Source organism: Fructilactobacillus sp. X1R3C1 (assembly GCF_059901545.1).
Genome location: NZ_JBWXUT010000001.1, coordinates 229,477 through 344,819 on the forward strand (window position 1 = coordinate 229,477; position 115,343 = coordinate 344,819).

The window sequence follows — 115,343 nt, forward strand, 5'->3', positions numbered from 1 at the left end:
TATCAAAAGTCTTGAGGTATCGAATTCCACCATGAACGAGTTTGGTCGAACGACTACTGGTTCCTTCAGCAAAATCCTGCATATCAATTAAAGCGGTTTTGAGACCTGAAGCAGCGGCCTGAACGGCAATGCCTGCTCCAGTGATGCCACCGCCAATGATTGTGACGTCAAAGTCATTATTTTTAAGTTGATCAATATCTTGATTTCGGTTTTTATACGAAAAGTTATTCATTTTCATTCTCCTGAGGCTTAAATGATTCAGTTGCCTTAACTGCTTGTTTCCAGCCCGAATATAAGCTTTCTGCTTCATCTTTTTCCATGTTGGGATTGAAAATGGTTGGCTCAGGCTGAAGTTTTTTAAGTTCGTCAATACTCTTCCAGAATCCAATGGCTAGTCCCGCTAAATAGGCGGCACCACGTCCTGTCATTTCAATGTCTTTTGATCGCACGACTGAGGTCTCTAAAAGATCGGATTGAAATTGCATTAAATAGTTATTTAACGATGCTCCGCCATCAACATGGAGATTGGTGACTGGCATATTAGTATCATTTACCATGGCACCCACAACGTCCCGACTTTGATAGGCAATGGACTGTAACGTTGCCTTAACAAAGTCATTTTTGGTGGTTCCACGTGATAAACCGAAGACCGCACCACGCGCGTCTGGATTCCAGTACGGAGCACCTAATCCAGTGAATGCTGGGACGACATAAACCTCGTTGTGATTATTAGACTTGTTGGCTAGATTTTCGGTATCGGGAGCCGTTTTAACTAACTGCATGCGATCCCTTAGCCACTGGATGGCGGAACCAGCAATAAACACGGATCCCTCCAAAGCGTAGGTAATTTGACCACCAATTCCATAACCAATCGTGGTTAATAAGCCGTTGTGTGAGTATTTGGGCTTTTTTCCCGTATTCATCACAATAAAGGAACCGGTACCATAAGTGTTTTTAACGTCACCAGAATTAACCGCTAAATGACCGAATAGAGCGGCTTGTTGATCACCAGCGATTCCAGAGATGGGAACCGAAGCACCAAAAAAGTTTTCCGGCAGACTCTTACCAAAGACTCCCGATGAGTCCTTGACTTCTGGAAGCATGACTTTAGGAATATTGAGAATGTTCAGTAATTCAGGATCCCAGTCGAGATTTTCGATGTTATATAGCATGGTTCGAGAAACGTTCGAATAATCGGTCGCATGAACTTCACCGCCCGTTAGTTTCCAAAGTAACCAACTGTCGATCGTACCAAACAGAAGTTCACCATTTTCGGCTCGTTCCTGGGCACCAGAGACTTGATCCAAGATGTATCTGATTTTAGTGGCAGAAAAATACGCATCGATAATTAAGCCGGTTTTCTTTTGCACCATGCTTTTATACCCGGCATCAATCATTGTTTTGGCTATTGGGGCAGTTTGACGTGATTGCCACACAATGGCCTTAGAAATGGGCAATCCACTTTCTTTGTCCCAAATTACGGTGGTTTCTCGTTGATTAGTAATTCCGATACTAGCGATCTCATTCGGATTAATCCGGCCCTTGATAATGGCGGTTGCCATCACGGCTTGGGCGGTTAACCAAATTTCGTTAGCATCCTGTTCCACCCAACCGGGTTCCGGAAAATACATGGTTAATTCCTTTTGATCGCTAGATACCACGTTTGCGTTTTTATCGTAAATGATAGCGCGAACACTGGTGGTCCCTTCGTCAATTACTAAAATATATTTTTTCATTTTGTCTATCACTTCTTACTTTCACAAATAAACCATATTTCACATAATTATTAAATGTGCCATTTTCCTAGGATTAGCTTGATGGCAGCATTCATAAACTAAAGAAAACGTTTTCTTTAACGGTTAGTATACTACCAATATCAAATTTCACAATAAAAACATCCTGGATAATATCCGGCTTTGAGTAAGAAAATGAGTAATCACGTGGGTTAACGTTCGTTAAACTTTATTCATTTTATTATATGTAGTTGATGAATGAACTGATGGAATAAAAAAAGGATTCACATTTTTAGATAAATGTGAATCCAGATGGATTAATTATTTTGATAACGGGTATGAATTAGGCTTTGTTTTCTGATCCAAAGACTCTAATCCGGTCTAGGCACATGTTTTTAAGCGCGTTGGTTCCAGCCTTTAAGAAGATTCGGGGGTCATAATTTTTTCCTTCGAGGTCTTTATCAGAGTGGACGTAGTCACGCATTGCTTGGTGGAAAGCTAATTGTCCCTCAGTATTGACGTTGATCTTAGAGATTCCTAATTGAATAGCCTTTTTGATTTGGTCATCAGGAATTCCAGAGCCGCCATGGAGAACCAATGGGATTTGCTTTCCCGTATTATCATAAAGGGCTTGGTCGATCTTTTTTAGATGAGCAAAATTGAGACCCTTCCAGTCCTTTGGATACTTACCGTGAATATTACCAATACCAACTGCCAGCATGTCTACGCCAGTCTCGGCCATTTTGACGGCTGAATCAACTGGTGCAATTTCACCATCAGCAATTACTCCGTCCTCTTCACCACCAATGGTTCCGACTTCAGCTTCGACACTAACGTCTTCTGCGTGTGCTAACTTAATTAGGGTCTTGGTTTTTTCAAGGTTTTCGTCTAACGGGAGGGCAGACCCGTCAAACATGATTGAAGTGAACTTGATTCCGAGAGTTTTAATGGAGTCGTAGTAGTTTCCATGATCGAGATGGATTGAGACCGGCACGGTGATGTTTAGTGCATTGTGCATATCCACGATCAAATCATAGGCTAATCTAAAACTGCCCATGTAGTTGGCCGAACCAGAAGTAACCTGCATAATGACCGGTGACTTGGCTTCTTCACATGCTTCTAAGATGGCTTTCGCCCATTCTAGATTATTAACGTTGAATGCCGGAACGGCATAGTGTTCTTTTCGAGCTTTATCTAACATTTCAGTACTGTTTGTAATCATTTTATTTTCTCCCTTATTCCCAATTTTCTTTTTGAAACGTACTTACATTTCCGTGGACGACGTATTTTGGATTTTGATCATTAGCCTGATTGACGGCATCAATCAACTGGTTAGTTTGATTGCCATATTGGGCAATTTTAATCAAGAATGGAACTAGATCATCTTTCCAAGTCAATCGTTTATCAAATCCGTATTGGATCCACACACTGTTGGTTTTGGTGTCGTTCCAAGCACTGGCACCATGATACGGACGATCATCGATCAGAATTCCACCAACGTAGTGAACGAGACTCTTATTGTGAGTCATTGTGATTTTTTTGTAAAAGGGGCTTCCTTTTTCTTGACCAAAGTAGCGTTGAATCCACGCTACCTTATCCTGCCAAGCACTTGGATTGCTCCACGGAGCAGTAGTGAGGATGTACAAATCATAATATTTTTTTAATTGATTAACACTTTCAATCGCATTTTCGGTCGGATCAAGATCCTTAAAGATGCCGGGGATCCGATCAGGACGAGCTCCGGTTGGTAATGATTTCGCCCGTTGGTTTAGAACAGGGATGGTATTAACTAACACGTTATCCATGTCTAAAAATAATTTTATTGGTTTGTTTGCTTTCATGAAACATAAGATTCCTTTCCTTTTTGATCAATAAATTAATAATCAAAATTATTTAAGCTTGGATAATTAGAACATACCACATTATGATTAATTTGCCTCAAATGAAAATTGAGCTCAATCCAAAAAAAGACCCAAGCTCATCCCTTAAGTAATGAATTTGCGTCTTACAAATATTAATTCCTAAATTATCTTGCCCAATGATTGATTGGACCATATTTATGACCAACTTGGATCTCGTCTTCGATTGCGCCATCAACGTATTGTTTGGCAATCTTAATGGAATCGGAAACGGTGTGTCCTTTTGCCATTTCAGCGGTAATGCCAGCTGAAAGAGTATCACCAGTTCCGTTTTTACGGTCGGTGGTAAAATAAGGGCCGTCGATATTAAAATGTTTGCCGTCTTCAAGTAAAACGTAGTCAGAAACCTTGGTCTGACTGGGGTCATCATGGCGTCCTTTAACAATTATGTTACTAGCCCCCATGTCCTGCATGGCTTGAGCTGACTTTGCCATAAAGTTGGGATCGTCAACGTCTAAACCAGTCAACTTTTGCGCTTCAAAAAAGTTAGGCGTGAGGACGGTTGCCATGGGAACCAGTTGGTTTTTCATGGCGTCAAAAGCATCCGCTTCTAAAAGCATGGTACCAAATTTGGTGGTGATTACTGGATCAACCACGAGGGGACCAAAGTCATAGAGCTGATAATCTTTTACGACCGTATTAATGATGTTAGCGTCTGATAACATGCCAGTTTTAGCAGCCAAGATGTGAAAATCATCACCGAGGTCTTTAAATTCCTGGTCAATAAAACTAGTCGGCATGTTAACACTATCGTGAATCCCATATGAATTACCCGATACACATGCTGTGATAATCGATGCCCCGTAGACCCGACGGGCAAAGAAAGTGTTTAAATCAGCTTGGACGCCAGCACTACCGTCGCTATCGCTTCCAGCAATCGTTACTGCTTGTGGATAATCTTTAGCCATTTTTGTGTCTCCATTCTAGTTTGATTTGATTTTTACCTGTTCCATGTATTATAATACTAAGAGCTGATGTATTTAAGGAATTAGACTTAATTGGAAGGAGTTTTTCATCATGAGAATTTGTCATCCAAATGGTGTCCAAGGTCGTCGTCCGATCGACACTAAAAAACGTAAAGCAAAACAAAAAGAAGTAGCAGACTTACAAAAGTTTTTGAAACAAAAACCTACTAAATAATTGAACTAATTAACTTTTACTAGACGTCTGATTATTGATTTATTTTGATAATTAGTGGTCTATTTTTTTGTGCTTTTTTATTGATAACCACTGAGCAAGGTGTGATAATGATGGTGAAAATTATGGGAATGGGATGATAAAAATGGGAGTTGTAGGTTTCTAACCTAAAATGATTTTTGTAAATGAGTTCTTAATAAAGGAGACTGAAAATCATGACTGATGTAAAAATTCCCGACTATGACAAAAATAATATGCCTAAGACCACTAAAAGTGCGGTCTTAGAAAAAATGTTTGATATTGATATGAAGGACACTAAGTTAAAGAAAATGGGTCCAACCGATGTTTTGATTAAAGTTGTGGCAGTTGGAATCTGTGGTTCAGATGTTCACTACTATGACCAAGGACATATTGGTGATTTTGTGGTTAAAAAACCCTTAATCTTAGGACATGAAAGTTCTGGTGTGATTGTAGCAGTGGGTGATCAAGTAACCGACTTTAAACGTGATGATCGAGTCGCAATGGAACCGGGTGTTCCCTGTGGTCATTGTGAGGCTTGTCGAACGGGCCATTATAACCTCTGTCCTAACATGCAATTCATGGCAACCCCGCCAGTTGATGGTGATTTAACTCAATTCATCGTTTATCCACAAGACTTTGTTTATCACATTCCTGAAAACGTTTCTTATGAAGAGGCGACTCTAAATGAGCCACTATCAGTTGGCGTTCATGCTACTCAAAAATTAGGAGTTGACGTTGGTTCAACAATTCTCATTTCTGGCATGGGTCCCGTCGGATTGCTTGCGATCTTAGCCGCAAAGGCCCATGGTGCTGACACCATCATTGTCAGTGATACCGAGCAACTCCGACTTGATACCGCCAAGAAGCTGGGAGCTACTCATGCAATTAACATTAAAAATGCGGATGTTTTAGACGAAGTTAAGACCATCACAAATGGCAAGGGCGTTGATTACGCCATTGACGCTTCAGGATCAGTTCCAGGTGAACAAACTTCACTTCACGCGCTGAAGCGGGGTGGTAAAGCCGCCTACATTGGTGTCCCAACAACCGACCAAACGCCACTGGATGTTCCGTTCATGACTGATCATGAAACCACCATTATGGGGATCTTTAGATACTGTAACAACTATAAGACTGGATTAAAGATTTTAGCTAAAAACACTGATAAGGTTGATAATATATTAACTAACTTTTATCCACTAGATGAAACGAAAGCGGCTCTTGAAAAATCAAGAACGGATAAATCGAACTCTTTGAAGGTTATCATTTACCCAAACGAACAGCTGCGAAAATAGATTAAACTTGAGTTCTGCGTTTCTTTAGCGCAGAACTTTTTTTATTTAAAATAATTTGATAAAACAGTAGACAGTTAATTAATAACTGTGTATACTTGTGAACAACAAATTAAGTAATTCATTATTGCTGTGTAGTTCAGTTGGTAGAAACGCTTCACTGTTAATGAAGATGTCGCTGGTTCGAGCCCAGCCACAGCAGCTACAAAAAAGCACCACTCATTTGATTGAGCGGTGCTTTTTTGTGAAATTAGTTAATCAAAAACCCAAATTCAACTCGGGACTTTTGATATTAATGCTTTTTACCCTTTTTAGCTTTTTTTGGTTTACTTTTTTTAGGTTTTGGCATTTGTCTAAGCTGGTCTTTCATGCCTTCAATTTCTTTTGCATGCTCTTGTTTCCATTCTTTGAATGAAGATCCTGAATCAGAATCGGCTGGTTTAAGGCCGGTATCTAACCAGAATAATGCTTCTGATAGACTAGGGAAATTGTGCAACCAAAGCGTCTGACCATTCTCTGAATCGAAAGCAACGTATGAGCGGGAGCGCCGCTTTAAGAAAGTATGCTTTCTAATCTTAAACGCTTCCCTTTTTCTAGTTAAGAAGTAATCTGGTAGAATGTACTTACCGGGAGTCATTAACTTGGGAAAACGTTCATTTTTTTGAGCATGACGGTCCTTGAGCATTGCTAACGCTTGATCAACTGTAATTAATTTTGCAGCTATGTCAGCCATTGTATGAATCCCCTCCTGTATGTTATTTTCGCATAAATATTACAAAATGCAAAACGATATGATTAAATGTAATAATTAATTAAGATTTTAATTCAAATGGAGCTAAAATGGCAAAGAATAAGAAGTATTACGCGGTAAAGCAGGGGAGACACCCTGGAATTTATCCAACGTGGGAACTCACTAAAAAGCAAGTTGATGGATTTTCGGGAGCTGAGTATAAAAGTTTTGCAACTAAAAGAGAAGCTGGTGCGTACTTATATGGGGTTCAATTTGAAAACCATCCGGTGGAAAGTAAAGTAGGTAAACGACCAACCATCATTGTATTTACCGATGGTGGTTCCAGAAATCACGGTAATGTTGCTGGTGATCACGTCAAATCAAACGATAAGGCGGCGTGGGCATACCTAATTGATGCTCCGACCGGTCAGCACGTTGATTCAGGCGGTGAGTATGGGGTGACTAATAATAGAATGGAGATTATGGCACTCGTGAAAGCTTTGAAATGGTTGTTTGATCATCAGCTTAACGACCAGAGTGTTGGGGTTGTCAGCGATTCAAGATACGTTTTAAACGCCATTACTAAACACTGGATTGACGGGTGGAAAAAGCGCGGATGGAAACGTAGTGGCGGAGAACTTAAAAATAAGGAACTCTGGCAACAATTGGATGATTTATTGAAACAGTTTCCTAACATCCAATTTGGTTGGACGAAGGGTCACGCCACAAATAAAGGAAACGTCTTCGTGGACGAGAAATTGAATCAGACTATGGACAAAATGTAAATTTTCCTAATAATAAGGTTAAGACCTAAAAGGAGTGATTCAATGACGAGTGAAAGAGAAAAAATGACTAAGGGCGAATCTTATAATCAATTTGATAAAGAACTGATTAGTCGAAGGATCCTTTGTCGAAAGCAGTTGCAGGAGGCTAATAATACCCCTAATAATGAGAGGCGGAACCAACTGATTCAATCATTGTTAAAAAAGAGCGGACCAAGATTCTTTGTTGAGACTGGGATGGAGTTTGATTATGGCTTTAATATTTACATCGGGGACAACTTTTACGCTAACTACGGATTAACGCTGCTTGATACGGCTCCAATCACATTTGGTAAAAATTGTTACATAGGTCCTAATTGTGGACTTTATACAAACGTCCATCCTTTGAATGCTAAGGAACGGGTTGCAGATGTTGAAATGGCGGCCCCAATTACAATTGGTGATAATGCCTGGTTTGGTGGTCATGTCACCATTGTTCCCGGCGTGACCCTTGGAAACAATGTGGTGGTTGGTGCTGGAGCTGTTGTTACCAAATCGTTTGGAGACGATGTGGTTTTAGTCGGAAATCCAGCTCAAGTATTAAAAAAGATTGACAATAATTAGTGAATTTTACTTATTATCTTAGTTGTGTATAATGATAGTGAAAGATAAGTAATTATCATTTGTGTGACCTTTACAACGCTATGCAAGTGGCTCTATGAGCACCATACATAGCGTTTTTTGTTGTGAAAAAAGCGTTTGGAGGGATTTCTTTATTTTTAAAAAATTTAATATTGATAAATTCGTCTTTATTCCAACCTTATTAATTTTTGGAATTGGTTCAATCATTCTGATTATTGGTGGTTCCAAGTTGCAAGGAGTACTAGCGGTAGCCCTAAATTGGATCACTAATCAAATGGGATGGGCCTATATGGTGGTTTACATAATTAACTTCTTATTTTTTATGTGGTTAATCTTTTCAAAGTATGGTGCTATCCGCTTGGGTGAGCCCCACTCCAAACCAGAGTATAGTGATTTGCAGTGGGGCAGCATGGTCTTTGCGACCGCAATTGATGCCAGCATTTTAATGTTGAGTATGGTAGATCCGCTTCGATACTTGCAGCATCCTCCCTTTGGGGCTAAACCATTTTCACAGAGTGCTTATAATTATGCGCACATGTTTGGTCAGTTTAACTGGGGACCAATGGCATGGATGATGTTTGCTCCGGCCACGATTGCCATTGCTTATATTCTATTTGTTAAACACGGCAAGGTACAACGCCTTAGCTCTGCCATTGATTTTATTCAAGGTGAGGCTAGGTGGAAGTATTACACCAGACAGCTAGTTGATTTTCTGGTTGTCTTTGGAATTATGGGTGGTGTTGGATCATCGGTTGGAATGGAAATTCCCATTATTTCTAATGTTTTAAGTCGTTTATTAGGGATTCCAGATAATTTGGAACTTAAAACTGCGCTCTTTGCGGTGCTATTTGTGATCTTTGCCTGGACCGTTTATAAGGGATTAAATGGTGGAATTGATCGTTTGAGTGATGCCCATATTTGGACAGCCATTATTTTCTTAGCCTTTGTCCTGTTAGTTGGTCCAACTATTTATATCTTAAGTTCAGAGACCAACAGTTTGGGACTCTTGGCTGATAAGTTTGTTTCCATGTCGACTAATACCATTCCCAATGGAACTGCGGACGTTGCCAAACTGGAAACGATTTTCTACTGGGGCTGGTGGCTGTCATACATGCCGGTCATGGGACTCTTTATTGCTCGTATTTCTAAGGGACGAACCATTCGTTCAACTTTGATTGGAATGCTTGGTTACGGTTCAGTAGGATGTTTAAGTTTTTATGCAATTCTTGGTGGCTATTCGTTATGGTTACAAAGGACCGGACAGATTAACTTGGTTCATATTTTGAATACGCAGGGGCAGGCTGCTGTCATTACTGCTGTATTATCCAGTTTGCCCTTTAAGGTAATTGTTTTTGTCGTTTACTGTATTTCGTGTTTTATCTTTCTGGCGACGACCATCTCGTCCTCAGCTTTCATTGTTTCCTCATTTACAAGTTTAAGGTTAAAGGAGGGACAGGAACCAACCCAGTTTAACCGAATGACATGGGTTGTTGTCTTTGTCTTATTCTCGTTTGGACTAGTAGTTGTCGGAGGATTTAGCACCATCCAGACATTCTGTGCGATTGCTGGATTTCCATTAATGTTTGTATGTATCATGATATTGATATCGATTTACCACATGGTTAAAAATGATGAAGGAATCGTGCTTAAAAATAAAGCAATGGACAATCTAAGAATTAAACAAAAAAAGGAAAAGATGCGTCGTATTCATGCTAAAAAAATGGTAAAAAGTATTGAAGACGCTCAAAATGGTGCTGGTGAAGCGTCGCTACCTGATCCTAATAAAGAATAATGAGTTAATAATAATCAGTGGGTTGCTACTGATTATTTTTTTATTAAAAATCATAAAATTAATGATATGATGTTATTGAAAGGGGATGGAGACAATGGAAAAATTTAAACCATTGACATTTGAAAGAATTTTATTGACAGTTGATCCCGACGATAGTAAGTCAACGCAACGGGCTTTTCGTTACGCAGTTACTATTGCCATTAAGTTTCATGCGGCACTTGGAATTTGCTCGGTGTTAGAAAATAATGATATTAATATTTATGATTCTTTAACACCAAGTAAAATCGAAGCAAAACGGGATCACTTACGAGAAGTGGTTGGTAATTACACCGATCGAGCAAGTGACGCTGGCGTGGAAGACGTAACTCCCATTATTTCAGTTGGTGGGAACATTGACGATGAAATCTTGGATGCTATTGCTCCCAAGTTTAAGGCAGATCTCTTAATTTGTGGAGCTGATGCGACCGGTGAACACGGTAATCGTAGTATTAGTGTTAAACTGGTTAAGCAGTCTAAAATTTCAACGATTATCATTCGTTAGTCTAAAGTTTTTAATAAGAGGTAGGGTAGGTAAGGGTTTTGTCAGATAAGTTAAGAGATTTTTTTAATGAAGGTACCACCGATGAGATTACTAAAAAGATGCTTGGAACGTTACTGGTTTATCATTCTCCAAAGGGGTTGATGAGCGGATACGTTACCGAAGCGGAAGCCTACCTGGGACAAAGAGATTCAGCAGCGCATGCCTATCAGGGGAAAAGGACCCCATCGAACGAAGCCTTGTATGGTGTTCCTGGCACGATTTATATCTACTCCATTCATGGTCGACTTTGTTTGGACGTTGCTGCTCAGGCTAAGGACGTACCAGAGGGAATTTTGATTCGTGGAATCGAACCTTATCAAGGGATTGACTTGATGAAACAAAATCGTAAGAAAAATGGTTTTGAATTGACTAATGGCCCGGGAAAATTAATGGATGCCTTGGGGATTTATGACAAGGATATGAACTTGATTGAGCTTGGTAACACCGCCCTTGACTTAGACATTGATCATGTGAAAGTCCCAAAAGAAGTGGTCGAATCGGGACGAATTGGGGTTAGTGACCGAGGAACTTGGACGGACAAGCCGTATCGTTTCTACGTTAAAGGGAACCCTTATGTGTCTAAGATATCTAAGCGTGATATGGATTTAAAAACATACGGATGGAAATAAGGAAGGGATGCTACTTTCATAAAGTAGCATCCCTTTAAAATTGTTTTATTTTTCATGGTACAGGTTTTTTAAACCATGAATGTCACTAAGACCAATCTGATTAGGATCAAGTGAATTATAGTAGGTGTCATTTGGGAACATGATACTTTCTTGAGCGTGATTGTGCTTAAGTCCCATTGCATGACCAAATTCGTGTTCGGTTGTTAGCAATTGCTGCTTGTAAGTGTATTCCATGTTGCTCATTACCCGCGGATTGAGCGTGATTTTGGCACCTGACTGATAAGTGTGATTTTTAACGTTGACGGTTTTAGTGAGATTTAAAGTAACTCCAGCGTACCGATTGCTCTTCCAGAATCCAGTATTACTATTGGTAGTACCAATGGTTGTCGGAACTTTGGTTTTGGAACGAATCCAGGTAAAAGCATGCGTTTTATTCCAGTTTCTGGCAGCTTGTTCAAAGATAGTTTGGTACGATTTGGGAGTCCCTCTCCGAATATAGTATTTGGCGGTGGGGTGTTCATAACGAAAACCAATGTTAGGATCAACTTTCTGATCAGCTTCAGTGGTCGAGCTCGTGAGAGAACTAAAGGCAATCATTGAAACTAATAATACCATTAGGGTTCCCACAATTTTGATTGATTTTTTCATTTTTGGTCCACCTTTCATCCCTGATTTAGTCTGAAACAAATCCATCTTAGCATAGCGAAACAGAATGGAGAACAAAAAAGAAAATGGGTCCGAAACTCTTAATGATTTCGGATCCATTTTCATTACTTTTATTTTTTGAACATATATTTAGCGTCAGCAACGTGATCCTGAGAAGTGAGAATTTTAGGACCATCTTCGGTGATTGCTAAGGTGTGTTCGTATTGAGCTGAGTATGAGCCATCTTGGCTAACGTAGTAGGTCCAATCGTCTTTTTTATCATAATCATCTTTGATTTTCCAAGTACCGAGGTTAACCATTGGTTCAATGGTAATGGTCATGCCCGGTCTGAGACGCATTCCATGACCGGCAACCCCATAAGCTGGAACAGCTGGATCCTCATGAATGGAAGGCTGGATGCCATGTCCAATTAATTCTCGGACATCACCCATGTGGTTTTCGTCTTCAACGTAGTGTTGAATGGCAGCACCAATGTCTCCAATTCGATTACCAACTTGAGCTTGGTCAATGCCAAGGTAAAGTCCTTTTTTAGTAACTTCCATGAGTTTCTTGATCTTGGGTGAGACTTCACCAACCGCGTATGACCAGCAGGAGTCACTTTCAAAACCGTCTTTATTGACACACATGTCAACTTTGACAATGTCGCCTTCCTTTAATTTTAAGCCCCGACGCGGGATTCCATGGGCAACTTCATTGTTGATTGAGATGCAAGTCCCGTAGTTATAGCCGTCAAAGCCCTTTTCTGATGGAGTAGCCCCGTGGTCGGTAATGTACTTATCAGCAAATTCTTCAATTTCCCAAGTATCGACACCCGGCTTAATGATTTTTTTCAAACCATTGTGGACACCGGCTAGCACTGCACCAGACTCGGCCATTTTTTTAATTTCACGATCCGATTTTAAAGTAATCAAGTGAATATCTCCTTTTATTAGTTGGATAAATTGGTTTTTCTTCCATAATTAAAATTAAATAAAGCATAAAAATGATTTTTAATTACCAAGTTTAGTTAAAATCTCACACCTCTAATATATCACTACTGGGCCTATTATTTCTAATCATAAATTAACCGACGTCTTTGTGAAAGAACATCACATTTATTTTTATAAAATTTAAAGATTGATGGGGATCGTGTTACAATATCAATTAATTAAGTGATAAATTAATAATTATTCTAAAATATGAAGCAAGATATCTGGTTTAGTTAACAAGTTGTTGTTAAAGAAGATTACTTTTTATTCTTTGAGATAAAAGAGGCGACGAGTTTGGTAGCAAAAGTTAAATATGTAGGGCTTTTTCTATGCAGCATGGTTTTGTTAGTGTGCCTATTTTCCAGAGTTGTAAGAGCCGATGGGTTAGTTGATTATTCCCAAAATAATGATACCGACGTGGGCCTAAACGTGCAGGGAAGATTTAATGTCCCAATCATCAATCCTTTTACACCAAGTGACAATTCCAACATTGGTGCTAATGGAGCGGCTGGTGAGAATAATGATCAAGATGCCGTCGATTATGTCCCCAAAGAGTTAACCTTTCAGGCTCTCAGTGACCCACATTTTGCGGATAGTCCGTTAACTTCAAGTGGATCTAGCACGTCTAAAGATGGAAGTCAGAATAACTTTGTGTTTGTCCAAGTTCATGACTTTGGTGATACCGGACCAATGGAGTTAAAGGCCACACTTGAAGCCGATGGGAATGGAAACGGGTTTGTTAACGGTGATGGAGATGCCCTTCCCGGAGCGTACATTGAATTAAAGAATACCCAACTGTTTCAATATGACATTAGTGATGCTGTGTACAATAATATCTCACAACCAGCGTCACCAGACAACATTGGAACGACCACCATTACGACTGATGCAGATGCTCCGGTAATGTTGTCGAATACTAATAATGGCCCCGCTGATCAGTCAATGACTCCGGTTGGTTCGTTTGGCGTGTATGAATTAGCATGGACGTTAGGAGATTTCCGCCTGGAAGTTCCGTTTAATAGTAATAGTTTTACTGGCTATGATAAAGTCCCTAGTCAAGATAATGAATACAACGGCACAATTGATTGGAATTATGTTCCTCAGGTTCACTAAACAGTTAGGACCCTAATTATGAAAAAGTTCGTTAAATCACTATTGATCACGTTGATTGCTTTATTTATGGTGGTAATCTTGGCCACTTTGACGACTTCGGCTGCTAGTATGAGCAGTACGGCCCCAGTCCAGGTCAAGATCGATGACAGTTATCATGTGTCACATGATAATTCATACTACCAGATTATAACTAACCAAGCACGTGATTACCCAATCGCTGTCTCGTTAACTAACTTAAGTAAAACCAACGCTTGTCAGATTAGCACCCGAGTTGATTCTGCGTCCACATCATCTAAGTTGGCGTTATTTTTTAATAATAATCAAAGTCAGTTTCGTGGATTACCCGTTAACATGCGCCAAGTGGTCTCATTTAATGAGTTAAGTGATCGTGATTTTCAGTTAGCTCCCAAGCAAACTCGGCTCGTGAAAATGTCCCTCAACCTAAATAATGATAATTTTCGCGACTTTAATGGCGAAATCCTTGGTGCAGTAACTTTTACACAAGATGCGCCGGCAGTTAAAGGTGAGATTAATAATCAATTTTCTTACACCATCCCGATTGAAGTTAGAAAAGGGAAACCGCAAGGTAGTGAGATTAAGGCAACCAAAAACGATCTCAAGAAGGATGCTGTCAAACATGCAATGTTTACTTTTGGACTAGTAAATAAAAAACCGGCCATGTTGGATGACGTGAAAGCTAATGCAACGTTGAAGAACGTGACGTTCAATCAACTTATGACGAGTACCGACGAGATTAGAAGGGGTCAGGTTGCGCCCAACAGTGAATTTGTGATCAAACAACCACTAAATAAACAATTATTGCCCGGTAGGTACGTTGCCACCGTTAATCTCAGTGGTAAAAATTCAGTTAATGAATCACCTAGTCACGTTAAATTACAAAGGGAATTTATCGTTAGTCCGGTTGACTACATCAGGACATTTTCAGATCGAACACTCTTGATTATGATCGGAATTATAGTTGCGTTAGTACTGATTGTCACAATTTTGGCATCTTTAGTAATGTTTAATCATCGAAAACACAAGGTGTAAGTCTTAAATCAGGGAGGAATGAACGGTGAAAAAGGATAAATGGATCCAACGAGTAATTCTCGGTGGAGTGACCATATTATTTATAGTGGCTTGTACGATCCTATTCTTATATACAACGAGTTCAAATCGTTCTGCTTCGGCCAAGAGCGAAAGTAATCCTCAAACAGCTAGTTCATCAGCTAATCATGCTCATTCCACTAGTCAAAGCAGTTCGTTTAAAAAGACAAGTTCAAATAGTGATAATCCGGATCAGGCGTCATCTGGAAACGACCAGAGGATTAAAACCTCGAATGACGATGATACAAACCAAAAGAACGTTAAGTACACACAATTAATGCAAGAAAGTCAGAATGACGAAAGTGATTTTAAGGCGGGTAAGTACGTGCCAGCCACCAAGTTGTCGGCTGCGCAAATTAAAACGGCTGATTTATCGACTGTCTCGGTGGGCGACTGGAGTAGTTTTGTTGCGGCCATCCAGAATTCAAACGTCGATCATATTTTAATTGCAAATGATTTTGCCGCTCCTGATACCGGAATGCGACAGGTCCAGGCTGCTTCTCGTCTAAGTGGCAATCTGGTGGTCGACGGACAAGTTACCACTTCTAATAGTAATCCGGACGATCAACACGTTAATGGTCCAACGGTTGATTTAGGCGGGAATAGTTTTGATTGGAAGGGAAATAATGGAAGTTATTCGGACGGAACGTCTAAGTTTCCAGACATCCAGGTTAACAACTTGAATGTTTATGGTGGTAATTATTATGGGATGTTTTGTGATAGCAACGGTGGAATTCATGGTGATGTACAAACCTACACCAATTATTCGTATACTGGTTCCCAACCGTTTGTTAACTATGGTGGATTAGACGTTTTAAAGGGCCAAATCCGGTTGAACCAGGTTAATCGGTATTCAGCGATGGGGCGAACTAATACTAATATTTCCTTTGGTGGTCAACAACTAATGGAAGCATGTGCATTGTGGATTGCCGACAGTAATGACAGTTCCAATCCAACTAACGTTAAAACCACCAGTAATAACAATTCTTCTCTTCCTAATTTTGAAATTGGTGACTGGGGAGACGAACGATGGGATCAGCGGATTCAAAATATTCCCACTAATCCTAATACTGGTCAACCCTTTAATCTGGGTCAGATTGCGATTGGTAACAATGTCAATGTCGATATGGATGCGACTGTTAAAAACTCAGTTGGTGGTGGTAATAGCAACAGTTCAGGTCAAACTTCTGGATTTGATCTGGGGCGTGGCAATAATCAAAATGACTTTAGTATTGGTAATTATTCCAAGGTTAATGTTGATATGACGCCTGGTCATAGGGCCATCACTTCCTATAATCGAGCAAATAGTAGTGCTCAATCTGGAATTAATATTGGGAGTTCAACCCTAACGGTCAATAGTAACCATGGTTACGGAAGCCCAGCAACTAATCGTCCAGGCATATTTGCTAACGGGGACATTACCTTTGCTCCTAATCAGGTTGCTGGACTTGACCCAGGTTCTGATCAACAGCCAACCTTAAACATTGATAAAAATGTTCAAAATAATGACTCAAGAATGGCAATTCAGTCGCTAACTGGGAACGTTGATTTACGTAAACTGGGGTATGGCGATCTGCGGATGAGTAATTATAGTCATCCGGTTAATGAACCAATTATTTCGGTTAATCGCGGTCGTACAACCGGGAGCGGACAAATTGAGTTTGGTGCTAATCAACCATTCTCAGCTTGGAACTTAACTAATTCTGATAATGACGGTTCGCCTCAGTGGAGTTGGGAACAATCACCGGCTAGTGGCTGGTCGTATCCAAATGATACCTTTCAACCCACTTCGTTTGATCCATATCAATACTCTCGTTTAAAGGTGGGGACTTCCCAGTCTGAAGGTAACCTGCAGTTTGACCATTCATTAAATGATGCAAGGGATTCGAAGTACTCGTACCAGATTGACGGAACCGTCACGGATGACAACGGTGCTCCCTATGCAAATGCATATGTTAGTTTAACTGGTGATCCGAATATCCAACCCAATGTTGGTAACAACGATAGTATCCCAAATGATGGTTACGCCTTTGGATATCCAATGTTTCAACCCAAAGCTCCTGATAATATTTCCAAAAGGGAGTACGTCGCTAAGACTGATTCTAACGGGCACTTCAATTATACGTTGCCTAAAAAGAACGGACAGCAAACCTACCTGACTGCGAACGAAACCATTACGGCTTTTGCCGCTGGATATAATGATTCCAGTTGGTTTTACACGAAGGAGACCCCAGAACCAGTTGACGGTGTTAATAGCCCAGGGGTGATTAATCCATATCAACCGCAAACACAGGATGACAATGGCTTTCCACAAAATGTCGATCCGGGTGACCAAGTTGCGGGAGCTAACAACCCTGCTGACAATAATGATCCGGCAATGTTAAGACTCGACGCAGTTCCTCAAAGCATGCAATTTAACATGAACGGTGGGAATGCGTCACCGATTAATGGTCATTTGGCGGTTCCAATTTCTGAGCAGGGAACTTCGTTAGCTTACAATCCAAATAGTTCGAAGCCGGGGATCTTTACCCAGTTTACTAATTCTGTTGGTAGCGAAATAAATGATGACGGTTGGAACTTATCGGTTACGGCTACAGCAAATGATAATCAAGGAAACCTGTTAAATGATGCATCGTTACTTTTGGGTGGGTCCCCACTTGGTGATGGTTTTCTCCAAGAATTAAGTACCCCAAGTGGCATGGAACTTACGCAGTGGAGTAAAACGGGAAACAATCTTTCCGACCTCATTAACTTTAATGGACAGGAAACCCCGATTGTCTCAAGTAATGATGTGAGTTTAGATAATTCAACCTATCAGACATTTTGGAATTTGGATAACATTAAATTGAACCTAGATGAAGAAGTTTTAAAGGATAATAAAGCGGGTCTCGGTGGCAATTCACAGAACTCTAGTGGAACGCTGACTTGGAACTTGTCTCACGGTCCTTCTGAGGGTGACTAATGATTAAGACGATGATAATTTAAGAATTGTTGTCGTCTTTTGTGCGTAATGAATGATTAAACTTGGAAATTGGAGTAGCGTTATAATGAAAATAGTTCAAAGATTAATGGTGATGATAGTTGCACTCGGTGCTTTTGTTCTTTTCTTCTTACTTGGAAGTATTTTTACCCAGGCCGATACACAAAATCAGGTCCCACTGGAAGTTCTTCCTCAGATAAAAGATGTGAAAGGCCAACAAAAAAGGGCTGATTATTTCGATATTAAGGCAACTCCTGGGATGAAACAACAGCTAAAAATCCAGTTGATTAACCGAAGCACTAACATGCCATTAAAGGTTAAATTGGGAGTTAATCCCGCTACTACTTCTGGAGCTCCTACGATTAGTTACGCTAATAAAGAGAAAACTAATAACCGTCAATTTCCGATTGAGAAGTTGGTAACTTTTGCTAAAACTTCCGATCAGTCGGTTTCACTTCAACCGCAACAAAAGCAAACCGTTGTTTTAAATCTAAATGTTCCGAATGACAGGCGATTTCAAGACTTCAAGGGAACCATTCTTGGTGGCCTTTACGTTGTCGAAGATAATGGCAACCAGTCGTCATCACCAGTCAATTCACTGTATTCATATTCGGTTGGAATTCAGTTAAAACACGGAAAACAACCTGCTAACATCAAAATGAATGGGATTAAGATGCTGAATGCTAGTAATCCTAATTTGATGGAAGTCAAGTTATCAAATGACAGGGCGGCGGTGCTTGGAAAAACCAAGATTAAGACTGACGTTACACCGATTAACAGTATGAATGCTTTAGACTCACATACAACTTTTGATGCCGTAATCGCGCCTAATAGTTCGTTTAATTACCTGGTTCCTAAGTCCGCTAACCAATTACCGAACGGACGCTATTTGCTTCACTTAAAAATGATTTCTAATGATCCTCAATTTAAGGGAACTAAGGTCTGGAACTTTACGCGTGGGTTTACTGTCAATAACCCAATTTCAGCGACTCATTCAATAAATAAAGCGGTTTCAAAGAGCATCTTCTGGTTGGTTATGTTAATATTGTTGTTGGGTATCATTGGTATCTGTCTTTATTTCTTTTTTGCCGGAAGAAAACAAGATGAGCTATAAATCTAATAAGACTATGTTTCATACACAATTGTGTATTATTATTTGGAAACCGGTGCTTGCGTGTTCCGGATTTTTTGTGCGGGATTTTTGTGTCACTGGGATTCCTAATTTATGAACAAAGGAAGAGTGATTTTTTGGAAAAAGCAGCAAAGAAAAACATTTTTTTATTTGCGATTGGAATTGCCATTGTTGTGGCTGGTTTTCTTTTTATTGAATTTGGGATCAACGTTGATGGTGTAAAGCGTGGCGAACACACCCCCATTTTATTTGTATCAGACCTAAATAAAACTTCCAAGGCTGCTAACCACCTGACGGTTACTTCTAGTCGTGAGGGCGGCGAGTATGCCATGAAGATTAATGTTTATCCGGACGGTAAGATTTATTACCATCCTAACGGAAATGTACACGCTAAGTATCCGATTATCAAGGTCAACTTTACCGACAATACTGCTTCCACGGTAATTCAGGCGAAGTGGCTGAATGAGATTCTCGTTCATTTAAATCATAAGTACCATTATCAACAATATAATGCTTTAGGATTTGGTTCTGGGAGTCTAACGATTTATCAGAACGCCGTGGCATATGGTCAAGAATCGAATCATATGCGACTGACCAAGTTCATATCAATTGGTGGACCATACAAGGGCATCATGCCGGTAACTGATGTTATGAACCATCGCTACCCGAAAGTTAGTGAATTAAAGGATGCCTCTAAGAGTTTTCCGAAAGGTGTGAGTGTCCTCAACGTTTACGGACAATTGAGCAAGACAAATAAATCTGACGGACGAGTTACTACTTCGTCTGCTCGTGAATTAAGAAAGCTTGTCCCGGGCTCTGACTATCAGGAAATTAAAGTAAGCGGAAGATCAGGTCAACACAGTAAGTTATTAAACAATCAGATGGCTTCAAGAATTATTGAAAGATTCCTGTTCGCTGAATAATCAAACAAAAAGCGAGATCACAAATTAATGTGATCTCGCTTTTGTTTTAATTAGAGTTGGTTAACGACACCTTTTTCAACGGCACGGCTTAATGCTTGAAGTTCGTTAATCTTTGATTCAATGAGGTATTGACCCTTAACTTCACTCTTGTCTTTAGCATCTTGTAATTGTTGGTCTAAGAATTGAATTTGTTTATCGATATAATCAGTAAGTTTCATATTATGCACTCCCATCTGTTCTATTTTTCACTTACATCCTACCAGATTTGAACTCGTTTATCAGGTTTTAAGTACATCTGATCTTTGGCGGTTACGTCAAAAGTTGTGTAAAAGTCATCAAGATTCTTAACTTGAACAGATGCCCGAAGTGGGGCAGGTGCATGCACGTCAATTGATAGTAATAGATTCTGGTATTCTGGGGTGGCTTTCATCCGCCAAATCCGACCCCAGTTGGTAAAGAACTGGTATAAGTCAGTATTATCACCATTTTTAGCGGCTTCTTCAGCACAGCTAAGACCACCCGCATCAGCGATATTCTCTGAAACGGTCAATTTACCGTTAACTTTACCACCCGCAAATGGAATGCCGTTGAATTCGTCAATCATTTTCTGGGCTAACTTGGAGAAGTGTTCGTGATCGGACTTGGTCCACCAATTATTCAGGTTACCATACTGGTCGAATAAAGAACCATTATTGTCAAAGGCGTGTGAAATTTCATGAGCCATAACCGCTCCGATTCCGCCATAATTAGCGCTTTCGGGTTGATCTAAACTGTAAAATGGTGCTTGTAGGATGGCAGCCGGGAAGACAATGATGTTTTTAAAGGGGTGATAGTAAGCATTCACGGTGTTGGCACTCATTTCCCAACGTTCTCGTTCCACTGGTTTGTTCCACTTTGAGAATTCGTCTTGGTTGGCAATTTTTTCAAAGTTAAGTAGGTTACTTAAAACCGTGCCACCATCTTTTTCCTCGGTAACGTGAAATTTCTTGTAAAGCGGATCTAATTCATCAGGATATCCGACTTGAACTCCAAGGGTAGAAAGCTTTTTAGTTGCCATCTTCTTAGTGTCGTCGCTTAACCATTGGTTGTTTGAAAGTCGGTTTTTATATACGTCGATCATACTATCAACCATTTGATGAACGTCAGCTTTGGCTTTTTCACCAAAGTATTTTTTACCGTAGTAGTCACCAACCACTTGATCAAAAGTTCCTGATGCAAGGTAGTAGGCGGCCTTCTTTTTATTAGTGGCTTCCTTCTTGCCTGAGAGCGATCTACTATAGGTCCCACCAACTACCCGGAATTCTTCTGAGAGAGCGCCACTGTACCCATTAAGTGTCTTCACAAGCATCCAGTCCTTCATAAGCTGGAAGTGAGATGAAGTTAAAAGTTCGGAAAGATTACTAAAGAATTGGGGTTCGGTGACGATGATCTTTTCAGGAAGGGTACCCACTAATTGGTTAATGGCTTCCTTTAGGTTCAAGGCATTGGTTGACCGAGCTAATTCGTCGGTACTTTCTGGGTTGTACATTTTACTGTAGTCAGCAGCTTCTTCAGCTGACTTGACGTTTGGGGCGATTAAGCGATCAAATTCAACCGCATTTTCAACGATCTTTTGACTGTCGTTCTCACTATATCCAGCCATTTCAAATAACTTGGTGGTCATTTGAATGAAGATTGGCATTAAGGTTTTAGCCGCTTCATTATCTTTTTCGTAGTAAGTTTTATCTGGCATAAAAAGGGAAGGTCCACTCGCAAAGAGGGCGTTCACTTTCGCATTCTTCATGTCAGGATCAAGTCCCAATGAAAATGGGGTTGGGAGTCCAGAAAGGATCCAATCGGGGAGCTGATCGTTTAAATCATTGTAATTTTCCAGATTACTGATTCGGTCAAGGACTGGCTTTAAAGGCTTAACACCATCTTCATCACGCTTTTTGAAATTATTAGTCATGTTATAGAACTTTTTGTATTCCTCGAGTTCAGGGGTTTTAGCAGGTAACTTTCCACTTGATAGGTCGGCTGAATCCTTCATTAAGGTCTTGTCGATATCATCAACTAGATCCATGAAACCACCGGTTGACGAGTGATCAGACGGGATGGTTGCTTGTTTAATCCATGCTCCATTAATGGCGTCATAGAAGTCGGTTTTTAGTTCCGACTTATCAATTGGAAATTCTTTGTTAGTCATAGTCATTGTCCTTTCGAATTTTTTCTCATAATTAAATGGTATCAAAAAAGTCTCATGAATGTTGTTCATGAGACTCATTTTTTTCGATTATTTATTTTTTTAGGTCTTCAATTGAGTTAACGTTCTTCATGTACTTCGGCACAGCTAAGCCAACTTTAGCCTTGTCAATACTGGTACCAACGATTTCAACGTTGTTTTTGTACTTCTTGTACATCGGTGCCATCGTTGTTGGCAACCAACCAGCAGTTGAAGCGTCGGCCGATCCAGTTGAAAGGGCGGTCCACATTGGTTGAGCTTCCATTGCTGAAAGGGTTGGTTTATAACCTTTCATCCGTAGCAGTTGAGCAACCACGTTGGATGATGACAATTCGGAATCCCAGGAAACAAGGACCAGTTTAACGGGTTGACCGTGTCCTTCAGGAACACCGTTAAGCCACTGTTTAACTAGTTCGGGGTGTTTATTGATGAATTCTTTTGAGGCTTTTTCAGCATTTTCACCCTTATCAATCTTAAACATGACTTCACTCATCAATTCGTCGTTCCAGTGGAATTGTCTGAGAAGTTTCGTTGCCCCAGGATTTTTCTTTTCAAATCCCTTGTGGATGATAGTTTGAATGTGTTCACCCTTACCATAGGCGTTCTTTGGATCTTTTAAGAACTTGATAGGATACTTTTGAAACATCCAGTGCGGGGTCCAACCAGTAATTACGATTGGTTGTTTGTACTTGAGCGCTTTATCAAGAGATGAAAGCATGGCAGCAGTAGAACTAGCCTGAAGTTGCCATTTTTCTTTCTTAAGTCCATAGGTGTTTAACGCCTTGGTGGTTGATGACATGATTCCGGCTCCGGAATCAATTCCGGTTATTGTGTAGTTAACTTGTGGTCCAACTTTAGCGTTGGGATTGTACTTTGGTGGATTTACACTACATGCGGTTAGAATTACCGCTAAAAGTAACGCGGAAGTGATTCCTAGAATCCATTTTGTAAATTTTTTATTCATTATTTATTTGCTCTTGCATCAGCTTTATTGGCACCACCAAGGCCTTTACTGATTTTATCAAGAACAATGGCAAGAATAACGATTGCGATACCCGCTGCAAAACCAGTACCAACATCATTTCTACCAACGGCAAAGTAAACGGCTTCTCCAAGCCCCATTGTACCGATCATTGAAGCAATAACTACCATTGAGAGGGCAAGCATGATTCCCTGGTTAATCCCTGACATAACGGTTGGTTTTGCTAGTGGGAACTGAACTTTGAAGAGTTTTTGCCATGCGGTACAACCAAATGATTCCGATACTTCAAGGTATTCACTTGGGACTTGTCTAATTCCAAGGTTGGTCATGTTGACGATTGGTGGAATTGAGAAGATTACGGAAGCAAATACACCAGGAACTTGACCGATTCCGAATAAAGCAACGGCAGGGATCAAGTAAACGAAAGCTGGCATGGTTTGAAGAAATGACATGATTGGACTCACAATGGTTTCCACAATTTTACTTTTAGCCATCCAGGTTCCAAGTGGAACTCCAATGATGACGATTAAAAGGCAGGTTGTCAGAACCAAGTCCAAAGTTTGAGTCATGTCCCGCCAGTATCCTTGGTTCCAGATTAAAAGGAAGCCAAGAAGTTCAAAGAGCATGAAGCCCCAGTGTTTTGTTTTGCGAAATAAGAACCAGGTTCCAAGTAGGATAATGACAATAAACAACCAAATTGGGATAATGTCAAAAACCCATTGGATTCCGTTCATAACGGTATTTAAGAAAAGCGTAATTGCATTAAAGAAACCAGCAAATCCAGTTAACCAAGCAAAAAAGTCATTGACCCACTTGGCAATGGGAATTGCACCAATGCTAGTGATAGATAACAAACTATTCATTAGTTATCTCCTCCTTTCTTCGTAGCCATGGCATCAAGAACGGCACTTCTTAAAATAATACCCTTCAGATGTTTTTCGTCATCAACCACCGCGTATGGGATTGGTGATTTAGAGATGGCATTGAACAAGTCACCGATTGGTGTACTTGGAGCAGTAGTTGGAACATTTGTTTTTAATGCGATGTGAAGATCTTTTTCGTGTTTATCAATCATTTCGTTGACGTCATCAGCGTCGACAATTCCAACGAAGTGGTCTTGTGAATCAACAACAAAGATACTTGAGATTTGGTCTTCCTTCATCCGACGAAGGGCTAACTTAGGACCGTCTTTTTCGATATTAACGGTATTTGGCTTAACCATGACGTTGTATGCGGTAAGAATCTTAGAACGATCAACGTTTTCGATGAATTTCTTAACGTAATCATTTTTAGGATGATCAAGTAAGTCTTCTGGTGTATCAACTTGAATGACGTCGCCATCGTGCATCATCATGATTCGATCGCCAACTCTTAATGCTTCATTTAGGTCATGACTGATAAAGATAATGGTTTTATGCAACTTCCGTTGTAGTTCCAATAATTCATTCTGCATTTCCCGCCGATTCAATGGGTCAAGAGCTGAGAAAGCTTCGTCCATCAAAAGAATATCAGGATCATTAGTGATGGCACGTGCTAAACCAACTCGTTGTTGCATTCCACCAGATAGTTCAGTTGGATAACTATCGTCGTATCCGTGAAGACCCACCATCTCTAGTGATTCGTGGGCCTTTTTTTCACGTTCTTCTTTGTCAACGTTTTGAACTTCAAGTCCAAAAGCAGCATTTTCAAGGATGGTACGGTTAGGAAGTAAGCCAAAACCTTGAAATACCATACTCATTTTTTTACGACGAAGGTTAAGTAATTGTTTCTTATCAAACTTCATGATGTCTTCTCCATCTAAGTAGATGGATCCAGAAGTAGGGTCAATCAAGCGATTAAACATTCTTAACATGGTTGACTTACCCGAACCAGATAGTCCCATGATAACGAAAATTTCGTTGTTTTTAATTGAGAAGTTAGCATTATCAACTCCAACTGTACTACCAGTTTCTTCAAGAATTTGAGCCTTATCTTCTCCCTTAGATAAAAGTTCTTGTGCTTTTTTAATATGAGGACCAAAGATTTTAGTGATGTGATCAACTTTGATTTTTTCATTATTATTTTGAGCCACAGAACTCCTCCTTTCGATTAACACTGACAATTAAAGTAAAAATATCTACATTAACCAACTTAACAAGTACAACCGTATATGTCAACTTTTCTACCATTTATAAAGCGCGGCACACCGGTTTTTACGGGTTCTATGTCCTTACTCTGATGTAGGTTCTCGTAACGTAATTTTATTTTAAAATTAATGTTAAAAGATGAGAAATGTGTTAGAAGAATTGTCCGATCCCATAGTGAATGATCATGGTAATGATTCCCACGATGACGTTTCTAATTACCGCAATCTTCACCAGACCATTCCCAAGTTCGGCACTTAAGAATCCGGTGATAGCTACAGCAATGATGACAGCGATGATAGTTCCAGGCCACTGAAGTCCGACGGGAAGCAGCGTCATGGCAAGTAGTGGGAGAATTCCACCAAGTGCAGCAGAACACAGCGACGAGAAAGCGGCACTCCACGGACTTAGATATTTCCCTAACTGAAGGTCATATTTGACGCTCACTACCGTTTCAAGCGGTTTTTTTGATAATAGATCCTTTGCAATTTTAGTTGCCGTTTCTTTACTAACCCCACGGCTCATGTAAAATTGAACGACACTTGCCATTTCATCATCGAAATTGGTTTTTAAAAGCTTGCTTTCGGTTTTAACGGCCGCTTCCTCAGTGTCACGTTGGGAACTTACTGAAGCATATTCTCCTCCTGCCATTGAAAAGGCACAGGCAAGCAGATCCGATAGTCCGGCAATGAAAATAGTGAGGGGATTCGTAGTAGCTACAGCAACTGAAAAAAGGACTCCAACGACAGTGAGAATTCCATCATTTGATCCAAGAACGCCGGCACGGAGATTGTTCAATTTCTCATCCATGGTATTGTCGTTATTATCTTTTAGTTGTTTCTTTAAATGAAGACGCATCTGCTTACCTCCTAAAATGCTAATCCGACTAAACGACCAACAAGGTAGGCAACGGTCATGGTTACTAACCCCGAAATGACGTTTCGTATCAGTGACTTAGTCCGGTTAGCGTTTCCAAGAATGGCAGCAACGTATCCGGTGATTGAAAGTGCCAAGACGATGGCAATGTAGGTCCCAAGCACGCGATATTGCGCTGGTGCAACGAAAATAGTTACCAGGGGAAGAATTGATCCAGTTGGAAACGAGATCATTGATGAGATGGCAGCGGCATAAGGATTAGTGAAATCATTTCGATCAAATGAATATTTTTCACGAACCACGGTAGTGAGGGGATCCTTTTGCATCATTTCGGAAGTTGCTCTTTCAGCCAGGGCGTTTGCCATTCCGGTTTTAAGGTACTTATTTTTAACGTAGTTAAACTCGTCATCATAATGATTTTTAAGGCCTTGTTTAACAAGATCAATTGCCTGACGTTGTGAATCTTTCTGGGTGTTAACCGAGACGTATTCTCCCATCGTCATGGATACCGTTCCGGCAAGCATTCCCGCTAAACCTGAAATTAGAATTGCCCAATTACTAGTTGATGCACCAGCGACCCCGAGGACAATTCCAGCAACCGATAGGATCCCATCATTGGCACCCATAACACTAGCCCGCAAAACGTTGATTTTCTGGGCAAGCGATGTTTTCATTTTTGACATAACTGACTCCTCCAGTTTATAATGATTATAATCTAGCTCAACTACTATTTTACCGCAATAACTTGACATAGTAAACACGAAAGAGAAATTAGGCATAAAAAAAGCACCATGAACAAATGTCATGGTGATCGATTTTTGAAATAAAATTAGTTTTTTAATTAGTCCTTTGATGAAGTTTTGGACATTTCAACAACTTTTTGGTTGTTGCTCTTGTTTTGACTCTGTTGGTCCTTTTCCTTTGCTTGACATTCTTTACAAATTCCATGAACTTCAACGTTTGAAACTGATGGATCAAATCCAACCTGTTTGGTTGCGTCCTGTAAGTCTTTATCAATTTGCTTGAACTTTGGATCATCAATATCAATAATTTTTCCACAGGTATCACAAATGGCGTGAAAATGGGGATGACTGTAAAAGTCATAGCGATATCCACCATCTGGATTTGGCAATTCAATCACGATTCTAAGCTTTTTAAATAAACGTAGGTTATTGTAAACAGTTGCCATACTTAGGTTGGGAAAGGTTTCTTCCAAAAAATGGAAGATGGTCTCAACTGAAGGATGGTTATTGTGATCGATAAGGTACTTTAAAATAATTTGTCGTTGCGGGGTAATTCGGACATTGTTACTTTTAAGAATGTCCATGGCTTTCCCATACGCTTCTTTCTTCTCTTTTTCATTCATAAATATGCACTCCCATACATTATAATGTTACTCTTTTATTTCAATAATCATTCTAGTAGCTTATGGAACACAATTCAACTGAAATCACTGAAATAATTGAAATCTAGCGGATTTCGGGGATCGGCCTACTTGAGAGAAACCTAATCTTTTTATTATACCTATAAGATTATGCTGATTATTATTTAATAGAATAGAGATGTTTGGCTGTTTTAATTCTTGAAAAGTAAACTTAATCATGTGATTTAATAATTCGGAAATTAGATCCGGAGCAATTCCGACCTCAAAGATAAAGTAAAACTGGGGTTGGTTATTGTCTAAATTACTGATGGCAAAGATTCCGAGTAGAGTATGAGTGTTTTTGTCCAACACTCCCCAAATCAGAGCCTGAGATTTCATGATTTTACGCATGTCAAGATTAACTAGATCGGCTGTTCTAGTGGGGTTATACTCACCATCCAGGCGAACATTGGCAATTGTGCGACCATTTAAGAGTGAGGTTATTTCGCCAAGATTCATGGTAGTCAGCCAATCCATTTCAAGGTGAGCGGTAAAAATTGGGTGGTAACTTTCAAGTTTCGTCATGGTTTTTCTCCTTTATATTATTCCAAAATTGTTTGATGTCATGCTCGAGTTCATGAGGGTTGTGAGCAATCTGATAATTTTTCCATTGTTGAGGATAAAGGTTTGTGTACCTTTTCTGGGTAAATCTTTGATCCATTAATACAACGATTCCCTGATCATGCTTACCACGGATGAGACGTCCGGCAGCCTGAAAAACGTTGTTTAAGCCCGGTAGCTGATAAGCATATTCAAATCCGTGACCATTTTCTGCATCAAAGTAGTCCCGAATCAGGTTGGTTTCTGGGTTAAGTCCTGGAAGTCCAACCCCAACAATCCCAACCCCAATTAATTTATCACCAACTAGGTCAATTCCCTCCGAAAAGATGCCACCAAGAAGGGCAAATCCGACAACAGGATGGTCGTTTGGTTGATTGAATTGATTGATAAAGCTGGAACGCGCTGCTTCGTTCATGCCGGCTTCTTGCTTGATTGTTTTAACCGTGGGGTGTTGTCTGTTAAATTCATCGTAGATTTTTTCTAGGTACACCCCTGATGGAACAAAGATCAGGTAGTTGCCGGCTTTCCCGCTGATCATTTTGTTGATGGTATCAACAATCTTAGAGATGCTTTGGTCACGTTTTTGAAATGTAGTATTGATGTAAGAAGTGATGATGATATTCTGGTTTGCTTTTGGAAATGGGGAGGGCAGTTGATACTTCAAACTATTGTCTTCGTTACCGAGAACCTTGGCATAGTAGTTCATCGGTGAAAGGGTGGCCGAAAACAACACTGCTCCGCCACCAAGGTTAAGGGTCTCGGCTAGATTGTGACTTGGATCCATACAGAAGAGACGAACAGTCGTATTCTTACCATTGATGAGGATTCTCGTTTTGTAATTTGGACCATAGTACTCGTTGATTTTGAGGTATCCCGTACACTGAAAGAAAAAATCAAGCACCAAGTCCAGGTCATCACCGTCGTCTTGTTTTGCGATCCATTTCCGGAGGACCTTGACTACGTTAGTGACTGCTTTTGTAAATTTATCCAGTGGATCATCGAGTGCGACCTCGAATTTATGGTCTTTTCTTAATGGTTTGGCAATCATATTAAATTGACGTTTGAGTGATCGTAACTTGGTTAAGACCTTTGCGTTTTGTTCCTTGTTCTTTGATAGAAGCTTGATAACTTTTTCTAATGGTTCAGATGATAGTTCGGTTGAGTACATGTCACGAGAACGATCGACTAGGTTATGGGCCTCATCAATCAGGTAAAAATTCTGATAGTCTTGCACCTCAAAGAAGCGTTGAAGGTGGACCTGTGGATCAAATAAGTAATTGTAGTCACCAATGATAACGTCACAAAAAAGGCTGATATCAAGCGAGAATTCAAAGGGATCAAGTGTGTATTTTTTTGCGTACTTTTCCACCACGTCACGCGTGATCTGGTGATTATTTTTTAAAATATCCTTTAGGGCTGGTTTTAAGCGATCATAGTAGCCCAGCATATAGGGATTATCCTCTGGTGATTTGTCACGTTCATCATCAAACGTAATCTTGTCCTTAGCGGTAAGGGTAATGCTTCGAAGTCGTAATCCATGATTACTCATGAGATTAATGGCGTCTTCAGCAACTCGTCTAGTACTTTGTTTAGCCGTTAAGTAGAACACCTTTGAAATGAGATCATTTCCCATAGCTTTGATGGTAGGAAAGAGGGTTGAGATGGTTTTACCGGTTCCAGTGGGAGCTTCTGCAAACAGGTGGCGGTTAGAAGCGACGGTTTTATATACCGCAGCTGCCAGTTCATGTTGACCCTTTCGATACGTTTGGAAGGGAAATTGAACTTTTTTGGCGGTGATTCTTTTTTCTTCATTTAACTGGTCTTTAAGTTCAAGCCATTCCCCAAATTCGTGAATTAAGTTGTCAAAGAAACGTTTGGAATCTTCGTATGTAATGGAACGTTCCTTTTGTGTAATTTCTTCTTCAGGGGTCTGGACGTACGTCAGCCGCATGGTGACTGATTTGATTGAGGGATGTTCCGTCATTAGTAAATAGGCATAAGCCTGTACTTGTCCCCAGTAAAGAATCATTTTGTTTTTTGGAATATCGTTAAACTCAATGTCAGAGGTTTTGATTTCTTCGATTGTGGCTGATTTATCACTCATGATGACACCATCGGCACGACCATGAACCAGAAAATCAGTCTGATTAACCTGTACTTCTTTTTCTAGGTAGTACTCCTTTTCATAATTACTAGGACGATTTTTTTGAATTTTCCGGTGGATTTTAGTGCCAGCTTGAGCCGTGTTCAGACTACTAAGACTACTATTTAGATCTCCGCTTCGAAGTAAAAATTCAACGAGATCTCTGACTCCAACTTTGTTCACTATTTCCACCTCCTTTTTTTCAATAAAAAAACAACTTCAAACGAAGTTGTTTTATTCTTCACGCCAACGATTGAACTCGTTTGCATGAGACCCTAAGTAATTCATTGCCTCTTTGGTTAGCCGATCAACCTCAGTTTTTGTTTGATCTGGCATTACGTGATAGAAGTTGCAAACATATCCCTCAGCAATGTCTTCGTATTGTTCTCTTCGTCCGTAGCCGGCATCGTTAAATAATTTATCTAATCCTTTGACGTCGTTTTTACCGGCTTCATAGACTTGCTGAGCTAGATTAGTTTTGTTTTCACCTAACATTGTTGCGGCATACTTAATGATAAAATCATTCATATCAATGATGATGTTTTGGCGTTGTTTACGTTCTATTTTCTTCTTCGACATATTTTCACCTCACTATTAGTTTAAAGCATTCGCCCAATAAATGAAAATAGAAAGTGAAAGCTTAAAAAGAACACAAAATTTATGTTATGATAAGCGCACTAAACTTGGTCGAATCCATACATGTGATAAGATTAAACTGATGTTATTAGAGAAGCGGGTGATTGTTTGGATAATTCAGTTAATCAAGTTGTTAAGGACTTGAAGTATTCGATGAATAACAATTTATTGGTAAATTTGACCCAGCAAAATACAACGGTCTTCTATACCGGCGTGGTCGTTGCCCTTGATGCTGCCGGTGCAATTTTGATCACGTACGATGATTACGGGCTTGCTAACGGACTGGTCTATGTTGTTTACGGAGATATCGATGATATTGACTTTCAAAGTGAGGACCTCACCAAGATGGAGGGACGTATCCGTATGTCTCGTCAATTAAAACTGAACGGAACTAAGCAGGAAGTAATGAAGCTTAATTCCAAAAATGATCTGTTGACTCAGATTTTGGGCAATTCTTTTGTTGACCAACAAGCGGTGATGGTGGTAACTCAAGACGGCAATTCCGTTGAAGGGTTCATTAATTCACTGTCGGACTTTGAATTTTCACTTTCCGTTGTTGATAAATTCGACAACGAAAATGTGACCCATAAGACCATCATTAAACCGTTGGTTCGTTCGGTTGAGTTTCTTGGAACCGAGTTAAAGTTATTAACGGATTCTAAGTCAGTTTTATTTGCCAAACACATTGCCCCGAAAGTCATCGACGGACAATTAGCCATTGAAGCCAACTTGTACTCGGCCATGGAAACAGGGAGAAGAATTGTGATGATACCGAAGATTCATTCTGATTTGTTTTTCATTGGTCAGGTGAAAGCGGTTAATTCTGATTCCGTTATGTTTTCGTTGGTTGATATGATGGGACGATTTGGTGGATATGAACTCATTAAGATTGATGAGATTGATAAATTAGTGATTAAAAGTGATTATTTGCGGCTAATTAATCACTTCGTGTCCATCAACTCGGCTAACGGGGTCTTCGTTCAACCCGTGTTAAATAATGATCGAAGTTTTGATTCGACGATTAATCTATTTGAAGCCACGATTCAAATGGCCATCAAATTTCAACGGGTGGTTAGAATAAAAATGAATGACGGCCAATCTTACCTCGGATTTCCCGTGAAGTACGAGCGGGGTCAGATAACCGTTCAAATCGTTGACAAAGCGAAATTATTCGTTGTGAATAATCAACTCATTAATCTTGGAGATATTGACGAAATTGCTTTTGGTTACCTTGACTCATATCTAATTGAGCAACAAATCGGATAAAAAAACGATGGCTCTTATAAAAGTCATCGTTTTTATTTGTTATGAACAATAAACTGCTTAATTATTTTTACTTCATCCTGAGTAGGCTGAATTTGCATACTCTTGATGGCATGAAATCTCTCCACCGTCATGTGTAGGTCAACGGCCATTTGGTTGTCAGGGATGTCATGTTTTTCTTGGAATTTAATTAGATCGGTTGCTACCTGACTAAATTCTTCTCCAATTTTCATTTTGCTTCCTCCTCTACTTCGCTTACTTGACTCTATTATACATTAATTTATTTATTTGAGACAAAGAATACTAGAGCAGAAGCAGAACTACTTGAAGTAAAATGACGTTAAAAACAAAGACGAGCCAGTCCACCTTTGTGATTTTAATGGTCTGATAAAAAGTTCGTGGCTGACCTTCGACAAAACCATGTGATTCCATTCCTTGAGCTAAGTTTTCCGACCAGCGAATTGCTGATAAAATGGCTTTAAAGTATAGGGTCGGTGACCACCAGTGTAATTTAACTCCCCGCATCAAACTAGCAGTTTTAATCTTGTTAACTTCGGTTTGAATTTCTGGTAGAAGGTTGAAAGCCGCCATGGCCCCATAAACAAATTTACTTGGGAGGCGGAGGTTTTGCTCTAACGAATTAACCAGTTCGTATAATTTGGTGGTTAACGTGAAGGCCGCTCCATAGACGATGTAAACGTAGATCCGAGTAAATAATAGGATTCCCGCGTGCGTGCTTTTAGCGTATAAAATCTGGGAGATCAGTAACCCAACCGCAGGAATGAAGGCAATCAGAAGGATCCATAACAGATGCTTGAAGTTTACGTGTTTCACTATGAGATAGGCGAGTCCACAGACGATTAGCACACTGTTACCAACGATACTGGTAGTGAAAGAAACTTCTAGAGCAATGATCAATACCAGAACGAATTTTAGACTAGGATTCATGAACATCCTCCTTGTAAGTTAATCGATGATTGGCAAGTTCAATAAAGAAATCAGCATTTTCGGCGAGGTCGGTTCGTTGATGGGAAGCAAAAATAATGGTTTTCCCGTTCTTAGCCTCGTTCTCAAGGATCCGTGAAATAATGACGGTTGATTTTTGGTCAAGACCAGCGAATGGTTCGTCAAGCATGAGGATGGGCGCATCCCGAATCAACATAATCACGATCTGGAGCTTTTTCTTTTGCCCACCACTTAGTGAGTAAACAACCCGATTCAAGAGATTATCAAGATGTAGGGCTTTTAAGAGGTCGTTAATTCGGTCATCAGTCCATTGTTTGGTGATGGCATTTTTTTTGGCTAAGGTTAGTTCGTCTTTAAGCGTAATGGTTAAAAATTGGTCTTCTGAATTTTGAAAAATCAGGTTTTCGGACTTCATGAGAGAGGAAAGGGATGATTTTTTAATGTTATGATTCATAATTTTGACGACCCCGTTGTACGAATGGAGGCGGGACAGCGCCTTAAAGAAGGTGGACTTTCCGCTTCCATTCTTCCCATTTAGGTAAGTGATTCCGGGATACAGGTCAATGTTTTCTGGTTCAATCAGATTTTGATTACCGTTCGTCATGGAAAAATTTAATAAATTAATCACGGGATCGTTATCTGACATAATCTTGTAGTGGATCTCTTCTTTAGGGTCGTTTGCAAGTTCATCTTTAATCTGATCAGCTGGAACCGCTTGAACGGAGCCAGCTTGGACGTTAAAGAAATGATCAGCCACGTCGAGATAGTCAGAAAGGTTGTGATCGGAGATAATGATGGTCCGATTACTTTTTTTCTTTAACTGGATTAGACGTTCGATGATGTCTTTTTTGCTATCAACATCAACGTTACTAAATGGTTCGTCCAGTAAAAGGACGGGACGTTTCATCGCAACTGTCACGGCTAAGGCAACTTTTTGCTTTTCGCCACCCGACAAGGTGGTAATGGCCCGATTTTTAAGTTCACTAATACCACAAAACTTTAAAGCAGAGTCAATCCGGTTGGGCATTTTAACAGGGTCAACGTGAAGGTTACCAAGGGCAAAAATGAGTTCTTCTTTGACGGTCTTCATCGCAAACTGATGGTTTGGATCCTGAAATAACATGGCTGGTTTTTCATCCATGTCAATTTTTCCGGTTAGTTGCCCTTTGCTATATTTTGGATACAATTGAGCAATTAGTTTTAAGAGGGTGGTTTTACCACTACCAGTGGGACCAAACAGGAGATTGATGCTATTTGGTTCAAAATTTAAATTGACCTGATTTAGAATTTTATCCTGTTCGGGATATGAAAATGATAGATTTTTAATTGTTATCATTGATTATTCTCCATAAAAAAAGACGTTTCAAGCGCGAGTGCGAGAACGTCCAGCTGATGTATCTAAGCTCAATCTTATCTTCCCTGCGCTGGCATTGTCCAAGTCAGGTTCAACGGGTATAATCTCAGCCACTCGGCACCCCTATGTTTAATTAAACTTAGTATATCAAAGATGGCATAAAAATCAATTTTCAATTAGAATAGGGAAGATAGGAAAATGAAGCGGAGGATACTTTCATGAATTCATGGTGGAATCTTATAGGTGTAGTTGCATGGGTAGTTGTGTTAATCGTGTTGATCTTTATGATTAAAAATATTCGATCACGACGAATTAAGATGATTATCGAGGATAAAAAAACTTTTGAATGGCGTAATTTTTTGATATCAGTTGGAGAAATTGTTTTTTTTGTTTTGCTACTGACTTTGATGGTATATACGACTTTCTTCAGAAATATTACTAAAACCAATAATCGCAACGTGATTACTACGTCCCAAGTTGAACCATTAATTATTCAAAGTGATAAGAATGGCTCCTACTACGTAAAAGTTGAGGGTAATAGAGGGCCAATCCAGCAATATTCGTTCTGGCTAAAGAACATTAAGTATCAACTGCCAAGTACGAATGCTCAGGTAGTTACTACGCGTGGAAATGCTGAAGTCACTGGCCGTAGTTACAAGTTGAAGCATAAAAACATCAAATTAAATGACGAGCATTTTCAAAATGCATGGGCCAAGGTGGTTACCCTGAGATACAAAGGAAACTTTTGGAATGGTTTGGGGATGCATGCTGGTAAGGATGCTAACCAGTTCATCTTAATCAGAGTTCCAAACAAGACGTTTGTTCAAAAAGAAAAATAATTAACTGACCACCGATAAGTACATATCGGTGGTTTTGTTTAAATTGAGGTGTTTAAAATGAGTGAAAAAATTCCAGAGACAATGGATGAAATTAAAAATTTGTTAGACAAACTGAAAAAAGAAGGCAAAACGATTACACTGGATGAGCTGATCCTTGATAACATCGGGGAATTAGCTCAAGCCTATCTAGATGCAGCGGAAGAAGGCCATTATGACTCTGTAAAAGTGGTTGATGCTAAAACAATTGAATTTGTTAGTATCACTGGGAGAACGGTTGGAAAATACGTTTCTAAGGGGCAAAGTTTAGTTGACGACTTTAAGGATAATTCGCTAAAGTTAGAGTTAGATCTTGAAGCAAATGCAAATAAGGTCGCAAATGAATAATTTACTTGCAATTTACTGTGTTTATCGATAGCATAGTATTTGTTAAGCGCCCTTAGTGTAATGGATAGCACATGAGATTTCGGTCCTCATGATCCGAGTTCGACTCTCGGGGGGCGCATATATTGCTTATCAGGTATTTTTCAAAACACCTATAGAAAGCAAATGTAAGGGCTGACAAAATTATTAAAACTGGTATACTTAGTTAACGGAGATTAAGTCGCAAAGGAGCCTCACTACTTTTGGTAGTGGGGCTCCTTTTGTGCTTAAATAACAAAACATTAAAAAGGTTTGTTTTCTCAAATGGTGGTAAAATTTTCTTGAATCAACTTTAGGAGGGAATTTTATGAGTGAAAGTGTAGTAATTTTTGGAGTTGGAAAAGGATTTGGCTTTTCAATTGCCAAAAAGTTTGGTGAAGCTGGCAAGACACCGATTATGGTGGCCAGAGATGCTGCTCAGTTAAAGCAGTTTGTTAAAGATTTGAATCAAGAAGGGATTAAAGCTGATTTTATTGCTGCTGATGTTACCGATCCAGCGCAGGTAACCAACGTGTTTAGTAAGATTAAAATGGCATATGGGATTCCTCAAACCATGGTTTATAACGTGGGTGACAAGACTTTAGATACACCATTCTCATTACCATTAGACCAGATTAAGAAAATGTACAATACCAACGTTTTTGGTGCCGTTACCACCACCCGTCAGTTCGTTGGCCTTTCAGACGATCAAAAGGAAAACCGGAACATTCTGATTACTGGTGGTGGAGCTGCCTTTCATCCAACCAAGGGGAATGTCACTTTAGCAGCCACCAAGGCCGCCTTAAGCGATTATGCCTTTTCACTTCATGATGCGGTTCAAGGTGATAATATTTACGTTGGTTTGATTACCATTCAAGGACTATCCGGTAGTAGTGAAGAAATGCAGCCCGATAACGTTGCCAAAGTATACGTAAAGGCTGCTCAAGATCGCTCCGAAAAAGAAATTAAATATCCAGAGAAGCCGTCAGATTTTTAAGAAAGAAGATTAAAAATGGCTGATAAAGAGAAAAGTGCGCTTTTAATCATTGATTACACCAATGACTTTGTTGATGATCAGGGATCTTTAACTGCTGGGAAGCCGGCTCAAGATCTCGACCAATCAATTAGTGACTTGGCTGAAAAATTCAAAAATGATGACCAATTTGTCATTTTGCCCACCGATGTTCATAAAAAGGATGATCCATATAGTCCTGAGACGAAGTTGTATCCAACTCATAACGTGCGAGGGACCTGGGGTCGTCAGTTGTATGGAAACGTCGGAAAGTGGTTTGATAAGAACCAAAAGTTAGATAACGTTTGGCAAATGGATAAGACTAGATACAGTGCGTTTGCTGGCACTGATCTGGATCTTAGACTTCGTGAAAGAAACGTTAAGACTCTCCATCTCGTGGGTGTCTGCACCGACATTTGTGTCTTGCACACGGCAATTGCTGGATATAACCTTGCTTATAACTTGGTTATTCATAAAAGTGGGGTGGCAACCTTTTCTGATTTGGGTCAGAAGTTTGCGATGAATCATTTCAAGACCGTCTTGGGTGCTAAAGTAGTCGATTAGGATTGTCATGCCAAATTTTAAAGCATATAATAAGTTTAATTGAATAGCTGTATGAGGGGGTGCCAAGTGGCTGAGACTATACCCATTGAACTTGAACTGGTTAATACCTGCGAAAGGAATCGTGCGATCTTTAATTAAGAATATAATTGAAGGCTCCTCATTATAATGAGGAGCCTTTTTGTTTGGGAGATGTTAGTAGTTGATGACAAATAAATTCACCGATGAATTGATAAGTAATGCGACAACAATAATGAATCAAATCATGAATTGTGATTATGTTAAGGGAATTAAAAGCGGTAAAGTACCAGAAGAGGCGCTAATTAACTACGTTCAACAAGATGAAATGTATCTAGACGGTTACGTTAAACAGTTTCAACAAATTCAGACTAAAACAAGTGATGTGAATTTGAAAAGATTTTTGGCAGGTTGCATTGATGGAATTAAAAACGAAAGCACACCGCACGAGGTCATGTTAAAAATTGCAAAAGTGACTGATGATGAGCTTCAAGATGCCCGCATGTTCAACGTTACCAAGGATTACGTTGAAAGTATGCGTGAAGCCGTGAGCACTAAGTCCATTCTAGTTGGATTGAGCGTGCTCGCACCGTGTATTTGGACTTACTATGTAGTTGCTACTCAACTAAATGAAACCAGTCTTATTAACAATCCATTTAGCGATTGGATCAAGTTTTATGCTGAGGCAGATGAGGTAAAGCAAATTTTTGCTTTTATTAATCTCCAGGCAGAAATTCATCCAAACGAAAGGGCCATCGCAAATCAAGTTTTTCAGAATAGTTGTCATTATGAATTGGATTTTTGGAACAAAATGTATGACGCTTAGAACTTTTAGGAGGGAACTATGAGTAGTGAAATCAATCAATATCCGGAAGCACTAACAATTGCTGGGACTGATTCTGGTGGTGGAGCAGGGATGGAAGCTGATATTAAAACGATGCAGGCCTGTCAGGTCTTTAGCACCAACGTGGTAGTGGGAGTGACGGCACAAAACACCATTGGTGTTCAAGATACGTATCCACTTCCGAAAAAAATTATTGATGAGCAGTTTGCTTCCGTTTGCGATGATTTTGATATTAAAGCAACTAAGACCGGAGCTTTGTTTGACGAAGCACACGTTCATTTAGTGGCAGATAACATTAAAAAATACAAGTTGGGTCAAATTGTTGTTGATCCTGTTATGGTAGCCAAGGGAGGGTCAGTGCTACTTGAAGCTGGCGCCATTAAAACCTTGATTAACGAACTGCTCCCATTGGCCGATTTAGTAACACCAAACTTACCTGAAGCGGAAAAAATTACGAATCAGTCCATTACTTCCGATGAAGCAATCAAAACGGCAGCGCAAAAAATTCAAATTGCTGGTGCTAAAAACGTCATGATTAAAGGCGGACATGGTACCGATAAGATCGTAAAGGACTATGTCCTTTTAAAGGATGGATCTGATTTTTGGTTGACTACGAAGCGGGTGAATACGGTGCGGACTCATGGCACGGGAGACACGCTTTCTTCAGCAATTGTCGCGGCTTTAGCGCGTGGTGAAAGTATGGAAACTGCCATTCGCTTTGGGAAAGATTATCTGGATAAAATTATCAGAGAACCGTTGATTATTGGTCATGGACACGGGCCCCTAAATCACGGAATGTGGGAGTAATAAATATGCAATTTAACGAAAAAATGCTGCGAATATATCTGGTGGCAGGTACCCAAAATTTTGCTGGTTCTGAGACTGAATTTTTAGATCACATTGACCAGGCTTTAAATGCTGGTGTCACTGCTTTTCAGTACCGTGAAAAAGGTCCTGGTTCACTTACAGGTTTAAAAAAGATTGAGATGGGAAAGAAGCTTCGTCATTTAACCACTGAACATCATATTCCACTGATTGTGGATGATGACGTGGATTTGGCTAATCAGATTAATGCGGACGGAATCCACGTTGGTCAAAGTGATGAGAGCGTGCAAAAGGTGATTCATGATAATCCAGAAATGATAGTTGGATTGTCGATCAGTACCAAAGAAGAATTAGAGCGTAGTAAACCTCTCACTGGCATCGATTATTTGGGAATTGGACCGATTTTTCCGACTACTAGTAAAGCGGATGCTGAATCATCAATTGGGGTTTCTGGTTTAGTTCAGCTGCAAAGACAGGTAAATTTACCGGTAGTTGCGATTGGTGGAATTAATGCAGGTAACTGTCAGTCAATTTATCAGGTTTCAAACGCTGGAATTGCGGTAATATCAGCAATTATGGACAGTACTAACGTTGAAAAGACAATTAGCGAACTAGAGAGGAAATGATAGTATGACGTCGATTCTAGAAGAAATTAGAAGGGAAAATCCCGTTGTTTTAGACATTCCTAACATGGTGACCCCACAAAAGGTAGCGGATGCAATTAGTTATGTTGGTGGTTCACCGATTATGTGTGACTCTTCAAATGAGGGCCATGATTTGGTGGCAATTGCTAACAGTTTGGTCTTAAACCTGGGGACGATGGACGACGATAGTATTAAACTAGATGTGATTGCTGGTCAAGCGGCTAATAATCGTCGTTTACCAGTGGTGGTTGATCCGGTCGCTGTGAGTGCCTCGGAATTAAGAACGGAAGTTTTTAAGAAGATTAGTAGTGAAATTAATATTGATGTCTTGCGTGGCAACGTTGGTGAGATTGCCTTTATTGCCGGAATTGACTGGGGCAGTCGTGGAATTGATGCTGCTGATGGTAATGGTGATCGCGTTCAGGTTGCTAAAATGGCGGCCGAACAATTTCATTCCACGGTTGTCATTTCAGGAGTTGACGACGTAATTTCGAATGGAAGGGAAACGTATGTGGTACACAACGGCAGTCATGAATTAGCAATCAACGTTGGATCTGGAGATGTTTTAGATGGTGTCATTGGCGTGGTTGCCGCTCACCATCAAAGTGTTCATGAAATTGCACTAGGGACGGCTATGGTTGGCATTGCTGGTGAACTGGCGGAGCAAAAATATCCGGATGAGCCGGCGTCATTTGAAGTCGAATTCTTCAATAATTTGTACCGACTGGATGACCATCATCTTTCCGATACAATTAAAATTGAAAAAAGCGATGATTAGAAAAAAGCGACCAATTGTTAACAATTGGTCGCTTTTATTTAGTTTTAAGTTTAACGACGACGATGTCTTAAGAACGTAAAGAAGTGAAGTAGGATTGCTAGAAGAACATAGAAAATAACCACAAATGCGACGTAGAAGAGCCAAAATTCTCCGTTAAATTTCAGTCCAAAAACTAATCCTTCAATTAACATTGTCACTAGTGACATTACTGCAATCATACAAAATAATTCGATATAACGTTTCAAAGTACTATCATCCTTTCGTGGCTTGTTGGCAATCTTTTGTCCCCATCGTTTACACAGTTCAATTTTTTTAGGGTCAGGAATTCCCTTACTTCCCCAGGTGTGCGTTCCAATGACCTCTCCAAGTTTGATTAGACCGGCTGCGGTCATGATCTTATCAATGGTCCGAAAGGTTTGATCGGTAATACCGGTAAAGAAATTCTGAAATGATGAGAGGAAGCAAGTGGTCAGACTAAGGTAGTGTTTGTTTTTAAACTTACCGGGTAAGGTGTCACCAATACTGTTCATTTTAACCATCCGATGACGCATACAATCGAATAGATTCTTGGTAACTCCCGATAAATCAGCAAAATACGTCGGAGATGCAATGATCCAGACGTCCGCTTCTTCCATTTTCTTTTCAATCATGTCAAGCGTTGGATTGGGGTTTTTGAGATTATCTGGTTTGATGTCATAATCTTGCAGAAATAATGTCTCAACCTGCGCATCCTTTGGAAGACCTGAAATAACTGCGTTAAGGTACTTAGCAGTCAAGCCATCCTTACTTTGTGAGCCTAAAAATGCTAGATAACGCAAATTTATGACCTCCTTTGAAATTAATTAATTCTTTCTATTTCATGTTATATTTTTGTGAAACTAATATCAATTAAAAAACCCATCATTAATGATGGGTTTTGATTATGTGGTTTTAACGTGTCTCCCAATTGCCTGCTGATGAAAATGATCCGGCTGGATTACTCGGGCAAAAGCGTAAATAAACGGTGCAAACATGTAAGCATTAGTAAGTTGGGTTTCAATGATGCCTTGAACAGCAAGGGCAATTAAAATCACACAAAGGAAATAGTTATCGTCCTGTTTAGCCTTGTAAGCACTAGCAAGAAATAATGCCAGTAGCAGCATTAAACCAATGAAACCGGTACTTAATAAGATGAATAGGAACGTGTTATCGACCCACAAGTTTGACCGGGCACCCAACAGAGGCATATTTTGTCCAATTAGCTTTGGCGAATAGAAATATTGAATGACGGTTAACTGTTGTCCGGGACGACCGGAAAGGGCACGATTCAACACGTTGAATAATGGCAGTGATGAACCCCAAGCGACCATGCCGATCCCTACTACGAAAGTCAATGAAACCAGGATCCAGGTGATTTTTGGTAGTAGGTGAGTGATTTTGGGAGCAAAGCTCAAAGCGAATCCGAGTACGAGGATGGCGCCCGCAACCATAAATCCGCGTGAACCAGTCAGGTAGGCAATGACTAAGTAACTAACGAAAATAAAGACATATACGAAGTACATCAGTTTTTTTCGACTGTTTTGCAGTAACAAGAGGGCCGAACAGAAAATGCTTAAGATGAAACCACTTAAGACGTTTGGATGAGTGAATCCAATTGCATATCTAGTGGATGAGCCTCTTGTAAATGAAATGGCATTTTGTGGTGGAAAGACGTGTAAAATCAAAAAGGCCAAAATTACGATTAGAACAACGAGTTTAGTTGCAAGGTCGATGGTCGCAAACGCATCTTGATTTAATAAGTCAGCGTTGGCCATGAATAAGAACAATAAAAATAGGGTACTGGTAATCACATTTAAATGAAAAAGATATGACAAGATAAAGATGACTGCCATGATTATGATAATTGTCCACTGTTTAGGGTTATGTCTCCTGGTAAGTAATAGTACGATTTGGATTCCGATGACAACTAACGTGATTATCCCTGCGATTTGCCATTGCAAGAAACTTTTAGCGGAATATACGTTATTAAATTGACTGTTCAAAAGGATTACTGATGATGCCAGAAAAATAACGTAACTCAGCACGTACACGAGCTGATATAAATGATTTTTATTGGTTAAAGCCATTAATTAAATTCTCCAATTATTGGGTCATCTTATCGGTGAAGAAGTATTCTGCGATGATCTTAACGATGGATGGGTTCTCGTGCAGCATTGTGTGCTGAGCTTGGGAACTGTTTCCGTGATATACGTAGAGCTTGTAACTTTTGACGTAGCCAGTCACAAGATTCTTCATTGGGATCTCACTTTTCATTGTAACTTCGCCATCCGTTCCAGAATGGTTCATATCGCCAACTAGATTAAGGATCTGAAGGTCTTTTGGTAGGTTTTTTACATCGGGATCGTTTGGAGCATAGTTCGTTGCAAGCGAGATGAACTTTTTAACCTTTGGAACGTTTTTAAGATTGGGATAATGAGCTAGGTAATAGTAAATAATGTTTCCCCCAGACGAATGCCCAATCATGTTAACTGAACGAACGTTGTACTTCTTGTACAAATAGCGCATTACGTTTGGCATTTGGGTTGATTGAAAATAGGGATGATGATTGTCCTGAAAGACAATTTGTACGGTCGGGTTATCAGCACCAAACTTATGGAACTGCTTAGTGGTCTTAACGGTTCCATCCTTTTTCACGTACAGTTGTAAGGTTTTGGTTGCTAGGTGGTAACGATTTAGGGTGTCAACCATGTAACCAGTCGTGATGTTATTTCCACCTAGTCCGGGAATGAACACAGTAGCGGTATCGCTTTGATTAACGTCTAATTTACTGAGAAAACTACCATGGTTATGCCAATAATAATAACCGCCACCGGCGAAGATGGCGATCACGATGACGATAAAGAGGGCAATGAATGATTTGGTGTGTTTTCTTTTTTTGATGTGCATTGCAAACATTCCTTTTAATTATTTTAAATTTGTACACTAACATCTAACATCATATAACAATTAACGTGATTCAGCTAGATGGTTGAAATGAATTGATCTTTAAAAGGCAATAAAAAATAGCCAAGCGCAAGGGCTTAGCTATTTTGTTTAAATAAGTCTTAACTATTTGATTGGGGTATTCTCCATGTTGGTTCTAACAATAATCACATCACAGGCGGCATGTGAGTTAACGTATCCGGCAACTGAACCCTCAAGCATGCGGTACAAGCGACCCTTACCAGTCGCTCCCATCATAATTAAATCGGTTTGATGGTCCTTGGGAAATTCGTAAGTAATTACTTCTCTAGGACTTCCAAACCTAGCATGGATATGAATATCGTCAATGCCAGTTTGGTCCTTGACTTTCTTAACTAAATCCTTTAAATAGTTAAGTTCTTCATTAACGATTTGGGTGATAACACTGCCATCAACAACTCCTAGGCTGTATCCATAATTAGTGGTGTTAATCACGTTTAAGACGTCAATTCGGCCTTTATTTCTTTGTGCTACCGCTGCCGCCTTGTATAAAGCAGCCTCTGCTTCTTTTGATCCATCAACTGGTACTAGAATGTGTTTGTATCCATTTAGCATTATGAAAGCCTCCGTTTTAGTTTTTCACTGGTAAAATTTGTTCGGCACTGGCAAGGACGTGTCCTGCCATTTTTTTCTTTAGTTCATTAAGCCAAAAGCCGTTGGTTAAATCTAGTTTTTGATCCAAGGCGTAAACATGCAACTGATAATCGTGTGGTTTATCGGGAGGAGTAGGACCAATGTAGTGTTGATTTAATTTTGAATCAGTAACGTGTACTAGTCCACCAGCTAAACTATTTTTCCCCAAAGTCATGTTAATTGATTGATCTTGGCTAGCATTTTCTGGTATTTCAGATATATTTGGATCAATGTTAGCAGCCACCCAATGAATGTAAGTAAAACCACAAACTGGGATTGAATCATCGTCGAGTAGGATAACTACTAGTGACTTTGCGTTTTTTGGGATATCAGAGATTTTGATCGGGAATGAAATGATTGGATTACCATCTAACATTTCATCTGGGTCAGCGTGTTTAGTATACTTATCAGGTAAAAATCCATTTTGAAGTGGAGTATTAATTTTCATAATAGTACCTCCTATACACTTCATTATACCAAATTCATTTGAATATAAAAAAATAAGGAACTATAAATAGTTCCTTATTTAACAAATTGCAAGGTGTAAAAGCCCTGACCATTCCGCTCAATTGTAAAGTTAGAGTAACCAGCTGCTAACCAACTGCTTTGAGTAGCGTGTGCATAGTTTTTAGCGTCTTGAACCGAGTCAAATGATTTTGGTGTAGCAAACATCGAACTAGAATCACTCGTTGAATTATTTCCATTGGAATTATTTTCGTTTGCTGATTGTGACCCACTTTGATTTGTTGGTGCTTGTTGGTCCCTGTTTACTGACGCTTCCTTGTTGGTCGTGGCTTGTTCCGCCTTATTAAAGTGTTTTGCTTTCTTTTCTGATTGAATAGCTCTGCTACTCTGTTGACTTGTGGAGGATCCATTCATCCGATTCCCACTGCCGCTTGTCAGAAAGTGAATTCCAAAGACTAGCAGGATCACGATTACTACTAGTCCTAAAACCCATGGCCAAGCCTTAAAGTTTTTCTTTTGATGCTTTGGACCATTTGCGGCATTAAAGTCATAACGTTCGTATCTCGAATCTGGATCTTGACTATTCATAAGAATCCCTCCATCCATTTCAAGAAAAACAAGATGCATACGCATTATAACAAAATCCTTATGATTTTGCATTAACTTAACTAATGGTTGACCTGATCATCATCGACCTGTTCATTGACGCTTTTAGCGTTAAGCATGTTACCAGTGCGCTGATAACTAAAGACACCCCAGTAGAAGAACAGTAGTGCAACTACAATAATTACGATAAAATCATATGGGTAATGAATCCAGTTTTGACCACCGAATGGTGCGGATCCGATATACGAAAATGCTGACATAAAGATTAAATAGGCGACCATCCAAGCTCCTCCACGAAACTTGGTCAGGGTATTTTTCCAGCCGTTCTTGTTTTCGTAGAAGAAGTAAAACGGCAGCCCCAGCATAATAACAAGGATGACTTCAATAGTAGTAGGCCACATTGCCCAATAGATTGCCAAACTAGCAAGAACAAAGGCAAGTGGTGCCATGATTCCAGCAAAACTAATTTTGACTGGACGTTTGAAGTGAGGAGCGTGGAGACGTAATGATCCAAGGGTAACTGGACCAGTTAAGTAGGCAATCAGGGTTGAAGTAGAAATAACACTGGCTAAAACAGCCCAGTTTCTGAACACTGATACCAAGATACAACTGACAATCCAGTTTACGATCATTGCGATTCTAGGAGTTCCCCATTTTTGGTTAATCTTACCTAAAAACTTTGGCATATGACCATTTTCGGTCATTGCTGCTAGTGTCCGACTAGTTGAAGCAACAAATGATACCCCGGTCCCAAAGGGTGAAACGAAGGCATCTAAATAGAGTAGAATTACTAGCCAGTTCAAGTTCAACATAATGGCTAAATCAGCAAATGGTGAACTGAAATTAAGACCATGCCAACCGTATTTGGCTAAAGTTGACGGGTCAATAACACCAACGAATGTGAACTGTAACATGACGTAAATGATGATACTGATTAAAAGTGAAATAACGATTCCCCGCCAGATGTTTTTCTTAGGATTGGTAATCTCATCACCAACGTTTATAACCGTTTGAAAAGCATTATAAGAGAAGATGATTCCAGATACGGTGGTAGCCGCAAAGATTGGAGCCGTTCCGTATGGTAAAAATCCACCAGTTTGAACGTTGTTAAAGTTTCCGGGATGAAAACCAGAAGCAAGTAGCATAATAATGGTAAGAACTGGAACCACAATTTTAAAAATTGAAGTCAAAGTAGTGAAACGAGTCAGTAAGTTGACTGACCAGTAGTTTAACAGGGTGAACACTAAGATGAAGAGAAAAACGACGAATAACCCTTCGGTAGTAACCGTGCCATTGGCGTAAAACCCGTGAGTCCAGTTGGCCCATGACCAAGGCCATGAACTCATGTATTGAACGGCAGCGACCGCTTCGATTGGAAGCAGCGTTACAAGTGAGACCCAATTGGACCATGATGAGATGAATCCTAGAAGCGGTCCGTGGGTATACTGGGCATACTTACTCATTCCTCCGCTTTCTGGGAACATGGTCCCTAATTCGATGTAGTTAAACGCAATTGCACCAATCACAACGGCACCGATGATCCACGAAATAATGGCAGCTGGACCAGCGGTTTTAGCACCCTCCCAGGCACCGAATAACCATCCTGAACCAATGATTGAGCTTAGTGCCAGCATCGTGACACTGAAAAGGCTCATTTTCGGTTTAGTAACATTTTGATTTGAATTGTCCTTCGAATTTTCTTTTTTCATAAGTATCCTTTCTTTTTGCGTATTCGACGAATATAACAAAAATGATTATGGTTGTAAAATTGAAAAACACTATTTGATGGGGATTTTAGCCGGGTTGTATTCCCTTTCATTCCTATCGTTGATACTCTCTAATTTCAATCAAATTTTTATCTGGATCATTGATAAATAGTGAATTCATTTTACCGTTATGTCCCTGACTTTCGATCGGTCCTGCAACTACTTCAATAAAGTAGTTGGCTAAATGTGACTGGATTGAGTCAAGTGGATCCCTTGCAACCACGCTGAAACTGGTAGAACCAGGAGTTGGATTTTCTGGTTTAACGTTATCTTCCTTGTTTGTGACACAAACGAGTCGTTGGTGACCCAGCTGAAATTCAATTCTAGAATCAGTTTCGATCACAACTGGTAAATCTAAAACCTCATGGTAAAAGCGCATCGATTTCTCGATGTCATTTACCAATAGGGTGATGTGATCAATATCTTTGATTTTCATAGGCACTCCTCTTTTTTAAAAATGTACATACAATTATACCACTCAAATTCACCTGATTGACGTTGATTGCGATTCGGTGTTACGGTATAGGTTATGAAATAATGGAGGGAATTATATAATGGCGTTATTAAGTGTATCTAATCTAAGTATGAGTTTTGCCGACAAAGACCTGTACTCGGATGCTACATTTCAGCTAAATAAAGGTGAGCACATGGGAATTGTGGGCCAAAATGGGGTTGGAAAATCAACTTTGATTAAGATTTTAACCAATAAGCAATTGCCCTTATCTGGTGATATCAAATGGCAAAAGGGGACCAAAGTTGGTTACCTAGATCAGTACGTTAATATTCCAAAGGGAATGACACTGATTGATTTTTTGCATACTGCCTTTTCAGACCTCTACAACATGAATCAGCATATGAGCGATTTGTACGTAAAATATGCCGACAATATGGACGAAAAGTTACTTGAACAAGCGGGAAGAATCCAAGAACAACTTGAATCTCGTAATTTTTATGATATTGATACTGAAGTCGAGCAGGTGATTAATGGATTGGGTCTTGACGACATTGGAAGAGACCAAACCATTTCTGAAATGAGTGGGGGACAACGCTCTAAGATTATTTTAGCGAAATTAATTTTGGAACATCCCGATGTAATTTTGCTTGATGAACCGACTAACTATCTGGATACGGCTCACATTAATTGGTTGGAAGATTATTTAAATAGTTTTGATGGGGCAGCGATGATCATTTCCCATGACTACGACTTTCTAGAAAAAGTAACGAATTGTATCGTGAACGTTGCGTTTGGGAAGGTCACTAAGTACCGTGGTGACTTCAAGTCCGCCATGAGACAAAAAGACGAAAAAGAAATGACCCAGCAGCGGGAGTACGAGAAACAACAAGAAGAGATCTCCAAGGCCAAAACTTTTATTCAGAAAAACAAGGCCGGAAGTCATTCCAATATGGCTAAATCACGGGAAAAGATGTTAAAACGAATGGATGTGATTGAGCCACCTTCAAGTAACATTCAAGCTTCTTTTGACTTTCCGTATGCTGATACTGGATCCCAGAACGCACTAGTGGTTGACCAACTGTCAGTTGGTTACGATCAACCGTTACTTAAGCCAGTTACCTTTTCCGTTAATACTGATCAGAAAGTTGGGCTTCAGGGCTTTAATGGGGTTGGAAAGTCAACCTTAATTAAATCAATCCTCGGACAAATTCCGGCAAAGGGGGGAAAGGCTAACTTTTCTCCATCCGCAAAGGTTAACTATTTCAGTCAAGACTTGATCTGGCCGAATAGTAAGATGACACCCCTCCAAATCATTCAGGACAAGTACCCCAAGTTGACACAGAAGGAGATTCGTTCCCAGCTGGGTCGCTGTGGACTCGACGCTGCTAACGCCATGAAACCAATTGGTGAGCTTTCTGGTGGAGAACAAACTAAGGTCAAATTGGCTTTGATGGAATTTGTAAAAAGCAATTTCTTAATCATGGATGAACCGACTAATCACCTAGACGATGAGACTAAAAATGCTTTAAAACGGGCAATTATTAAATTTCCTGGGAATGCCATCATTGTTAGTCATGAAGCCAGTTTTTATGATGGATTGGTTGACAAGACCATTGATGTTGAAAAATTAAGTTTAAACCAAAAATAAAAAGGCACTTCATTTTGAAGTGTCTTTTCGTTTGCTTATTTTTGGTTGAAAGTTCCATTTTCAACTTGTCTAATGAAGTTGGCCAAATGGTCGTAGTAGACGGGGGCATTATCAATCATGTGGTGATGACCACCGTTTGGGGTTGAAACGAATTGAGCGTTTGGAATCATTTTAGCCATTCGTTTTCCGGTTTCCATTGGCATGGTTTCGTGTTCACCAAAAGTGACCAGTGTTGGAACTTTGATGTCCTTTAAATGATCAGTAAAGTTCCAGTCTTTTAACTTTCCAGTGATGACAAATTCGTTATCACCCTGAAAGGCGTTATAGATCGGTTTGCTCATGGTATCAATGACGTGGGCAATTGCAGGGGGTTGCTTTCGATCCACATATTCACGGTTTAAGAGTTCGACCAGTTCCTGATACTTATCGTTATCGTAATCGTTATTTGCTTCGCATTTTTTCATGTACGCTAATTGTTCGGGGGTGAGCGCTTTTTCTCTAATTTGAGCTAAATGGTCAGTATAGTCCCCGATCCGATCAACCATTGAAGAAATAATGGCACCTTTCAGGTGATCACCATATTTAGCGGCGTACATCTGAACTAAAGCACCACCCCAAGATTGACCAATCAAATAAAATTTATCGATTCCGAGTTTTTGTCTAACCTCTTCAACCTCGTCAAGGAAGTAGTCGTAGGTTAAAACCTTGTTAGCTACCTTCGGATCATCAAAATCGGGAGTGTCGGAGTACCACGAACCTAATTGATCGTACATGTGAACTTGGACGTTTAGTCCTTGTTTTTTCAGTTGTTTCGCAGTGTTTTCCCAGTATTCATGTGTTCCACCCGGGCCACCATGAAGGGCGAGAAGATGAATGTCTCCGGTCCCTTGAGTGTTAGTCCATAGGTGGTAACCATTATCTAATGTAATGATTTTAGTTCCTTGTTTCATAACATTCACCTACCTAATTAGTTTAATTATTATGATAACACTTTAAAATGGTAAAAAAAGTGTGGAAGAATCAACGTACCCGTGTGATACACGTTCAAACGTGTACATAACAATTATTCTAGGATATAATGGGAACGGTTTAAAAAGGAGTAGGATCGGAAATGGAGTTCCGTATAAAACGTTTCATTAAAAATGTAAACGTTTGTTATTTTTTGGCTTTTGTGGTCGTAGCCTTAATCTTTATTGGGATGTTTAGTTACGCATCCCCACTTTATTATTTTGATTATTCGCCCGACGTTAACTGTTTCTTTACGGTCGGCAAGGGTATGATGCACGGACTAGTTCCGTACAAGGATGTTTTTGAGCAAAAGGGGCCATACGTTTATCTGCTTTATGGGCTCGCTTATTTAATCAGTCACTATTCGATTATTGGAATTACCATAGCAGAAATAATTGCGTTAGCAACCTCGTTATTTTTGGTTTTTAAAACCGCTCATTTATACGTTAGTAAACCAACTGCTTCAATTTTGGCACTTATAACGCCCTTTTTCTTAATGTTTCAAGAGTATTTTACCTATGGTGGCCTGGCGGAAGAATTCGTCTTTCCGATGATTTTATCGGCCATTTATTTAACTTTTAAAGCATGCCACAATCATTTTGCGATTAGTAACGTGAACTGGTTAGTTCAGGGATTCCTAGTTGGGGTGGTTTTTTTATCTAAATACACGCTGTTGGGCACTTGGATTGCTTTTTACATTATTTTTGCGCTGGTTTATTTGTATCATAAAAAGTTTAGTAGTCTTTTTAAGATGATTCTTTCAAGTGGCGTTGGTTTTTTGGCCGCGATAGTACCCTGGGGAATTTATTTTCTCGTTACTAACTCGTTTAAAGCCTTTTACGATGTTTATTTTGTTTCCAACATGACGGTTTATAGCACCTCAGCTAATGGTGGAATTTTCACGAAGATTGCTGGCTCACTGGCCATTTTTAGTGAATTTTTAATTGATAAACCGCAACTCTTTGTTTTGGGTGCAATTCCGTTAATTCTTTTTGTCGTCTTTAGCCATGGGGCGGAAAAGAATATTTTTTTGTGTATGATGTTTGTGAGTGCTTTTTTTGCTGTTTACAGCTATACCCCAGACACCCTATACGTCTATTACCAATTAGCGTTTATGCCGTACGTTCTTGTAACGTTGGTCGTTTTAATTGCTAAAGGACTAAATTATAAGCAAATTACATTGCCTAGTAAGCGACTTGTTTCGACGTTTATTTTGATGACGCTTTTAGTCCTGTTCTTTACCATGGGGGTTAACGGTAATTTTCAAAAATCAAAATTATTTCCGAATAACAATCAGGAAACACTGGATCCTAGTGATCCGCAGACCGCGCAAAAGAAGTTTGGCAAAATTATTAGAAAAGAGAGTAAGGGAACTCCAACCCTTCTCAACTACGGATATCTTGATCTTGGCATGTACACGGTTTCAGGAGCACTTCCCACGCAGTATTATTTCCAGATCAACAATATCTCGTATGATAAGAACCCTAAAATGGTCGAATCACAAAATAAAGTTGTTAAAAAGAAGGCGGTTGAATGGATTGTCGTAAAGACCAATCAAGCTGATTCAATCAAAACATACTTTGGCAGACACGATTCTACTAGGCCAGCATCCAAAACCCTGTTAGAGAATTATCGGGTCGTATCCACTCATGAACAAAAGGCTCCCAATAATCGGAAGTCAGTATATTGGTTACTAAAAAGAAAAGCATAATCTTAAAATAAGGTTATGAAGTCTGGCGTCTCCGCGTTTGAGTGGAGGAATGTGGTATAATTGCTTTTATTATTGAGTGTGAGCTTAAATTCTTAATGATTGGAAGAACAATGTATGTTAAAAAAACTAAAAACTAAACCTTATTTATTTGGTTTAACGTTTGTAGTAATGAGTATTATCATAATTCTACTTTTGTCATTTGCTTCACCGTTCTATTATTTTGATACCTCACCCGACAGTAATAATTTTTTCACTGTCGGTAAAGCGATGTTTCACGGAATCATTCCATATAAGGATGTTTTTGAGCAAAAAGGGCCATTTGTTTATTTGCTTTACGGACTAGCCTCACTGATCACAAAACGATCGCTTGTTGGGATGGTACCGTTTGAGATTATTGCGATGATTATTATTATGACCATGTCTTACAAGATTGCTAGATTATACTTGTCACAAAATTGGTCATTTGTAATTTCATTGTTCATGCCAGTTTTTTCCGTGCTTCAGCCATTTTATGACTATGGTGGTTCGGTTGAATTCTTCGTGTTCCCGGCCGTTTTATATTTGATTTATGTTGCTTTAAAGGCTTGTCAAAATGATTTTGATATCAAATGGTGGGAATGGATGATTCAGGGATTCATGGTCGGAGTGGTCTTCTTTTCGAAGTACACTTTACTTGGTCCATGGATTGGATTTTATGTCTTTATGTTTGTCTTCTACGTTTACCATCGTCGCTTTAAAGAAATGTGGCGATTGATTTTCTTTAGTGGACTCAGCTTCTTAATCGCACTTATTCCATGGTTGATTTATTTCTTAGTAACAGGGAGTTTTAAGTCCTTTATCCACGTTTACTTTACCATTAACATGACCGTTTACGGTTCATCGGGAATTGTACCAACTAAGATTCTGATGGCAACTGGATTCTTTATGAAGTTTCTGACGCAGTATCCGATCACAGTGGTCTTTGGTCTCTTGGGCTTAATCTATGTTTTATTTGACCATGAAATCTTTAAAGATGGAATTTCAAAGTCGCTTTTCTTGTTCATGATGATTGTAAATGCGATTGTAGCCGTTTACGGTCACACCTTTGGTAAAATCTATCAGTACTATCAATTAGCTTATTTCCCATTTATCATGGTGACAACTATCTTTGTACTGGTGTTTTTTATCAGACACTTTGAATCTAACAGAAAGCTCGCTCTCCCTTGGACGTTTGTTTTCGTAACGCTATGTATGGCCTTAACCTTTGTCCTTGGATCAAACAATAACTTTATTTACTCGAAGTTGCATCCCCAAAACTTATACGTTACTCTTAATCCTAAGAAAGGTGAGTACCAACAGCCTGCTCAAGTTTCGTTTGGAAAGATTATTAGAGACGAAAGTAAGGGAACGCCGACCCTTTTAACTTACAGTCGTTTAGAAAATGGTTTTTACACCAGTTCTGGTGCATATCCAACTCATTACTTCTTCGAACGTAATAATATTCCTAGCCGCGCTTATCCTAAAATGATGAGATCAGCTAACAAGGTGGTTCGAAAGAAACAAGTTCAATGGTTGGTAATTAGGGTTGATAATACAAGCAACAAGAGTAATGCTGAGTTGTACAAGTACATGAGCAGTGGTTCTAGAAAGGGTGGACGTGATGCGCTAATTAAGAATTATAAATTGCGTAGTAGTCATGCCCAAATGTTTGAGGAAAGACGAGCTACCTATTACTTGTTTGAAGCTAGGTCCAAGCCTAACCCCAATGCAAAGAAAATGATAAAAGAACATAAGTTTTATTAAATTAGTGGAGTTTGTCAAATTGGCAAACTCTGCTTTTTTTGAGGGATAACGGAGGTTATATGGAATATTTAGCAACAATTGGATTGATTTTACTTTCAACGTTGATTTTAGGAGTTTTAAGTCAAAGGATTGGGATGCCAGCGGTGGTAGGAGAGATTATGGCCGGCTTATTAATTGGACCCGCGGTTTTGCACCTAGTCAGTTTAAATCACCTGGTTTCGGTTGGATCCGAAATTGGGGTCATCTTTTTGATGTTTATTGCGGGATTAGAATGTGATTTCGAGTTGGTCAAGAAGTACTTAAAGCCGGCCGTTAGCGTTGCTATCTGTGGGGTCATTTTACCGGTGGTCGCTTTTACCCTTTATGGTCAACTACTAGGCCAAGGAATTGAAAGAGCGCTCTTTTGGGGAGTGATCTTTTCGGCTACTTCAGTATCCATTAGTGTCGAAGTGCTTCAGGAGTTTGGCAAGTTGAAATCGGTCGCGGGAGCAACCATTTTAGGGGCCGCGGTAGTTGACGATGTGATTTCAATTATTTTGTTGAGTGTTTTTTCCAGTGTGTTTGGGACGGAATCAGGATCTAAAAATTTGTTTGTCCTGTTTACGTTTCAAATCTTGTTTTTTGGATTGATTTTTGTTGTCATTAAATGGATTGCACCTTGGCTCATGCGGTTAGCCGACCTTCTTCCTGCCAATTCAGCCGTGTCGATTATGGGGATTAGCATTTGTTTGATTATGGCATATCTGGCAGAAGCGGCCAATCTGAGCACGGTGTTAGGGGCTTTCTTTGCTGGAATTGCAATTGGACGTACGCCGCTTCATGATCAGGTGATTCAAAGTGCTAATCGAATTGGTTATTCCTTCTTTATTCCAATCTTTTTTGCCGCAATTGGGATGGAGATGAGTTTTAAGGGGCTCTCTAGCACGTGGTTGATTGTTGTAGTAATGACGACCTTAGCGGTTCTTACCAAATGGATTGGGTGTGGAATTGGAGCGAAATTAACTGGATTGACCCTAAAAGATGCCAACATAGTGGGTGCCGGAATGGTATCAAGAGGTGAAATGGCTCTCATTGTCGCTCAGATTGGACTAGCTAGTCATCTGCTTGCTTCTGAACTGTACTCCGAAATTATTATGGTAATTGTACTTTCGACGATTCTTTCACCAATTATGCTTAAGTTCAGTATTAAATCAGTGTAGTTTTTGATTTTTTGGTACAATGAAAGAAACAAATAAATGGGGCATTTTTATGATTAATGAAATTGACGGTGGAACGATTGTTTTTCAACTTAAGGAAAATCAACCACTATATTTACTTTTAAAAAGTGCAACTAGTGATTTTTGGGGATATCCCAAGGGGCACGTCGAGGGAAACGAGACATTACAACAGGCCGCTAAACGTGAATTAAGAGAAGAAACGGGAATTCATGGTGAGATTGATGATGGTTTTGATGTAAAGGTCGAGTATGACATGAAGAATGGCCACCACAAAGTAGTAACTTTCTTTGTGACGGAGGTTCCGGTTGGCACTTCGGTTACCAGACAGAAGGAAGAAATTAGTGAGGATCGTTGGTGCACTTACGAAGAAGCTTTGAAGTTAGTCACATACGATAACTTACTTCCACCACTTAAAAAGGCCAATGAATACATTGAGGACCACTATGTCAAATAAACGATTTGTAATTGTGATTACTGGAGCCGCTGGCACCGGTAAGACCACCATCTCGGATTATTTAATGAAAAAGTATGGAATTCCTAAGGTGATTACCCATACGACCAGAGCACCACGGGATCAAGAGCAAGATGGAGTGGATTATTATTTTGAATCACCGACAAGTTTTAAAAAACTTCATCTTTTAGAATCAGTAAGATATTCGGGGCACTGTTATGGATCATCATACGAAGGGTTAGATCGCGCTTTTTTAAAGTCTCCCATTGTTTCAATTGTGTTAGACACGAAGGGTGCAATTACGTACAAGGATCGATTAGGAGTAGAAGCGGTTGTCATTTTTTTGAAAGTTAAAGATCCGGCTGAGCTTAAAAAGCGCATGATTGATCGCGGGGATACTCTGGCTCAGATTCAAGTTCGAATGGAAAGTAAAGAAGATGCGCGTGATTTAAAGCTTCCAGCTGCTTTAAAAAATCGATCCATTGTGATTGATAATGAGAAATGGAGTCAAACTAAGAATCAGATTGATCAAATTGTACTAAATCTAAAAAGCCAACTTTAAAGAATTCTTTTATCGACTGGAATAAATTCTTTACTTTTAAGTGCAATAATTAAGCTTCACAAAAGAGAATATACGTTGAGAGGATGATTAAATGCCAAATCGAGTGCCACCATTTCTTACTCCATTTGCCATTATTTCAATTTGTTTAGCGTTAGGAGCCACTAATATTGTTGTCAATAAAGCAACCAATACCCACGAGGGTGCTAAAGTCACTACCCATCAAAGCCAGAAACGTTCTATTTTTGACTTTAAGAAGAATGATGATAACGATAAGGGTACTAAGAGCCAGAACTCGAATTCTAATGACGATAATAGTAAAAATGAATCCAATAGTTCTGGGACTAAACAAGATAATATGAATAATAACAATAACGATGGTAATAGTAAGTCACCAAATAATGAACAAGGGAAAGCAACTTCTGGTGGACAGGAGCAAAATAATTCGACCAGCACGAATGGCAATAATTCGGAGACTGGTAATAACAATCAAAAGGCAACTGATAATAACGGTGGAAATGCCGAAAAATCAAGTCAGAATACCGGAAATAACGGCAATGCTAATAACGGTACGGGGACTACTTCTAACAATACTCAGAATAATACCCAAGCCAATACGACTAATCCTGGGGGTGAACATTAATGTTTAGTTTTCTAGATATTATTAATCATTATCTTGGATATATAACGATTGAAACAAACACTAAAAGCCGAATTTACGTAATTTTAGGGATTCTAGGCGACTTTTACCTTTTGTACGTTGCCTACCGTTTTGTTGTAAATGGCTTTATGATTAGGGGGTTGCTGGTCTTCTTAGTTGTCTTGATTTTAGCGTACTTCTTGTACCTAAACATCATGTATTACTTTACTAAAAAACGGGCGAAGTTTGATGTTACCCCGGTCATTAATAAGGTCTTGCACATTCAGCCCAAGGAAACTGATCAGCAAACCGAGGCTCGTAGTGGAAGTCGTCGTTATCGTAATATTCCGGCCAACGGTTTATTTGATGAAAGAAAAACGATGCCAGCTAAATTGGAATCGACAATTAGTGAGCACCATAACGTTCATCAGTTAGCTGATACCATGATCACCAAAAAAGTAGCGAGTGATGATTACAATGGACTGGGCGATCGGGCGCTTCTTTCCGAAATTAAAGCTAATCCTAAGCATCGCGTTTACGCTTTGGGTGATGGAGTGTTAATCCCTTACTTTGATTTAAGAGAAGAAAACGGAAAGTATGAAGTCTATGCCGGAATGAATCAGGTTAATTGTGAACCCGTTGGCCACATTGTTAAGGCTGGTTTTGAAGATATTCAAAAAATCGATAAGAATAAAGTCAAGTTGTATCTAGCTGAAGCCTTTCTGGTTGGAGGAAAATACAAGACTTCTGGTCGAGCCGGCTTAATTGATGGAGCTGACGACTATGCGGTTCAGATTAAAATTGCATATCAGAAAAAATAAGAGATCTCGTTTGAGATCTCTTATTTTTTAGCCTTATTTCTTTTGAGAGTAACTTCAAAGTAATAGATTGGAATCCCGAGTGCAACGATTCCCAGTGAGCAAACGACCCCAATGAAGTCTGATCCAATTTCTGAACAGATTACGAAAAGGGATGCCAAAATAGCTACGATTGGTGTGAATGGATATAGTGGAACTGAGAAGACTCGCTTTCGGTCGGGGTGACGTTTTCTAAGGATGAAAACGCCGAAGAACGCCATCACGTAAAAACAATAGACAGTAAAGATACATAGTTCTGAGAGCCGATCGGCATCAAAGAAACAGATCATGATAATTACAATGATCAGAACAGCAGCAATTGATACCACTGGCGTTCTGGTCTTTGGATTGAGGTAAGCTAACTGCTTAGAGAACGGAAGTTGATTTTCTTTCGCCATGGCATACATGATACGGGGAAAGGTCATGATTTTTCCGTTCATGCAACCGATGATTGAGATGATGATACCGATACTTAAAATCTTCCCACCGATCATTCCAAAATCTTTGTTAGCCATGTATGGAATGGCATTTGTTCCAAGATCATGAATTTTCTCGGGACCAATGCTTTTTAAAACACCGTATGAAACTAGCATATAAATGGCAATGACAATTAAAATTCCGAAGGTGATAGCACGTGGTAGCATCTTTTTAGGATTTTTGATTTCTCCACCAAGGTTAGCAACTAGGATCCACCCATCAAAGGCAAATAGAGTGGCTAACATGGCAACTCCAAAACCACCAACTGAGGAGTGGACGTCACTAACACTTTGAGTAAAAGCATTGGCGTGACCAAAGAAAAGTCCGAAGATAATAAGCGCTGCGACTGGGACGAGCTTACAAATTGTGGTAATAATTGAAAAAGCAGCTCCAAATCGATTGGGAAAGGTATTTAATAGACCAACCGCAACAACTGCAATGATAGCTATCGGAATGTTCCATTCTGGTGAAATATGGAAAAAGTCACCTAATAAGATGGCGAGATAAGCTCCAAGTGAAGCGATCATTGCGGGACCATAAACAATAATCTGCATCCATCCAGATAAAAACCCCCAAAACTTGTTATAAATGACTTCCATGTATGCATATAGTCCACCGGTTTCTGGAATTTGCGAGGCAATCTCGGCAATTGAAAGGCCTGCGGCTAAAGTCAGAAGTCCCCCGGCTAGCCAAGCCAGCATGGCACCATTTGCTGATCCTGCATCGTTTAGAACGGCAGCTTGTCTAACAAAGATTCCAACTCCGATGATGGTTCCAACTACAAGTGAGAGTGCGGACCAAATTCCTAAAGAACGGTTTAACTTTACATTGGACTCTTCTTTTGGTTTCTTCATATAAAATTCCTCCCTTTGAGAATAAAAAAAGTCCCTGACAACTAAATGTCAGGGACGCAAATGTGCGCGGTTCCACCCAAAATTCTCTGAAATTTTCAGAGCGCTTTTTGTTGTGTATTAATGTGTTTTAAGAGGTGGTTAAATAAAGATTAGTCAGCCAACTTCCAGAATAACGTCGGCTTCTCTTGGGCGGTTTCTTTAAATATTGTTCTCTTAAATTAGTATAGGACCATTTAACCGCGATCCATATTAAATGTCAATGTAATTTTATTAATTAACTTCGTATTTTTGGTATTTTTTGGCCGATGTTTCAGGAAGTTCAACTTTCAACCTCGTTCCCTGATCGGTGTAGTCAGTCTGATAAACCGTTTCGTTTTCATTTAGGTCCGAAACTACTTGGCCACTATTGAAAGGGATGAGGTACGTCTTTTTGACGTAATCTTTAAACAAGTTTTGAGAAATTATGTCAATTAATAAATTAATTGAATCAGGGTCAAGAGCTGACATGATGATGTTATTGCCTTCACGAACGGGATAATTTTCTCCACTCTTATCAGCCTTATTAAAGACCTTAATCATGTTAATGTCGGGGACCCCGATTTCTCTTAGAGTTTTTTCAGTAGTTTGCATCATTAGTTCTTGATTTGGGTCAGAGTAGTCAACTACCTGTACCAAGATATCAGCGTTGCTTGCCTCTTTTAAAGTTGATTTAAAGGCTTGAATTAGTTGATGCGGAAGTTGACTGACAAAACCAACCGTGTCGGTTGCAAGGAAACGTTTATGGTTTGGCAGCTCAATCTTTCGCACGCTGGTGTCCAAGGTGGCAAATAGCATGTTTTTAACGGTAACTTCTTTCTCCTCGTTTTCACCAAATCGTTTTACCAGTTGATTCATAATCGTGGATTTGCCTGCGTTGGTGTAACCAACAAGAGCAATGGTTTTCAAATCGTTTTGTTTGCGCTTTTTACTTTGAGTGTCGTATGATTTGTCAATTTCCTTTAATTCGTGACGAACGTGCGTGATTTGATGTTGAATGGTTCGACGATTCAATTCAATTTGGGTTTCACCAGCACCACGGTTAGCTAGTCCGCCACCAGCAGACTGTTGGTCTAATCGTTGACTAGCACTAGTACGGAGCCTTGGGAGTTGATAGTTTAGTTTGGCCAATTGGACCTGTAACTTGGCTTCACGAGAACGAGCTCGATTGGCGAAGATCTCCAAAATTAGCCCAGTTCGGTCAATGATTTTAGCGTTGGTTAATTTTTCAAGGTTTCGAATTTGACTAGGACTGAGTTCATCGTTTGCCACAATGATATCTGTCCCAGACGTTTTGACGAGTTGTTCTAGAAATTCAACCTTACCTTTGCCGAAGTAGGTTGCTGGATCAGGGTGATCCAACTTTTGGGTCACAGTTTCAACGCTATGCATGTTGTTCGCGGTGACTAAGTTGTTAAGTTCCTCCATTGAGTACTGAAAATTAGCATCATTTAAATCTAAACCAATTGTAATTACATCAGTAAAGTTGTCGATCATTTATACTCCTTTAGACTGGATCTGAAATGTTGTTATAGTATTTGATAATATAATCGCCATCTTTATAATCAACTTTAGTGACGCTGCCATTCTGAATGGGTTCACTAATATCGATGTCACTAAAACGACTAACGATACTTCGAATGAGAGTTCCATGAGCAGTAATGAGAATATCATCACCATCTTCAGCGTTGTTAACGATTTCGTCCAGCCCAGTTTGAACTCGTTTCCAAAACTGTGAATCATTTTCGGCATCCCCGTATGGATCGGCGTCAGCAATCATGTCGCGGGTCTTTTCCATCGTATAAGTGGCGATCATTTGACTGTATGAATCAGCGCCAGATGGCCCCCCAATGATGTGCCAAACTTGTCCCATGTCATTGCCCTCAAAGTATCCAAAATTCTCTTCTCTGAGGTTTTCCATTTCGATCGGTTCAACTAGTCCTGATGGATTTTCTTTTAGGATTAGTTCCGCGGTGTCACGGGCCCTTTTGGTATCACTACTATATGCCTTGTTGAAATCAACCTTATTAAGGTGTTTTCCAGCATCGATTGCATCGGTGATTCCCTTATCGGTTAAAGCTGAGTCTGCCCATCCCTGTAAACGATGGTAACGATTCAAATATGTTTGGCCGTGTCTGACAAAATATAAATTGATTGAAGTCATTTTTATTTCCCCCTGATTCACTAGTTGCTTAATTCTAGCATATTTTAACGTCCAAGATAAACGGGACGGATGGAATTGGTATAATTTAGTAATCATTTGAAATAATCATTATATTGTTTTGCGTAAATCATCATGAACGCGATAAAAAATCCACTGACATCATCTTAGTCAGTGGATTAATTAATCTAATTTTGTGATGCTTCCGGGTTAAAATCACTTCTGATTTGAATTCCAGTTCCCTTTTGGGCTGAGAAAATAATTTGATCACCTAATCTTAGGATCGTCTCACCGGTCGGATGAAGTAGTTTATGGTCGCGAAAGATTTCGTTAATGGTAATGTCACTACTAAAGGGAAGGTCTTTGACTGCTATGTTAGCCAAACTCGGATTAGTTAGTTTAACTTCATGGAGAACTGATTCGTTAGATTCAATCATCTTAAATGTTGACGGGACCTCAATCAACTCTCTTAGCATGGCAATGTTGACGGCAAGGTTGTTATATATCTCAACTCCTAGAGAAAGGAGTTCATCTTGATGCTTATCAAGGACATCGCGATTTTCAAAACGAGCGATAACCCGTTTGACACCGTACTTTTTAGCTGACTTGGCCAACTCGTAACTTTTCTCTGAATCAAAGTAGGCCATGACGACGATATCGCAGTCAAAATAGCCGTTGTCAATTAAAAATCTTGGGTCAAGCTTAGAAACAAGATGAACGTTAGCCTGACTGTTATAGGAGCGGTAGTGCTCCTGATTATCAGTGTATACGTTAACGTCGTACCACCCAGTTGAAAGTTGTTGAGCGACTGGGATGGTAGTTAAGTTAACCCCAAAGAAATTAACCTTAATCTTAGGATAGGTTTCTGGTTCGACTTTAAAGGCCTTGTTAAAGACCAGTGGGCCAATGATACAGGTAATAATTGCTGCAAGCAAAAATGCCCCCGACTGTTGAGATGTGATCACTTTCATCCCCTTAGCAACTTGGAGGATTGCAAGAACCATGGTGATGGTTGCACTCGGAAGGGCCATTCCAGCCAGTGAGTTTTGCTTATTGAAACGTAACCTAAAGATGGGATAAAGTCCCAACTTCGCGATGATGTAACTAGCAAAGAAAACAGGGATTAGAACCAAAGTCGCTGGGTTTGACAGCAACTCTTTGACATTCAAACCAACACCACTCATGATAAAGAAGACTGGAATGAAGAGCCCATATCCGATTGAATCCAATCGATCTTTCGTGGTTTCGGATGGTTGTAGTAATTTATAGACCATTCCACCGATGAATGCCCCTAAGATGTCCTCTGATCCAACAAAGACGGCAATCGTTGATAGTAAAACAATGATGAAGAAAGCTAGCCGAATGTCAATCTGAGTGGTTGATTTATTGATTTGGTCTGAAACCTTGAAGAAACGTTTAAACCACCACAATAAAAAGCCCGCTACCACAAATAGAATCAGGATGAGCCATAGTGACTTACTGTCGGATCCAAATACCGATGCGTAGATCGTCAGGGCAAAGATCGGTAAAACTTCACCAAGGGCAGCGATTAACAGGATGGTTTGGCCAAAGGCGCTTCCAGTGACGTCTTTTTCCTTTAAGGCTGCGATGACCACGCCAAGTGAAATGGTAGCAAACAAGATTGAAGCTAACCAGAAGTCACTGAATAGTCCAGTTAGTTTACAGAAGTATCCTAGGATTAATGCTAGAATGATAACCGTTGCATACCCCATAAAGGCTAGTTGAACGGATGAAAATCGTGGAGCAGTTTTGCTTGATTTTTTTTCTAGTTCACTGGGATTTTTGTTTTTGGGTTTAAATAAGGAAAAATCGATTTCCATTCCACTCAAAAACAGTAGGACGATCACACCAATCTTGGAAAGAATGGATAAAATGTTTGAGTCGGAAACGATGTTGAATAAACTGGGTCCTAATATGATTCCAACTAAAATTTCAACGACTGCGGTTGGCAGCATTGAAATGTGGAATCGTGCCATCACTAATGGAGTTATTAGGGCCGCAAGTAGAACAATTACTAATGAGATTGAGTCCATATTACGATCACCTTGGTTTATATATTTTGTTCAGTTGAGTTAATATGTTAGAATATTTAATCAAGTTTAGCAAGCAGGAGGGATTATCCGTTGGAAAATTCAATTAAAGATGAAGAACAGAAACACCTTGATTTTGTTGAAAGCAAAATTGAAATGGCAGAGGTCGATGCTGCTAAAAAAATTAAAAAAGCGAAGGGTGACCAATCGGAAATCCAAAAGAACTTTTTTAACGATGTTCGTTTAAAGACAAGTACATATAGTGGACAGATGGAGACGGGTGTCTCGGTTAGACAGCAACAGCAATTACTTTCGGAACGTGAGAACCGCTGGAAGAACGCCGCAAAGGATCTTGATACGCTAAAACGGCTGGATCAAAATCCATACTTTGCTCGAATTGATTTTCACGAAGAAGGCGAGAAACACACTGAAACCATTTACATTGGCCTAGCGTCATTTACCGATAATCCTGACGATTATCTGGTGTACGACTGGCGGGCACCTATTTCCAGTATTTACTATGATAGTGGAATTGGTGAAATGACGTATGATTCACCGGCTGGTCCCCAAAAGGTTGACGTCAAGTTAAAGCGACAGATTGAGATCAAGAACGGTAAGATTGAAACCATCTTTGATACAGACGAAGCCCTTGGAGACAACTTACTTCTAGAAAATCTCAGTCATCAGTCTGATACCAAAATGAAGAGCATCGTTACCACGATTCAAAAAGAGCAGAACCAGATCATTCGTGATACTGATTCTGATTTGCTTTTTGTTCAAGGAGCGGCCGGGTCAGGAAAAACGGCTGCTGTTTTGCAACGAATTGCATACTTACTTTATCGTTATCGTGGTAATTTGAATTCTGGACAAGTAATCTTATTTTCCCCCAACCAACTTTTTAATGACTACATCAATGAGGTCTTACCCGAGTTAGGGGAACAAAATATGGTTCAGATGACGTACTACCAATACACCAACCGACGAGTTCCCCACTTGGAGGTTGAAACCATTGGTGAACGTTTTGTCGAAACTCATGAAAAACACCAACAAAAGGTGGTTGACTTCAAAAACAGCTTGGATTTCTTTGATCTAGTTGGAACGTACGCTCATCATTTAAATAAGGAAAACTTTCAGTTCAAAGACATTAAATTTGAAGATAATATCTTTATTTCTAAGGAAGATATTAGTGAAATCTACTATCGTTTTAACGAAAACTATAACTTACGGAATCGTTTGGAAGCTACCAAGGAAGAACTGAATAAGATTTTAAATCGTCACATTGGGAGTGAGATGAAAAAGAAGTGGGTCGAAGAAACCATTGAAGGACTTGACCAGCAACAACTTCAGGCAATTTACGCTAAATATGGCGAAAGTATGGATAATCCCGATAAGGAATATAACTTTTTGGCTAAAAAGATTGTCCAAAACGCTTTTAGAAACGTTAGAAAGGCCATTACTCGCGGTCGATTTGTTAGTATCAATCGCCAGTTCGTTAATCTAATCAGAAACGTTCCTAGAATTACCGACTTGAGCAAGTATGGAATTGATGAACAAGAATGGAATGACGGGGTTGAAAAATCAATTGAGCGATTAAAGAATGGCAAAATTAGTGATGCTGATATTTCAATTTATCTTTACTTGTATGATTTAATATCTGGAAAACGTCCTGATATCCACATGCGTTATTTGTTTGCCGATGAAGTTCAAGACTATACTCCATTTCAGTTGGCTTACCTCAAGTTTAATTTTCCAAGGGCGAAGTTTACTTTACTAGGAGACCTCAACCAAGCGATCTTCACCCATGAGAGTAGCAATAGCCTTTTGCGGGAAATGAAGACGATGTTTGATCCCGAGAAGACCAAGGTAATCGAACTTAATAAGTCTTATCGTTCAACTGAACAAATCACTGATTTTACCAAGCATCTGATCCCAGATGGCAGTAAGATCCAGTCGTTTGCTAGAAGTGGTGAACTTCCTAAAATTAACGTTGTCAAAGATTTTAATAAGGGAATAAACGTTTTAAAGAATACGATTCAGGCAAATGATCAGGCGAGTGATACCACGGCCGTCATTGCTAAATCGTTAGACGAGTGTCGACGAGTTCATGATGAGCTAAAAAAAGATGGGATTAAATCCACGTTGATTCAAACCGAAAATCAGCGGTTGGTCAAGGGTGTTATTGTTGTTCCGGCCTATCTAGCTAAGGGACTTGAGTTTGACGCCGTTGTAATGTGGAATGGTTCTAAAGAAGAATATCCAACGGAGCGTGATGACCAGTTAGTGTACACAATTTGTAGTCGTGCTATGCACCGCCTGGACGTGATTTCAGTTGGGGAGTTATCACCAACGTTTAAGGACGTTCCAAAGGATGAGTATGATTTAGTAACCAAGTAGGTGAGTTTTGTTGAAGGATTTCTATGAATTTAGTAAAAATGAATGGAAACAGTTTTATCCAAATGAATCTGCTCCAATTACACAGGCTAATTTGGAAAGATTAAAGGCCTTTAATGATCAGATCTCACTTGACGATGTTTCTGATATTTACATGCCATTGGTACGCTTATTAGAACTGGCTTCTAAGCATTACCAAGATTGGGAGCTTACTGAAAGTGATTTTCTAAAACGTAAAACGCCTAAAATTCCATTTATCATCGGAATTTCGGGAAGTGTAGCTGTGGGGAAATCAACCGCAGCGCGTCTGCTTCAATACCTTTTTACCGATTTATTACCAGATATGAAGACGCAACTAATCACGACTGATGGTTTTTTGTATCCAACGAAAGTCTTAAAAGAAAAGGGCATTCTTGATCGTAAAGGGTTTCCTGAAAGCTATGACATGGAATCATTGATTCAATTTTTGGTTAAGATTAAGGCTGGTGTGAAAGAAGTAAAAGCACCAGTCTACTCTCATCAAACGTATGACATTATTCCTCATCGTTATGATGTCATCACTAATCCCGACATTTTAATCATTGAAGGAATTAACACGCTTCAAATTCCTGATCATCAGAAACTCTATATTGGTGATTTTACTGATTTTTCGATCTATATCGATGCTAATCCAGATCTGATTGAGACTTGGTACCTTAATCGTTTTAAGAAGTTAATGAAAACGGCTTTTCAGGATCCAACTAATTATTACTATAAGTACGCAAAAGAGGAGCCAGAACAGGCGGTTAAAATGGCGGGAAACGTTTGGAAAACCGTCAATTTACCGAACTTAAAGGAGTACATTTTACCAACACGTGAAAGAGCCAACCTTATTATTCATAAAGGTGTGGGGCACATCGTTGATAAAGTTTATCTTAGGAAATATTAAAATAAAAATCGCTCGATCGTTATAATTCAATGATTGAGCGATTTTTTATTGAGAAATAGATTAAATGGTTGCAAAGTTTACAGATGTAGATTATGATTAATATTGAATTTACAGATGTAAACCATGAATTGGAGGTGAATTATTTGGATCAAACCAAAAAAATTGAAGAAATTACGCCCGCTGAATGGCAAATTATGCGGTTGATTTGGACGATGGGAGATAGCTCATCACGAAAAATCATTGACACGATTACGAAAAAACGTGATTGGAAAGAGTCAACGATTAAAACGTTACTTAGTCGATTGGTTAAGAAAGGTTTGTTAACTCGTTCTAAAAAGGGAGGCTATTTCGTTTATTCGCCCACTGTTAACGAACAGAATGCGATGAATCTAAGTGCTGAAGAACTTTTTGAACAAATGTGCGACATGCGTAAAGGCCAGACCATTATGGATTTGATTAACCAAAGTAAGATTAGTAAGAGTGATATTCACAAGTTGGGTGAAGTTTTGAGCCAAAAGCTAAAAACCGCCCCCGATAAAGTGGATTGTAACTGTTTACCAGGCGATATGGGCATGGATTGTCAATAGAAAGGAGCTTTTTAATGAAGGATATGGACAATGGAAAACATGATTCAATGGGGAAAATGAATATGAATCATGATAACCATAATATGAAAAATATGAACCCCAAAGACAATGATAATAGTCAAATGAACATGAAGGGTAATTCTAAAATGAAAATGGACCATGGTTCGATGAAAATGGACCATGGATCTATGAACATGGGAAACGGTTCAATGGATATGGGCGGCGGCCACATGATGAACATGGGAAACTTCAAACGGCGCTTTTGGATTTCATTGATTATTACGATTCCCATCTTATTACTTTCTCCGTTTATGGGGATGAAGTTGCCGTTTCAGATTACTTTTCCGGGGTCTGATTGGATTGTAATGATTCTTTCAACCATTCTGTTCTTTTATGGTGGTCAACCATTCTTTAGTGGAGCCAAAAATGAGTTGAAAAGTCATGCTCCAGCAATGATGACGTTGATTACACTAGGTATTTCAGCTTCGTACTTTTATAGTTTGTATGCTTTTATTATGAATACCTTCATTAATCCAAACGGTCATGTGATGAATTTCTTCTGGGAACTAGCAAGCTTGATTGTCATTATGCTACTAGGTCACTGGATTGAAATGGATGCGGTCATGAATGCTGGCGATGCGCTTAAAAAGATGGCTGCACTACTTCCAAGCACAGCCCATTTGGTTGAATCTAACGGAGAAACTAAGGATATTCAACTAGACCAGTTAAAAGCTGGCGACATTGTTTTGGTGCAACCGGGTGAAAAAGTTCCAGCTGACGGCGTGGTTGATTCTGGAACTAGTGCTGTAAACGAAGCCTTAGTAACTGGTGAGTCGAAGGCAGTGACTAAGAAAAAAGGAAGTAAAGTAATTGGTGGATCCGTCAACGGTGATGGTAGTATGCAAGTCAAAGTTACCGCCACTGCTAAAGATGGATACCTAGCTCAAGTTATTAAAATGGTGCAAGCTGCTCAAAAGGAAAAATCAAAAGCGGAGACGTTAGCTGACAAGGTTTCGCGCTGGTTGTTCTATGGCGCCCTGATCATTGGAATTTTAGCATTGGTCGTTTGGACGATTCTAAGCGGATTAAGTTATGGACTGCAACGAATGATTACGGTCCTGGTTATCGCATGTCCCCACGCTTTAGGTTTAGCTATCCCACTAGTCGTAGCTAGAAGTACCTCAATTGCCGCTCAGAATGGACTGTTAATCAGAAATCGTCAGTCAATTGAAGAGGTTAAACGTTTGGATTACGTCTTTATGGATAAGACTGGGACTCTGACTGAAGGAGTCTTTCAAGTCAATGATGTAATCTCTGATTCCGATATGAGTAACGAAGAACTTCTGACTAAATTTGCTGATCTTGAAGCTAATTCTAGTCATCCTCTAGCAGCTGGAATCCTAGCCAAGGCTAAAAAGGAGCAAGTTTCCGTCGTCCCAGCCAAGAACGTCCAAGCCATTCAGGGAGTTGGACTAACGGGACAAATTGACAGAAAAGAGTATAAGATTGTGACGGCTAAGTATCTAACTGATAATCACATGGACTACGATCATAAACAATTTGATAATCTTGCTAGTCAAGGTAATTCGATTAGTTACTTGGTAAGTGATGATAAGGTACTTGGGGTGATTGCCCAAGGAGATGTTCTTCGTCCTAAGTCAATCGACTTAATTAAGGCACTTAGAAGAATGAACATTACCCCCGTAATGCTCACTGGTGATAATGACTTGGCTGCTAAGCGAGTTGCTCATCAATTGGGTGATATTGATTATCGGTCCGAACTACTTCCACAAAATAAGGAAGAAATCATCAAAGAGTATCAGAATAAGGGTAATGATGTCATGATGGTTGGTGACGGTATCAACGATGCTCCGAGTTTATCACGTGCTAACATTGGAGTGGCCATCGGTGCTGGAACCGACATTGCCATCGAATCGGCTGACGTTGTACTGGTTAGAAGTGATCCAGAAGATATCATTGACTTCTTAGACCTTGCCAGAGCAACTAACCGGAAAATGGTTGAGAACCTCTGGTGGGGAGCTGGCTACAATATCATTGCAATGCCACTTGCTGCTGGGATCTTAGCTCCAATTGGAATTATCCTTTCGCCAGCCGTTGGGGCCTTGATTATGTCAGCTTCAACCATCATTGTGGCTGTGAATGCTTTCACCCTTCATATGGGAAAGATTAAAGAATAAACAATTAATTAGTCGATTAAGCAAGAGTGGCTTTCATTTGCCACTCTTTTTTTGTATAATCGATCCATTAAGTAATAAATTAAGTAACAAGGGATGGTGGGTGTTCATGGATCAACAAAAGAAAAAGTATTCCCCGATGATGAAGTTTTCGTTGTTGGCGGTTTCGTTAGTTTTAGCGTCATCACTGTCAGTTTCAGCGGAAGTACCACAATGGCAGCGTGCATTTCCAGGGCATTCATATTCAAGTATTGAGTTAATTGCCACCATGCCAGCTTTAGCAGTGATCATCTTCCTGCTTGGAAGTAGTTGGATTGCTAAAAAGATTGGTGCCAAAAGAACCGTTATACTCGGGTTGCTGGTCAGCGGAATCGCTGGAGTGATTCCTATTTTTGTTACTAATTATTATGTAATGCTTATTTCACGATTTGCTTTTGGAATTGGGCTTGGTTTGTTGAATGGACTGGCCGTTAGTCTGATTGGAACCTTCTTTAAGGGAAAAGAAAAGAATCAACTGATGGGAGTTAGAAGTGGATTTGAGATGTTGGGTAATGCCATTTCAGCGTACGTTGCTGGTGCATTACTGGTTGATTTTGGTTGGCATAGTGCTTTTCTAATTTATACCTTGGCATTTCCGGTTGCCATCTTGTTTTTCTTCTTTGTTCCGTCACCACCAAAAGTGGAACATTATCAAGCGGAACGAAAAAACAAATACTTTCCAAAGATTAATACTGATGTTCTTTTCTGGACCATGCTACTTGCTGGATATCAAATTACGTATGTGGGTGCCACCGTTCGAATTGCTGAATTTATTGAAGGAACCGGGATTGGTTCCACACAACAGTCAGCGGTTGTTATCAGTATTGCGCCAATCTTTGGCTTAGTTGGTGGTATAGTCTTCAGTATGGCACTGATGAAGTTGAAGAAATATTTATTGCCCGTCGGAATTATTGCTAGTGGATTTTGTCAGCTATGGATTGGGTTATCACACTCGTTCTTTAGTGCGGCGCTTGGCTTTTTCCTAGTAACTTTTCTTGATGCGATTGTGGTTTCCTACATTTTAAACATTGCGACTGAAATTTCATCCAAAGGAACTCTGAACTTAACCACTTCCATCTTGTTGATTGGTAGTAATTGTGGAATCTTTTTAGCACCGATTGCTTTAGGTGGGATTGATTCGGTATTTAGTTCCAATAAGCCCGCATTAACCTTTGTAGTTTGTGGAATTATTCTACTAGCTATGGGAGCCGTTGGTGTATGGGATATTAAATTTTTACGCAGAAAAATATTTAATTAGGGCAGTGCATTTGATGCATCGCCTTATTTATTTTGGTCAAAGGAGCAAAAAACCATGAAAGTTAATTTTAAAAGTTCTCATACTAGTCCCATATCGCTCAAGGCCTTTTTGAGTCAACATGGGATTAGTCATCGGATGTATGCAGACTTAAAGCGAGCGAAAAATGCTTTTAAGATTAATGCTAAGACCGTCAAGCCATCGGTTAACGTTTCCTTTGATGATGTCGTCTCTGTCTTTCTCCCAAATGAATTATCTGATCCACGAATTGCGGTTAGTTTTGAACCAATTAATATAATTTACGAAGATGAGAATTGGCTAGTGGTTAATAAAGAAGCTGGGTTAACGTCGGTTCCAGGCCCAAGCAACCAATCCGATACACTGGTGAATCGGATTAAAGGCCATTTAATAAACGAAGAGGCCGCAAATTTACGACCGCACATTATTACACGTTTGGATCGGTTTACTAGTGGAGTGGTCTTAGTTGCTAAAAATCGTTTGGCAAATAGTTATGCCAATGAAGAGCTGAATCGTCATGAAATTGATAAGCGATACCTAGCAATCGTTTCTGGCAAAATGACACAAAAGCACGGAATCATTGACCAGCCAATTGGGCGAATTGGTGATAACTTTGCGAGACAAGTGACTACGTCGGGAAAGGCCGCACAGACGGAATACTGGGTTAAAAAAGACTTAAGTGATGCATCACTATTAGAAATTAAACTTCACACTGGGCGTACCCATCAGATTCGGGTTCACATGACATCAATTGGTCACCGGCTGCTTGGTGATGAACTTTATCATGGTCCACTTGATCGGGGAATTAAACGCCAGGCGTTACATGCTTTTACGCTTTCTTTCTTTGATCCGTTTCAAGGACGGCAGTTAAATTTTGAAGCCAAGTTGCCTGATGATATGGAAAAGGTAATTTCCAAAAATTAGTATGTAAATTTTTTAAAATTTGCTACAATAAAGTTAGTAAAGTAAGGAGAATGTTCCGTGGAAGATAACATCCAGTTAGGTGAAAAATCCTTTGATAAAATGATATTTGTACTTAATAAGCCGGTGAATGAGAAGAATCACCTTGACTATAAGTTCAAAGATTATGAGATGCAGCAAATTGCTGACGACATTTGGGCAATGCCTGCTTACATGAAAAAAGACGATGATTTTACCATTTTCTTCATTGTCACCAGGGTTAATAGTGGCGAGATTGTGGTAGCAATGGCAACTGGTCAGTCTGGTAAAAAAGGTCAGTTTGATCTGTCACGACCAGTTAATACGGGTGCCGGATTAAACGAATTATATAAACACGATCAGGACCAAGCGAAAGAAGCTCTTCACTTTTTGAATTTAATTTCAAAAGCTGGCGAGGGTGAATGGCGAATGGTAGAAGACTAAACAGAAAATAGGAGAGTTAACATGGCCCAAATTTATTTAGCAAGTCCATTTTTTAGTAACAAACAAATTCAAAGAATTGAAGTTGTTGAACACGCATTAGAGGCAAATCCAACGGTGACTGATTTTTATTCGCCACGTAAACATCAGGACGCTGAAAATGAGCAGTTTACCCTTCCGTGGGCGAACGAGATCTATCATCGTGACATGGAAAATCTAGAAGCAGCTGAAGCAGTGGTGGCTGTGGTTGATTTTGGTGGTAGTAATGTTGATAGTGGTACTGCGTATGAGATTGGTGCGGGGGTTCAAATGGGAAAGCCCGTTGTGGTTTTTCAGCAAAAAGATGAACCACTTAACCTAATGATCTCAGAAAGTTTGCATGCTTACCTGAAAAACGGCGAGCAACTCCAGGCTTATGATTTTACTAAGATGCCAGAGAGTCACTATACAGGGAACATTTTTTAAGTCGAATTAAAGGAGAAAGATTATGAATAATGATCAATTATCTGGAATGAGATTTTTCGAAGTAACGGTATTAAATGCAGTCATTACGATTCTTGAATTTTTGGGTGGGATCTTCTCGGGAAGTTTGTCACTTCTTTCGGACGCCTTCCATAATTTGGGGGATTCCATTTCAATTGTATTGAGCTATATTGCTCATCGAATAAGTAAAAAACAACAAACCAAACAGAACACTTATGGCTTTAAACGAGCTGAAATTATTTCGGCGTTCTTGAATTCATTGTTTTTGATTTTAATTTCGCTTTTTTTGATTATTGAAGCTGTTAAGCGAATTTCACATCCAGAAACAATTAATGGGCCAGTAATGCTGGTGGTTGCAGTTGTCGGAACTGTGGCCAACTTCTTTTCTGCTTTTTTGTTAAATAAAGGCGCTAAGCACAACTTGAACATGAGAGCCACCTACCTCCACTTGTTGAGTGATTCGTTGTCATCGCTTGGAATTATTATTGGTGGAATCTTAATTGCTTTCTTGAATTGGACAATTGTGGATCCAATTGTGACCATCCTAGTGGCACTTTACATTATGTGGGAGAGTTGGCCCATCATTAGGAAAACAGTGGGGATTTTGATGGAAAGTGCACCCAAACTGAATTACGCTGCCATTAAAAAAGATCTATTAAAAATTGATGGGGTGACTGGTGTTCACCACGTGCATGCGATGATGGTGGATGAAAACAGCATCGTTTTTTCGGCTCACGTTAATATGAAAAATATGCCCTTAGATCAGGTCCAATTAATTTACGATAAGATTAATAAATTATTGAAGAGTAAGTATCACATTGACCATGTCACGATTCAACCAGAAGTTGACCGGGGAAGACATGATGATTTATTTTACGATAACGGCAAAGACATATAAAAAAACAGTTTCTTTCTACTAGAGAAAGAAACTGTTTTTTTGTGATTTTAAAGTGATCTATAAAGTGCTGTCTGGATCTAATTTATTGGTTTCGTTAACATACCATTCTGACCAATCAGTGGTGGGGTTACCGTTTTCAAAGTAAGTCTGACTTAATTTACTTAAAAGGATTGCGAAATCACCATAGTCAAGTTCAATGATGTCAGCGACAACGTCTCGTGGACTATTATTACTCAGAGTGACGATTTCACGGTTTAAATCAGCAATTACACCAGATTCACCGTCAAAAGTACTCATAACTTCCAGGTTGTTGTTCCTAAATAGTTTGATGTAGAAAGGAACAAAATCGTTAACAACCTTTTTTTGTGCCTGCTCACTTAAATCACTAAACTTTACATTGTCACTCATATTTTTCCTCCTGTATGATACCGTTACAAATCTAATTTAATTATATCTGTCTGGATACCATTCGTAAAATAGTTTTTTGTAACGAAAACTCAATGAGATTTTTTACTTATATTTTGATATGCTAGAAATATTAAAGAAAAGGGGTGAGTCGCATGTTTGGGAAGAATCAACTGGATCCGGATTCGCGTTTTCGTAATTATAGTGATTTGGTCATTAAGACCTGTATGTTGGCGGGTAAAATCATGATTGAGAATGGGTCAGAAATGACACGAGTTAATGACACCATTAAGCGAATCGCACGAAATGCTGGGATGCCAAACTTGAAGACTTACATTACGATTACTGGAATTATGATTTCCGTTAATGATAATTCAGAAACTCAGATTACTGAAATTGATAAGCGGGCTTTTGACTTAAGAAAAATCACGGCTGTGAACGATTTATCGCGACGCTTTGCGGAACACAAGACAACGTTAGAGCAGTTCTATCAAGAATTGCAACACGTTAGTGATCTGGATACTTATTTTCCGTACTGGATGAAAATGTTAGCTGCTGCGGTCCTTTCAGGATCCATTGAAGTGGTTTTTCGTGGTGATTATTCGGTATTCTTTATTACTTGTCTGATTGGGATGTTAGGTTGGATTATTTTTGACTATTTGAATCGTATCGTGAAAGTTGAGTTTATAAACGAATTTACTGCGGCCATTTCAATTGGCATGTTAGCCATGCTAGCCCGAAAGTTGGGACTTGGAAGTGGTGTGGATAATATGATTATTGGGAGTGTGATGCCGCTTGTTCCTGGCGTCCAAATTACTAATGCGGTCCGAGATTTAATGTCTGGCAACCTTGTTAGTGGACCAGCTAGAGCAATGGAAGCCATTATGGGAGCGTGTGCTTTAGGATTTGGAGTGGCACTTGCTTTGAAGTGGTTTGGATAGGGGTGTTTATGATTGAAATTTTAGTGAAAATAATTGGAGTTTACGTTGCCACCCTTTGTTTTGCAATTTTGATCAACGTGCCACCGCGTGCTCTTAATCTAGGTGGATTGGTGGGGGTTGCCAGCTATTTAGTGTACCTAACCTACAATTCGATTTTTGGTGGTTACGTTGGTGGAAACGTCTTTGGAGCGTTTACAATTGGGATCTTGGGAATGCTGGCAGCTCGGTACAAAAAAATGCCAATCATCGTTTTTAACATTCCAGCGTTAGTTCCGCTTGTTCCCGGTGGACAGGCGTATGAAGTTATGAAATACATTGCAACGGGCAACACGCACTTAGCGTTTGTTTACTTAATGCAAGTCGCGATGATTGCAGGAGCGTTGGCGATTGGGTTCTTACTAGCCGAGTTGGCGATTCAACTGTTCTTTCACATCACCCATCTTTTGAAGGGAATCGTATCTTAATTGAAAGTAAAAGCCACATTGACCTCGTGTCAATGTGGTTTTTAGTTAGTTTGAAGCTGTTTGACAAAGTCTTGATAATCCTGCTCCTCACCGGTATCGGTGATTTGAATATTATCGAGGTTGACGTTTCTTAGGTCACTTTCACTAATATTTAACTCATTAGTAAAAGTCGCATTTCCAATCAAATGAAGATCGTAGTGAACCCCACTGCGTTTTATGTGAGTTTTTACCATCCCACCTGGATTATAAATATTGACGGTTTCGTCAAAGTCCGAATCATGAGTTAAGATTTCGTAAATTAGACTAGTGGCCGTCATTCCAGTTCCACAGGCATTTGTAAGACCTACACCCCGTTCGAAGGTTCGAACGAAAAGTTCATTTTGATCCATGACGTTAGCAAAACTAACGTTGACACCGTCCGTAAAGTACTTGTTTTTTCCGTTTAGCATTTTGCCTAGCTTAACTAAATCGTCTGATTTAACTTGATCCATACTCATAAAACTAATGAGATGAGGATTAGGCACTGCGACCGCTGAATAATCTAGTCCAGAAATGAAATCATTGACTGGCTGATCTAACAGTGGTGTTTTGATATTTTCAAGGGGCAGACTCTTAGCGTCAAATGAGATTGGTGAGATCTGAACACTAAAGGCGGGAACTCCAGGTGCAATGTCACTCTCTTTTGTCACATCTAGATCTGCATCGTTGGTTTCAACCTTGAAAGCATCCTGACCAAACTTTTGTGACAAGTACCGAGAAACGGTCCGAAGTCCGTTTCCACACATTGAAGCTTCACTGCCATCGGCGTTAAAGACTCGCATTTTCCCCAGTGCATTGGGGTGGTTTGATGAATCAACTACCAGAACCCCATCGGCGCCGTTTAAAATGTGATTTTTGGGGTCTGAAATGGTTTGAGCAAGTTTTTTAAGTTCCGAGTCAGTTAGTTTTTGGTCTAATTCGGTTTGATCCAAAATAAAGAATTGATTTTCGGATCCATGTACTTTAAGTAATTTAGTCATAATTTAGTCTCCTAATAAATTAGTCGGTTGTTGTCAAAGAAGTTTCTGTAAATTAGCTTGACGGCTTTATCTGAATCTTTAATGTCAGTTCCAAGCATCACGGAAATCTTGGAAGCTCCTTGATTAATCATGTGAATGGAGATGCCATTGTCGGTTAGGGGCCGAATGATTTTTTCAATGGTGTGATTATCAGACTGCATTCCCTCCCCAACGATCATGATGATGGCATAGTCATTAATCCAACGAATTTGATCGGGATGAAGGGCATCTTTGATTTCTCTTGTAATTTCTTTGACGATATGGTCATTTAGTTGGGCCTTATCAAAGATAATGGTCAGGTCATCGATTCCAGAAGGCATGTGTTCGTACGACACGTTGTATTTGTACAGAATTTTGAGAATCTTAAGGGTAAAACCCACTTGTTTGTTAAGCAGATAGCGATGAATGTACAGTGCTGAGAAGTGCTTGGCACTGGCTACCCCAGTAATTACGCGAGTTGGTTGAAATTTATTTTCAGGAACAATCAGGGTTCCGGGTAAATCAGGGGCCGATGTATTTTTCACGTTGATTGGAATTCCGACCTGGATTGCTGGAATGATGGCTTCATCATGAAAGACTGAGAAACCAGCATACGAGAGTTCTCTCATTTCTCTATAAGTCATTACGTCGATAGCTTTCGGGTTTTTAACCACCCTCGGGTCAACCGAATAGATTGCGTTGACATCGGTAAAGTTTTCGTATAGATCAGCTTGAAGCCCACGAGCTACGATTGAGCCTGTAATATCGGAACCACCTCTTGAAAAGGTAGCGATTTGATTATCATCATTGACCCCAAAAAATCCTGGAAAGATCATTTTTTCTTTAACGTCACGAAATCTTCTGATGTTTCCGTAGGTAACTGGATTGATTTGCGCATCGGCAACGTCGCCGGTGACTTTAAAACCAATTTCTTTTGGATCCATAAACCTTGCGGGAATTTTAAGTTGGTTTAGAATCATCGTCAACATTTGCGCGTTGAGGTATTCTCCCTGAGCTTTAAAGGTACTCATTAGATGAGCAGAATCCGGAAACGATTGATTAGGTAATTCTCTTAACTGTGAGACAATTTGGGTAATCTGTTTCGTCTGAACGTTAAATGATTCACCAATTTCTTGATAGCGATCAATAATTTGATTAAGAATGTCAGAAAAGTCTTCATGGTCAAGAACTTTTTTAGCATACTCGATTAATAAGTCGGTAACTTTCACGTCACCTTTGAAGCGAGTTCCGGGAGCAGAAACAACGACTGCCTTCCGATCTGGATCTGATTTGATGATATTAATTACCTTTTGAAATTGGGCTCCGTTAGCTAGTGAGCTCCCACCGAATTTGGTTACTTTCATGAATTATTCATCCTTAAGAATTTAATTAAGTTGAATTGTAGCATTAATTTTTAATTTATCAATCTTGGAACCCAAAATATGTGAAATAGTTATTAATTTAGATGATATTAATTGACGAACAGGTCAAAATGGGTTATATTTTTAACAAATTTAAATAGAGGTTGCAGGTAACAAGATTAGCTAATGGAGATTTACTCGTCGAAGAAGTTAGTGAAAGGGTTGTTTGCCGAAGCACTCTGTCAGAGTAGTGGCACTGGTGCTGGGACGTGATTTAATAAATCGCGGACTGTCGCAGATATTCTGCGGGGAGCTATTCAAGAATATTTGATCAAATAATGTCAAATTAATTATTTTTAGATCTTTTTGTTCAACTCCTGAGCAAAAAGATCTTTTTTTATAAATTATTTAAGAGGTGCGAGATGAAGTCGGTTATTGATAAGCAAGATATAAGAAATCATGATTTGTACATTGGTGGGATTAAGGCCAGTGATTTAGCAAAAGAATATGGAACACCCCTAGAGGTTTATGACGTTAGTAAGATCAGGAGTCAAATTGAAAAATTTAAACGGGTTTTTGAGGACCGTAAAGTTAAATACTCGGTTAATTATGCTAGTAAGGCGTTTGCCACGGTTGGAATGTATCAAATTGTGAAGCAAGAGGGAGCTGGAATTGACGTAGTTTCCGGTGGCGAGTTGTACACTGCACTTCAAGCTGACTTTCCGATGGCACGGGTCAGTTTTCACGGCAACAATAAATCAAAAGACGAACTAACGATGGCTGTCAAAAACGGAGTGGGAACGATTATGTTGGATAATTTCCATGAAATTGAGTTACTCCACGACGTGCTAGAAGAGCAAGATAAAAACATCGACGTGATGTTACGGATTACCCCTGGTATTTCAGCTCATACTCATGAGTACATCCAAACGGGTCAGGTCGACAGTAAGTTTGGGTTCGATCTGGCATCAGGACAAGCTGATGAAGCTTTACAAAAGGTCCTTTCTGAGAAGCGAATGAATATGAAAGGGGTTCATGCTCACATTGGGTCTCAGATTTTTTCACCCGAAGGCTTTGTGGGAGCTGCCGATAAACTTGTTGACGTAATGAAGCACTGGCATGATGATTTTGATTACACGGCGAAAGTAATCAACGTTGGTGGTGGTTTTGGTATTCAATACACCGATGAAGAACATCCCGTCGCCCCAGAGGACTTCGTCTCAGCCATTGTGGATGAGATTAAAGAAAAAACGACTGAGGCTGATTTACCAACTCCATCAATTTGGATTGAACCGGGACGTTCAATCGTCGGGTCAGCGGGTTATAGTTTGTACAAGATTGGTTCCAGAAAAGATGTCCCCGGGATTAAGTCGTACGTTTCCGTTGATGGCGGGATGGGTGATAACATTCGTCCAGCTTTATATGAAGCAGACTATGAAGGCGCTCTTGCAGGCAATGTTGATGGAAAGCCGGTTGAAACCATCCGAATTGCCGGGAAATACTGTGAATCAGGTGACATCTTGATTAAGAATCAACCGCTCCCAAAGAGCCAACCGGGAGACATTTTTGTAATCTTCAACACCGGGGCTTACGGATACTCAATGGCTTCCAACTATAATCGAAATCCACGGCCAGCCGTTGTGTTTGTTGAAGATGGTAAAGCACAGTTAGCGGTCCAACGTGAGAGTTATGCGGACCTGATCCACTTAGATAAGAAATTAAAGGAGAACTAGAAGATGGCACAATTAGATGCACAGTCAATCATTAAATTTATTTCTAACTCAGACAAAAAGACCCCAGTCAAGGTTTATTTGAAAGGTAAGTTAGGAAAAATCAAATTTCCTAAGGGAATTGAGAATTTTACCACTAACAAAACTGGTGTCATTTTTGGCGACTGGGCTAACGTTTCTAAATTTCTTAAAAAGAATAAAAAATTAATCAGTAGTTATGAAATTGAAAGTGATGCACGAAATTCTGCCGTTCCATTACTTGATACCAAGAACCTAGACGCTCGGATCGAACCTGGTGCTATTATTCGTGATCAGGTCTCAATTGGAAAGCATGTTGTCATAATGATGGGAGCTTTAATCAACATTGGAGCTGAGATTGGTGATGATTCTATGATTGACATGGGGACCATCCTGGGTGGTCGTGCGATCGTTGGAAAGCATTGTCACATCGGTGCTGGTGCTGTTTTGGCCGGTGTGATTGAACCAGCTAGTGCTAAACCGGTTCGAATTGACGATAACGTCTTAGTTGGTGCTAATGCGGTTGTGATTGAAGGCGTTCATGTTGGTGAGGGTGCAGTGATTGCTGCTGGCTCAGTGGTTTTGCATGATGTTGAACCTAATACCATGGTAGCCGGGGTTCCTGCTAAAAAGATCAAGGACATCGACACTCAGACCAAGTCTAAGACTAAACTTGAAGACGACTTAAGGAAGTGATGAATGTGTCAAATAACCCGACCAAGTTGAGTGACGATGATCTCCTTGAAATTTATCGTCATCTTCACCAAATTCCAGAATTAGCAATGCATGAATTTCAGACCCATGAATATCTAAAAGAAGTCATTGATAAGTTTAAAACGGACTACATGGAAGTTAATGTACCAGAAAAGTTACCAACTGCGATTTTGGTGCTGGTCCATGGAACTGATCCCAAGCGTACTATTGGATACCGAACGGATATTGATGCGTTACCAGTTAAGGAAAAAACGAATTTAACGTTTGTGTCAAAAAATGATGGTGTGATGCATGCGTGTGGTCATGATATCCACATGACGGTTGCGTTGAGTATCTTGAATTACTATGCTGCTCATCAACCCCAAGATAATTTGTTAGTTTTTTTTCAACCAGCTGAAGAAAGTGAAAATGGCGGTAAGGTGGCATACGAGGATGGTATTTTTACCGGGAAGTGGCATCCAGATGAATTTTATGGTCTACATGACAACCCCCAGCTTCCGGTTGGGGCAATCGGTTGTCGGATGGGTACACTGTTCGCTGGGACAACCGAGGTCAACGTTGACCTGATCGGAAAAAGTGGTCATGCTGCTTATCCGCAGGATGCAAACGACATGATTGTGGCCGCCAGTCAGTTTATTAATCAGGTTCAGACGATTGTATCAAGGAGTGTTGATCCGATTGAAGGCGGCGTTGTTACCTTTGGAAAAATGGAAGCCGGTACCATTCGAAATGTGATCGCTGGTCATGCTCGAATTGAAGGAACGATTCGGGGTCTGACCCAGAAAATGATTGAGTTGATTGATAAGCGGTTAAAAGAAGTCGCTAATGGGATTTCAGTGAGTTACGACTGTCAGGTTAAACTCAACCTGAATCAGGGCGGTTATTTGCCAGTCGAGAATAATCCGAAGTTAACCAGTAATTTTATTGATTACATGGAAAAGCAAAAAAACGTTGATTTTATTAACACGATGCCCGCAATGACGGGAGAAGATTTTGGTTATTTGTTGTCAAAAATCCCCGGATCAATGTTTTGGTTGGGAATTGGTGACCCAAAGTCTCAGCTTCATGAGGCGACGCTTACCCCCAATCCAAAGGCAATTGCGATTGGAAGTAGAGCCATTATCGGATTTTTGAATTATCGAATGCAACAAGGAACAAAAAAATAGGGGGAGAATCATAATCATGGTAGAAAAAGCGGATTTATTAACGGCCATCGTCACCCCGTTTGGCAATGACGGTGAGGTTGATATTACACGGCTTAAGAAGCTGATTAAACATTTGGTCGATACGGGGACCAATGGATTTGTGGTCGGCGGAACGACTGGTGAAACTCCGACATTATCTGAAGACGAAAAATTAAAACTGTACGGTGAATTTGGCAAGATTGTGGGCGATCAGTATCCGGTAATTGCAGGGACTGGTTCAAACAATACCCGACAAACGGCTGAGTTTAACCAGAAAGTGATGCAATTAGATGGGATTGATTATGGCTTGGTGGTTGTGCCTTATTACAACAAACCCGACCAACGGGGCATGAAGGAACACTTTAAGTACGTTGCCGATCATTCAGATAAACCAATCATCATCTATAACATTCCTGGACGAACGGGCGTGAACATGAATAAGGAAACGGTCGTGGAATTATCCGAATACAATAACATTGCTGGAATTAAGCAGTGTGGCTCACTTCCTGATATGGAATACATCATTTCCAACACTCCAGATGATTTTCTGGTTTACAGTGGTGAAGATCCACAATCACTAGCAACTAAGATGCTTGGTGGTGATGGAGTGATTTCGGTTGCTTCCCATGTTTATGGTAAGCAATTGAGAGCGATGTATGATGATTTAGATCAAGGTGACTTTAAAGCTGCCGGGAAACTACAGCGTTGGTTAACGCCAAAGATGCAAGCTTTATTTATGTATCCCTCCCCGTCACCAACTAAAGCTGCTTTAAATGCTAATGGTTTAAATGTGGGTGGTTGTCGTTTACCAATTGCAACCCTAAATCAAGATGAGAAAAAAGAATTGGCAAAAGCACTAGGCGTTGATTCTTTAGGAGACATTTTAAATGATTAAAGTATTAGTAGCGGGTTTTCGTGGCTCAATGGGCCAAAAGGCCGTTAAGATGATTGAAAAGAATGGTGATTTTAATTTGATAGGCGTATATGACCCGAAAGCGAACGATTTGAGTCCTGAAAGTTATGATTTACCAAAAGACGTAAAAGTTTATAACGATTTTGATCAGATTAAGGGACCAGATGTAGACGTTTGGGTTGATTTTACGGTTCCAAAAGCAGCTTATCCAAACACTAAATTTGCCTTGGATCATGGGATTCATCCGGTTATTGGAACCAGTGGGTTAAGTGATGATCAACTAGCTGAATTGCAAAAATTAGCGGACAATGAAAATGTGAGTGGGATTATTGCGCCGAACTTTGGAATTTCAGCGGTATTGTTAATGAAATTTGCTAAAGAGGCAGCTCAATATTTCCCTAATGCAGAGGTGATCGAGATGCATCATCAGGATAAAAAGGATGCTCCGTCTGGGACCGCCATTAATACGGCCAAGTTAATCAGTGAGGGAAGAAAGAAACGACCCAAAGCTTTATCCACTGAGGAAACCCTAAAGGGTGCTCGCGGAGCTGAGTATGATGGAGTTCCGATTCATTCCGTTCGGCTTCCTGGATATGTTGCTCATGAACAGGTGCTGTTTGGCGGAGATGGTGAAGCACTCACCATTCGTCAAGATTCCTTTGATCGTGATTCATTTATGAATGGTTTAAGGGTTGCCATTGAGAGAGTTGACGGTTTAGATGGGTTAGTTGTTGGATTAGAAAATATTTTATAGAGGGGCAAGTAGTAATGAAAGAGTATAATGTCGCAATTTTAGGTGCCACTGGTGCCGTTGGAACACGTCTCATGGATAAGTTAGCTGAATCAAGTATCCCGGTTAAAAGTCTGAAATTGTTGGCTTCTAAAAAATCCGCTGGGAAAAAGCTCGAGTATCAAGGTGACGAATTAACCGTTGAAGAGGCCACTCCCGACTCATTTAACGGTGTTGATTTAGTCCTTGCTTCAGCTGGCGGTTCGGTTTCCAAAAAGTTGTTACCGGAAGCCGTGAAGCGTGGTGCTGTTGCGGTTGACAATACGAGTGCGTTTCGAATGGACCCGGATGTCCCCTTAGTTGTGCCAGAAGTGAACCCAGATGCTTTAGAGAATCATCACGGGATCATTGCCAATCCAAACTGTTCCACTATTCAAATGGTAGTGGCGTTAGAGCCGATTAGAAAGCAGTTTGGGTTAAAACAAATTATTGTTTCCACTTATCAAGCTGCTTCAGGTGCCGGTCAGAGTGGACTTGATGAATTAAAAGATGAAGCGCAAGAACACCTTGATGGCAAAAAGATGGATGCTCACATTTTCCCAGTCAAAGGTGAAAAGGAACATTATCCATTGGCATTCAACCTCTTGCCCCAAATCGATGTGTTTGAAAAAGACGGTTATACTCACGAAGAGTGGAAGATGATTCACGAAACGAAGAAAATCATGCTGAATGATATGGATTCTGGAGATATTAAGGTGACCGCTACCTGTGTCAGAGTTCCAGTGGAGATTTGTCACGGTGAGTCAGTTTATTTCACGGTCAAGGATGAAAAAGCCGCCAGTCGTGAAAAGATCCAAAGGATTTTAAATGATGCTCCGGGAGTAACTCTTAAAGATGATCCCAAAAAACAACTCTACCCACAACCAATCGACGCTGCTGGCAAAGAAGATACATATGTCGGAAGAGTTCGACCGGACCAAGAAAATGGTGATGCCTATAATATGTGGGTGGTAGCCGACAATTTATTAAAGGGTGCTGCACTAAATACGGTTGAAATTGGCGAAGAATTAGTTAAAAGAGATTTAATTTAATGATTAAATTTCTTGACGATGATGATAAGGAAGAGGATTAACATGCCTACGTTAAATGAAAACTTGCAAAATCGGTTTAACAAGAATTTAACTCAACTGCAACCATCAGCAATTCGAGCTTTTTCGGAGTCGATATCTGATATTGACGGATTGATTATGCTATCGGTGGGAGAACCAGGATTTAACACCCCTGAACACGTTAAAAAAGCAATGATGAAGAGTATTGAAGATAACCACTCGCATTATTCTCCTCATAAAGGAATCAAATCTTTAAGAGATGCCATCAGCAACTTTATGGCGAAGAAATATAATTTAAAGTATGATCCTGATACTGAAGTAATGGTTAATATGGGAGCAACCGAAGCGCTTGCTTCGTCGATTCTTTCCACGGTTAATCCTGGCGATGAAGTTTTGATTCCAGCACCTTTCTATCCCCTATACGAGTCATTAGTACGTTTTACTGGTGGGAAACCCGTGTTTATTGATACGTCCACTTCTGATTTTGTTTTAACACCTAAAGAATTGGATGAGGCACTCTCAAATCATCCCGGTGCTAAAGCGTTGATCTTAAATTATCCAAATAATCCAACGGGGGTTGAATACACACCAGAGCAGTTAAAAGACCTTGTCCCAATTCTGAAACAACATTCACTCTTTGTGATTACCGATGAGATCTATAGTGAGTTAACCTATGGTATTAAACATCATTCACTGGCAGAGTATTTACCTGATCAAACGATTGTAATTAATGGAGTGTCTAAGTCTCACGCAATGACTGGTTATCGACTGGGGTTCACGGTTGGGCCCGCTGAATTTATCACTCAGGCTAATAAGATGCATGGTTATTTAGTTTCTTCACCATCAGACCCTGCTCAGTATGGTGCACTTGAGGCACTTAAGAATGGAATGGATGATGCTTTTTCGATGCGAGATGAATACCAAAAGAATCGGGATGAGGCCATTTTCCGGCTAAAGAAGATGGGGCTTGATCCGATTGATCCTACCGGAGCGTTTTATATTTTCGTAAAAATTCCAGCAAATTATGGAAATGATGACGTTCGTTTTGCCAAGGATTTAGCGCAAAACGCTAAAGTTGGGGTAATTCCCGGATCAGCGTTTGGTGACGGTGGTAAAGGCCACGTTCGGATTTCCTACGCTGCTTCTAGTGACGATTTAAAGGAAGCACTAAGTCGGATGGGAAATTATTTAAGTTAATGTAATTATTAAAAAAGCGGAATTAGACAAATGTCTAATTCCGCTTTTGTTTAAAATTGTTTAAAGGTGCAGGTACGTTCCAAGGAAAAAACTAATCATCAAGATGATGAAGACGATGGTAGTAATGATGACGTACATCTTATCGTGTTCTTTATAGAATGAATAGATTGATACGACCACCCTTAGAACCGGCGTTAGGATCAAAGCAAAAACGCCTAACATCATGATGGAATAGGGTTTTAATTGAATGATTCCCTTTAGCAGTTGACCAAAGGAAGTTAGGTAATAGTGACTGCCAAACCCCGTTGTTCCGGTAACAAGGTACAAGAAAAGTCCAAAGACCATGATGATGACAGAAACAATCACTCCAATACGCATGATTTTTCCGATAAGTTTTTCGATTCGAATATTTTCAGCTTTTTGATTTTTCTCACTTTGATTTACATTATTTTGAGTGCTCATGATAAGAAGTTCACCCCAAATCCTTTAAGAATCATTTGAACGCCAAGGTAAATTAGGATGGGAATAAAAATAATTCGAATTAATTTGGAAGGCATGATTTGCATCACACGTGACCCGACGGTTGCTCCAACGATAATTCCAAGCGCCAGTGGGACGGCAATCTGAGGCAAAATTGATCCGTTAAAAAAGTAAATGGTGGCACTCGCTGCTGCCGTGACCCCCATCATTAAATTACTGGTGGAACTTGATGGTTTGAGTGGCATCTTCATGAAAGTGTCCATCGCAATCACCTTAAAGGCACCTGATCCAATTCCCAGTAAACCACTGGCAATTCCAGCACCAAACATTACGGTTAAACCAGCTGGAACGTTTGTTACCTTATAGTCAATCTGCTTTTTTAGGTTTTTATCGTAGTAAGAACCATTTAGCTTGAGTTCTTTTGCAATTTTATCTTCACTGGTTGTATTCGTTTGAACCTGTTTGCCCCAAATCTTTTTAACCATATTTAAACCGGAAAAGAAGAGTAACAGGCCAAATAAAATGTAGAGAAAGATTGGATTGATCACTCCAGTTAGTAAAGCACCGGCAACGGCCCCAATGGAAGTAGCAATTTCTAGAAACATGGCTACCCGTAAGTTTAAGACGTTGTCTTTTAGATAGGCGATCGTTGCTCCTGAACTGGTAGCAATCACGGCAATGATACTTGCACCAATCGCATACTTAATGTCGAGATTAAATCCGATGGTTAAAACCGGTGTAATGATCATCCCACCACCGATTCCTAGGATTGAACCCAGAACACCCGCAAAAACTCCTACCAGTAACATGATAATAAGGCTATGAATCATTAATAAAACTCCAATCTGTAAAATTCATGGTGCAATTATATCACACTAATCACGGCGATTTTGGTGCTTCTCTCAATCGGCTAATCGATATTATGTTATACTTTTTTTATATGAATTCTTGGAGGTATGGCATTTATGATGATTGGAAGGGACGTTAGTCGTCCGTACAAATTAACAATTGCGTTTCTCTTATCGTTAATCCTGACGATTGGAGTCAAAATGAGTTTTGGCTACGTTGACTTTTTAGATTCAATGATAATTGGAACCATTCAAGGGTACCCGTCTTCATTTGAAGAAACCATTTTCACAATGATTAGTTTTGTCGCGAGTCCCAAGATGGATATTGTGTGGATACTTATAATTGCTGTTTTGTTGTGGTGGTTTAAGTATAAAATACCGGCATTCTTTTCGTTGGTACTGGTTTTTGGTGGAGATGCCATTGGATTTGTGATTAAACACATCGTAGCCAAGCCCCGTCCTTCAATGCATTTGCCGGGGGACACTGGCTTTAGTTATCCTAGTGGACATGTTTTAGGAGCTTTTCTAGTGATTAGCGTCCTGTGGATCATAGTGGTTCCAATGATTAATCGACAATCAACTAAATGGATTATTAGAACTATTTTAGCAATTGTTCTTTTCCTAGTGATGATCTCACGGGTTTATCTGAATGCCCATTTTCCTTCAGATACCGTTGGTGCCGCCTTAATTGCTTACACATGGCTTCAAGTTTGTGAATATGGGTACGTAAAGTGGGCCAAGGAGCTAAGTACAACAAAGATTTTTCAGAATACAATTTACTAATTTCATGAAAGTGATTGATAATCGTTAACTTATCACTTATACTTTACTTATAATGAAATATGAATTCTAAGAAGAGGCGCGACTTTTATCAGTAATTTGCCAGAGATTCACTTAATCGATGAGGGCTTATGAAAGGGAAAGTTGCCGAAACTGATCACGTGGTAAATGATTGGTTGGGTTTTGATTTAATAAGTCAAGGACTGTCGTGTGTTGCACGGAGAGCTTTCTAAGATTACGATTAGTAAGAATTTGTGGACTCTTTTGGAAGTTATTCAAGAGGGTCTTTTTCTTTGTCGTTTTGTTATTGGGTTTCTTCTTAATTATTTAGGAGGAGAATTTATGTCTGAAAAAAATGGAAACGGACAGGTGAAGCGGGGATTAAAGTCTCGTCATGTGTCTATGATCGCCCTTGGTGGTTGTATTGGAACCGGTCTTTTTGTGACTAGTGGTGGAGCAATTCACAATGCTGGTCCCGGTGGTGCGTTAGTAGCATATGTATGTATGGGAATCATGGTTTATTTTTTGATGACTAGTTTGGGAGAAATGGCCACTAATATGCCAGTCTCTGGATCATTTGCTACATATTCAGCTAAGTACGTTGATCCAGCTTTAGGGTTTGCAATGGGTTGGAACTACTGGTTTAACTGGGCAATTACGGTGGCGGTTGACGTTAGTACGGTGGCAATCGTCATGCAATTCTGGCTGCCACATTTTCCGAGTTGGATTTGGAGTTTAGCGGCTCTGTCACTGATTTTGTTGATTAACATCTTATCCGTCAAGGCGTTTGGAGAAACTGAGTTCTGGATGTCTTTGATCAAAGTGATCACGATTTTTATCTTTCTAGCCGTCGGAATTTTGACCATTTTTGGAATTATGGGTGGTCACTTTATTGGAATGAGGAACTTTACCTATAAGCAGGCTCCCTTCGTAAACGGGATTCCCGGCATTCTGAGTGTTTTCGTAATTGCTGGATTCTCATTTCAAGGAACTGAGTTAGTTGGAATTACAGCTGGAGAGTCAGAAAACCCGCGGGAGACGGTTCCAAAAGCGATTCATGAAGTATTTTGGCGCATCATTTTATTCTATATTCTGGCAATTGTTGTGATTGCTGCAATTATTCCATATACTAGTCCCGATTTGTTGGGATCAAGTGCTTCAGATGTTGCCATTAGTCCGTTCACGATTGTGTTTGAACGTGCCGGATTAGCTGGAGCTGCAAGTATTATGAACGCGGTCATCTTGACCTCCGTGATTTCTTCAGCCAACTCTGGGATGTATGCCTCAACGCGAATGTTGTATTCGATGGCCGATGAAGGTTATGCTCCAAAAGTTTTTGGCAAAGTATCTAAGCGTGGAATTCCAGTGTTAGCGCTCCTAGCAACCATGGTGATTTCGTTGTTGACTTTTATGACAAGTATCTTTGGATCTAAGATTTACATGTGGTTAGTGGCTGCTTCCGGGTTGACTGGATTTATTGCTTGGTTCGGGATTGCTCTTTCACATTATCGGTTTAGAAGGGCGTTTATAAAACAAGGACACAAAGTTTCAGAACTTAAATACCATGCGACTTGGTTCCCGGTCGGTCCAATTATCACTTTAATCCTGTGTATCGTTGTTATTTGTGGTCAAGATATTGGTGCCTTTGCTCACTTCAACTTATTTGAGATTGCGGTCACGTATATGAGTGTTCCGTTGGTTATCATCTTGTATTTTGGGTACAAATTTGTTCATCATACCCATATCATTCCTCTCGATAAAGTGGATGTCTCACCTTCAGAAGATTATACGGATGAAATTAAAAAGAATGAAAGCTAGTCTTAAATTCATGATTTTTAAATGGTACAATTACAATTGCAAATTCTTTAAATTAGTCTAAGGGGATCAAATAAATGATTGTATTATCAGGAACTATTGGAGCAGGGAAGACCACGTTAACGACATTATTGGCTGAGAAACTAAACTCACCAGCATATTACGAGTCCGTTGATGATAATAAGATTCTTCCGTTGTTTTACAAAGACCCAAAAAAGTATGCTTTTTTGCTTCAGATTTATTTTTTAAATAAACGTTTGGACAGCATTAAAGAAGCTTCTTCTGATAAGTACAGTGTGATGGATCGTTCAATCTTTGAAGATTCATTACTGTTTCATCTAAATGCTGACCTTGGTCGAGCAACTGAAACAGAAGTTCAAATTTATGATTCTTTATTAAAGAACATGATGGAACCGATCCCTAACGGTAAATATAAGAAAATACCGGACCTACTGATTTATATTGATATTTCTTTTGATACGATGCTTAAAAGAATTAAAAAGCGTGGAAGAAAATACGAACAGATCGATAATGACGCTAGTTTGTATGAATATTATCGTGAGTTAAACCAGAGATATTCGAAATGGTACGAGGATTATAATTTATCTCCTAAGATTAGGATTAACGGGGATAAGTATGATTTTGTCGAAGATGCGGACGCCAGAAACAAAGTTTTAAAGAGACTTTCTGACAAAATTCAAGAAGTATTAGGATAATTTAAGAGATTATTGTATAATTGACGCAACAAATAAACGTGACGTGCCCATTAAGTAGAATCACAGAGAGACAATGTTGGTGAAAATTGTCATTTGAAAATTCCAGCACGTATTTCGGGCGGCCAATCCCGCACGGCAATTACCGTTATTAATTAATCGAGTGCCTTAATTGGAACTTGGGTGGTACCGCGAAAAGACTTTCGTCCCAATATGACGAGGGTCTTTTTGTGTCTTTTAAGGGAGGAAATTAAAATGTTAGATATGAAGTTGATTAGAAGTAATCCAGACTGGTATAAAGGAAAGCTAGCCGAGCGAAATGTGCCTGGCAAAGTGATTGACAATTTACTTAGAAAAGATTCAGAACGGCGTGATCTAATCGTTAAAAGTGAGTCGCTTAAAGCGGAACGAAATGAGGTATCTGAGAAAATTTCACAGCTCAAGCGCAATAAAGAGGACGCAAATGATCAAATTACCAGAATGCGTGAAGTTGGAAAAGAGATCAAGGCGCTGGATGAAAAGCTAGAAACTATCAAAGCCGAACAACATAATATTGAGGCTCATTTACCCAATGTTCCTGCTGATGAAGTTCCCGTTAGTCTCACCGAAGAGGGTTCAAAAGAGTTAAGACGAATTGGTGAACCACGGAAGTTTGATTTCACCCCTAAACCCCACTGGGAAATTGGCGAAGACTTAGATATTTTAGATTTCAAGCGAAGTGCTAAGGTATCAGGAAGTCGCTTCGTATACTATCTAGGTGCAGGAGCCAAATTAGAACGTGCGGTATATAATTTCTATTTGGATCAAAACACCGATGCTGGATACACCGAAGTCTTACCCCCATACATGGTTAATTCTGATTCAATGTTTGGGACCGGGCAGTTTCCTAAATTCCTAGAAAATAAGGCTGGATTTGAGATTAAAGATAGTGACTTGACCATGATTCCGACTGCTGAAGTTCCACTGGTTAATTTCTATCGCGACGAAGTCATTTCTGAAGAGAAGTTACCAGTGAAATTCACCGCCTTGACCCCAGCGTTTAGATCAGAAGCAGGAAGTGCCGGAAAAGATACCCGGGGCTTAATTCGATTGCATCAGTTTAACAAAGTTGAAATGGTTCAGTTTACTAAGCCCGAGGAGTCTTGGGATGCTTTAAAGGAAATTACGCATCAAGCAGAGACATTACTTCAGAAACTCGGTCTGCCTTATCATGTCATCACGCTAACGTCAAGTGACATGAGCTTCACTGCCGCTGAAACTCATGATCTTGAAGTATGGATGCCAGCTCAAAATCGGTACCGCGAAATTTCAAGTTGTTCTAACACGCTTGATTTTCAGGCAAGACGGGCTCACATTCAGTACAGAGATGAGAACGGCAAATTGCAGTACGTTCATACGTTAAATGGTTCTGGCTTAGCCGTTGGTAGAACGGTTGCAGCTATCCTTGAAAACTATCAAAATGAAGATGGAACTGTGAATGTGCCCGAAGTTCTTCAACCTTATATGCATGGGATGAAGAAGATTGTAAAAAATGAAAAATTTTAACAAAAATAGTAGAAATCAATAAGACATTCCGGTATAATAATGTTTGTTGTATGACTGGTTTGAGAAGAATTGATCGTTGAGGCGTAACCAATTTGTTCTTGACGCTTAAACATCAAAATGATATTATTTAATAGTTGTCGTTGCGCTTTATCGCAATGATATCTATCAATGGAGGATTAGCTCAGCTGGGAGAGCATCTGCCTTACAAGCAGGAGGTCACAGGTTCGATCCCTGTATCCTCCATTTGAGCCGTTAGCTCAGTTGGTAGAGCATCTGACTTTTAATCAGAGGGTCGGCGGTTCGAACCCGCCACGGCTCATTGCCAGTAACACATTATTATGCGGGCGTGGCGGAACTGGCAGACGCGCTAGATTTAGGTTCTAGTGTCTTAGGACGTGGGGGTTCGAATCCCTTCGCCCGCATTGATTTTTCGCCGACTTAGCTCAGTTGGCTAGAGCGCTTCACTAGTAATGAAGAGGTCGTAGGTTCGAATCCTATAGTCGGCATATGCGGAAGTAGTTCAGTGGTAGAACGCCACCTTGCCATGGTGGAGGTCGCGGGTTCGAATCCCGTCTTCCGCTTTTTTTGTTATCATACTGCCGGAGTGGCGGAATTGGCAGACGCACAGGACTTAAAATCCTGCGGTCAGTGATGACCGTACCGGTTCGATCCCGGTCCCCGGCATTTAAAATTTAAAACAGTAAGAGAGTCCTATTACTAGGACTCTCTTTTTTATTTAAAATATTGATTCAAGGTAGAAATACGGGTCCGACAGCGCTATCATAGAGTTAAATTGATGTTGTGATGTGGGTAATAAGTTGATTTCCATTTACATGACAAGTTAGAATTACGATAACGGTATGATTGATCAAATAAAGGAGAAGCGATATGAAACTCGAGAAAAAATCGCCTTATGGGCTTAATAACGTAAGTGCTTTACTTAATGACGTTTCAATGAATGATGATCAATTAATTCATGTTGGTGAGAAGATGAGTAATGATGCCAACATGGAAGCCATGCGGAATTTCAAAGCTAGAAAGCGGGACATTAAACCAATTTTGACTGAGCGTGATTCACTGCTACTTAGTGGACTTCTAGGATTAAAACGAGAACGAATGGCCAAAAATCCATTTTCTTTTTATCGGGGAAGCGTTGAGCTAATGAATCATGATTTAGGTACCATTCCCATGAGTGATATCAATCTGTTGATTGCGGGTGATGCTCACCTTGGCAACTTTGGTTTTTATGGTTCTCCAGAGCATCAACTTTTGTTCGATTTAAATGATTTTGACGAATCTCACGTAGGTCACTTTGAAGATGACTTATTACGTTTTCTAGTAAGTGCTTTATTGGTCGCGAAGCAACAAGGATTTGACATCACAAATGAAGTTAATCCGTTTTTAAGGGATGTCTTGGAGGCTTATCGTAGTGCCTTGGTCAGGATGACGGAGATTCCAGCCATGGATAAACTGACATTGCCTAATTCCATCAGAAATATTTCTAAGATTTTTGGTACATTAAAAGACGGTGAGAAGCATTTTAAAAAATCGTTTCAAAAAATTACCGCTAAGAGTATTAACAAGGCCCTTAGAAGTACTTCTGACTACGCTGTGGAAAAGTATACAACCGTTCTTAAAAACGGGGAACGGCGCTTTATTGATAATGAACCGGTTACGGTTCACATTGGGAAAAAAGATTATCAAAAAATTAGTGATGGACTCGATCGTTACTACAATCATACTAAAAGTGATATCCGTTTCTTTCTCTCTAACTTCCAGATCGTTGATATTGTAAGACACAGTGTGGGAGTGGGAAGTGTTGGCACTCTTTGCTTTTTAGTTTTACTAGAGGACGCTAACAATAATTACTTGGTTTTGCAGATTAAGCAAGCCCTTCCAATTTATAAAAACAATGTTATTGGTATGAACAAAAATGATTCATTGGGTGAAAATATTGTTGATTGTCAGCTGATTCTTCAAACTGCCTCGGACCCATTTTTAGGGTGGTTTAATACTAGTAATAAGAGTTATTACGTTCGTCAGTTTAAGGATATGAAGGGTTCCGTAAATCTTAATAAGTTGGATTTAGACGCTTTTAAGGATTACGTGTTAGTTTGTGTGATTTTACTTGCACGAGCACACAGTCAATCACCAACGTTTCCGATGATTATCGGGTACCTAAAAAATAGTGACAAGGTCAAAAAGTCATTCATTGAGTTCGCCAATGAATACATGAAACAAGTTGAGATTGATTATGATACGTTTATTAAGGATTTGAAATAACATGAAGAGAAATGAAGAGTATGTTGACTCGTGCTATAACCGGGATTTGAGTTGGACTTTATTTAATCGAAGAGTGATTAATCTAGCCACGGAATCGTTCACTCCGTTTTTGGAAAAGCTGAAGTTTTTAGCAATTGGGTCAAATAATTTAGATGAGTTTTATAGTGTCAGGGTTCCAAGCGTTCAAGGGCAAATGGAGCTTAGTGATAATGGGATTGAAAAGAAGTCTGGACTTCACTATAGCCAGATCCTGGATCAGATTCATGATCGTAATGATGAAAATTTTAAGATCCAATACAATGATTACGATAAATTAAATCAAGAATTAAAGGAGAGAGATGTTTGTTCGATTGAGTCTTATGCAGACCTTAATGACAAACAAAGGGATCAAGTCAATCAATACTTTATTAAGAAGATTCAACCATCACTTTCCTTTAAAGAGTTTGATGAAAATTATGATTTAAAGTTTCTTTCTAACAAGCAAATTGCGATTGGCGTCTTAGTCAAAGGTGATGATAAAAAAGCCATTCGGATTATTCCCATTCCTTCTAAGTTTGACCGCTTGCTTTCGGTTAAATCGAACGGGATTGATACGTATATCTTACTTGAAGATTTGATTAATCATAACCTCAAGCGTCTCTTTAATGGAAAAGAAATTACTGGAACGGTCGTCTTTAGAGTGACGAGAGACCTTGATGCCACCTTAGATGTTGAAAAAGAGGATAATAATTTTGAAACAATTTCTCGGATGCGTCAGTATCTTGTTGACCGGGAAAAAGGAAAGGTAACCCGATTTGAAGTTGAGGAATTTGATGGTAATACTGACGATGATTTCTTAAATGATTTTATTGACAAGTTTAAGATTGAAAAGAATGCTATTTTTAAGATTCCTGGTCCGGTTGATTTAACTTATCTATTTGAGATCGTCAGTAAGTATTCACCTGATTATCCAGAATATTGTTACGCAAAATTTAATCCTCGAACTTGGTCGACTTCCGCCTCAATCCTTTCGTACTTGGATCAAAAGGATCTCCTTATCCAATATCCATATGATTCGTTTAGTCAGTTTTTGCAGTTCTTAAAAGAAGCGGTCGAAAATCCTAAAACAGTTGCGATTAAACAAACCCTGTATCGGGTTTCAAAACACTCTGAAGTGGTTGATTTACTAGCAAAAGCCGCTCAAAAGGGAATTAAAACCACCGTTGTGGTTGAATTAAGAGCTCGTTTTGATGAAAAGAACAACTTGAAAGTAACTGAAAAACTGAAGAATGCTGGTGTTCATGTTATTTTTGGAAAAAAAGACATGAAAGTTCATAGTAAAACTTGTTTGGTGTTAACAAAAGAGGGCAATCACCCCGAGGGCTATATCCAGGTTGGAACGGGAAACTACAACATGCAAACCGCGAAGGGATTTGTTGATCTAAGTTTCTTTACCAGTAAGGACGATTATGTTCAAGACCTATCAAAATTTTTCGATTACTTGCAAGCTCCAGATGCCGCTCAACCCAGTTATCAAGTTTTATCAGCTTCTCCCCATCAAATTCAAGATCAAGTGATTGATGGGATCCAGGAAGTTAAAGAAAGTTATTTAAGAACCGGCAAAGGAGCAGTCTTTTTAAAGATTAACTCGTTGACTGATGTAGAAGTGATTTCAGCCATTTATGATGCGGCCAGAGTGGGTGTACCATTTAGGCTCGTTGTTAGAGGAGCTTGCTGTCTTAAACTTGGAATTTGCGGGAAAAAAGAAAAAATCGTGGTTTCAAGCATTGTTGGTGAGTTTTTGGAACATAGTCGAATTTATGGATTCTTCACTCAGGATGATTCTAAATTGTGGATATCTTCTGCTGATTTAATGACAAGAAACATGGATAACCGTGTCGAGCTAGCGGCGCCAATTCTCGATCCAAAACTAAAACAACAGCTTTTAAACATCATCGACATTTACGCTCAAGATGATGTGGATGGGAGCTTTTTAAAGCCTGATGGTGAGTACTTTAAGTTCAAGCATCCCAAGGGGAGGTCCGCCCAACAAACCTTCTTAAAAATTATCGATGATCCCAAATTAAATAATAAAAAGCACATTTCTAAGCGTCACGACATTCGGATTAACGTCAAAAATGATTCCAAGTTAAAGAACGAATGGTTCTATGTTTCGATTTTAGTCGTTACGATTATCGTGGTAGTGGGTGTGTTATTGTGGTGGTAAAGGTAACTAGATTTTTCTGGTTACTTTTTTTATTTTTCTTTCCCAAAATCGGATACTTCTGGTATAATAATATATGTTCGCTGATGAATGTGAACGTTTAATACTTATGCACCTATAGCGCAATTGGATAGAGTGTCTGACTACGAATCAGAAGGTTGTAGGTTCGACTCCTACTAGGTGCATTCATCGGGAAGTAGCTCAGCTTGGTAGAGCACCTGGTTTGGGACCAGGGGGTCGCAGGTTCGAATCCTGTCTTCCCGATTTTTATATACTTTTTAATATTTAAGCATCGGGAAATAGCTCAGCTTGGTAGAGCGCCACGTTCGGGACGTGGAGGTCGCAAGTTCGAATCTTGTTTTCCCGATTTTTTTTATTACCTTGGTTTCCAAGAGTATTTACTTGGAATTTACGAATCTTCTTTGTATAATAATAGTCAACATTAGTCAGAGATGAGATGAGTTTATGGCAAGCCGTAATATATCGGACATTATTGAAGATTATTTGAAGGATATGCTAGGTGATAATGATCAAGAACGAGTCGAGATTCGTCGATCAGACATTGCCAATCATTTTGACGTGGTGCCGTCACAAATTAACTATGTAATTAAGACGCGTTTTACGTTGCGTAATGGTTATTTAGTTGAAAGCAAACGTGGTGGTGGTGGTTACATCAGGATTGAAAAAATCAATTTAATGGATAATTCGGATGTCCTAGACAGTTTGATTGATTCAATCGGTGATGAAATTTCCGAGAAGGATGAAGAATCAATTTTAACCACCTTATATGCTAATGGAGTCATTACCGAGAAAGAGAAGAACATGATTGCTGCTATTTTAAAGAAAGAGGCAATTAAACTACCTGATCAAGCAATGGAATATCAGGTTAGAGCGAGTGTTCTGGAGGCTTTACTTTACCGGCTTAAATATGAGTGTTAGTTTTATTATGGATTATGATTTGAAGAGAAATGAAGGGAGATTTGCATATGCATAATTTATTTACCCCTAGTGCAAAAAACGTTTTGGTAATTGCCCAAGAACAAGCTAAGAGTTTCCAGCATCAAGCTGTCGGAACCGAACACATGTTACTGGCACTTACCATTGAGAAGAATGGGATTGCTTATCAAACTCTCCAACAACTTGCCGTCAGCGAGGCGGACGTTAGAGAAGAAATTGAGCAGTTGGCTGGATACGGTAATTTAAAGGTCGATGGAAACACGTATCTGCCGTATTCTCCAAAGATGAAAGAAATTTTAGCTTTAGCTGGAAAGATTGCCAAGCAGTATGGATCAACTAAAGTGGGTACTGAGCACATTTTGCTAGCTTTAACTAGTGATGATGCGATGCTCTCTTCAAGAATTTTGACTAACTTGGGAGTTAGCCCAGAACAAGTCCGAAAAGTAACGATCCGAAAGATGGGGGTTGCAGATACTAATATGGCTTCTGAAAATAATTCGAATGGTGAGTCAGAACAAAGCGAAACTCCAACTTTAGATTCACTGGCACGTGATTTGACTAAAGCTGCTCGAGATAATCAGCTCGATCCAGTGGTTGGACGCACCGCTGAAGTTCGTCGTGTCATCCAGGTTTTAAGCCGAAGAACTAAAAATAATCCAGTTTTAATTGGTGAACCCGGTGTTGGTAAGACTGCCATTGCTGAAGGTTTAGCGGAAAAAATTGTGAATAAATCCGTTCCTGCGGATATGCAAAATAAGCGGGTAATGGAATTAGACATGGGATCACTGGTTGCTGGCACTAAGTATCGTGGCCAATTTGAAGATCGTTTAAAGAAGGTCTTAAAGGAAGTCGAAGATAGTGGCAATGTCATTCTCTTTATTGATGAGTTGCATACCTTGATTGGTGCTGGTGGAACTGAGGGATCAGTTGATGCTTCAAATATTTTAAAGCCATCTCTTGCTCGTGGTCAGGTTCAAGTTATTGGTGCTACTACCTTAGATGAATATCAGAAGTACATTGAATCTGATGAAGCATTAGAACGTCGTTTTGCAACGGTTGAAGTTGAAGAACCAAGTAAGGATGAATCACGGAAGATTCTTAAGGGATTACGTCCCAAATACGAAGAACACCATCACGTTCAAATCACCGATGATGCCATTAATGCAGCCGTTGATTTATCTAGTCGTTACATTAGTGATCGTTACCTTCCTGACAAGGCAATTGACTTGATGGATGAAGGTGCAGCTAAAGTTAGACTGGATTCAACTGGAAAAGATGACAAGTTAGCAAGCGCTGAATCAAAACTTAGTTCCGTTAAAAATGATAAGGACAAAGCCATTGAGGAACAGCGCTTTGAAGATGCGGTTTCAATTCGTAAGCAAGAACAAAAGTTACAAAAAGAGATTGCGGATTTAACCCAAAAACAACGCATTAAAGAAAATGATGCTAACAAGACTCACAATTATCAATTAAAAGAAAATGCTGAAGACATTGCTCAAATTGTTTCCGAATGGACTGGAATTCCAGTTACTCATTTGAAACAATCTGACAAGAAGCGTTTAGTAAACTTAGAAAAGATTTTACACGAACGAGTTGTGGGACAAGATGAAGCTGTCTCAGCGGTTGCAAGAGCAATTCGTCGGGCACGAAGTGGACTTAAAGATCCCAATCGTCCCATTGGATCGTTCATGTTTCTTGGTCCAACTGGAGTTGGTAAAACTGAACTTGCCAAAGATTTGGCAAAAGCAATGTTTGGCTCAGAAGATGACATGATCAGAGTTGACATGAGTGAATTCATGGAGAAGTATTCGACTAGCCGAATGGTCGGTTCTGCACCTGGTTACGTTGGCTACGATGAAGGTGGTCAACTGACCGAAAAAGTTCGAAAGCATCCATATTCAGTTGTTTTACTTGATGAAGTTGAAAAGGCTCATCCTGACGTCTTTAACTTGCTACTTCAAGTTCTAGATGATGGGTACTTAACCGATGCCAAGGGCCGAAAAGTAGACTTTCGAAATACTGTCATCATTATGACTTCCAACATTGGTGCTACAGAGCTGCAATACAAGAACACCGTTGGATTTGCCGCTGAAAAATCCGGTAATGATGATAATTACGATGCTATGAAGGCCACGATTCAAGAACAGTTGAAGAAATTCTTTAAACCAGAATTCTTGAACCGAATTGATGATACGGTGATCTTCCATTCCTTGACTAAGTCGGAATTACACCGAATCGTTAAGTTAATGTCACAAGAACTGATTGATCGTGCCAATGGATTGGGTTACAAAGTTAGAATGACTCCAGCTGCCATTGATTTAGTTGCTGAAGTTGGCTACAATCCAACCTATGGTGCTCGACCAATTCGAAGAGCTTTGCAGGATAAAGTTGAAGATCCATTGAGTGAAGACTTATTAGCGGGCAAGTTCAAACCCGGTGATCAGATTACGATCGGTGCGCATAAAAACAAGATTACGATTAATAGACGTGAAGTTAAGAATCCCAAAGAAGAAATTCTAAGTAAATAACGTTAAAACTCACAGTAAAATTTTACTGTGAGTTTTTGTGCATATTGATTGACTTTTACTTTGATTCTTTGTATTATATGTAGAGTATGTAACTGGGAATTGAAATGAGTCGTTGCGATCTATTGTCCGTGATGGCGTTTATAAGAACCAAAAGTAAGATTTAGATCTTATTTTTGGATTTTTTTTGCTCAAAAACCAGCAATATGGCTTTTTGTAACAAAAACGTAACATTTCTTTTTCGTGGAATTTTAGGGAGAGGTGAATAACTTGGCAGGACACATTGTAAAGTATGGAAAACACAGGACCCGTAGAAGTTATTCCAGAATTAAGAAGGTATTGGATCTTCCAAATTTGATTGAGATTCAAACAAATTCTTATAACTGGTTCTTAGACGAAGGTTTGCGTCAAATGTTTAAAGATATTATGCCAATTGAGGATTTTCAAGGAAAGCTTTCACTAGATTTCGTTGATTATAAACTATTGGAACCTAAGTACACGGTTGATGAAGCACGTGCTCATGAGGCAAATTATTCAGCCCCATTACACGTTACTCTCAAGTTAACCAACCATGAAACCGGTGAGATTAAGACTCAAGATGTTTTCTTTGGTGACTTTCCACTTATGACTGACCAAGGAACTTTCATCATTAACGGTGCAGAGCGTGTTATCGTTTCTCAATTAGTGCGATCACCAGGTGTTTATTACCATAAAGATCTCGACAAAAATGGTCGTGAAATTTACAGTTCAACTGTGATCCCCAACCGTGGTGCTTGGATGGAATTTGAAACTGATGCGAAGAATATTTCATACGTTCGAATTGATCGTACTAGAAAGATTCCTTTGACTGAATTAGTTCGTGCCCTTGGTTTTGGCTCAGATGATGAAATTACTGATATTTTTGGAAATACTAATGATAGTCTCTCACTTACCCTTGAAAAAGACGTTCATAAGGATGCCGATGATTCTCGTGTTGAGGAATCATTAAAGGATATTTACGAACGCTTGCGTCCTGGTGAACCAAAGACAGCTGAGTCAGCAAGAAACTTGTTAACCCAAAGATTCTTTGATCCAAAACGTTACGACATGGCACCGGTTGGTCGTTACAAGACAAACCAAAAATTGAGCATGAAGACTCGTTTAATGGGATTAGCTTTGGCCGAGACCCTAGCTGACCCAGATACTGGTGAAATCATCGCTAACAAGGGTGATGTGATTGACAAAGAATTGATGGAAAAGTTGAAGCCGTACTTGGCTAACAAAGATTTTAAGGCTTACACCTTTAATCCTTCCGATCAAGCTGTCGTAACTGATCCAGTTACTGTTCAAGTAATTAAAGTATATTCAAATACAGATCCAGACAAAGTTGTGCCAGTGATTGGTAATGACAATATCGATCTGGACTATAAACACATTACCCCAGCTGATATCTTGGCTGAAATCAATTACTTCTTGGATCTTCAAGAAGGAATTGGATCTGTTGATGATATTGACCACTTGGGGAACCGTCGTGTTCGATCAGTTGGTGAATTACTGCAAAACCAATTCCGAATTGGTCTTTCACGGATGGAACGAGTTGTTAGAGAAAGAATGTCCATTCAGGATGCTTCAACGGTAACACCACAACAACTAATTAATATTAGACCAGTGGTGGCCTCTGTTAAAGAATTCTTTGGTTCATCACAACTTTCACAATTCATGGATCAAACGAACCCGTTAGGTGAATTGACCCATAAACGTCGATTATCTGCTTTAGGACCTGGCGGTATTACTAGAGACCGTGCTGGATATGAAGTTCGTGATGTTAACTACACTCACTATGGTCGAATTTGTCCAATTGAAACTCCCGAAGGTCCTAACATTGGATTGATTAACTCACTTTCAAGTTATGCTCGGGTTAACAAGTATGGATTTATCGAAACCCCATACCGTCGTGTTGATTGGACTACTCATAAGGTTACCGACAAGATTGATTACCTAACTGCTAACGATGAAGATAAATACGTGATTGCACAGGCGAACTCTCCATTAAATGAAGACGCAACCTTTCAAGACGATCAGGTTATGGCACGTGATAAGTCCCAATACGTTGAAACTAATTCAAAGAACGTTGACTACATGGACGTTTCACCAAAGCAAGTTGTTGCGGTGGCAACGGCATGTATTCCGTTCCTAGAAAATGATGACTCAAACCGGGCCCTAATGGGTGCTAACATGCAGCGTCAGGCTGTTCCTTTGATCAGACCACACGCACCACTTGTTGGAACTGGGATGGAATATCAAGCTGCTCATGATTCTGGAGTTGCTAAGATTGCTAAGTATCCTGGAACCGTTGAATATGTTGATGCAAGAGAAATTCGGGTAAGACGTGATAATGGCACTTTAGATACGTACAAATTGATGAAGTTTATGCGTTCTAACGGTGGTAAAAACTATAACCAAACTCCAATTGTAAAAATTGGAGATCATGTTGATGCCGATGAAATTATCGCTGATGGCCCAGCAATGGAAAATGGTGAATTGGCCTTAGGTCAAAACCCAACCGTTGCCTTTATGACATGGCAGGGTTATAACTTTGAAGATGCCATTGCCATTTCCGAACGACTAGTTAAAGATGATGCTTACACTTCAATTCATATTGAAGAGTATGAGTCAGAAACTAGAGATACAAAACTGGGACCTGAAGAAATGACTAGAGAAATTCCTAACGTTGGTGAAGATGCACTAAAGGATCTTGACGAAGACGGAATTATTAGAGTCGGTGCCGAAGTTCATGACAACGATATTTTGGTTGGTAAGGTAACCCCTAAGGGTGTTACTGAATTATCTTCTGAAGAGCGACTACTTCACGCTATCTTTGGTGAAAAGGCTCGAGAAGTTCGTGACACGTCACTTCGAGTACCTCATGGTGCCGGTGGAATTGTTCAAGACGTTAAAGTCTTTACTAGGGAAAACGGCGATGAATTAAAGCCCGGTGTAAACAAGATGGTTCGAGTTTACATTGCCCAGAAACGTAAACTTCAAGTTGGAGATAAGATGGCTGGAAAACATGGTAATAAAGGTACTGTTTCCGTCATTATTCCTGAAGAAGACATGCCATATATGCCAGATGGTACCCCAATCGACATCTTATTGAGCCCCATGGGTGTTCCATCACGGATGAACATTGGACAGGTGCTTGAATTGCATCTTGGAATGGCTGCTAAGAAGCTTGGAATTCACGTTGCCACCCCAGTCTTTGATGGTGCTCGTAGTGAAGATATTACCGACGCTTTAAAGGAAGCTGGTATGCCAGCTGATGGTAAGACGGTTCTGTATGATGGTAGAACCGGTGAACCATTTGACAAACGAATTGCTGTTGGAGTTATGGGTTACTTGAAACTTAACCATATGGCTGAAGACAAGATTCATGCAAGAGCCATTGGACCTTACTCACTAGTTACGCAACAACCACTTGGTGGTAAAGCTCAATTTGGTGGACAGCGTTTTGGTGAAATGGAAGTTTGGGCTCTTGAAGCTTATGGTGCCGCACACACCCTCCAAGAAATCTTGACTTACAAGTCAGATGATGTTGTCGGACGGGTTAAGACCTACGAAGCAATTGTCAAGGGTGATCCAATTCCTAAACCAGGTGTTCCTGAGTCATTCCGAGTATTAGTTAAAGAATTACAAGCATTGGGACTGGACATGAAGGTTCTCGATGCCGAAAACAAACAAATTGATTTGCGTGACATGGACGATGACGAAGACGTTGTTAACGTGAACGCATTGAGTAAGTTTGCTCAAAAACAAGATGATAAAAATGAGAAGGATAAAGAAAAGAAAGATGAAAATGAGAAACAAACTCCAACTTCATCTGATGCCGACTCAAAAAATGATACAAATGACGACAATAAATAATAAAGGAGGGTACGCCAATGGTTGATGTTAATAAATTCAAAAGTATGCAAATTGGTTTAGCTTCACCTGAGACCATTCGTAGTTGGTCATATGGAGAAGTTAAAAAACCAGAAACAATTAACTATCGAACTTTAAAGCCTGAAAAGGATGGATTGTTTGATGAAAGAATTTTTGGTCCAACTAAGGACTGGAAATGTGCCTGTGGAAAATACAAGGGTGTCAGATATAAAGGTATCGTTTGTGATCGCTGTGGTGTTGAAGTCACTCGTTCAAAAGTTAGACGTGAACGAATGGGACACATCGAATTAGCAGCTCCTGTAACCCACATTTGGTATTTCAAGGGAATCCCTAGTCGAATGGGACTAGTTCTTGACATGAGTCCACGGGCTCTTGAAGAAATCATCTACTTTGCTTCATACGTTGTTACCGACCCAGGTAACACACCAATGGAGAAGAAGCAGTTGCTTTCAGAACAAGAATACCGTGACAAAAAGCGTGAATACGGCAATCGTTTCCACGCTGAAATTGGTGCGGAAGCCATCAGAACTTTATTAAACGACGTTGACATCGATAAAGAAGTCAAAGAGTTAAAAGATACGCTTAAGAAAGCAACGGGACAAAAGCGAACTCGTGCCGTTCGTCGTCTAGATATTCTTGAGGCCTTTGCTACTTCTGGCAATCAGTTGTCATGGATGGTAATGGATGCGATTCCAGTTATGCCGCCTGACTTACGACCAATGGTTCAACTTGAAGGTGGTCGTTTTGCTACTTCTGATTTAAATGATTTATATCGTCGGGTTATTAACCGAAATAACCGATTAAAACGATTGTTAGACCTGAACGCTCCTGGCATTATTGTTCAAAACGAAAAGAGAATGCTCCAGGAAGCTGTCGACGCTTTGATTGATAATGGTCGTCGTGGTCGTCCTGTTGCAGGACCTGGTAACCGTCCCCTTAAATCACTTTCTCACCTATTAAAGGGTAAACAAGGTCGATTCAGACAGAACTTGTTAGGTAAGCGTGTTGATTATTCTGGTCGTTCAGTTATTGACGTTGGTCCTAATTTAAAACTAAGTCAGATGGGGCTTCCAGTATCAATGGCATTGGAATTATTTAAACCCTTCATTATGCATGCGCTAGTTAAACGTGGTCTAGCTTCTAACATTAAAAACGCTAAACGTCAGATCGAACGTCAAGACGACGCTGTCTTTGAAGTTCTCCCTGATGTCATTAAGGAACATCCAGTTCTTTTGAACCGTGCTCCTACTTTGCATCGACTTGGAATTCAGGCTTTTGAACCAGTTTTGGTTAGTGGGAAATCAATGCGTTTGCATCCATTAGTTTGTGCTGCGTATAATGCTGACTTTGATGGTGACCAAATGGCCATTCACGTTCCACTATCTGATGAGGCTCAAGCTGAATCAAGATTATTGATGGCTGCTGCTGGACACATTTTGGCTCCTAAAGATGGTAAACCAGTTGTTACTCCTTCACAGGATATGGTTATTGGTAACTACTATTTAACCCTTGAAGAAGCAGGGGCTGAAGGTGAAGGAATGGTATTCAACGATCCTGATGAAGTTGAATTAGCTTACCGTGATGGAAAGGTTCATTGGCATACCAGAATTGGTATTCCAGCGAGCGCCTTCCCAGACAAACCGTTTACTGACGATCAAAAAGATAAGATTTTAGTAACGACGGTTGGAAAGGTTATTTTCAATGGGATTCTTCCAAAGAAATTTACCTATTTGAACGAACCAACTTCAACTAACTTGCACGGATACGTGCCTGACAAGTATTTCTTGAAGCCTGGTGAAGACATTCATGAACACTTGAAGAACGCTGAATTGGTTAAACCGTTTAAGAAGGGCTTTTTAAGTGACATCATTGCTGAAGTTTACAGTCAATACCAAGTTACTGAAACTTCAGAACTTCTTGATCGAATTAAGGATTTAGGTAATGATAAATCAACTAAGTCTGGTTTGACGGTTGGTATTTCTGACATTACTGATTTAAAGGAAAAGCCAGAAATTGTTGCTAACGCCCATAAGAAAGTTGATACCATCACTAAACAATTCCGTCGTGGTTTAATTACTAACCAAGAACGTTATGAACGAGTTGTTAGTGTTTGGAATGATGCCAAAGACGAAATTCAAAACAAATTAATGAAAAACTTCGATCCCCAGAACCCAATCTTTATGATGAGTGACTCTGGTGCTCGTGGTAACATTTCGAACTTTACTCAGTTAGCTGGGATGCGTGGTTTGATGGCTTCACCTAATGGTGAAATCATGGAACTTCCAATTACCTCTAACTTTAAAGAAGGACTTTCAGTCTTGGAAATGTTCATTTCAACCCACGGTGCTCGTAAGGGTATGACCGATACGGCACTTAAGACTGCTAACTCTGGTTACTTGACTCGTCGACTTGTTGATGTTGCCCAAGATGTCATTGTTAGAGAAGAAGACTGTGGAACTGACCGTGGTCTTGTTGTTCGTGCCATTACCGAAGGGGACGAAATGATCGAACCATTGTATGACCGAATCCTTGGTCGTAACGCAATGAAGACCGTTAAGAACCCTAAGACTGGTAAAGTGATTGTTAAAAAGAATGAAATGATCGATGAAGACGTTGCTCAAGAAATTGTGGACGCTGGAATTGATTCAGTTGAAATTCGTTCCGCCTTCACATGCAATACTGCTCATGGTGTTTGTGAGAAGTGTTATGGTCGAAACCTTGCTACTGGTGACGAAGTTGAGGTTGGTGAAGCTGTTGGTACCATTGCGGCCCAATCAATTGGTGAACCAGGTACTCAGTTAACTCTTCGTACTTTCCATACCGGTGGTGTTGCAAGTAGTTCAGATATTACCCAAGGACTTCCTCGTGTTCAGGAAATTATGGAAGCACGTAATCCTAAGGGTAAAGCAATTATCAGTGAAGTTACCGGTACGGTTGAATTAATTGAAGAAGATCCTGCTGAAGGCATCAAAGAGGTTACCATCAAAGGTAAGTCTGATACCCGGAAGTACAAGGTTCCAATTAAGGCCCGTATGAAAGTTTTAGAAGGCGATCAGGTTCGTCGTGGTGATGCTTTAAATGAAGGTTCAATTGATCCAAAGGAATTGCTTAAAGTTCGAGACGTTTTGTCAACTGAGACTTACTTGTTAACTGCGGTTCAAGAAGTTTATAGAAGACAAGGTGTTGAAGTTAACGATAAGCACGCTGAGATCATGGTAAGACAGATGTTACGTAAGGTTCGTGTTATGGACCCAGGTGACACTGACATCCTCCCTGGTACTTTGATGGATATTGATGATTTCAAGGATCGTAATAAGGATGCTGTGATTAGTGGTAAAACACCTGCAACGGCTCGTCCTGTATTACTCGGAATTACCAAGGCGGCGCTTGAAACTAACAGTTTCTTGTCAGCTGCATCATTCCAGGAAACCACTCGTGTTCTTACTGATGCCGCAATTCGTGGCAAGGTTGATCCATTAGTTGGTTTGAAGGAAAATGTTATCATTGGTAAGTTATTACCTGCTGGTACTGGTGTTGGGAAATATGAAAACATTGAACCAGAAGAAGAGGGTAAGACTGAGACCAAGGGTGTTACTTCATTAAGTGATGTCGAAAAAGAAATGCAACAAAAAGATTCAAGTAAAAACTAGTTATTAAACTAAAAAGGGAGTTCATCAATGATGAACTCCCTTTTTGATACATATTAATCAATCTTTTTTAAAACTTACTTCATTGTTATTAAGAGATGAGATGCGGGCTAGTGATTCTAGGTGAATGCCATGCTCTTTAATCCAATTAGCACCGGGTTGAAATGACTTTTCAATTACAATGCCGACTCCAACTAGATTGGCTTGAGCTGCTTCAACGATCTTAATCATCCCTTTAGTGGCTTCGCCATTTGCTAAGAAATCATCGATGATTAAGACGTGATCGTCAGGTGAAAGGAATTTTTTCTCAATAAAAATGCGGTTAGTTTTTTGTTTGGTGTATGAGTATACATCAGCCGAATAGGCTGCATCATTTAATGTGGATGGTTTTTTCTTTCGCGCAAAAACGACGGGAACACCCAATACTAAGCCAGTCATGACGGCTGGGGCAATTCCAGATGATTCAACCGTGATGACTTTAGTAATATTATCGTTTGAGAAGCGTTTGACAAATTCTTTGCCAACGGAGTACATCAAATTAGGATCAATTTGATGGTTTAAAAACGAGTTGACCTTTAAAATATTTCCAGGAAGGACTTGGCCTTTATTTTTGATTGCTTCTTCTAATTCTTTCATGATTACTCTCCCATTTAAAAAGACCCTAATATAGAAGTTTAGGGTCTTTTTTCCTAATAGTTTGGAATTATGGTTCCAAGTAGAGACTGTCGACCCATTACGACTATATATTAGAGCTTCACTTATTACGTTAATCATAATTTAATTTTTAACTTTAAGCAAACCAAATTAATATAATTAGAGTGGCAATGTAAATGAATGGAATAAAAGCAATCGCACGTTTTTTAAATAAGATGGCATAAATGATCGCTATGATTGACCCGGTTAAAACGACTAGATTGGTAACCGTAATTCCGTATGCAATTAAAAGGATCAAGAAGAGATCCAAATCCCCGTTGCCAATGAAATGGAAGTAATGATTTATTATTATCAATATTAAATATCCAATAATATAAATTCCAGTTGTCTTCGTTAGAGGATTAGAAATTATAAGAGCTATCATTACTGCAATCAGTGAATATGCTGTAGGGAAATGGTAAGTTAATAAATCAAAAGTTGCCATAACCTGCATAAGTAAAAGTAGCGATAAATTTTCGAGGTTATCTAAACAAACAGGTGGAAATATAGTAAAAGCGGTGGCTCCGGTTACTTCAAAATACAGTAAATAAAGTGGTAATCGAGTTGAACATGTCCGACACCTTCCGAATTGAATCATGTAACTCACAATCGGGATGAGTTCGTACCACTTTAGAAACTTGCCACAGTTACTACACTTAGAATGACCGAAGACAAAGTTTTCGTGCGTAATGGTTCGATCAACCATAACGTTTATAAAAGATCCAACGATGCTACCTACAATAAACCAATAAATGATCATCAACAAAACCTCCACCAAAAAGTACGGAAATTAATTGAGGTCTTATTGACACGTCTTTTTCTACGTGGTATTCTACTTATTGTGCTTATAAACAACTAAGCGGTTTTTTTAACTTCAAAAAAGAACCGCCTGGATGTGTGGACTTAAAAAATATATTATATTAGGAAAGGGAGGACTTTTTAGATGCCTACAATTAACCAATTGGTTCGTAAAGGTCGTAAATCTAGAACTTCTAAATCAAAATCCCCAGCTTTAGGCTTCGGATATAACAGTTACAAAAAGAAAAACACACAGAACCCTGCACCTCAGAAACGTGGAGTTGCAACCCGTGTTGGTACTATGACTCCTAAAAAGCCTAACTCAGCTTTACGTAAGTATGCTCGTGTTAGACTTTCTAACTTGATTGAAGTTACTGCATACATTCCCGGAATTGGACATAACTTGCAAGAACATAGTGTTGTTTTAATTCGTGGTGGACGTGTTAAGGATTTGCCTGGTGTTAGATATCATGTTGTTCGTGGTGCATTAGATACTGCGGGTGTAAGTGATCGTCGCCAAGGTCGTTCTAAATACGGTACTAAGAAACCTAAGGAATAGACAATTAATTAAGTTATTATTGAGGAGGACTTTTACATGCCTAGAAAAGGAAAAGTGCAAAAAAGAGAAATCCTTCCTGATCCAATCTACAACTCAAAATTGGTTTCTAAATTAATTAACCATTTGATGTTAGATGGTAAAAGAGGGACTGCATCAGAAATTTTATATGGTGCCTTTGATATGATCAAAGAACAAACTGGTAACGATCCAGTTGATGTATTTGAAGAAGCAATGAAAAATGTTATGCCAGTTCTTGAAGTTAAGGCCCGTCGTGTTGGTGGATCTAACTACCAAGTTCCAATTGAAGTTCGTCCTGATCGAAGAACTACTTTAGGCTTACGTTGGATTGTTAACTATGCAAGACTTCGTGGTGAACACACCATGACTGAACGTCTTGCAAAAGAAATCATCGATGCTTCAAATAACACCGGTGCAGCAGTTAAGAAGCGTGAGGATACTCACAAAATGGCCGAAGCTAACCGTGCCTTTGCGCATTATCGTTGGTAATCAGCTTTTAGTTTTTAACTGTAAGTGGGTGGCTAAAGCGATTTAGCCACTTTTTTAAAATAATGAAATTGTGAATGATTGAGAGGAGTTAAATAATGGCTAACAAGCGAGAATTTCCGTTAGACAAAACTCGTAATATTGGTATTGTTGCCCATATTGATGCCGGTAAAACTACTACTACTGAACGTATCTTGTACTATACCGGTCGTATCCACAAAATTGGTGAAACCCATGAAGGGGATTCACAAATGGACTGGATGGAAGAAGAAAAAGAACGTGGAATTACTATTACTTCAGCTGCTACCACTGCTGAATGGAAGGGTTACCGTGTTAACATCATTGATACCCCAGGACACGTTGATTTTACTGCCGAAGTTGAACGTTCATTACGTGTGCTAGATGGTGGTATTGTTGTTTTGGATGGTCAAGCCGGTGTTGAACCACAGACTGAAACCGTATGGCGTCAGTCATCAGACTTTGCTGTTCCACGAATTGTCTTCATTAATAAGATGGATAAAGTTGGTGCTGACTTTGATATGTCAGTTAAAAGTTTGCATGACCGTTTAGGTGCTAACGCCCAGGCCGTTCAGATGCCAATTGGTGCTGAAGCTGACTTTGCTGGTGTAATTGATTTAATTACCATGCAAGCCTATGTTTATGATGAAGATAAAGAAGGTTCAGAATGGGATGTTGATGAGATTCCTGCTGACATGCAAGAGGAAGCTCAAAAGCGTCATGATGCTTTGATTGAAGCCGTTGCAGACGTTGATGACGCCGTAATGGAGAAGTTCCTTGATGGTAAAGAAATTTCACAAGAAGATCTTAAAGCTGGAATTCGTCGTGCCACTTTAAATCTTGATTTCTACCCAGTCTTTGCTGGTTCAGCTTTCAAGAACAAGGGTGTTCAGATGTTGATGGATGGAGTGGTTGACTACTTACCATCACCACTTGATGTTCGTCCTTACACTGCTACTGACCCAGATGATGACGACAAACAAGTTGACATCCGTGCTAACGATAAGGAACCATTTGCTTCATTAGCATTTAAGATTGCTACCGATCCATACGTTGGTCGTTTAACTTATATCCGTGTCTATCGTGGTACCTTAAAGGCTGGTTCATACGTTTTGAATGCTACGAATGGCAAACGTGAACGTGTTGGTCGTTTACTACAAATGCACTCCAATAATCGTCAAGAAATCCCAGAAGTATTCTCAGGTGATATTGCAGCTGCAATTGGTTTGAAGAATACCACTACTGGTGATTCTTTAACCGATCCAGACCATCCATTACGTCTTGAATCAATGGAATTCCCAGAACCAGTTATCCAAGTTGCCGTTGAACCTAAGACTAAGGCTGATCAGGATAAGATGAATGATGCTTTGCAAAAGTTATCTGAAGAAGATCCAACTTTTAGAGCTGAAACTAATCCAGAAACTGGCCAAACTTTGATTGCCGGAATGGGTGAACTTCAGTTAAACATTTTGATTGAACGGATGAGACGTGAATTTAATGTTGAAGCTAACATTGGTGCTCCTCAAGTTGCCTACCGTGAAGCATTTACTAAACCAGTTAAGGCCGAAGGTAAGTTTATTCGTCAGTCTGGTGGTAAAGGTCAATATGGTGATGTTTGGATTGAATTTACACCAAATGACGAAGGAAAAGGATTCGAATTTGAAGACGCCATCGTTGGTGGAGTTGTTCCAAGAGAATTCATTCCTTCAGTTGAACAAGGTCTAAAAGAAGCCATGGAAAATGGTGTATTAGCCGGATATCCATTGATTGATTTGAAAGCTAAATTATATGATGGTAGTTATCATGAAGTCGATTCAAGTGAAGCTGCCTTTAAGATCGCTGCTTCCATTGCTTTGAGGGAAGCTGCTAAGAAGGCTGATCCAGTTATTCTTGAACCAATCATGAAAGTTGATATTCGTGTTCCAGAAGAATACATGGGTGACGTCATGGGACAAGTTACCGCACGACGTGGAAACGTTGAGGGTATGGAAGCTCAAGACAAGGCACAAAACATTCATGCAATGGTTCCACTATCAGAAATGTTTGGTTATGCTACCGATTTACGTTCTGCTTCTCAGGGACGTGGAACATTTGTTATGAGTTTTGATCATTACAGTGCTGTTCCTAAGAGCATCCAAGAAGACATCATTAAGAAAAATGGTGGAAATAGTAAAGAAGAAAAGTAATTTTTTGTAAAAGTTCTAGAAATTGAAAAAGTTTCTGGAACTTTTTTTATACTTAATGTGATGAGAAGCCTTGAAAAATAAGAGAATATCGGGTATGATAGTTAAGTACTCGGTTTTGGGGGATAGACTGTCCAAAATTAGTACAACATTTAGCTTTGATGTGGGAGGTTGCGACACACCCGGCCGCTTTGCCATGCGAGGATGTGCCGGTAATTTCCACGGAGCTAGTCTTATTTTGAAAATAGACGAAGGAGGGAAAAACATGGCAAAAGAGAAGATTCGTATTCGTTTGAAAGCTTATGAACACCGTATTTTAGATCAAGCTGCTGACAAGATTGTGGCAACCGCACAACGTACTGGTGCTACTATTTCTGGTCCAATTCCATTACCAACGGACAGAACTCTATATACCGTATTGGCATCACCATTTAAGTACAGTAAAGCTCAAGAACAATTTGAAATGTTAACTCACAAGCGTTTGATTGATATTTTGAATCCAACACCTAAAACTGTTGATTCATTAATGAAATTAGACTTGCCAAGCGGTGTTGACATCGAGATCAAACTATAATAATTACAGAATATCGGAGGTGTACTCATGGCTAAAAAAGGAATCTTAGGTAAAAAGGTCGGAATGACCCAAGTTTTTACTGATAACGGAGAACTCGTTCCAGTTACGGTTGTTGATGTAACTCCTAATGTTGTCTTACAGGTTAAGAACAGCAAGTCGGATGGTTACGATGCAATTCAACTTGGATTCGATGACAAACGTCCAGTATTAAGCAATAAACCTGAACAAGGTCATGTTAAAAAAGCAAAAACTACTCCTAAGCGCTTCATTCGTGAAATCAGAGATGTTGACTTGGGAGATTACAAAGTTGGAGACGAAGTTAAAGCTGACGTATTTAAACCAGGTGACGTCGTTGATGTAACGGGTACTACTAAAGGTCATGGTTACCAAGGTAACATCCACAAAAATGGACAACGTCGTGGACCTGAAACCCACGGATCAAGATATCACCGTCGTCCCGGTTCATTAGGTGTCATTATTAACCGAGTTGTTAAAGGAATGAAATTACCAGGACGAATGGGTAACAATCGCGTTACCATTCAAGACCTTGAAATCGTTAATGCTGACGTTGATAACAACGTACTATTAATCAAGGGTAACGTTCCTGGTGCAAACAAATCATTAGTAACAGTTAAAACATCTGTTATTGAATCAAGAAAATAAGAAAGGAGGAACCGTAGATGGCAAGCGTAACATTATACAAACAAGATGGTAGTAAACAAGGAACAGTTGATTTAAACGATGCTGTTTTTGCCGTTGAACCAAATGAAAACGTTGTTTATGACACTGTCGTAATGCAAAGAGCATCACAACGCCAAGGTACTAATGGTGTTAAATCTAGAGGTAAAGTGCGTGGTGGTGGTAAGAAACCATGGCGTCAAAAGGGTACTGGCCGTGCTCGTCAAGGTTCCATCCGTGCCCCACAATGGGTTGGCGGTGGAGTTGTCTTCGGACCAACTACTCGTTCATATGCATATCACCTTCCAAAGAAGGTTACTAGATTAGCTGTTAAGTCAGTTCTTTCTGAAAAAGTTGCCAATGGTGATTTAGTGGTAGTAGATTCGTTAGACTACAAGGCTCCAAAAACTAAAGACTTATCAGATCTTTTGAAGAAACTTGATGCTGCAACTAAGACATTAGTAGTTTTGGAAGATAACAATGAAAATGCTGCACGTTCTGCAAGAAACATCGAAAATGTGCAAGTTATTAATGCTAAAGGTGTTAACACACTTGATGTATTAAACAACAACAAGGTTGTTATTACAAAGGCTGCTCTTTCTCAAGTAGAGGAGGTGCTCGCATAATGGAAGCACGAGATATCATTTTACGTCCGGTAGTTACTGAAGCTTCAACTGATGTAATGGACGACAAAAAATATACTTTTGATGTTGATGTACGAGCAACTAAGACTCAAGTTAAAAATGCTGTTGAAGAGATTTTTAACGTTAAAGTTGTTAAAGTTAATATTATGAATGTAAAAGGTAAGAAAAAGCGACAAGGTCAATATGTTGGACGTACTAAGAAACGTCGTAAGGCTATTGTTACTTTGTCCAACGATTCTGACGAAATTAAAATTTTCTCAGAAGAATAATCTTTGAATAGGAGGGAAATAACGTGGCTCTAAAAAAGTACAAACCAACTACTAATGGCCGTCGTAATATGACTAGTATTGACTATAGTGAAATTACTACTAACGTGCCAGAAAAAAGTTTAGTTGAGTCAAATGCTCACAGCGGTGGTCGTAATAGTCAAGGTAAGATGACTGTTAGACATCGTGGTGGCGGAAACAAGCATCGATACCGTCTTATCGATTTCAAACGTGATCATGATGGTGTTCCTGCAACCGTTAAAACTATCGAATATGATCCAAATAGAACTGCAAATATTGCTTTAATCGTTTATGAAGACGGAATTAAATCATACATCATTGCACCTAAAGGATTAAAAGTCGGAGACGTTGTTGAATCTGGTAAGGATGCTGATATTAAGGCTGGTAACACCCTTCAATTAGCTGATATTCCTGTCGGTTCAACCATCTTTAACATTGAATTGAAACCTGGCAAAGGTGGACAACTTGTTCGTTCTGCTGGAGCTTCAGCACAGTTACTTGGTAACGAAGGAAAGTATGCATTAGTTAAATTACCATCTGGTGAAGTTAGAATGGTACTTTCAGTTTGCCGAGCTACTATTGGTAGTGTTGGTAATGATGAACATGGATTAGTTGTATGGGGTAAAGCTGGTAGAACTCGTTACCGTGGTCAAAGACCTCACGTACGTGGATCTGTTATGAACCCTAACGATCACCCACATGGTGGTGGTGAAGGTAAGGCTCCAGTTGGTTACCCAAGTCCATTGTCTCCATGGCATAAGAAGACAACTGGTAAGAAGACTAGATCAAAGAAAGCACGTTCAAACAAGTTTATTGTTAGACACCGTAAAGGTTCAAAGATGTAGTCTGAATTATTTATTTATTGAGTAATCGCAGAGGAGGTTTCATAATGAGTCGAAGTTTAAAAAAGGGACCTTTTGCCGATCAATCATTATTAAAAAAGATCGATGCACAAAAAGATCAAGATAAAAAATCGGTAATTAAAACATGGTCACGTCGTTCAACCATTTTCCCAAGTTTTATTGGATACACCATTGCTGTTTACAATGGTAGAAAACATGTCCCAGTTTATATTCAAGAAGACATGGTAGGCCACAAGCTCGGAGAATTCGTACCTACGCGTACTTTCCATGGACATGGAAATGGCGACGCAGATAAAAAAACAGTTTAAGCAAGGAGGATAACCAATGGCTGAACAACAAGTTACATCAGCAAAAGCTACTGCAAAGACTGTTCGTATCGCCGCTCGTAAGGTTCGCCTTGTTGTAGATCTTATTAGAGGTAAAAGCGTATCAGAAGCTACTGCAATTTTGAAATTCACCCCTAGAGGTGCTTCACCAGTTGTAGAAAAGGTTTTGATGTCAGCTGTAGCAAATGCAGAAAATAATTTTGATTTAGATCGTCAAGATCTAGTTGTTAGTGAAGCATATGTTAACGAAGGACCAACTTTAAAACGTTTCCGTCCCCGTGCTAAGGGTTCTGCTTCACCAATCAACAAAAGAACTAGTCACATTACAATTGTAGTGTCAGAAAAGTAGGAGGGATAAACGTGGGTCAAAAAATTAATCCAAATGGTTTACGAATTGGCGTTAACCGTGGTTGGCAAGCTAAATGGTATGCTAACGACGATAAATTCGCTTCATACTTAAACGAAGATTTAAAAATTCGTAACTATCTAGCAAAGAGACTCGCTGATGCTTCTGTATCAAGTGTTGACATTGAGCGTGCTGCAAAACGTGTTAATG

The 115,343-nt window shown here is 39.6% G+C and carries 110 protein-coding genes, 11 tRNA genes and 5 riboswitches (2 of these 126 only partly in view); of the genes, 79 read left to right on the forward strand and 42 right to left on the reverse strand.

What is annotated here, in order from left to right; all coding sequences use genetic code 11:
* From AC6UD8_RS01170 to thiD (AC6UD8_RS01190), 5 genes are all read right to left on the reverse strand, one after another.
* Positions 1–232: the 5' end (the start) of an FAD-dependent oxidoreductase gene (locus AC6UD8_RS01170; protein ID WP_500699170.1), read on the reverse strand. The gene continues 1,586 nt to the left of window position 1, outside the view; only the first 232 of its 1,818 coding nucleotides appear in the window; its start codon is at positions 230–232; its stop codon lies beyond the left edge, outside the window.
* A complete protein-coding gene (glpK, locus tag AC6UD8_RS01175; protein ID WP_500693448.1) occupies positions 225–1,736 on the reverse strand; it encodes a glycerol kinase GlpK in 1,512 nt (503 codons plus the stop codon). The genes AC6UD8_RS01170 and glpK overlap by 8 nt, the downstream gene beginning before the upstream one ends.
* Positions 1,737–2,076: 340 nt before the next feature.
* On the reverse strand, positions 2,077–2,955 hold the full coding sequence (gene fba, locus AC6UD8_RS01180; RefSeq protein ID WP_500699173.1) for a class II fructose-1,6-bisphosphate aldolase: 879 nt from the start codon (positions 2,953–2,955) through the stop codon (positions 2,077–2,079).
* 13 nt (positions 2,956–2,968) lie between these two features.
* On the reverse strand, positions 2,969–3,538 hold the full coding sequence (locus tag AC6UD8_RS01185; RefSeq protein ID WP_500723554.1) for a 5' nucleotidase, NT5C type: 570 nt from the start codon (positions 3,536–3,538) through the stop codon (positions 2,969–2,971).
* A 221-nt stretch (positions 3,539–3,759) separates the two neighbouring features.
* Positions 3,760–4,560 (reverse strand): bifunctional hydroxymethylpyrimidine kinase/phosphomethylpyrimidine kinase, encoded by an 801-nt coding sequence (gene thiD, locus AC6UD8_RS01190; RefSeq protein WP_500699177.1) that lies wholly within the window; start codon positions 4,558–4,560, stop codon positions 3,760–3,762.
* Positions 4,561–4,669: 109 nt separating this feature from the next.
* On the opposite strand from thiD (AC6UD8_RS01190), the gene AC6UD8_RS01195 reads away from it, so the two are divergent.
* The 3 genes from AC6UD8_RS01195 (at position 4,670) to AC6UD8_RS01205 (ending at position 6,304) form a co-directional block, all read left to right on the forward strand.
* Positions 4,670–4,792, forward strand: a complete 123-nt coding sequence (locus AC6UD8_RS01195) for a hypothetical protein (protein WP_500699179.1) — start codon at positions 4,670–4,672, stop codon at positions 4,790–4,792.
* Positions 4,793–5,004: 212 nt separating this feature from the next.
* On the forward strand, positions 5,005–6,105 hold the full coding sequence (locus AC6UD8_RS01200; protein ID WP_500699181.1) for an NAD(P)-dependent alcohol dehydrogenase: 1,101 nt from the start codon (positions 5,005–5,007) through the stop codon (positions 6,103–6,105).
* A gap of 125 nt (positions 6,106–6,230) precedes the next feature.
* Positions 6,231–6,304 (forward strand) — tRNA-Asn (locus AC6UD8_RS01205).
* A gap of 90 nt (positions 6,305–6,394) precedes the next feature.
* On the opposite strand, the gene AC6UD8_RS01210 is transcribed toward AC6UD8_RS01205, so the two are convergent.
* Positions 6,395–6,835 (reverse strand): hypothetical protein, encoded by a 441-nt coding sequence (locus tag AC6UD8_RS01210; RefSeq protein WP_500693453.1) that lies wholly within the window; start codon positions 6,833–6,835, stop codon positions 6,395–6,397.
* A gap of 107 nt (positions 6,836–6,942) precedes the next feature.
* On the opposite strand from AC6UD8_RS01210, the gene AC6UD8_RS01215 reads away from it, so the two are divergent.
* The 5 genes from AC6UD8_RS01215 (at position 6,943) to AC6UD8_RS01235 (ending at position 11,236) form a co-directional block, all read left to right on the forward strand.
* Entirely contained in the window at positions 6,943–7,617 is a 675-nt protein-coding gene (locus AC6UD8_RS01215) for a ribonuclease H family protein (RefSeq protein WP_500699183.1), read from the forward strand.
* Positions 7,618–7,659: 42 nt separating this feature from the next.
* The gene (locus AC6UD8_RS01220) at positions 7,660–8,217 is read left to right on the forward strand and encodes a sugar O-acetyltransferase (protein WP_500696482.1); all 558 of its coding nucleotides are present in this window, start codon (positions 7,660–7,662) and stop codon (positions 8,215–8,217) included.
* A 94-nt stretch (positions 8,218–8,311) separates the two neighbouring features.
* Entirely contained in the window at positions 8,312–10,027 is a 1,716-nt protein-coding gene (locus tag AC6UD8_RS01225; RefSeq protein ID WP_500699185.1) for a BCCT family transporter, read from the forward strand.
* 94 nt (positions 10,028–10,121) lie between these two features.
* A complete protein-coding gene (locus AC6UD8_RS01230; RefSeq protein ID WP_500693457.1) occupies positions 10,122–10,568 on the forward strand; it encodes a universal stress protein in 447 nt (148 codons plus the stop codon).
* 38 nt (positions 10,569–10,606) lie between these two features.
* Positions 10,607–11,236, forward strand: coding sequence for a DNA-3-methyladenine glycosylase (locus AC6UD8_RS01235; RefSeq protein WP_500699187.1), 630 nt, complete (start codon positions 10,607–10,609; stop codon positions 11,234–11,236).
* Positions 11,237–11,281: 45 nt separating this feature from the next.
* Here AC6UD8_RS01235 and AC6UD8_RS01240 read toward each other — a convergent pair whose 3' ends face one another.
* Positions 11,282–12,001 carry a matrixin family metalloprotease gene (locus tag AC6UD8_RS01240; RefSeq protein WP_500699188.1) on the reverse strand — a complete coding sequence of 240 codons (720 nt, stop codon included), beginning with the start codon at positions 11,999–12,001 and terminating at the stop codon, positions 11,282–11,284.
* Positions 12,002–12,012: 11 nt separating this feature from the next.
* Positions 12,013–12,813, reverse strand: coding sequence for a type I methionyl aminopeptidase (gene map, locus AC6UD8_RS01245; RefSeq protein ID WP_500695297.1), 801 nt, complete (start codon positions 12,811–12,813; stop codon positions 12,013–12,015).
* A 351-nt stretch (positions 12,814–13,164) separates the two neighbouring features.
* On the opposite strand from map, the gene AC6UD8_RS01250 reads away from it, so the two are divergent.
* From AC6UD8_RS01250 to AC6UD8_RS01270, 5 genes are all read left to right on the forward strand, one after another.
* The gene (locus AC6UD8_RS01250) at positions 13,165–13,983 is read left to right on the forward strand and encodes a hypothetical protein (protein ID WP_500699190.1); all 819 of its coding nucleotides are present in this window, start codon (positions 13,165–13,167) and stop codon (positions 13,981–13,983) included.
* Positions 13,984–14,001: 18 nt separating this feature from the next.
* The gene (locus AC6UD8_RS01255) at positions 14,002–15,033 is read left to right on the forward strand and encodes a WxL protein host-binding domain-containing protein (protein WP_500699192.1); all 1,032 of its coding nucleotides are present in this window, start codon (positions 14,002–14,004) and stop codon (positions 15,031–15,033) included.
* A gap of 25 nt (positions 15,034–15,058) precedes the next feature.
* Positions 15,059–18,052: a pectate lyase-like adhesive domain-containing protein gene (locus AC6UD8_RS01260; protein ID WP_500699194.1), complete on the forward strand. Its 2,994-nt coding sequence runs from the start codon at positions 15,059–15,061 to the stop codon at positions 18,050–18,052.
* A gap of 85 nt (positions 18,053–18,137) precedes the next feature.
* Positions 18,138–19,184, forward strand: a complete 1,047-nt coding sequence (locus AC6UD8_RS01265) for a WxL protein host-binding domain-containing protein (RefSeq protein ID WP_500699196.1) — start codon at positions 18,138–18,140, stop codon at positions 19,182–19,184.
* Positions 19,185–19,318: 134 nt separating this feature from the next.
* Complete coding sequence (locus tag AC6UD8_RS01270) at positions 19,319–20,125, forward strand: alpha/beta hydrolase (RefSeq protein WP_500693465.1); 807 nt, start codon at positions 19,319–19,321, stop codon at positions 20,123–20,125.
* A gap of 50 nt (positions 20,126–20,175) precedes the next feature.
* Here the strand turns inward: AC6UD8_RS01270 and AC6UD8_RS01275 are convergent, their stop codons facing one another.
* The 11 genes from AC6UD8_RS01275 to AC6UD8_RS01325 all read right to left on the reverse strand — a co-directional run bounded on the left by AC6UD8_RS01275 (position 20,176) and on the right by AC6UD8_RS01325 (position 31,033).
* On the reverse strand, positions 20,176–20,343 hold the full coding sequence (locus AC6UD8_RS01275) for a hypothetical protein (RefSeq protein ID WP_010022596.1): 168 nt from the start codon (positions 20,341–20,343) through the stop codon (positions 20,176–20,178).
* A gap of 38 nt (positions 20,344–20,381) precedes the next feature.
* Positions 20,382–22,310 (reverse strand): M13 family metallopeptidase, encoded by a 1,929-nt coding sequence (locus tag AC6UD8_RS01280; protein WP_500699198.1) that lies wholly within the window; start codon positions 22,308–22,310, stop codon positions 20,382–20,384.
* Positions 22,311–22,401: 91 nt separating this feature from the next.
* Positions 22,402–23,310, reverse strand: a complete 909-nt coding sequence (locus tag AC6UD8_RS01285) for a glycine betaine ABC transporter substrate-binding protein (protein ID WP_500699200.1) — start codon at positions 23,308–23,310, stop codon at positions 22,402–22,404.
* On the reverse strand, positions 23,310–24,191 hold the full coding sequence (locus AC6UD8_RS01290; RefSeq protein ID WP_500699202.1) for an ABC transporter permease: 882 nt from the start codon (positions 24,189–24,191) through the stop codon (positions 23,310–23,312). The genes AC6UD8_RS01285 and AC6UD8_RS01290 overlap by 1 nt, the downstream gene beginning before the upstream one ends.
* Positions 24,191–25,399, reverse strand: coding sequence for a quaternary amine ABC transporter ATP-binding protein (locus AC6UD8_RS01295; RefSeq protein ID WP_500699204.1), 1,209 nt, complete (start codon positions 25,397–25,399; stop codon positions 24,191–24,193). Before AC6UD8_RS01295 ends, AC6UD8_RS01290 begins: the two co-directional genes overlap by 1 nt.
* A gap of 205 nt (positions 25,400–25,604) precedes the next feature.
* Entirely contained in the window at positions 25,605–26,309 is a 705-nt protein-coding gene (locus AC6UD8_RS01300) for a VIT1/CCC1 transporter family protein (protein ID WP_500693470.1), read from the reverse strand.
* An 11-nt stretch (positions 26,310–26,320) separates the two neighbouring features.
* Positions 26,321–27,010 carry a VIT1/CCC1 transporter family protein gene (locus AC6UD8_RS01305; protein WP_500699206.1) on the reverse strand — a complete coding sequence of 230 codons (690 nt, stop codon included), beginning with the start codon at positions 27,008–27,010 and terminating at the stop codon, positions 26,321–26,323.
* Positions 27,011–27,168: 158 nt separating this feature from the next.
* A complete protein-coding gene (locus AC6UD8_RS01310) occupies positions 27,169–27,693 on the reverse strand; it encodes a Fur family transcriptional regulator (RefSeq protein WP_500699208.1) in 525 nt (174 codons plus the stop codon).
* 84 nt (positions 27,694–27,777) lie between these two features.
* Entirely contained in the window at positions 27,778–28,275 is a 498-nt protein-coding gene (locus AC6UD8_RS01315) for a GNAT family N-acetyltransferase (protein WP_500695286.1), read from the reverse strand.
* Positions 28,262–30,640, reverse strand: a complete 2,379-nt coding sequence (locus AC6UD8_RS01320; RefSeq protein WP_500699323.1) for a helicase C-terminal domain-containing protein — start codon at positions 30,638–30,640, stop codon at positions 28,262–28,264. The genes AC6UD8_RS01315 and AC6UD8_RS01320 overlap by 14 nt, the downstream gene beginning before the upstream one ends.
* 48 nt (positions 30,641–30,688) lie before the next feature.
* Entirely contained in the window at positions 30,689–31,033 is a 345-nt protein-coding gene (locus AC6UD8_RS01325) for a hypothetical protein (protein ID WP_500693474.1), read from the reverse strand.
* Between the two features lie 165 nt (positions 31,034–31,198).
* Between AC6UD8_RS01325 and AC6UD8_RS01330 the strand changes: the two genes are divergently transcribed.
* A complete protein-coding gene (locus AC6UD8_RS01330) occupies positions 31,199–32,356 on the forward strand; it encodes a hypothetical protein (protein WP_500693475.1) in 1,158 nt (385 codons plus the stop codon).
* A 32-nt stretch (positions 32,357–32,388) separates the two neighbouring features.
* Here the strand turns inward: AC6UD8_RS01330 and AC6UD8_RS01335 are convergent, their stop codons facing one another.
* From AC6UD8_RS01335 to AC6UD8_RS01345, 3 genes are all read right to left on the reverse strand, one after another.
* On the reverse strand, positions 32,389–32,586 hold the full coding sequence (locus AC6UD8_RS01335) for an LBP_cg2779 family protein (RefSeq protein WP_500693476.1): 198 nt from the start codon (positions 32,584–32,586) through the stop codon (positions 32,389–32,391).
* Positions 32,587–32,656: 70 nt separating this feature from the next.
* Positions 32,657–33,301, reverse strand: a complete 645-nt coding sequence (locus tag AC6UD8_RS01340) for an energy-coupling factor transporter transmembrane component T family protein (RefSeq protein WP_500693477.1) — start codon at positions 33,299–33,301, stop codon at positions 32,657–32,659.
* Positions 33,291–34,655, reverse strand: a complete 1,365-nt coding sequence (locus AC6UD8_RS01345) for an ATP-binding cassette domain-containing protein (RefSeq protein WP_500699210.1) — start codon at positions 34,653–34,655, stop codon at positions 33,291–33,293. The genes AC6UD8_RS01340 and AC6UD8_RS01345 overlap by 11 nt, the downstream gene beginning before the upstream one ends.
* A 63-nt stretch (positions 34,656–34,718) precedes the next feature.
* Positions 34,719–34,808: riboswitch (TPP riboswitch) on the reverse strand.
* An 83-nt stretch (positions 34,809–34,891) separates the two neighbouring features.
* On the opposite strand from AC6UD8_RS01345, the gene AC6UD8_RS01350 reads away from it, so the two are divergent.
* The 9 genes from AC6UD8_RS01350 to thiM all read left to right on the forward strand — a co-directional run bounded on the left by AC6UD8_RS01350 (position 34,892) and on the right by thiM (position 40,593).
* Positions 34,892–35,512 (forward strand): LVIS_2131 family protein, encoded by a 621-nt coding sequence (locus AC6UD8_RS01350; protein ID WP_500699212.1) that lies wholly within the window; start codon positions 34,892–34,894, stop codon positions 35,510–35,512.
* A gap of 57 nt (positions 35,513–35,569) precedes the next feature.
* A complete protein-coding gene (locus AC6UD8_RS01355) occupies positions 35,570–35,896 on the forward strand; it encodes a hypothetical protein (RefSeq protein ID WP_500699214.1) in 327 nt (108 codons plus the stop codon).
* A 46-nt stretch (positions 35,897–35,942) separates the two neighbouring features.
* Positions 35,943–36,014: transfer RNA gene (locus AC6UD8_RS01360), tRNA-Arg, on the forward strand.
* 225 nt (positions 36,015–36,239) lie between these two features.
* Complete coding sequence (locus AC6UD8_RS01365; protein ID WP_500699216.1) at positions 36,240–36,908, forward strand: SDR family NAD(P)-dependent oxidoreductase; 669 nt, start codon at positions 36,240–36,242, stop codon at positions 36,906–36,908.
* 15 nt (positions 36,909–36,923) lie between these two features.
* Positions 36,924–37,487 (forward strand): cysteine hydrolase family protein, encoded by a 564-nt coding sequence (locus AC6UD8_RS01370; protein ID WP_500699218.1) that lies wholly within the window; start codon positions 36,924–36,926, stop codon positions 37,485–37,487.
* A 45-nt stretch (positions 37,488–37,532) separates the two neighbouring features.
* A riboswitch (TPP riboswitch) is annotated at positions 37,533–37,623 on the forward strand.
* Positions 37,624–37,689: 66 nt separating this feature from the next.
* A complete protein-coding gene (locus AC6UD8_RS01375) occupies positions 37,690–38,328 on the forward strand; it encodes a TenA family protein (protein WP_500699325.1) in 639 nt (212 codons plus the stop codon).
* Between the two features lie 18 nt (positions 38,329–38,346).
* Positions 38,347–39,153 carry a bifunctional hydroxymethylpyrimidine kinase/phosphomethylpyrimidine kinase gene (gene thiD, locus AC6UD8_RS01380; protein ID WP_500699220.1) on the forward strand — a complete coding sequence of 269 codons (807 nt, stop codon included), beginning with the start codon at positions 38,347–38,349 and terminating at the stop codon, positions 39,151–39,153.
* Between the two features lie 5 nt (positions 39,154–39,158).
* Positions 39,159–39,797: a thiamine phosphate synthase gene (gene thiE, locus AC6UD8_RS01385; RefSeq protein WP_500699222.1), complete on the forward strand. Its 639-nt coding sequence runs from the start codon at positions 39,159–39,161 to the stop codon at positions 39,795–39,797.
* Positions 39,798–39,801: 4 nt separating this feature from the next.
* Complete coding sequence (gene thiM, locus AC6UD8_RS01390; protein ID WP_500699224.1) at positions 39,802–40,593, forward strand: hydroxyethylthiazole kinase; 792 nt, start codon at positions 39,802–39,804, stop codon at positions 40,591–40,593.
* Between the two features lie 50 nt (positions 40,594–40,643).
* On the opposite strand, the gene AC6UD8_RS01395 is transcribed toward thiM, so the two are convergent.
* The 8 genes from AC6UD8_RS01395 to AC6UD8_RS01430 all read right to left on the reverse strand — a co-directional run bounded on the left by AC6UD8_RS01395 (position 40,644) and on the right by AC6UD8_RS01430 (position 47,499).
* A complete protein-coding gene (locus AC6UD8_RS01395) occupies positions 40,644–41,411 on the reverse strand; it encodes a flavodoxin family protein (RefSeq protein ID WP_500693486.1) in 768 nt (255 codons plus the stop codon).
* 102 nt (positions 41,412–41,513) lie between these two features.
* Positions 41,514–42,698: an O-antigen ligase family protein gene (locus AC6UD8_RS01400; RefSeq protein ID WP_500699225.1), complete on the reverse strand. Its 1,185-nt coding sequence runs from the start codon at positions 42,696–42,698 to the stop codon at positions 41,514–41,516.
* Between the two features lie 16 nt (positions 42,699–42,714).
* Entirely contained in the window at positions 42,715–43,518 is an 804-nt protein-coding gene (locus tag AC6UD8_RS01405; protein ID WP_500699226.1) for an alpha/beta fold hydrolase, read from the reverse strand.
* A 162-nt stretch (positions 43,519–43,680) separates the two neighbouring features.
* Positions 43,681–44,148, reverse strand: coding sequence for a universal stress protein (locus AC6UD8_RS01410; RefSeq protein WP_500693489.1), 468 nt, complete (start codon positions 44,146–44,148; stop codon positions 43,681–43,683).
* A 16-nt stretch (positions 44,149–44,164) separates the two neighbouring features.
* On the reverse strand, positions 44,165–44,674 hold the full coding sequence (locus AC6UD8_RS01415) for a YbhB/YbcL family Raf kinase inhibitor-like protein (RefSeq protein ID WP_500699227.1): 510 nt from the start codon (positions 44,672–44,674) through the stop codon (positions 44,165–44,167).
* Between the two features lie 74 nt (positions 44,675–44,748).
* On the reverse strand, positions 44,749–45,279 hold the full coding sequence (locus AC6UD8_RS01420; protein ID WP_500699229.1) for a hypothetical protein: 531 nt from the start codon (positions 45,277–45,279) through the stop codon (positions 44,749–44,751).
* Between the two features lie 80 nt (positions 45,280–45,359).
* Positions 45,360–47,006 (reverse strand): APC family permease, encoded by a 1,647-nt coding sequence (locus AC6UD8_RS01425; protein ID WP_500699230.1) that lies wholly within the window; start codon positions 47,004–47,006, stop codon positions 45,360–45,362.
* Between the two features lie 112 nt (positions 47,007–47,118).
* A complete protein-coding gene (locus AC6UD8_RS01430) occupies positions 47,119–47,499 on the reverse strand; it encodes a VOC family protein (RefSeq protein WP_500693493.1) in 381 nt (126 codons plus the stop codon).
* 118 nt (positions 47,500–47,617) lie between these two features.
* Between AC6UD8_RS01430 and AC6UD8_RS01435 the strand changes: the two genes are divergently transcribed.
* Positions 47,618–49,165 carry an ABC-F family ATP-binding cassette domain-containing protein gene (locus tag AC6UD8_RS01435; protein ID WP_500693494.1) on the forward strand — a complete coding sequence of 516 codons (1,548 nt, stop codon included), beginning with the start codon at positions 47,618–47,620 and terminating at the stop codon, positions 49,163–49,165.
* Positions 49,166–49,200: 35 nt separating this feature from the next.
* Here AC6UD8_RS01435 and AC6UD8_RS01440 read toward each other — a convergent pair whose 3' ends face one another.
* Positions 49,201–50,115 (reverse strand): proline-specific peptidase family protein, encoded by a 915-nt coding sequence (locus AC6UD8_RS01440; protein ID WP_500695260.1) that lies wholly within the window; start codon positions 50,113–50,115, stop codon positions 49,201–49,203.
* Between the two features lie 161 nt (positions 50,116–50,276).
* Here AC6UD8_RS01440 and AC6UD8_RS01445 point away from each other — a divergent pair, with 161 nt between their 5' ends.
* From AC6UD8_RS01445 to AC6UD8_RS01475, 7 genes are all read left to right on the forward strand, one after another.
* Positions 50,277–51,884, forward strand: a complete 1,608-nt coding sequence (locus AC6UD8_RS01445) for an ArnT family glycosyltransferase (protein ID WP_500699232.1) — start codon at positions 50,277–50,279, stop codon at positions 51,882–51,884.
* A 114-nt stretch (positions 51,885–51,998) separates the two neighbouring features.
* Positions 51,999–53,666 (forward strand): glycosyltransferase family 39 protein, encoded by a 1,668-nt coding sequence (locus AC6UD8_RS01450; RefSeq protein WP_500699234.1) that lies wholly within the window; start codon positions 51,999–52,001, stop codon positions 53,664–53,666.
* A gap of 59 nt (positions 53,667–53,725) precedes the next feature.
* Positions 53,726–54,865 (forward strand): cation:proton antiporter, encoded by a 1,140-nt coding sequence (locus AC6UD8_RS01455; RefSeq protein ID WP_500699236.1) that lies wholly within the window; start codon positions 53,726–53,728, stop codon positions 54,863–54,865.
* A 49-nt stretch (positions 54,866–54,914) separates the two neighbouring features.
* On the forward strand, positions 54,915–55,337 hold the full coding sequence (locus tag AC6UD8_RS01460; RefSeq protein WP_500693499.1) for a bis(5'-nucleosyl)-tetraphosphatase: 423 nt from the start codon (positions 54,915–54,917) through the stop codon (positions 55,335–55,337).
* Positions 55,327–55,896 carry a guanylate kinase gene (locus AC6UD8_RS01465; RefSeq protein WP_500699238.1) on the forward strand — a complete coding sequence of 190 codons (570 nt, stop codon included), beginning with the start codon at positions 55,327–55,329 and terminating at the stop codon, positions 55,894–55,896. Before AC6UD8_RS01460 ends, AC6UD8_RS01465 begins: the two co-directional genes overlap by 11 nt.
* Before the next feature lie 91 nt (positions 55,897–55,987).
* Entirely contained in the window at positions 55,988–56,536 is a 549-nt protein-coding gene (locus AC6UD8_RS01470) for a hypothetical protein (protein WP_500699239.1), read from the forward strand.
* Positions 56,536–57,354, forward strand: coding sequence for a DUF6681 family protein (locus tag AC6UD8_RS01475; RefSeq protein WP_500699241.1), 819 nt, complete (start codon positions 56,536–56,538; stop codon positions 57,352–57,354). The genes AC6UD8_RS01470 and AC6UD8_RS01475 overlap by 1 nt, the downstream gene beginning before the upstream one ends.
* A gap of 20 nt (positions 57,355–57,374) precedes the next feature.
* Here AC6UD8_RS01475 and AC6UD8_RS01480 read toward each other — a convergent pair whose 3' ends face one another.
* From AC6UD8_RS01480 to AC6UD8_RS01495, 4 genes are all read right to left on the reverse strand, one after another.
* On the reverse strand, positions 57,375–58,721 hold the full coding sequence (locus AC6UD8_RS01480) for an APC family permease (protein ID WP_500699243.1): 1,347 nt from the start codon (positions 58,719–58,721) through the stop codon (positions 57,375–57,377).
* Between the two features lie 270 nt (positions 58,722–58,991).
* The gene (hflX, locus tag AC6UD8_RS01485) at positions 58,992–60,254 is read right to left on the reverse strand and encodes a GTPase HflX (protein ID WP_500699245.1); all 1,263 of its coding nucleotides are present in this window, start codon (positions 60,252–60,254) and stop codon (positions 58,992–58,994) included.
* A gap of 10 nt (positions 60,255–60,264) precedes the next feature.
* A complete protein-coding gene (locus tag AC6UD8_RS01490) occupies positions 60,265–60,921 on the reverse strand; it encodes a histidine phosphatase family protein (RefSeq protein WP_500693505.1) in 657 nt (218 codons plus the stop codon).
* Between the two features lie 185 nt (positions 60,922–61,106).
* Complete coding sequence (locus AC6UD8_RS01495) at positions 61,107–62,972, reverse strand: cation:proton antiporter domain-containing protein (RefSeq protein ID WP_500693506.1); 1,866 nt, start codon at positions 62,970–62,972, stop codon at positions 61,107–61,109.
* 90 nt (positions 62,973–63,062) lie between these two features.
* Between AC6UD8_RS01495 and helD the strand changes: the two genes are divergently transcribed.
* The 9 genes from helD to AC6UD8_RS01540 all read left to right on the forward strand — a co-directional run bounded on the left by helD (position 63,063) and on the right by AC6UD8_RS01540 (position 73,143).
* On the forward strand, positions 63,063–65,363 hold the full coding sequence (gene helD, locus AC6UD8_RS01500; protein WP_500699246.1) for an RNA polymerase recycling motor HelD: 2,301 nt from the start codon (positions 63,063–63,065) through the stop codon (positions 65,361–65,363).
* A 10-nt stretch (positions 65,364–65,373) separates the two neighbouring features.
* A complete protein-coding gene (coaA, locus tag AC6UD8_RS01505; RefSeq protein WP_500695250.1) occupies positions 65,374–66,288 on the forward strand; it encodes a type I pantothenate kinase in 915 nt (304 codons plus the stop codon).
* 134 nt (positions 66,289–66,422) lie between these two features.
* Positions 66,423–66,875 (forward strand): CopY/TcrY family copper transport repressor, encoded by a 453-nt coding sequence (locus AC6UD8_RS01510; RefSeq protein WP_500699327.1) that lies wholly within the window; start codon positions 66,423–66,425, stop codon positions 66,873–66,875.
* 14 nt (positions 66,876–66,889) lie between these two features.
* Positions 66,890–69,073, forward strand: coding sequence for a heavy metal translocating P-type ATPase (locus AC6UD8_RS01515; RefSeq protein ID WP_500699248.1), 2,184 nt, complete (start codon positions 66,890–66,892; stop codon positions 69,071–69,073).
* 106 nt (positions 69,074–69,179) lie between these two features.
* On the forward strand, positions 69,180–70,367 hold the full coding sequence (locus tag AC6UD8_RS01520) for an MFS transporter (protein ID WP_500693510.1): 1,188 nt from the start codon (positions 69,180–69,182) through the stop codon (positions 70,365–70,367).
* Between the two features lie 54 nt (positions 70,368–70,421).
* Positions 70,422–71,306, forward strand: a complete 885-nt coding sequence (locus AC6UD8_RS01525) for an RluA family pseudouridine synthase (protein WP_500699250.1) — start codon at positions 70,422–70,424, stop codon at positions 71,304–71,306.
* A gap of 57 nt (positions 71,307–71,363) precedes the next feature.
* Positions 71,364–71,765: a hypothetical protein gene (locus AC6UD8_RS01530; RefSeq protein WP_500699251.1), complete on the forward strand. Its 402-nt coding sequence runs from the start codon at positions 71,364–71,366 to the stop codon at positions 71,763–71,765.
* Between the two features lie 21 nt (positions 71,766–71,786).
* Positions 71,787–72,227 (forward strand): nucleoside 2-deoxyribosyltransferase, encoded by a 441-nt coding sequence (locus AC6UD8_RS01535; protein ID WP_500699253.1) that lies wholly within the window; start codon positions 71,787–71,789, stop codon positions 72,225–72,227.
* Positions 72,228–72,249: 22 nt separating this feature from the next.
* Positions 72,250–73,143 (forward strand): cation diffusion facilitator family transporter, encoded by an 894-nt coding sequence (locus tag AC6UD8_RS01540; RefSeq protein ID WP_500693514.1) that lies wholly within the window; start codon positions 72,250–72,252, stop codon positions 73,141–73,143.
* Positions 73,144–73,200: 57 nt separating this feature from the next.
* On the opposite strand, the gene AC6UD8_RS01545 is transcribed toward AC6UD8_RS01540, so the two are convergent.
* Positions 73,201–73,551, reverse strand: coding sequence for a hypothetical protein (locus tag AC6UD8_RS01545; RefSeq protein ID WP_500693515.1), 351 nt, complete (start codon positions 73,549–73,551; stop codon positions 73,201–73,203).
* Positions 73,552–73,703: 152 nt separating this feature from the next.
* Here AC6UD8_RS01545 and AC6UD8_RS01550 point away from each other — a divergent pair, with 152 nt between their 5' ends.
* Positions 73,704–74,489, forward strand: coding sequence for a threonine/serine exporter family protein (locus AC6UD8_RS01550; RefSeq protein ID WP_500693516.1), 786 nt, complete (start codon positions 73,704–73,706; stop codon positions 74,487–74,489).
* 8 nt (positions 74,490–74,497) lie between these two features.
* Entirely contained in the window at positions 74,498–74,953 is a 456-nt protein-coding gene (locus AC6UD8_RS01555) for a threonine/serine exporter family protein (protein WP_500693517.1), read from the forward strand.
* A gap of 41 nt (positions 74,954–74,994) precedes the next feature.
* On the opposite strand, the gene dapF is transcribed toward AC6UD8_RS01555, so the two are convergent.
* Positions 74,995–75,972 carry a diaminopimelate epimerase gene (dapF, locus tag AC6UD8_RS01560; protein WP_500699255.1) on the reverse strand — a complete coding sequence of 326 codons (978 nt, stop codon included), beginning with the start codon at positions 75,970–75,972 and terminating at the stop codon, positions 74,995–74,997.
* Positions 75,973–75,983: 11 nt separating this feature from the next.
* Positions 75,984–77,354 (reverse strand): aspartate kinase, encoded by a 1,371-nt coding sequence (locus tag AC6UD8_RS01565; RefSeq protein WP_500695244.1) that lies wholly within the window; start codon positions 77,352–77,354, stop codon positions 75,984–75,986.
* A 147-nt stretch (positions 77,355–77,501) separates the two neighbouring features.
* Positions 77,502–77,675: riboswitch (Lysine riboswitch) on the forward strand.
* A 98-nt stretch (positions 77,676–77,773) separates the two neighbouring features.
* Between AC6UD8_RS01565 and lysA the strand changes: the two genes are divergently transcribed.
* From lysA to AC6UD8_RS01600, 7 genes are read left to right on the forward strand one after another with little or no spacing between them, the layout of a single operon-like run.
* Positions 77,774–79,084 carry a diaminopimelate decarboxylase gene (gene lysA / locus AC6UD8_RS01570; protein WP_500699257.1) on the forward strand — a complete coding sequence of 437 codons (1,311 nt, stop codon included), beginning with the start codon at positions 77,774–77,776 and terminating at the stop codon, positions 79,082–79,084.
* Between the two features lie 3 nt (positions 79,085–79,087).
* Positions 79,088–79,795, forward strand: a complete 708-nt coding sequence (gene dapD, locus AC6UD8_RS01575; protein WP_500693521.1) for a 2,3,4,5-tetrahydropyridine-2,6-dicarboxylate N-acetyltransferase — start codon at positions 79,088–79,090, stop codon at positions 79,793–79,795.
* A complete protein-coding gene (locus tag AC6UD8_RS01580; protein ID WP_500699259.1) occupies positions 79,795–80,979 on the forward strand; it encodes an N-acetyldiaminopimelate deacetylase in 1,185 nt (394 codons plus the stop codon). The genes dapD and AC6UD8_RS01580 overlap by 1 nt, the downstream gene beginning before the upstream one ends.
* Positions 80,980–80,989: 10 nt before the next feature.
* A complete protein-coding gene (gene dapA, locus AC6UD8_RS01585; RefSeq protein ID WP_500699328.1) occupies positions 80,990–81,892 on the forward strand; it encodes a 4-hydroxy-tetrahydrodipicolinate synthase in 903 nt (300 codons plus the stop codon).
* Positions 81,885–82,664: a 4-hydroxy-tetrahydrodipicolinate reductase gene (gene dapB, locus AC6UD8_RS01590; RefSeq protein WP_500693524.1), complete on the forward strand. Its 780-nt coding sequence runs from the start codon at positions 81,885–81,887 to the stop codon at positions 82,662–82,664. The genes dapA and dapB overlap by 8 nt, the downstream gene beginning before the upstream one ends.
* A gap of 14 nt (positions 82,665–82,678) precedes the next feature.
* Positions 82,679–83,731 carry an aspartate-semialdehyde dehydrogenase gene (locus AC6UD8_RS01595; protein ID WP_500699260.1) on the forward strand — a complete coding sequence of 351 codons (1,053 nt, stop codon included), beginning with the start codon at positions 82,679–82,681 and terminating at the stop codon, positions 83,729–83,731.
* A gap of 42 nt (positions 83,732–83,773) precedes the next feature.
* Positions 83,774–84,946: an aminotransferase class I/II-fold pyridoxal phosphate-dependent enzyme gene (locus tag AC6UD8_RS01600; protein WP_500699261.1), complete on the forward strand. Its 1,173-nt coding sequence runs from the start codon at positions 83,774–83,776 to the stop codon at positions 84,944–84,946.
* A gap of 60 nt (positions 84,947–85,006) precedes the next feature.
* On the opposite strand, the gene AC6UD8_RS01605 is transcribed toward AC6UD8_RS01600, so the two are convergent.
* Positions 85,007–85,408 (reverse strand): DUF1634 domain-containing protein, encoded by a 402-nt coding sequence (locus tag AC6UD8_RS01605; RefSeq protein ID WP_500699263.1) that lies wholly within the window; start codon positions 85,406–85,408, stop codon positions 85,007–85,009.
* Complete coding sequence (locus AC6UD8_RS01610) at positions 85,405–86,256, reverse strand: sulfite exporter TauE/SafE family protein (protein ID WP_500693528.1); 852 nt, start codon at positions 86,254–86,256, stop codon at positions 85,405–85,407. The genes AC6UD8_RS01605 and AC6UD8_RS01610 overlap by 4 nt, the downstream gene beginning before the upstream one ends.
* A gap of 135 nt (positions 86,257–86,391) precedes the next feature.
* On the opposite strand from AC6UD8_RS01610, the gene AC6UD8_RS01615 reads away from it, so the two are divergent.
* The 19 genes from AC6UD8_RS01615 (at position 86,392) to rpoC (ending at position 106,663) form a co-directional block, all read left to right on the forward strand.
* Positions 86,392–87,057: a phosphatase PAP2 family protein gene (locus AC6UD8_RS01615; RefSeq protein ID WP_500699265.1), complete on the forward strand. Its 666-nt coding sequence runs from the start codon at positions 86,392–86,394 to the stop codon at positions 87,055–87,057.
* Positions 87,058–87,120: 63 nt separating this feature from the next.
* Positions 87,121–87,290: riboswitch (Lysine riboswitch) on the forward strand.
* A 106-nt stretch (positions 87,291–87,396) separates the two neighbouring features.
* Positions 87,397–88,872, forward strand: coding sequence for an amino acid permease (locus AC6UD8_RS01620; RefSeq protein ID WP_500696525.1), 1,476 nt, complete (start codon positions 87,397–87,399; stop codon positions 88,870–88,872).
* 74 nt (positions 88,873–88,946) lie between these two features.
* A complete protein-coding gene (locus AC6UD8_RS01625; RefSeq protein WP_500696526.1) occupies positions 88,947–89,585 on the forward strand; it encodes a deoxynucleoside kinase in 639 nt (212 codons plus the stop codon).
* A gap of 252 nt (positions 89,586–89,837) precedes the next feature.
* Positions 89,838–91,127 (forward strand): serine--tRNA ligase, encoded by a 1,290-nt coding sequence (serS, locus tag AC6UD8_RS01630; RefSeq protein ID WP_500699266.1) that lies wholly within the window; start codon positions 89,838–89,840, stop codon positions 91,125–91,127.
* A 170-nt stretch (positions 91,128–91,297) separates the two neighbouring features.
* Positions 91,298–91,370: transfer RNA gene (locus AC6UD8_RS01635), tRNA-Val, on the forward strand.
* 3 nt (positions 91,371–91,373) lie between these two features.
* Positions 91,374–91,446 (forward strand) — tRNA-Lys (locus AC6UD8_RS01640).
* A gap of 21 nt (positions 91,447–91,467) precedes the next feature.
* A tRNA-Leu gene (locus AC6UD8_RS01645) sits at positions 91,468–91,549 on the forward strand.
* A 10-nt stretch (positions 91,550–91,559) separates the two neighbouring features.
* Positions 91,560–91,633: transfer RNA gene (locus AC6UD8_RS01650), tRNA-Thr, on the forward strand.
* 3 nt (positions 91,634–91,636) lie between these two features.
* A tRNA-Gly gene (locus AC6UD8_RS01655) sits at positions 91,637–91,708 on the forward strand.
* A gap of 17 nt (positions 91,709–91,725) precedes the next feature.
* Positions 91,726–91,811, forward strand: a tRNA-Leu gene (locus AC6UD8_RS01660).
* 204 nt (positions 91,812–92,015) lie between these two features.
* Positions 92,016–93,410, forward strand: coding sequence for a DUF2252 domain-containing protein (locus tag AC6UD8_RS01665; protein WP_500693533.1), 1,395 nt, complete (start codon positions 92,016–92,018; stop codon positions 93,408–93,410).
* Between the two features lies 1 nt (position 93,411).
* The gene (gene ppk1, locus AC6UD8_RS01670) at positions 93,412–95,616 is read left to right on the forward strand and encodes a polyphosphate kinase 1 (protein ID WP_500699268.1); all 2,205 of its coding nucleotides are present in this window, start codon (positions 93,412–93,414) and stop codon (positions 95,614–95,616) included.
* A 108-nt stretch (positions 95,617–95,724) separates the two neighbouring features.
* Positions 95,725–95,798: transfer RNA gene (locus AC6UD8_RS01675), tRNA-Arg, on the forward strand.
* Between the two features lie 5 nt (positions 95,799–95,803).
* A tRNA-Pro gene (locus AC6UD8_RS01680) sits at positions 95,804–95,877 on the forward strand.
* A 29-nt stretch (positions 95,878–95,906) separates the two neighbouring features.
* A tRNA-Pro gene (locus AC6UD8_RS01685) sits at positions 95,907–95,980 on the forward strand.
* A gap of 98 nt (positions 95,981–96,078) precedes the next feature.
* Entirely contained in the window at positions 96,079–96,552 is a 474-nt protein-coding gene (locus AC6UD8_RS01690; protein WP_500699270.1) for a CtsR family transcriptional regulator, read from the forward strand.
* A gap of 47 nt (positions 96,553–96,599) precedes the next feature.
* Positions 96,600–99,098 carry an ATP-dependent Clp protease ATP-binding subunit gene (locus tag AC6UD8_RS01695; protein WP_500693536.1) on the forward strand — a complete coding sequence of 833 codons (2,499 nt, stop codon included), beginning with the start codon at positions 96,600–96,602 and terminating at the stop codon, positions 99,096–99,098.
* A gap of 258 nt (positions 99,099–99,356) precedes the next feature.
* Entirely contained in the window at positions 99,357–102,995 is a 3,639-nt protein-coding gene (rpoB, locus tag AC6UD8_RS01700; RefSeq protein WP_500699272.1) for a DNA-directed RNA polymerase subunit beta, read from the forward strand.
* Positions 102,996–103,012: 17 nt separating this feature from the next.
* Entirely contained in the window at positions 103,013–106,663 is a 3,651-nt protein-coding gene (gene rpoC / locus AC6UD8_RS01705; protein WP_500699274.1) for a DNA-directed RNA polymerase subunit beta', read from the forward strand.
* 57 nt (positions 106,664–106,720) lie between these two features.
* Here the strand turns inward: rpoC and AC6UD8_RS01710 are convergent, their stop codons facing one another.
* Complete coding sequence (locus AC6UD8_RS01710; protein WP_500699275.1) at positions 106,721–107,296, reverse strand: xanthine phosphoribosyltransferase; 576 nt, start codon at positions 107,294–107,296, stop codon at positions 106,721–106,723.
* 37 nt (positions 107,297–107,333) lie between these two features.
* A riboswitch (purine riboswitch) is annotated at positions 107,334–107,429 on the reverse strand.
* Positions 107,430–107,450: 21 nt separating this feature from the next.
* Positions 107,451–108,113: a prepilin peptidase gene (locus AC6UD8_RS01715; protein ID WP_500693540.1), complete on the reverse strand. Its 663-nt coding sequence runs from the start codon at positions 108,111–108,113 to the stop codon at positions 107,451–107,453.
* A 183-nt stretch (positions 108,114–108,296) separates the two neighbouring features.
* Between AC6UD8_RS01715 and rpsL the strand changes: the two genes are divergently transcribed.
* The 11 genes from rpsL to rpsC all read left to right on the forward strand — a co-directional run.
* Positions 108,297–108,710: a 30S ribosomal protein S12 gene (gene rpsL, locus AC6UD8_RS01720; RefSeq protein ID WP_010022704.1), complete on the forward strand. Its 414-nt coding sequence runs from the start codon at positions 108,297–108,299 to the stop codon at positions 108,708–108,710.
* A 36-nt stretch (positions 108,711–108,746) separates the two neighbouring features.
* Positions 108,747–109,217: a 30S ribosomal protein S7 gene (gene rpsG, locus AC6UD8_RS01725; RefSeq protein ID WP_500693541.1), complete on the forward strand. Its 471-nt coding sequence runs from the start codon at positions 108,747–108,749 to the stop codon at positions 109,215–109,217.
* A 95-nt stretch (positions 109,218–109,312) separates the two neighbouring features.
* On the forward strand, positions 109,313–111,418 hold the full coding sequence (fusA, locus tag AC6UD8_RS01730) for an elongation factor G (protein WP_500693542.1): 2,106 nt from the start codon (positions 109,313–109,315) through the stop codon (positions 111,416–111,418).
* Between the two features lie 262 nt (positions 111,419–111,680).
* On the forward strand, positions 111,681–111,989 hold the full coding sequence (gene rpsJ / locus AC6UD8_RS01735) for a 30S ribosomal protein S10 (protein ID WP_500693543.1): 309 nt from the start codon (positions 111,681–111,683) through the stop codon (positions 111,987–111,989).
* Between the two features lie 27 nt (positions 111,990–112,016).
* Positions 112,017–112,652: a 50S ribosomal protein L3 gene (gene rplC / locus AC6UD8_RS01740; protein WP_500696532.1), complete on the forward strand. Its 636-nt coding sequence runs from the start codon at positions 112,017–112,019 to the stop codon at positions 112,650–112,652.
* A 17-nt stretch (positions 112,653–112,669) separates the two neighbouring features.
* Positions 112,670–113,293, forward strand: a complete 624-nt coding sequence (gene rplD / locus AC6UD8_RS01745; protein ID WP_500696533.1) for a 50S ribosomal protein L4 — start codon at positions 112,670–112,672, stop codon at positions 113,291–113,293.
* Positions 113,293–113,580 (forward strand): 50S ribosomal protein L23, encoded by a 288-nt coding sequence (gene rplW, locus AC6UD8_RS01750; protein ID WP_500693546.1) that lies wholly within the window; start codon positions 113,293–113,295, stop codon positions 113,578–113,580. The genes rplD and rplW overlap by 1 nt, the downstream gene beginning before the upstream one ends.
* Before the next feature lie 23 nt (positions 113,581–113,603).
* A complete protein-coding gene (gene rplB, locus AC6UD8_RS01755) occupies positions 113,604–114,443 on the forward strand; it encodes a 50S ribosomal protein L2 (protein WP_500693547.1) in 840 nt (279 codons plus the stop codon).
* Between the two features lie 44 nt (positions 114,444–114,487).
* Positions 114,488–114,769, forward strand: a complete 282-nt coding sequence (gene rpsS / locus AC6UD8_RS01760) for a 30S ribosomal protein S19 (protein ID WP_010022714.1) — start codon at positions 114,488–114,490, stop codon at positions 114,767–114,769.
* A gap of 16 nt (positions 114,770–114,785) precedes the next feature.
* Entirely contained in the window at positions 114,786–115,136 is a 351-nt protein-coding gene (gene rplV, locus AC6UD8_RS01765; protein WP_010022715.1) for a 50S ribosomal protein L22, read from the forward strand.
* An 11-nt stretch (positions 115,137–115,147) separates the two neighbouring features.
* Positions 115,148–115,343: the 5' end (the start) of a 30S ribosomal protein S3 gene (gene rpsC, locus AC6UD8_RS01770; RefSeq protein WP_500693548.1), read on the forward strand. Its footprint extends 470 nt past the window's final position; 196 of the gene's 666 nt are visible here — the first part of the coding sequence; its start codon is at positions 115,148–115,150; the stop codon falls past the right edge of the window.

Coding starts and splice junctions, on each gene's coding strand:
- AC6UD8_RS01555 (WP_500693517.1), top strand. CDS start 74,498: ATGATTGAAATTTTAGTGAAAATAATTGGAGTTTACGTTGCCACCCTT.
- AC6UD8_RS01280 (WP_500699198.1), bottom strand. CDS start 22,310: ATGACTAACAAAGAATTTCCAATTGATAAGTCGGAACTAAAAACCGAC.
- dapB (WP_500693524.1), top strand. CDS start 81,885: ATGATTAAAGTATTAGTAGCGGGTTTTCGTGGCTCAATGGGCCAAAAG.
- AC6UD8_RS01495 (WP_500693506.1), bottom strand. CDS start 62,972: ATGGACTCAATCTCATTAGTAATTGTTCTACTTGCGGCCCTAATAACT.
- AC6UD8_RS01370 (WP_500699218.1), top strand. CDS start 36,924: ATGGCTGATAAAGAGAAAAGTGCGCTTTTAATCATTGATTACACCAAT.
- rpsG (WP_500693541.1), top strand. CDS start 108,747: ATGCCTAGAAAAGGAAAAGTGCAAAAAAGAGAAATCCTTCCTGATCCA.
- AC6UD8_RS01545 (WP_500693515.1), bottom strand. CDS start 73,551: ATGAGTGACAATGTAAAGTTTAGTGATTTAAGTGAGCAGGCACAAAAA.
- rpoC (WP_500699274.1), top strand. CDS start 103,013: ATGGTTGATGTTAATAAATTCAAAAGTATGCAAATTGGTTTAGCTTCA.
- AC6UD8_RS01610 (WP_500693528.1), bottom strand. CDS start 86,256: ATGATTCATAGCCTTATTATCATGTTACTGGTAGGAGTTTTTGCGGGT.
- AC6UD8_RS01425 (WP_500699230.1), bottom strand. CDS start 47,006: ATGAAAAAAGAAAATTCGAAGGACAATTCAAATCAAAATGTTACTAAA.
- AC6UD8_RS01375 (WP_500699325.1), top strand. CDS start 37,690: ATGACAAATAAATTCACCGATGAATTGATAAGTAATGCGACAACAATA.
- rplW (WP_500693546.1), top strand. CDS start 113,293: ATGGAAGCACGAGATATCATTTTACGTCCGGTAGTTACTGAAGCTTCA.
- AC6UD8_RS01580 (WP_500699259.1), top strand. CDS start 79,795: ATGAATGTGTCAAATAACCCGACCAAGTTGAGTGACGATGATCTCCTT.
- AC6UD8_RS01470 (WP_500699239.1), top strand. CDS start 55,988: ATGCCAAATCGAGTGCCACCATTTCTTACTCCATTTGCCATTATTTCA.
- fusA (WP_500693542.1), top strand. CDS start 109,313: ATGGCTAACAAGCGAGAATTTCCGTTAGACAAAACTCGTAATATTGGT.
- AC6UD8_RS01665 (WP_500693533.1), top strand. CDS start 92,016: ATGAAACTCGAGAAAAAATCGCCTTATGGGCTTAATAACGTAAGTGCT.
- AC6UD8_RS01400 (WP_500699225.1), bottom strand. CDS start 42,698: ATGGCTTTAACCAATAAAAATCATTTATATCAGCTCGTGTACGTGCTG.
- AC6UD8_RS01445 (WP_500699232.1), top strand. CDS start 50,277: ATGGAGTTCCGTATAAAACGTTTCATTAAAAATGTAAACGTTTGTTAT.
- AC6UD8_RS01695 (WP_500693536.1), top strand. CDS start 96,600: ATGCATAATTTATTTACCCCTAGTGCAAAAAACGTTTTGGTAATTGCC.
- AC6UD8_RS01490 (WP_500693505.1), bottom strand. CDS start 60,921: ATGACTTCAATCAATTTATATTTTGTCAGACACGGCCAAACATATTTG.
- AC6UD8_RS01215 (WP_500699183.1), top strand. CDS start 6,943: ATGGCAAAGAATAAGAAGTATTACGCGGTAAAGCAGGGGAGACACCCT.
- AC6UD8_RS01345 (WP_500699210.1), bottom strand. CDS start 34,655: ATGATAACAATTAAAAATCTATCATTTTCATATCCCGAACAGGATAAA.
- AC6UD8_RS01310 (WP_500699208.1), bottom strand. CDS start 27,693: ATGAATGAAAAAGAGAAGAAAGAAGCGTATGGGAAAGCCATGGACATT.
- AC6UD8_RS01240 (WP_500699188.1), bottom strand. CDS start 12,001: ATGGATCCGAAATCATTAAGAGTTTCGGACCCATTTTCTTTTTTGTTC.
- thiE (WP_500699222.1), top strand. CDS start 39,159: ATGCAATTTAACGAAAAAATGCTGCGAATATATCTGGTGGCAGGTACC.
- AC6UD8_RS01335 (WP_500693476.1), bottom strand. CDS start 32,586: ATGAAAATTGGAGAAGAATTTAGTCAGGTAGCAACCGATCTAATTAAA.
- serS (WP_500699266.1), top strand. CDS start 89,838: ATGTTAGATATGAAGTTGATTAGAAGTAATCCAGACTGGTATAAAGGA.
- AC6UD8_RS01225 (WP_500699185.1), top strand. CDS start 8,312: ATGAGCACCATACATAGCGTTTTTTGTTGTGAAAAAAGCGTTTGGAGG.
- AC6UD8_RS01185 (WP_500723554.1), bottom strand. CDS start 3,538: ATGGATAACGTGTTAGTTAATACCATCCCTGTTCTAAACCAACGGGCG.
- AC6UD8_RS01290 (WP_500699202.1), bottom strand. CDS start 24,191: ATGAATAGTTTGTTATCTATCACTAGCATTGGTGCAATTCCCATTGCC.
- rpsJ (WP_500693543.1), top strand. CDS start 111,681: ATGGCAAAAGAGAAGATTCGTATTCGTTTGAAAGCTTATGAACACCGT.
- hflX (WP_500699245.1), bottom strand. CDS start 60,254: ATGATCGACAACTTTACTGATGTAATTACAATTGGTTTAGATTTAAAT.
- rplD (WP_500696533.1), top strand. CDS start 112,670: ATGGCAAGCGTAACATTATACAAACAAGATGGTAGTAAACAAGGAACA.
- AC6UD8_RS01285 (WP_500699200.1), bottom strand. CDS start 23,310: ATGAATAAAAAATTTACAAAATGGATTCTAGGAATCACTTCCGCGTTA.
- AC6UD8_RS01255 (WP_500699192.1), top strand. CDS start 14,002: ATGAAAAAGTTCGTTAAATCACTATTGATCACGTTGATTGCTTTATTT.
- AC6UD8_RS01365 (WP_500699216.1), top strand. CDS start 36,240: ATGAGTGAAAGTGTAGTAATTTTTGGAGTTGGAAAAGGATTTGGCTTT.
- AC6UD8_RS01355 (WP_500699214.1), top strand. CDS start 35,570: ATGAGTGAAAAAATTCCAGAGACAATGGATGAAATTAAAAATTTGTTA.
- AC6UD8_RS01230 (WP_500693457.1), top strand. CDS start 10,122: ATGGAAAAATTTAAACCATTGACATTTGAAAGAATTTTATTGACAGTT.
- thiD (WP_500699177.1), bottom strand. CDS start 4,560: ATGGCTAAAGATTATCCACAAGCAGTAACGATTGCTGGAAGCGATAGC.
- AC6UD8_RS01325 (WP_500693474.1), bottom strand. CDS start 31,033: ATGTCGAAGAAGAAAATAGAACGTAAACAACGCCAAAACATCATCATT.
- AC6UD8_RS01340 (WP_500693477.1), bottom strand. CDS start 33,301: ATGAATCCTAGTCTAAAATTCGTTCTGGTATTGATCATTGCTCTAGAA.
- rpsS (WP_010022714.1), top strand. CDS start 114,488: ATGAGTCGAAGTTTAAAAAAGGGACCTTTTGCCGATCAATCATTATTA.
- AC6UD8_RS01440 (WP_500695260.1), bottom strand. CDS start 50,115: ATGAAACAAGGAACTAAAATCATTACATTAGATAATGGTTACCACCTA.
- AC6UD8_RS01460 (WP_500693499.1), top strand. CDS start 54,915: ATGATTAATGAAATTGACGGTGGAACGATTGTTTTTCAACTTAAGGAA.
- dapF (WP_500699255.1), bottom strand. CDS start 75,972: ATGACTAAATTACTTAAAGTACATGGATCCGAAAATCAATTCTTTATT.
- AC6UD8_RS01305 (WP_500699206.1), bottom strand. CDS start 27,010: ATGTCAAAAATGAAAACATCGCTTGCCCAGAAAATCAACGTTTTGCGG.
- AC6UD8_RS01195 (WP_500699179.1), top strand. CDS start 4,670: ATGAGAATTTGTCATCCAAATGGTGTCCAAGGTCGTCGTCCGATCGAC.
- thiD (WP_500699220.1), top strand. CDS start 38,347: ATGAGTAGTGAAATCAATCAATATCCGGAAGCACTAACAATTGCTGGG.
- AC6UD8_RS01625 (WP_500696526.1), top strand. CDS start 88,947: ATGATTGTATTATCAGGAACTATTGGAGCAGGGAAGACCACGTTAACG.
- AC6UD8_RS01430 (WP_500693493.1), bottom strand. CDS start 47,499: ATGAAAATCAAAGATATTGATCACATCACCCTATTGGTAAATGACATC.
- AC6UD8_RS01540 (WP_500693514.1), top strand. CDS start 72,250: ATGAATAATGATCAATTATCTGGAATGAGATTTTTCGAAGTAACGGTA.
- AC6UD8_RS01620 (WP_500696525.1), top strand. CDS start 87,397: ATGTCTGAAAAAAATGGAAACGGACAGGTGAAGCGGGGATTAAAGTCT.
- AC6UD8_RS01220 (WP_500696482.1), top strand. CDS start 7,660: ATGACGAGTGAAAGAGAAAAAATGACTAAGGGCGAATCTTATAATCAA.
- AC6UD8_RS01480 (WP_500699243.1), bottom strand. CDS start 58,721: ATGAAGAAACCAAAAGAAGAGTCCAATGTAAAGTTAAACCGTTCTTTA.
- AC6UD8_RS01605 (WP_500699263.1), bottom strand. CDS start 85,408: ATGAGCACTCAAAATAATGTAAATCAAAGTGAGAAAAATCAAAAAGCT.
- thiM (WP_500699224.1), top strand. CDS start 39,802: ATGACGTCGATTCTAGAAGAAATTAGAAGGGAAAATCCCGTTGTTTTA.
- AC6UD8_RS01550 (WP_500693516.1), top strand. CDS start 73,704: ATGTTTGGGAAGAATCAACTGGATCCGGATTCGCGTTTTCGTAATTAT.
- AC6UD8_RS01515 (WP_500699248.1), top strand. CDS start 66,890: ATGAAGGATATGGACAATGGAAAACATGATTCAATGGGGAAAATGAAT.
- AC6UD8_RS01565 (WP_500695244.1), bottom strand. CDS start 77,354: ATGAAAGTAACCAAATTCGGTGGGAGCTCACTAGCTAACGGAGCCCAA.
- glpK (WP_500693448.1), bottom strand. CDS start 1,736: ATGAAAAAATATATTTTAGTAATTGACGAAGGGACCACCAGTGTTCGC.
- AC6UD8_RS01200 (WP_500699181.1), top strand. CDS start 5,005: ATGACTGATGTAAAAATTCCCGACTATGACAAAAATAATATGCCTAAG.
- AC6UD8_RS01405 (WP_500699226.1), bottom strand. CDS start 43,518: ATGCACATCAAAAAAAGAAAACACACCAAATCATTCATTGCCCTCTTT.
- AC6UD8_RS01615 (WP_500699265.1), top strand. CDS start 86,392: ATGATGATTGGAAGGGACGTTAGTCGTCCGTACAAATTAACAATTGCG.
- AC6UD8_RS01600 (WP_500699261.1), top strand. CDS start 83,774: ATGCCTACGTTAAATGAAAACTTGCAAAATCGGTTTAACAAGAATTTA.
- AC6UD8_RS01535 (WP_500699253.1), top strand. CDS start 71,787: ATGGCCCAAATTTATTTAGCAAGTCCATTTTTTAGTAACAAACAAATT.
- rpsL (WP_010022704.1), top strand. CDS start 108,297: ATGCCTACAATTAACCAATTGGTTCGTAAAGGTCGTAAATCTAGAACT.
- rplC (WP_500696532.1), top strand. CDS start 112,017: ATGGCTAAAAAAGGAATCTTAGGTAAAAAGGTCGGAATGACCCAAGTT.
- fba (WP_500699173.1), bottom strand. CDS start 2,955: ATGATTACAAACAGTACTGAAATGTTAGATAAAGCTCGAAAAGAACAC.
- AC6UD8_RS01455 (WP_500699236.1), top strand. CDS start 53,726: ATGGAATATTTAGCAACAATTGGATTGATTTTACTTTCAACGTTGATT.
- AC6UD8_RS01710 (WP_500699275.1), bottom strand. CDS start 107,296: ATGAAAGAATTAGAAGAAGCAATCAAAAATAAAGGCCAAGTCCTTCCT.
- dapD (WP_500693521.1), top strand. CDS start 79,088: ATGGCACAATTAGATGCACAGTCAATCATTAAATTTATTTCTAACTCA.
- rplV (WP_010022715.1), top strand. CDS start 114,786: ATGGCTGAACAACAAGTTACATCAGCAAAAGCTACTGCAAAGACTGTT.
- AC6UD8_RS01315 (WP_500695286.1), bottom strand. CDS start 28,275: ATGACGAAACTTGAAAGTTACCACCCAATTTTTACCGCTCACCTTGAA.
- AC6UD8_RS01715 (WP_500693540.1), bottom strand. CDS start 108,113: ATGATCATTTATTGGTTTATTGTAGGTAGCATCGTTGGATCTTTTATA.
- AC6UD8_RS01525 (WP_500699250.1), top strand. CDS start 70,422: ATGAAAGTTAATTTTAAAAGTTCTCATACTAGTCCCATATCGCTCAAG.
- AC6UD8_RS01210 (WP_500693453.1), bottom strand. CDS start 6,835: ATGGCTGACATAGCTGCAAAATTAATTACAGTTGATCAAGCGTTAGCA.
- ppk1 (WP_500699268.1), top strand. CDS start 93,412: ATGAAGAGAAATGAAGAGTATGTTGACTCGTGCTATAACCGGGATTTG.
- AC6UD8_RS01475 (WP_500699241.1), top strand. CDS start 56,536: ATGTTTAGTTTTCTAGATATTATTAATCATTATCTTGGATATATAACG.
- AC6UD8_RS01265 (WP_500699196.1), top strand. CDS start 18,138: ATGAAAATAGTTCAAAGATTAATGGTGATGATAGTTGCACTCGGTGCT.
- AC6UD8_RS01690 (WP_500699270.1), top strand. CDS start 96,079: ATGGCAAGCCGTAATATATCGGACATTATTGAAGATTATTTGAAGGAT.
- AC6UD8_RS01415 (WP_500699227.1), bottom strand. CDS start 44,674: ATGAAAATTAATACTCCACTTCAAAATGGATTTTTACCTGATAAGTAT.
- AC6UD8_RS01435 (WP_500693494.1), top strand. CDS start 47,618: ATGGCGTTATTAAGTGTATCTAATCTAAGTATGAGTTTTGCCGACAAA.
- AC6UD8_RS01465 (WP_500699238.1), top strand. CDS start 55,327: ATGTCAAATAAACGATTTGTAATTGTGATTACTGGAGCCGCTGGCACC.
- AC6UD8_RS01520 (WP_500693510.1), top strand. CDS start 69,180: ATGGATCAACAAAAGAAAAAGTATTCCCCGATGATGAAGTTTTCGTTG.
- AC6UD8_RS01350 (WP_500699212.1), top strand. CDS start 34,892: ATGAATTCATGGTGGAATCTTATAGGTGTAGTTGCATGGGTAGTTGTG.
- AC6UD8_RS01410 (WP_500693489.1), bottom strand. CDS start 44,148: ATGCTAAATGGATACAAACACATTCTAGTACCAGTTGATGGATCAAAA.
- AC6UD8_RS01595 (WP_500699260.1), top strand. CDS start 82,679: ATGAAAGAGTATAATGTCGCAATTTTAGGTGCCACTGGTGCCGTTGGA.
- AC6UD8_RS01300 (WP_500693470.1), bottom strand. CDS start 26,309: ATGCGTCTTCATTTAAAGAAACAACTAAAAGATAATAACGACAATACC.
- AC6UD8_RS01420 (WP_500699229.1), bottom strand. CDS start 45,279: ATGAATAGTCAAGATCCAGATTCGAGATACGAACGTTATGACTTTAAT.
- AC6UD8_RS01450 (WP_500699234.1), top strand. CDS start 51,999: ATGTTAAAAAAACTAAAAACTAAACCTTATTTATTTGGTTTAACGTTT.
- lysA (WP_500699257.1), top strand. CDS start 77,774: ATGAAGTCGGTTATTGATAAGCAAGATATAAGAAATCATGATTTGTAC.
- AC6UD8_RS01275 (WP_010022596.1), bottom strand. CDS start 20,343: ATGAAACTTACTGATTATATCGATAAACAAATTCAATTCTTAGACCAA.